This is a genomic window from Propionispora vibrioides, assembly GCF_900110485.1.
GTDB classification, from domain to species: domain Bacteria; phylum Bacillota; class Negativicutes; order Propionisporales; family Propionisporaceae; genus Propionispora; species Propionispora vibrioides.
Genome location: NZ_FODY01000016.1, coordinates 1 through 96,294 on the forward strand (window position 1 = coordinate 1; position 96,294 = coordinate 96,294).

The 96,294-nt window shown below is 49.7% G+C and carries 79 protein-coding genes and 2 riboswitches; of the genes, 10 read left to right on the forward strand and 69 right to left on the reverse strand.

Translation table 11 applies throughout. The features are described 5' to 3' along the window. The coding region (locus tag BMW43_RS12900; protein WP_218140679.1) for a transposase at positions 1-314 on the forward strand (314 nt) is incomplete at its 5' end. A 432-nt stretch (positions 315-746) separates the two neighbouring features. Here the strand turns inward: BMW43_RS12900 and BMW43_RS12905 are convergent. The 12 genes from BMW43_RS12905 to BMW43_RS12960 form a co-directional block, all read right to left on the reverse strand. Then, positions 747-1,487, reverse strand: a complete 741-nt coding sequence (locus BMW43_RS12905; protein WP_091748175.1) for a transposase — start codon at positions 1,485-1,487, stop codon at positions 747-749. 405 nt (positions 1,488-1,892) lie between these two features. Further along, positions 1,893-2,489, reverse strand: a complete 597-nt coding sequence (locus BMW43_RS12910) for a hypothetical protein (RefSeq protein WP_091748178.1) — start codon at positions 2,487-2,489, stop codon at positions 1,893-1,895. Positions 2,490-2,493: 4 nt separating this feature from the next. After that, the gene (locus tag BMW43_RS12915; RefSeq protein ID WP_091748183.1) at positions 2,494-10,905 is read right to left on the reverse strand and encodes a two-partner secretion domain-containing protein; all 8,412 of its coding nucleotides are present in this window, start codon (positions 10,903-10,905) and stop codon (positions 2,494-2,496) included. Positions 10,906-10,917: 12 nt separating this feature from the next. After that, on the reverse strand, positions 10,918-12,621 hold the full coding sequence (locus tag BMW43_RS12920) for a ShlB/FhaC/HecB family hemolysin secretion/activation protein (RefSeq protein ID WP_091748186.1): 1,704 nt from the start codon (positions 12,619-12,621) through the stop codon (positions 10,918-10,920). Between the two features lie 284 nt (positions 12,622-12,905). Continuing rightward, positions 12,906-15,485, reverse strand: coding sequence for an ATP-dependent chaperone ClpB (gene clpB / locus BMW43_RS12925; RefSeq protein WP_091748189.1), 2,580 nt, complete (start codon positions 15,483-15,485; stop codon positions 12,906-12,908). A gap of 173 nt (positions 15,486-15,658) precedes the next feature. Continuing rightward, complete coding sequence (locus tag BMW43_RS12930; RefSeq protein ID WP_091748192.1) at positions 15,659-17,122, reverse strand: methyl-accepting chemotaxis protein; 1,464 nt, start codon at positions 17,120-17,122, stop codon at positions 15,659-15,661. Positions 17,123-17,248: 126 nt separating this feature from the next. Then, positions 17,249-18,535 carry a homocysteine synthase gene (locus BMW43_RS12935; RefSeq protein ID WP_091748194.1) on the reverse strand — a complete coding sequence of 429 codons (1,287 nt, stop codon included), beginning with the start codon at positions 18,533-18,535 and terminating at the stop codon, positions 17,249-17,251. A 221-nt stretch (positions 18,536-18,756) separates the two neighbouring features. Then, entirely contained in the window at positions 18,757-18,963 is a 207-nt protein-coding gene (locus BMW43_RS12940; protein ID WP_091748197.1) for a YezD family protein, read from the reverse strand. A 57-nt stretch (positions 18,964-19,020) separates the two neighbouring features. Further along, positions 19,021-19,194, reverse strand: a complete 174-nt coding sequence (locus tag BMW43_RS12945; protein ID WP_091748200.1) for a YezD family protein — start codon at positions 19,192-19,194, stop codon at positions 19,021-19,023. An 85-nt stretch (positions 19,195-19,279) separates the two neighbouring features. Beyond that, positions 19,280-19,382, reverse strand: a riboswitch (SAM riboswitch). Between the two features lie 288 nt (positions 19,383-19,670). Then, on the reverse strand, positions 19,671-20,603 hold the full coding sequence (cysK, locus tag BMW43_RS12950; RefSeq protein ID WP_091748203.1) for a cysteine synthase A: 933 nt from the start codon (positions 20,601-20,603) through the stop codon (positions 19,671-19,673). A 471-nt stretch (positions 20,604-21,074) separates the two neighbouring features. Beyond that, positions 21,075-22,217 carry a trans-sulfuration enzyme family protein gene (locus BMW43_RS12955; RefSeq protein WP_091748206.1) on the reverse strand — a complete coding sequence of 381 codons (1,143 nt, stop codon included), beginning with the start codon at positions 22,215-22,217 and terminating at the stop codon, positions 21,075-21,077. 224 nt (positions 22,218-22,441) lie between these two features. Continuing rightward, a riboswitch (SAM riboswitch) is annotated at positions 22,442-22,544 on the reverse strand. Between the two features lie 66 nt (positions 22,545-22,610). Beyond that, positions 22,611-23,654 (reverse strand): zinc-binding dehydrogenase, encoded by a 1,044-nt coding sequence (locus BMW43_RS12960; RefSeq protein WP_091748208.1) that lies wholly within the window; start codon positions 23,652-23,654, stop codon positions 22,611-22,613. Between the two features lie 400 nt (positions 23,655-24,054). Here BMW43_RS12960 and BMW43_RS12965 point away from each other — a divergent pair, with 400 nt between their 5' ends. Together BMW43_RS12965 and BMW43_RS12970 are read left to right on the forward strand one after the other, a co-directional pair. Further along, positions 24,055-25,503: a nitrogenase component 1 gene (locus tag BMW43_RS12965; RefSeq protein WP_091748211.1), complete on the forward strand. Its 1,449-nt coding sequence runs from the start codon at positions 24,055-24,057 to the stop codon at positions 25,501-25,503. 1 nt (position 25,504) lies between these two features. Then, positions 25,505-26,830 carry a nitrogenase component 1 gene (locus BMW43_RS12970; RefSeq protein WP_091748214.1) on the forward strand — a complete coding sequence of 442 codons (1,326 nt, stop codon included), beginning with the start codon at positions 25,505-25,507 and terminating at the stop codon, positions 26,828-26,830. Positions 26,831-26,998: 168 nt separating this feature from the next. Here the strand turns inward: BMW43_RS12970 and BMW43_RS12975 are convergent, their stop codons facing one another. The 19 genes from BMW43_RS12975 to BMW43_RS13065 all read right to left on the reverse strand — a co-directional run bounded on the left by BMW43_RS12975 (position 26,999) and on the right by BMW43_RS13065 (position 47,521). After that, positions 26,999-28,255, reverse strand: a complete 1,257-nt coding sequence (locus tag BMW43_RS12975) for a lactate racemase domain-containing protein (RefSeq protein WP_091748217.1) — start codon at positions 28,253-28,255, stop codon at positions 26,999-27,001. 431 nt (positions 28,256-28,686) lie between these two features. Then, the gene (locus BMW43_RS12980) at positions 28,687-29,208 is read right to left on the reverse strand and encodes a nitroreductase family protein (protein ID WP_091748220.1); all 522 of its coding nucleotides are present in this window, start codon (positions 29,206-29,208) and stop codon (positions 28,687-28,689) included. A 234-nt stretch (positions 29,209-29,442) separates the two neighbouring features. Next, positions 29,443-30,738 carry an O-acetylhomoserine aminocarboxypropyltransferase/cysteine synthase family protein gene (locus tag BMW43_RS12985; RefSeq protein ID WP_091748221.1) on the reverse strand — a complete coding sequence of 432 codons (1,296 nt, stop codon included), beginning with the start codon at positions 30,736-30,738 and terminating at the stop codon, positions 29,443-29,445. Between the two features lie 59 nt (positions 30,739-30,797). Beyond that, positions 30,798-30,998, reverse strand: coding sequence for a hypothetical protein (locus tag BMW43_RS12990; protein ID WP_091748224.1), 201 nt, complete (start codon positions 30,996-30,998; stop codon positions 30,798-30,800). Between the two features lie 48 nt (positions 30,999-31,046). After that, on the reverse strand, positions 31,047-31,430 hold the full coding sequence (locus BMW43_RS12995; RefSeq protein WP_091748226.1) for a NifB/NifX family molybdenum-iron cluster-binding protein: 384 nt from the start codon (positions 31,428-31,430) through the stop codon (positions 31,047-31,049). A 54-nt stretch (positions 31,431-31,484) separates the two neighbouring features. Then, positions 31,485-32,252: an ABC transporter permease gene (locus BMW43_RS13000; RefSeq protein WP_091748228.1), complete on the reverse strand. Its 768-nt coding sequence runs from the start codon at positions 32,250-32,252 to the stop codon at positions 31,485-31,487. A gap of 43 nt (positions 32,253-32,295) precedes the next feature. Then, complete coding sequence (locus BMW43_RS13005) at positions 32,296-33,378, reverse strand: ABC transporter permease (RefSeq protein ID WP_091748231.1); 1,083 nt, start codon at positions 33,376-33,378, stop codon at positions 32,296-32,298. Between the two features lie 14 nt (positions 33,379-33,392). Beyond that, on the reverse strand, positions 33,393-34,277 hold the full coding sequence (locus tag BMW43_RS13010; protein WP_091748234.1) for an ABC transporter ATP-binding protein: 885 nt from the start codon (positions 34,275-34,277) through the stop codon (positions 33,393-33,395). A gap of 159 nt (positions 34,278-34,436) precedes the next feature. Then, a complete protein-coding gene (cysK, locus tag BMW43_RS13015; protein ID WP_091748237.1) occupies positions 34,437-35,363 on the reverse strand; it encodes a cysteine synthase A in 927 nt (308 codons plus the stop codon). A gap of 23 nt (positions 35,364-35,386) precedes the next feature. Then, positions 35,387-36,892 (reverse strand): nitrogenase component 1, encoded by a 1,506-nt coding sequence (locus BMW43_RS13020; protein WP_091748240.1) that lies wholly within the window; start codon positions 36,890-36,892, stop codon positions 35,387-35,389. An 18-nt stretch (positions 36,893-36,910) separates the two neighbouring features. After that, entirely contained in the window at positions 36,911-38,248 is a 1,338-nt protein-coding gene (locus BMW43_RS13025) for a nitrogenase component 1 (RefSeq protein ID WP_091748243.1), read from the reverse strand. A gap of 537 nt (positions 38,249-38,785) precedes the next feature. Beyond that, a complete protein-coding gene (locus tag BMW43_RS13030) occupies positions 38,786-40,102 on the reverse strand; it encodes a nitrogenase component 1 (RefSeq protein ID WP_091748246.1) in 1,317 nt (438 codons plus the stop codon). Further along, positions 40,102-41,568: a nitrogenase component 1 gene (locus tag BMW43_RS13035; protein WP_091748250.1), complete on the reverse strand. Its 1,467-nt coding sequence runs from the start codon at positions 41,566-41,568 to the stop codon at positions 40,102-40,104. The genes BMW43_RS13030 and BMW43_RS13035 overlap by 1 nt, the downstream gene beginning before the upstream one ends. A 110-nt stretch (positions 41,569-41,678) precedes the next feature. Then, on the reverse strand, positions 41,679-42,731 hold the full coding sequence (locus BMW43_RS13040; RefSeq protein WP_091748253.1) for an ABC transporter substrate-binding protein: 1,053 nt from the start codon (positions 42,729-42,731) through the stop codon (positions 41,679-41,681). 35 nt (positions 42,732-42,766) lie between these two features. Further along, positions 42,767-43,600 (reverse strand): ABC transporter permease, encoded by an 834-nt coding sequence (locus BMW43_RS13045; protein WP_091748257.1) that lies wholly within the window; start codon positions 43,598-43,600, stop codon positions 42,767-42,769. Positions 43,601-43,649: 49 nt separating this feature from the next. Next, complete coding sequence (locus BMW43_RS13050; protein WP_091748260.1) at positions 43,650-44,417, reverse strand: ABC transporter permease; 768 nt, start codon at positions 44,415-44,417, stop codon at positions 43,650-43,652. Beyond that, positions 44,377-45,687, reverse strand: coding sequence for a nitrogenase cofactor biosynthesis protein NifB (gene nifB / locus BMW43_RS13055; RefSeq protein WP_091748264.1), 1,311 nt, complete (start codon positions 45,685-45,687; stop codon positions 44,377-44,379). The genes BMW43_RS13050 and nifB overlap by 41 nt, the downstream gene beginning before the upstream one ends. Before the next feature lie 285 nt (positions 45,688-45,972). Continuing rightward, complete coding sequence (nifH, locus tag BMW43_RS13060; RefSeq protein ID WP_091748268.1) at positions 45,973-46,848, reverse strand: nitrogenase iron protein; 876 nt, start codon at positions 46,846-46,848, stop codon at positions 45,973-45,975. A gap of 256 nt (positions 46,849-47,104) precedes the next feature. Beyond that, complete coding sequence (locus BMW43_RS13065) at positions 47,105-47,521, reverse strand: DUF2292 domain-containing protein (RefSeq protein WP_091748271.1); 417 nt, start codon at positions 47,519-47,521, stop codon at positions 47,105-47,107. A 365-nt stretch (positions 47,522-47,886) separates the two neighbouring features. On the opposite strand from BMW43_RS13065, the gene BMW43_RS13070 reads away from it, so the two are divergent. Next, complete coding sequence (locus tag BMW43_RS13070) at positions 47,887-49,254, forward strand: N-acyl-D-amino-acid deacylase family protein (protein WP_245732441.1); 1,368 nt, start codon at positions 47,887-47,889, stop codon at positions 49,252-49,254. 58 nt (positions 49,255-49,312) lie between these two features. On the opposite strand, the gene BMW43_RS13075 is transcribed toward BMW43_RS13070, so the two are convergent. Next, entirely contained in the window at positions 49,313-49,858 is a 546-nt protein-coding gene (locus BMW43_RS13075) for an ECF transporter S component (RefSeq protein ID WP_091748274.1), read from the reverse strand. A gap of 339 nt (positions 49,859-50,197) precedes the next feature. Further along, a complete protein-coding gene (gene pdxK / locus BMW43_RS13080; protein ID WP_091748277.1) occupies positions 50,198-51,004 on the reverse strand; it encodes a pyridoxine/pyridoxal/pyridoxamine kinase in 807 nt (268 codons plus the stop codon). 123 nt (positions 51,005-51,127) lie between these two features. On the opposite strand from pdxK, the gene pdxR reads away from it, so the two are divergent. Together pdxR and BMW43_RS13090 are read left to right on the forward strand one after the other, a co-directional pair. Beyond that, on the forward strand, positions 51,128-52,561 hold the full coding sequence (gene pdxR / locus BMW43_RS13085) for a MocR-like pyridoxine biosynthesis transcription factor PdxR (RefSeq protein WP_091748280.1): 1,434 nt from the start codon (positions 51,128-51,130) through the stop codon (positions 52,559-52,561). Between the two features lie 402 nt (positions 52,562-52,963). Continuing rightward, positions 52,964-54,184: an EAL and HDOD domain-containing protein gene (locus BMW43_RS13090; protein ID WP_091748283.1), complete on the forward strand. Its 1,221-nt coding sequence runs from the start codon at positions 52,964-52,966 to the stop codon at positions 54,182-54,184. A gap of 141 nt (positions 54,185-54,325) precedes the next feature. On the opposite strand, the gene BMW43_RS13095 is transcribed toward BMW43_RS13090, so the two are convergent. The 3 genes from BMW43_RS13095 to BMW43_RS13105 form a co-directional block, all read right to left on the reverse strand. Further along, a complete protein-coding gene (locus tag BMW43_RS13095) occupies positions 54,326-55,153 on the reverse strand; it encodes a MetQ/NlpA family ABC transporter substrate-binding protein (protein ID WP_091748286.1) in 828 nt (275 codons plus the stop codon). Positions 55,154-55,182: 29 nt separating this feature from the next. Continuing rightward, positions 55,183-55,845, reverse strand: coding sequence for a methionine ABC transporter permease (locus BMW43_RS13100; RefSeq protein WP_091748289.1), 663 nt, complete (start codon positions 55,843-55,845; stop codon positions 55,183-55,185). Positions 55,846-56,235: 390 nt separating this feature from the next. Further along, positions 56,236-57,639, reverse strand: coding sequence for an S-layer homology domain-containing protein (locus BMW43_RS13105; RefSeq protein ID WP_091748292.1), 1,404 nt, complete (start codon positions 57,637-57,639; stop codon positions 56,236-56,238). Between the two features lie 746 nt (positions 57,640-58,385). Between BMW43_RS13105 and BMW43_RS13110 the strand changes: the two genes are divergently transcribed. The 3 genes from BMW43_RS13110 to BMW43_RS13120 all read left to right on the forward strand — a co-directional run bounded on the left by BMW43_RS13110 (position 58,386) and on the right by BMW43_RS13120 (position 63,091). Beyond that, a complete protein-coding gene (locus tag BMW43_RS13110; protein ID WP_091748295.1) occupies positions 58,386-60,044 on the forward strand; it encodes an ATP-binding protein in 1,659 nt (552 codons plus the stop codon). 169 nt (positions 60,045-60,213) lie between these two features. After that, positions 60,214-61,290 carry an N-acyl amino acid synthase FeeM domain-containing protein gene (locus tag BMW43_RS13115; protein WP_091748298.1) on the forward strand — a complete coding sequence of 359 codons (1,077 nt, stop codon included), beginning with the start codon at positions 60,214-60,216 and terminating at the stop codon, positions 61,288-61,290. Between the two features lie 43 nt (positions 61,291-61,333). Then, on the forward strand, positions 61,334-63,091 hold the full coding sequence (locus BMW43_RS13120; RefSeq protein ID WP_091748301.1) for a B12-binding domain-containing radical SAM protein: 1,758 nt from the start codon (positions 61,334-61,336) through the stop codon (positions 63,089-63,091). 82 nt (positions 63,092-63,173) lie between these two features. On the opposite strand, the gene BMW43_RS13125 is transcribed toward BMW43_RS13120, so the two are convergent. The 11 genes from BMW43_RS13125 to BMW43_RS13175 form a co-directional block, all read right to left on the reverse strand. After that, positions 63,174-64,037, reverse strand: a complete 864-nt coding sequence (locus tag BMW43_RS13125; RefSeq protein WP_281246129.1) for a cysteine ABC transporter substrate-binding protein — start codon at positions 64,035-64,037, stop codon at positions 63,174-63,176. Positions 64,038-64,065: 28 nt separating this feature from the next. Continuing rightward, a complete protein-coding gene (locus tag BMW43_RS13130) occupies positions 64,066-64,791 on the reverse strand; it encodes an amino acid ABC transporter ATP-binding protein (RefSeq protein ID WP_177173595.1) in 726 nt (241 codons plus the stop codon). A 36-nt stretch (positions 64,792-64,827) separates the two neighbouring features. Then, positions 64,828-65,505, reverse strand: coding sequence for an amino acid ABC transporter permease (locus BMW43_RS13135; protein ID WP_091748304.1), 678 nt, complete (start codon positions 65,503-65,505; stop codon positions 64,828-64,830). After that, the gene (locus tag BMW43_RS13140) at positions 65,486-66,151 is read right to left on the reverse strand and encodes an amino acid ABC transporter permease (RefSeq protein ID WP_091748307.1); all 666 of its coding nucleotides are present in this window, start codon (positions 66,149-66,151) and stop codon (positions 65,486-65,488) included. The genes BMW43_RS13135 and BMW43_RS13140 overlap by 20 nt, the downstream gene beginning before the upstream one ends. A 459-nt stretch (positions 66,152-66,610) precedes the next feature. Then, positions 66,611-66,802, reverse strand: coding sequence for a DUF1858 domain-containing protein (locus tag BMW43_RS13145; protein ID WP_091748310.1), 192 nt, complete (start codon positions 66,800-66,802; stop codon positions 66,611-66,613). Positions 66,803-66,816: 14 nt separating this feature from the next. Continuing rightward, a complete protein-coding gene (locus tag BMW43_RS21875) occupies positions 66,817-67,128 on the reverse strand; it encodes a flavodoxin family protein (RefSeq protein WP_091748313.1) in 312 nt (103 codons plus the stop codon). After that, on the reverse strand, positions 67,113-67,370 hold the full coding sequence (locus BMW43_RS13155; protein ID WP_091748316.1) for a hypothetical protein: 258 nt from the start codon (positions 67,368-67,370) through the stop codon (positions 67,113-67,115). Before BMW43_RS13155 ends, BMW43_RS21875 begins: the two co-directional genes overlap by 16 nt. 2 nt (positions 67,371-67,372) lie before the next feature. After that, on the reverse strand, positions 67,373-68,725 hold the full coding sequence (locus BMW43_RS13160) for a YeiH family protein (protein ID WP_091748319.1): 1,353 nt from the start codon (positions 68,723-68,725) through the stop codon (positions 67,373-67,375). 186 nt (positions 68,726-68,911) lie between these two features. Next, on the reverse strand, positions 68,912-69,295 hold the full coding sequence (locus tag BMW43_RS13165; protein ID WP_091748322.1) for a Lin0368 family putative glycerol transporter subunit: 384 nt from the start codon (positions 69,293-69,295) through the stop codon (positions 68,912-68,914). A gap of 28 nt (positions 69,296-69,323) precedes the next feature. Then, positions 69,324-69,704 (reverse strand): Lin0368 family putative glycerol transporter subunit, encoded by a 381-nt coding sequence (locus BMW43_RS13170; protein ID WP_177173592.1) that lies wholly within the window; start codon positions 69,702-69,704, stop codon positions 69,324-69,326. A gap of 237 nt (positions 69,705-69,941) precedes the next feature. Beyond that, the gene (locus BMW43_RS13175; RefSeq protein WP_091748324.1) at positions 69,942-71,705 is read right to left on the reverse strand and encodes a sigma-54 interaction domain-containing protein; all 1,764 of its coding nucleotides are present in this window, start codon (positions 71,703-71,705) and stop codon (positions 69,942-69,944) included. A gap of 448 nt (positions 71,706-72,153) precedes the next feature. Between BMW43_RS13175 and BMW43_RS13180 the strand changes: the two genes are divergently transcribed. After that, positions 72,154-75,321 carry an EAL domain-containing protein gene (locus tag BMW43_RS13180; protein ID WP_177173593.1) on the forward strand — a complete coding sequence of 1,056 codons (3,168 nt, stop codon included), beginning with the start codon at positions 72,154-72,156 and terminating at the stop codon, positions 75,319-75,321. An 81-nt stretch (positions 75,322-75,402) separates the two neighbouring features. Here the strand turns inward: BMW43_RS13180 and BMW43_RS13185 are convergent, their stop codons facing one another. From BMW43_RS13185 to BMW43_RS13290, 22 genes are all read right to left on the reverse strand, one after another. Then, complete coding sequence (locus BMW43_RS13185) at positions 75,403-75,654, reverse strand: sulfurtransferase TusA family protein (RefSeq protein ID WP_177173594.1); 252 nt, start codon at positions 75,652-75,654, stop codon at positions 75,403-75,405. Beyond that, entirely contained in the window at positions 75,654-76,517 is an 864-nt protein-coding gene (locus BMW43_RS13190; protein WP_091748332.1) for a ferredoxin-like domain-containing protein, read from the reverse strand. Before BMW43_RS13190 ends, BMW43_RS13185 begins: the two co-directional genes overlap by 1 nt. Position 76,518: 1 nt before the next feature. Then, positions 76,519-76,941 (reverse strand): M67 family metallopeptidase, encoded by a 423-nt coding sequence (locus BMW43_RS13195; RefSeq protein ID WP_091748335.1) that lies wholly within the window; start codon positions 76,939-76,941, stop codon positions 76,519-76,521. Positions 76,942-76,971: 30 nt separating this feature from the next. After that, positions 76,972-77,787, reverse strand: coding sequence for a molybdopterin-synthase adenylyltransferase MoeB (gene moeB, locus BMW43_RS13200; protein WP_091748338.1), 816 nt, complete (start codon positions 77,785-77,787; stop codon positions 76,972-76,974). After that, a complete protein-coding gene (thiS, locus tag BMW43_RS13205; protein WP_091748342.1) occupies positions 77,784-77,993 on the reverse strand; it encodes a sulfur carrier protein ThiS in 210 nt (69 codons plus the stop codon). The genes moeB and thiS overlap by 4 nt, the downstream gene beginning before the upstream one ends. A gap of 201 nt (positions 77,994-78,194) precedes the next feature. Then, positions 78,195-78,602: a NifB/NifX family molybdenum-iron cluster-binding protein gene (locus BMW43_RS13210; protein WP_091748345.1), complete on the reverse strand. Its 408-nt coding sequence runs from the start codon at positions 78,600-78,602 to the stop codon at positions 78,195-78,197. A 38-nt stretch (positions 78,603-78,640) separates the two neighbouring features. After that, the gene (locus tag BMW43_RS13215) at positions 78,641-79,441 is read right to left on the reverse strand and encodes an alpha/beta hydrolase (RefSeq protein ID WP_091748348.1); all 801 of its coding nucleotides are present in this window, start codon (positions 79,439-79,441) and stop codon (positions 78,641-78,643) included. 353 nt (positions 79,442-79,794) lie between these two features. Then, the gene (locus BMW43_RS13220) at positions 79,795-81,111 is read right to left on the reverse strand and encodes a nitrogenase component 1 (RefSeq protein WP_091748350.1); all 1,317 of its coding nucleotides are present in this window, start codon (positions 81,109-81,111) and stop codon (positions 79,795-79,797) included. Next, a complete protein-coding gene (locus BMW43_RS13225; protein WP_091748353.1) occupies positions 81,095-82,576 on the reverse strand; it encodes a nitrogenase component 1 in 1,482 nt (493 codons plus the stop codon). Before BMW43_RS13225 ends, BMW43_RS13220 begins: the two co-directional genes overlap by 17 nt. 246 nt (positions 82,577-82,822) lie before the next feature. Further along, positions 82,823-84,004: a trans-sulfuration enzyme family protein gene (locus BMW43_RS13230; RefSeq protein WP_091748356.1), complete on the reverse strand. Its 1,182-nt coding sequence runs from the start codon at positions 84,002-84,004 to the stop codon at positions 82,823-82,825. Positions 84,005-84,283: 279 nt separating this feature from the next. Continuing rightward, positions 84,284-85,669, reverse strand: coding sequence for a nitrogenase component 1 (locus BMW43_RS13235; protein ID WP_091748359.1), 1,386 nt, complete (start codon positions 85,667-85,669; stop codon positions 84,284-84,286). Beyond that, complete coding sequence (locus tag BMW43_RS13240; RefSeq protein WP_091748362.1) at positions 85,662-87,209, reverse strand: nitrogenase component 1; 1,548 nt, start codon at positions 87,207-87,209, stop codon at positions 85,662-85,664. The genes BMW43_RS13235 and BMW43_RS13240 overlap by 8 nt, the downstream gene beginning before the upstream one ends. Before the next feature lie 119 nt (positions 87,210-87,328). Then, positions 87,329-87,868 (reverse strand): CoA-binding protein, encoded by a 540-nt coding sequence (locus BMW43_RS13245; RefSeq protein WP_245732443.1) that lies wholly within the window; start codon positions 87,866-87,868, stop codon positions 87,329-87,331. After that, entirely contained in the window at positions 87,835-89,127 is a 1,293-nt protein-coding gene (locus BMW43_RS13250; protein ID WP_091748367.1) for an O-acetylhomoserine aminocarboxypropyltransferase/cysteine synthase family protein, read from the reverse strand. The genes BMW43_RS13245 and BMW43_RS13250 overlap by 34 nt, the downstream gene beginning before the upstream one ends. Before the next feature lie 4 nt (positions 89,128-89,131). Then, complete coding sequence (locus tag BMW43_RS13255; protein WP_091748370.1) at positions 89,132-89,569, reverse strand: cupin domain-containing protein; 438 nt, start codon at positions 89,567-89,569, stop codon at positions 89,132-89,134. Positions 89,570-89,862: 293 nt separating this feature from the next. After that, the gene (locus tag BMW43_RS13260; protein WP_091748373.1) at positions 89,863-90,990 is read right to left on the reverse strand and encodes a RuBisCO large subunit C-terminal-like domain-containing protein; all 1,128 of its coding nucleotides are present in this window, start codon (positions 90,988-90,990) and stop codon (positions 89,863-89,865) included. 12 nt (positions 90,991-91,002) lie between these two features. Continuing rightward, positions 91,003-92,418 carry a PTS galactitol transporter subunit IIC gene (locus BMW43_RS13265; RefSeq protein WP_091748376.1) on the reverse strand — a complete coding sequence of 472 codons (1,416 nt, stop codon included), beginning with the start codon at positions 92,416-92,418 and terminating at the stop codon, positions 91,003-91,005. Positions 92,419-92,454: 36 nt separating this feature from the next. Next, positions 92,455-92,763 carry a PTS sugar transporter subunit IIB gene (locus BMW43_RS13270; protein ID WP_245732449.1) on the reverse strand — a complete coding sequence of 103 codons (309 nt, stop codon included), beginning with the start codon at positions 92,761-92,763 and terminating at the stop codon, positions 92,455-92,457. Between the two features lie 25 nt (positions 92,764-92,788). After that, entirely contained in the window at positions 92,789-93,253 is a 465-nt protein-coding gene (locus tag BMW43_RS13275) for a PTS sugar transporter subunit IIA (protein WP_091748381.1), read from the reverse strand. 327 nt (positions 93,254-93,580) lie between these two features. After that, positions 93,581-94,405, reverse strand: a complete 825-nt coding sequence (larE, locus tag BMW43_RS13280) for an ATP-dependent sacrificial sulfur transferase LarE (protein WP_091748383.1) — start codon at positions 94,403-94,405, stop codon at positions 93,581-93,583. Positions 94,406-94,631: 226 nt separating this feature from the next. Continuing rightward, a complete protein-coding gene (locus BMW43_RS13285; RefSeq protein WP_091748386.1) occupies positions 94,632-94,931 on the reverse strand; it encodes a DUF2325 domain-containing protein in 300 nt (99 codons plus the stop codon). Positions 94,932-95,566: 635 nt separating this feature from the next. Next, positions 95,567-96,154: a sigma-70 family RNA polymerase sigma factor gene (locus tag BMW43_RS13290; RefSeq protein ID WP_091748389.1), complete on the reverse strand. Its 588-nt coding sequence runs from the start codon at positions 96,152-96,154 to the stop codon at positions 95,567-95,569. Between the last annotated feature and the right edge of the window lie 140 nt (positions 96,155-96,294).

The following is a 96,294-nucleotide window of genomic DNA, read 5'->3' on the forward strand; positions in this document are numbered from 1 at the left end:
ATGAGGTCATGGCGCGAGCGGATGAGCGCTTAGCTCAAAACATGGCATTGTACAAGCAACGACAAAGGATCGTAGAACATCCATTTGGCACCATCAAGCGTACTTTCGGCTATACTCACTTTTTACTACGGGGAATTGAAAATGTGAAAGGCGAAGCGGTTATGCATTGTTTAATGTATAACCTAAAACGCGTGATCAATTTGCTGGGAACCAATAAATTAATCGAAGCGATTAGAAAAAGAACGGTACTTTCCTATAGCCGGATTGCCGCTCTTTTTGTGGCAATCCCATTTAGGAGCTTATCCGTGAGATAAAAGAGGAGATTTTCGCACAGTCTGACGTCCCTGTCTGTCTCCATTTACCAGACTGTAACGCAATGATATTTTCCACAGAATTTATTTCTTCCGCTGCCAAACCTGCTCTACTCGCATTCTGTTGTGCTTGTTCTACTATGTGGTGCCATTGATTACCCTCGCCAGGCGAACCAAGAAAACTCTTAAATTCTTTGAACGTTTTAAAGCCACCACCGCCAACAGAACCGACAACCATTTCCATGCAATCATTTCGAAGTTGTTTTTGACTTTCGATTTCTGCCGCTAATTTACTTGCATTCGGGACAGGGGGACGGTGGAATCGTCCTAATTCAAATCATTCCTGTGATAAGACAATACCACCGTCCCCCTGTCTCTCCCTTAGTGGCTTTATTAGTCCCATTTTTTGAAAGACACAGGGACGGTGGTGTTGTCTTATTTCACTCTTTCAATAATTCCTTTGCTAATCCCAGTGATTCGAGATATTTGTCGGATAGAAATTCCCTCTTTGCGTAATTCTTTAATACATAAATCTCGACTAGTCTCTTCTATATCTTTTATATCCCAAGCGTTCATTCCGCAAATTTCTTTTACCTTTTCCAGGGCTTCCCTATCCGTCATTCTGAAGCTTTTCTCTCCTATATCTAACACATTTACCTGCTTTTCTTCTTTATGCAATTCTATAAATTGTTCCTTCGTTATCATCCCTAAGATAAATGTGGCATTAATCAGAACACTTCTTTTCAGGTATTCTTCGTAACTACTCCATTTATACTCTGCTGCCGTTTTACTTAGGCCTGCTTTTACTGGATTGTTATGTATATAGCTCAACACAGTTATTAAATAGCCTTCATCATCAATTGGCTCACTTTTGAATCGATCTTGAAATAAATGGCCTATCCTCTTATATTTTTGATTGAAATAATACACATATCTTGAGCCTATTCTCTTGAATACTTGTTCTAAGCTTTCCTTTCCTTCTTTCATGAGAAGATGAATATGATTTCCTAAAAAGCAATACCCGTATAGTTCATACCCACATATTTCTTTGCATTGCTCTAAAATTTCTTTCATTTTTTGGTTATCTTCTTCATCTACTGCAATTAGTTGCCTATTAATTCCTCTAATCATTATATGATATATGTTACTCTCACTTTTAACTCTCGCACTCCGCACCAAATCTATTCACCTCTATTTTAGCTTAACACTTTATCTGCTTTTTGCCAAGACATTACCACCGTCCCCCTGTCCTCATCCTCATGCAACCATAATTGCATGTGCAATAGATGCTAAAATGCACCCTTTCCACAGTTGCTCTTTTGTCCACTTTAACTCATATAATTTATTATTCATTCTCTAACGCCTTCCTTATCAGATTTCTCTCTAAGCATTAGATGATATATTCCTTCTCACTCTGCTTGTCTTAGCATTCTATCACCTCAAATTTACTATACCATTTCTTCATAATTGGGACAAGGAACCTGTCCCCTCGTACCTCAAAAAGGACCGTCTCCAAGAGTTACTTCTCTTCAAGAAAACAGGTCAGCCTATAGTCGGCTGACCCTAAAAGTACGTACACAATTACGGATATTCATTTGCATTTTTTAATTCTTCAATTCTTTTTTGAGCTTTTACTTGAAGTCGTTCATAGGCTTCTTTTTCTTCCTTAGTTAGTTCATCTACTGACGTTAATAATTTTAGCTCTTTTTGGCTATACCGACTCAAATCCTCATCAGTAACTCTTTTTCTTTCTCCTAACAAATTTTCATTCCTAATCAATTTGATCTGAAATGGCTCTGCATAAATAACAAAGAAACCTGTACTCCCATAGGAATAAAAGACATCATCTCTATAAGTGAAGAAAAATCCATCATACCCCTCATACGCGTAAACGTTATGGTCTATAACCCTTTTTACACGCCCTGTCAAATGCTTTTCTTTAAGTTCGGCTTGATCTTCGGGGCTACTATCGCATAATATCCATCTGGGGGATACATCCTTAATTACAACTATATACGTTCTAAGCTCCTTACCAAAAGTATACTGTACATTATCTATCCAAAAAGGAGCATGAGGAAGCCCACGATAAAAGAATACAACAACAGATACTATATGGTAACAAATAAACAAGGCAATTATACTTATAGACCATTTCTTCAACTTTGATTTATTTCTCAACTATTCAGCCCCCCGCTATCATTCCTTGTATATCTGCCGTCCAGGTAAATGGTTGTAAAGCTCCTGTATTTTGATATGCCACAGCCCCATTGTTTATTAAAGTTAGCACTCCAGCCTTAAAGATTTCTTTGAGCCCTTGGTTTTTAACACTCTCTATTTTCTCCACATAATTATGGTATTCAAAATTATACGCATCCCCTGCCTGCCCATAAAAGCTAATATTATTATTTTCATCACGTGTAATTTGTATAGCAACTTTTAAATTACCATACGCAAGCTTTTGATCAAGACTTGGGGCATTCTTATTCTCATCTTCCTGATTATAATCAATCGACGCGTATACATATTTAGTCTGCCCAGGGCTTAAGTCCGCTGCAGCCTTCTTTATCCCATTTTTAAGGATAGCAGAATTAGTCAAGTCCGCCGAAACACTTTCTCCAAAACCAAAATGCATAGCTTCCCCATTACCGTATAATGCATGATTTAAAAGCATTGAGGCAATTTTAGTATCCATGGCATATTCAGTTCCATACGCTCCTGCAGCAGCAACGGCTTTATCATCCACATACAGCCAACTAGCTAAGTCTTGATACTCACGCATAAAATCTGTTGCTCCTGTTTTACTTTCTTCCAACTCAGCTTGCATTTTCTCATACATTTCAATTTGGGCATCTGAAAGTTGCCTTTTTTCTACAATCCCACTTAACTCGTTATTCTTCGTTCCGCTTGCACCAGTAGATGCACCAGATTGTCCATTTCCACCTATCGTTTTTGCTGCCGCAGTTCCCACTAAAACACTTGCCCATTGGTGAAGATCTGGCTCTGTGATTTTTGAAAGTTCTTTCTGTACTGCTTCATTTACTCCTGCTCCTGCTGCACCTGATGCAAAGCTATTTCCACCCAAATCAGACATAATTCCACCAACCAATGCGTGAAGAGCAGTCTTATTAGACCCTCCTGTATCCCAGGAATCTACTTTAGCTTGTAATGCGGCTAGTTGTTCTGGAGTAGAATTTGCATCTGCTTGGGCTTTATTTAATTCATTTTGAGCAGCTTCCTTAGCTCTATCAGAAATTTTATGAACTTCCTCATAAGCTAATTCTCCAAATAGCTTTGATAATTCTTGTTTTTCCTGGACACTCTTTTTATCAAAAATTTTACCTAGCGTATTAACTACATTCGTAGTATCACGATTTAGACTGGAAATATCTTGATTTGGGTTACTCCTAACATCCACTGTTCCTGATGCTATAGCCGATTTAGTCGTACTGTTTGCACTGCCTTTAGCTGGAACTCCAATATCAGGAGTCAATCCTTGGTTTTTATAATTAGGATCATCTTTACTGTATTTTCTGGTATCCAGGTTCACCCCCACGCTGCTGGCGCTGTAATCGGCATGATTCTCAATATCCGAATAGGTCAACGTGTCGGTAGAGAGCTTATTCTTATCCGGTGTAGCCTCGCTGCTGATAACCGCACCCTTTAGGTCCGTATTCTGGCCAACCTGGATGTCGAAGCCGCCTTCGCCGGCGTAGATGCCGGTTTGCTCGGTGACGCTTTGGTACTCGGAGTTGATTTTTCCTTTGCTGGCCGAGCCGATGCCGCTTACGCCGCCGGCACCGAAGTTGATGGTGGCTCCTGCTGATTTGTTGGTTTCTTTGTAATTATCCTCATCCTGCAGACTTTCCAGATTCAGGTCGCCATCCGCTTTGACATTGACTGTTTTTCCCTTGACCTGCGCTCCTTTGAGATTGGTATCCTCACCCGATTCGATGGTCACTGTATCGGTGGCAGTAATCTGCGTGTTGGTATGGGTTAACGTATTGCCATTTTCGTTGCCCTTGCTCTTATTTCCTCCCAGGAAGAAGCCGGGTGCCTGCCCTTGACTTAAGCTGACTCCGATGCTGGCCGATTTACCGCTGTTGGTAGTTTCGCTCTGGGTCGTATTATCCGCCGCTATCAGGTTTACATCATTGGCGGCTTTCAGGTGAATATTTTTGCCATCCACAGTGGAGCCGATGATATTCAGGTCGCCGCCATCAATGACTTGTCCGTCTTTGTCCTTCACTCCCGTAGCAGTGATGTTGACATCGCCGCCGGCCGTTACCTGGCTCGGCGCGGCAGTCACTGCTTCGGCGTTGGTTTCACTTTGCTGCTTGGTCGTTCCCAGACTGACGCTGACCGACAGTCCGCCGCCCTTGGGATCGCTGCCGTCGGCGTTTTTCCCCTTGCTAAGGTTATCCACTGCTTTGACGGCTTTGTAGTCGTAGAGCGCTTTCAGACGGCTGTCTTCCACTTCCGTGGCCCGTTTAGCCGGCTGGTAGACTGCCTGGATATTGTCTATGGCCCGGCCGCCAAGGGATACACTCAGGCCGCTTTGCTTAAATTGATAGGTGTCATGTTCTTTGTCAATGTTATCCGCCGCCTGGATAGTTACATTCTGACCGGTTATCGTCGTATCCTGGCCGCTGATGATATCCGAAGCCGTAACCGCTACATCTTTACCGGCCTCCAGCGTTACGTTGCCACCAGTCGAGCCGACCACACTGCCTGCCTGGCTGACACTGTCCAGTTCGTTGGTGCTTTTCTGGCTTTGCTTGCCGATGGTAAAGCCTATACCGCCACCGGAGAATAAGCCCGATTTTTTGACGGATTTTTCATAGTCGCTCCGGCTGATTTCTTCTGCTGCTTCAATGTTGATGTTTCCTGTGGTCGCTTTCAGTGTGACATCCTGGTCCGCCACGGCGCTGGAGCCTTGTACAGTCACATTCTCATTGGCGGTAACCGCCAATTCATGGCCGGACAGGCTGCTGCCTTTGACCTTATCCTGGCTTTGGTAGTCATAGATGTCGGTTTTAGTGGAGGATAGGAAGCCTGTTTTTTCCCGGTGTTCTTCATGCAGGCTTTCGTGACGTTCGGTTTCGTTGGTGATAGTCACGTTCTGATCAGCAGTAAGGTTGATCTTGCCTGTTTCGCTGCTGATACCGGAACCCTTGACCACAATATTTTGACCGTCCACGTTTATTCCCTTACCGGCGGCGATACTGCTGCCAGCTACCGTTTCATCGGTATTTTGCTGACGGTTGAAGTAGTAGCCGCCCCGCTGGCCGACCGAGGCATCGGTCTGGGTCAGATCTTTTTCCGCCGTAATGTTGACGTCATGGGTGGCTGTCAGTTGGATGGTATCGCTTGCTGCGACACCGGAGCCTTTGATGTTGATATTCTGACCAGAGATAGTCACATTGGTCCCGCCCAGGCTGCTGCCTATGTGAGCCACATCGTTTTCCTCGGCACTGGACTTGGCATAGCTAACAGCCACATGTTTTTCCTGCGACACGCTTTCGATATCAATATCCTTTTTGGCGGTCAGGATTAGCTCTTTGCCGGCACTAAGCTGGGCACCCCGGTTGGTAATGGAGTCTTCCGCCCGAAGGGTCAGATTATTGCCAGCCGTTATGCTCGCCGTATCAAGAATCTTTGTTTGTTCCAATTCGCGATAAGTATCGGTCCGGGTATTGGTCTGATTTACAATGGTATCGGCTTGCAAGGAAACATCGCTGCCACTGATGGTTCCACTGCTATTAGTAATGGCTTGTTTAGCGGTCAGCTTCAAATCATCTGCCGTTATCGTGCCATTTTCATTGGTGATGTTTTTCGCATTGACCGTTAGATTTTTATCCGCTTTGATGGTTCCCACATTTTTCAGGTCATCCTTGGCAATGAGCTCCACATCGGTGCCAGTAATAATGGCTCCGCTGTTGGTAAGATCCCCTTCTTTAAGACCTGCCAGATAGACTTCGGGTACGAGAACCTTTTCCCCATTGATTTCTTCTTCCACCAACCATACGATATCGCTGGTGAGCAAGGCCATTTGCTCCTTGGTCAGCGCCACGCCCACCGACAGGTTGTAGGTATCAGCGAAGACAGCGGCGTTTTCCATGAGCGCCTTATATTGTTCCAGTTCTGAACCATAATTGGTCAGCAGTTTTTTGCCGGTCATCTCCGTGATTTGCTCGGTGACCAATTGTTGCTCATAGTAACCGTCGCCTAAGCGCTTCATGACCTTTTCCGGATTAGTTTTGATCCGTTCCAGCAGATAGTCGCTGGACAGGAAGTTATGATAGTTGGCAAATTTCTCATTCGTCTCGATCAGATATTTTGCCGAGGGTTCCGTATGAATGGAGAAAATTTGCGTATTAATCGCCAGGCTCCCGATGCTGGGTTCCGTGTTCATCTCAGCAACCTGGGGATTGACCTGGGTGGTTGCTTTTCCTTTTTCTTTATTGGTCAATTGACTCAGCACGTTTGGCTCGATAGCTTTCTTGGCATCCCTTTGAATCACGTTTTTCCCCGCATCAAAGGTTTTATTGTCGATGGTATCGGCAACAACGGTTACTTTATTTACTCCACTCAATACGCCTAATCTGGCTGTGTCGGTATCCACTACCGTCTGAGCGTAGTACGGAATCACCGTGGTTCCGTAAACCCAATGACAATGCAAATGGTGCTTACTGTGGTGTTTATATTTCCAGAAATGATTGTCGTTCCCCTTGTCTGTAGTGATGATGGTCCCCTGATATCCGTAGTTTTCCACACTCGGCCCTGTTATGGTTAAGTCATGGCCGGCGGTAATGGTACTGTAATGATTAACTACGGCGGCATCAATCGTAATGTCGTGGTCGGCGGCAATTTGAGCGGTGGCTGTTTCCTGCTGAATCGTGCCTGTTTTAATTTCCCGGGCGAAATTTCTATTGGCGCTGTAATGCCCGGCTATAGGAGGGATAGCATAGGAAATATTCTGGTTTTTTACATTCCAGTCGGTATTAAAAATAGTTTTCTCGTTGACCAGTTTTTGAGCCTTAATACGAATATCCTTCTGGCTTTGGATACTGGAGGATTGGTTTAGTACGTTATCCTGCGCGTTAATTTCCATATCATCCGAACTATACAGCATAGCATTATCGGTATTATTCAGATTGGCAGCATTAAATTGGGCGAAACCGCCTGCCGCCATTACGGAGTTCTGATTATCAATGGTTTCTGTAGCATCCACTGTGAGGTTCTTGTCCGTAAAAATGGCAGAACCCGCCTGATTGGCCATATTACGGGCCTTCAGTCTGGTATTGCCGTCCACAGCAATTGTCGTATTCTTATTGCTCAGTTTCTCCGACAGGTTGATAGTTACGTCGCCGGCGCTCTTGAAATACACCGTGTCATTGCTTAAATTTTGGCCGGTTATCTGAACCGCCCCGCCACTCTTCACTGTCGAGTTAGCGTTGACTATATCGGCGGACGCCTGCCACTGCAGGTTCTTACCACTGGTTACCACCGATTTGTCGCCAATGGTAAGATTTTGCATAGTTGCCGTCAGTGCATCGCCACTTTCCAGCACCGAGGTTTGGTTTGTTACATCTTTTTCTGCCGTCAGAGTCAGCTTCTCGCCACTGTGAATCAAAGCGTGGTCCCGGTTGACGATGTCTGCTGCCATGATCGTCAAATCACCGTCCGCTTTAACAGCAGCCGCCTGATTGGTAAATTCACCGGTACTCTGCAGCATAATATTCTGCTTGGCTTGAAGTACCGCCCCATCCTGGTTGCTAAAAGTTCCGGTTGTGACCTTTGCATCCGCCAGGCCGTTCAAGAGCGATCCCTGATTAACAACGCTATCTGTTGCAGTTACTTCCAGATTGCCTTTAGCCGACAGATAGGCTCCGTTTTGGTTAGACAGGGTTTCCACTTGCAGCGTACTGCTTCCGTCACTTTTCACTGTGGACTTGTCATTCTGGATAGCGTGGTCCACAGTTACGCCCATATCACCACCGGCATAGAGCAAGGCATTACCGGTATTCTGCAGGGACTTGCCTGAAAGCTGCGCCTTACCACCTGCCGAAATGGTTGATGTGTGGTTTTCGATATCATTTTTTACAGCAACGGTAAGGTCATCACCACTGAAAATGGCAGCATTGTCCTGATTGCTAAAACTCTTAGCGTGCATAGCAAGGTTGCCGCCGCTTTGCACAGCAGAAGCCTGATTCAGGACGTCGCCAGCGGCCTCCAGCGTAAGGTCTTTACCTGTTACGACAGCCGCACCGGCGTTATTTCTTAGGTTGTCCGCCAAAATAACAGCTTGTCCGCCAGCCGTAACCTGTGAGCCTTGGTTTGACAGATCACCGTCAAGCGTAAGGTGAAGATCGCCGCCGCTGTGCAGCACGGAACTGTCCGTATTGCTTAAGGCTTTAGCGGTGATGGTTGCCGTTTTTCCACTGTTCAGCATCGCCCGGTTGTTTTCCAGATTGTCCTTAAGTTGTACATCGAGCGTACCGGCGGAATCAATAACGCCTTGAGCAGTATTGGCCAGGCGGTTTCCCGTTATGGCCGTATTGCCTGACATGATCATCTTTCCATTATTGGTTATATCACCGTTGGCGCTTAAGCTCAAATGATTAGCCCACAACTCTGAGGCTGTATTGGCAAAGGCATTGGTAATTACCGTAAGCTGTTCCGTAGCTGCCGCATTGAGACCGTCACCCTGAATCCATATGTTGCCGTTGGCAACCGGATAAAATTCCACATTACCATTCTGCCAGGTACTGATCAATCCGGTGGCCAGTGTGGCATTAGCCGTATTGATATAGCCAAGACCGTTAATCACCATACCGTTGGGATTGGCGATAACGATACTGGCCCGGTTGCCGGCTACTTCAATAAAGCCATTCAAGCTGCTGGACCGATTGCCGGTGACTTCATTTAAAATGACGCTGGCACCAGTTCCGGCCAGGCGGCTGTTATAGTCAATGTACCCGCCCAGTTGAGTGTAGGCATATTGTGTCGCATTGTTTAAGATCAGCCCGGAGGATTTAACATTAAAGTCGGTATATAGATTGCGTGACACACCACTGGCGGATGGTGTTGCGATCTGAACCAGATCAATACCGCTGGCCGTTCTATCGATCATTGGTTTATAAATATTAAGAGCTGCCGCATCCGCGGTAAGAGTCAGACCTTCTTCCTTGGCCACGGCCCGCGTGGCCGCCGTTCCCGGCTGCGCGGGGTTAATTACCGGCAGGTCCGGGATGTCCGGCAGCTCAGGTTGAATGGTATTGGGTATGACTTCACTTACCGGCTGTTCCTCCGGCGGCTTAGGGTCGGTATTTCCCGGGTCCGGATTTTCCGGTTCCGGCTCCACCGGGTCGGGATCGGATTGATGTACTGTCGTATTCTGAGCCATCATCCGGTTAGGATCATAAGTTACCTTTTTGCCGGTCATAACAATATCCCGGCTTGCATTGATTGCTCCGCTTACATCAATATTACCGGCAGCCGTCAAGGTTGCGTCGGCCGGAACGATACTGACCGCACCGCTGTTTCCGTCCTCGTCCTCCTCATCATCCTCATCACCGGCACTGATGAAGCCGCTGCTCGTAATCTGATCAGCAGAAATAGTAACATTTTTATTTGATGTAATTTGTCCATTATTTACAACAGAATCTTTCGAACTGATTGTCACGTCTTCCTTGGCATTAATATTTCCGTTGATTGTTATTTTTCCTTCATTGGTTAAAGAAAGCTCCTTATCGGCGGAAATCTCACCGTTAACCGAAACACCCAGCCCCTTCTCGGTACCAATCAACATGATTTTTCCGGCATACATGCCACCAACCGCCCCTACATCAAGGGCCACGCTCGGTGTGTCCGAAAGCGGAGCCGCGCTAAGCTCCGAAGTTGTCAAATCAGGATAATTTATCTTATTCGTACCTGTTACGACATGGATTTCATCGGCCCATACTTCGGCGTTGATTTTACTCGCTCTGGTTAAAATATCCAGTTTAGTAGCCGGATTGTCTTCACTCAACCCCTGCCCCTGGATGGCTACATCGCCGCGGTTTACATTAAAAGAGGCCAGATTTCCGCTATCATCAATATTCGGAGTTCCTGTTACCAGGCTGACCCGGCTGGTATTGATAAAACCGAAACCATCTCCCGTAATACCATTGGGATTGGCAATAATCACAGCGGCCTGCGGCCCTGCTACTTCCAGCCTGCCGTTTAAATTGGTACGGTTGGAACCGGTCACTTCATTTACTATGATATTTGCCGCCGAGCCTTGTAAGTTGGCGTTGGCTTGTATAGTACCGGCAAGTACAGAGTTCGTTGACTGTAAGGCATTATTTAGCACAAGGCCGTTAACATTTACATTGAAGTCGGTGTATAAGTTGTGGGACAGCCCATTGGCGTTCGGCGCAGCAATGTCTACCACTGTCACCTGGTTTACTTCATTGATGATTGGCTTATGCGCGGCATCAGCCGAAGGGTCCGCCGTGGTATCGGCAAAAGCAGCCAGCGGCTGAGCCATAAAACTAATTACTATAAAAACAGAACTTATTTTCTTTATTGCCAGTCGTACTTTTTTCTTCATTTTTCCACCTCTTTATAGCTCCATTAGAACTTGAAAGCCGCAGGCCTGTTTGGCCGTTTGAAAGCCATCGGGCTTTTTCAGGGGCCAGCCGATAAAGGCATCATATTGAATCTTTTTCAGGCTGCCTCTGATACCGACCGCACTACCCCAGAGTTCCTTACCCAAAGCAGCTTCCGTCGAAGGTCCCTGAATTTTTCCGTAGTCAACGGCCAAATAGAGTTGATTGTTTTTATTGACCGGCAATCTAATTTCATTCTGAACAATCAATCCGTTTTCCGCCGACAAGGTCTGCTCCCCATCAAAGCCTCTAACCGTATACCGTCCGCCAATACTAAAAAATTCCGAACCGTATGTCAAATCGTCCGTTCTTTGCCCTCGAATATGTAAATTATACGAGCTTTTCAGATGCCCGATTTTTAGCGGACTGTCCATAGCAAAATCGGCTAGCAGCATATCATAGCGGGTTGTCGCTTGACCGGGCACATGATCGGTCACACCATCTCTCGCCCCAAGGCAGGGAATTCCTTTTTGATACCGCACAGCCGCATCCAGCACCGTGTTGCCGACATATTGCCGCTGGGTGACTCCCAGACGCAGCGCTGTCGTATCCTGCCGTTGCACTGTAACCTCCGTATCGTCAATAAAACTTCGTCTGCTTTTCTTGATCAGACCAACTTCCATATTGGTTTTTCTGGTCTGGTCGCGACTTAACAAATGCGTCACCGTAAACTGCAGGTTTCCCGTTTCTCCCGACTGCAAAAAAGGGACTACTGCGGTACGCACTGTTTGATGATAAGAATAGCGGCTCCCGCTAAACGTCAATGTGTCCTTACCGGAGGGTATCGAATAATAAAAGCTGCTGGCTCTTGTCCCCTTGATTTCGCCATCCCTGACAGCATCCTGATTTACGGAAATATTGATGATATCATTGACAGCAAACAGATTATCCAGTTCCAGGGATGCCGTCCTCTGCAGCTTACCGGTGTTGTCCGTACCGGAGTCGTCAAGGGAGTTAATGAGCTTCCAGGGCTTTTTCCGGGTCACAGTCAGAACGATGTTACTCTGGCCGGCAATGGCCGCCGGTTCAATCTTAATAGCCACATCCTGAGAGGGTACTCTTTTCATTTGTTCCAATCCCTGTTCCAAATCACGGATGTTCAATAAATCACCGGGACGGGCGGAGAAAGCGTTTTTCCAGGTCCCCGGTATTGTAGGATCGGAAAAACGGATTTCGCCAAGCGTCCCGGCGGCAAGATCAACAAGTAAGGTTCCTGTAGAGATATCCTGTTCCTTCACATATACCCGGGTAGTGACATAGCCTTTATCGACAAGCGCTTCATTAATTTGTTTTGTCAACAAGTTAATTCCCTGAATACCAATTTTCTGATTTTGATACTGCTGCAAATATCTTTGAGCCCAGAGAAATTTATCCGCATAGGCGCCTCTCAATTGAATTGTTTTAATATAGAAACTGGGAGCTTCTTGCGGCAAATCAATCTTTTTCAACCCCGAGCTTTCTTTTCTTAGCCTTTCCATCGGTGCTTGTGTTCGCTTACGCTGTTCTTCGGTTGACTCTTTTGCCGCAATAGAATGTTCCTGTTTTTGCAAAAACTCCTCCTGCTGCCTTAACTCATCATCGCTAGGCTGAGCAAAAGCTGCCTGATGCATCAGAAAAAAAGAAAGCAACAGCAGCCCTATCTTACTATGTCGTTTCATTCATCCACCTCAAAAAAATACCATTTTTACATTTTCTCAAATAAAATTCCAAGATTTCTATATTTACCATTGGATTCCAATTTCCTCTTAAATTACGCTCTTTTTCGTCCGACATAAAACCTGACATTTTTACAAAAACATTCATCATTTCACAATATCCAACCTTAATCTACAGAACATTTATTATATACAACAAAAAAACGACTTATTTTCAAAAAAAAATTTTGAAAAAATAAGTCGTTTTTATCTATTATTGTTGTTACCCTTACAGCTAAAACCAGCTATTACCTGCCTTCAACTGTCAGCTTCCCGCCAATCACCGACAGGTGCACCGTTCCTTCTTCGGGAATCTGGCCGGTGACGATTTTTTTGCCCAGTTCGGTTTCCACTGTACGGCTGATCAGCCGTTTCAAGGGACGGGCGCCGAAGGCCGGGTCGTAGCCTTCCTGGGCGAGCAGCGCTTCGACGTCTTCGTTCCACTCTAGGGTAAGGTTAAGCTGTTTTTGCAGCCGCTGCTTTAAATTCTGCAGCAGCAGGCCGGCAATGTTCCGCACTTCCTTCGGCGTTAACGCCTTAAAGACGATAGTGTCGTCAATGCGGTTTAAGAATTCCGGGCGGAAATAGCTTTTCAGAATGGCAAAGACAGCTTCCTGTGCGGCAGTACCTTCTTTTTTCAGGATTTCCGCCGACCCCAGATTGGAGGTCATAATAATGATAGTATTCTTAAAATCGACCGTCCGTCCCTTGCTGTCGGTCAAACGGCCGTCGTCCAGGATTTGCAGCAGCACGTTGAAGACATCAGGATGGGCCTTCTCGATTTCGTCCAGCAGCAGCACACTGTAGGGACGGCGGCGCACCGCCTCAGTCAACTGACCGCCCTCGTCGTAGCCGACATAGCCGGGCGGTGCACCGATCAACCGGGCCACGGCATGTTTTTCCATATACTCGCTCATGTCAATCCGGATCAGGCTGCGTTCGTCATCGAACAGCACCTCGGCCAGTGTCTTGGCCAGCTCGGTTTTCCCGACGCCGGTCGGTCCCAGGAAGATGAAAGAGCCAATCGGACGGTTCGGATCCTTGATGCCGGCTCTGGCCCGGATAATAGCCTCACTGACAGCCTGCACCGCCTGATCCTGGCCGACTACCCGCTGATGCAGGATGGTTTCCAGACCGGCCAGTTTCTCCCGTTCACCGGCCAGCATGCGGCTGACCGGAATGCCGGTCCAGCGGCTGACGATTTTGGCGATATCGTCTTCGTCCACCTCTTCTTTGAGCAGCACCTGCTGAGTCCGTTTTTGTGCCAGCGCGGCTTCTTCCTGCTGCAGCTCCTTTTCCAGAGCCGGCAGCCGGCCGTATTTCAGCTCGGCCAACCGGTTTAAATCATAGGCCCGTTCGGCATTTTCCATTTCTGTCCGCACGGCTTCCATTTGCTTTTTCAGTTCCCGCAGTTTGACAATGCCCTGCTTTTCCACATCCCACTGACCGCGCAAGCTGTCGGCCTGAGCCCGCAGTTCCCGCAGCTCCGCCTCGATACCGGCCAGCCGGCTGTGAGCCGCCGCTTCCGTTTCCTTGCGCAGGGCCTGTTCCTCAATCTCCAGTTGCAGCACCCGGCGGGATACTTCATCCAATTCGGCCGGCATGGAATCAATTTCGGTGCGCAACCGGGCCGCCGCTTCATCGACCAGGTCGATAGCCTTATCGGGCAAAAACCGGTCGGCAATATACCGGTCCGACAGCGTCGCCGCCGCAATCAGGGCCGCGTCCTTAATCTTCACCCCATGGTGGACCTCATAGCGTTCCTTTAAGCCCCGCAGAATGGAGATGGTATCTTCCACCGAAGGTTCGCCGACCAGGACCGGCTGGAAGCGCCGTTCCAGGGCCGTATCCTTTTCGATATGGGCGCGGTATTCATTCAGCGTCGTAGCCCCGATGCAGCGCAGTTCCCCTCTGGCCAGCATGGGCTTTAAAATATTGCCGGCATCCATGGCGCCTTCGGCGGCACCGGCTCCCACCACGGTGTGCAGTTCGTCAATAAACAGGACAATGCGCCCTTCGGCCTGCAAAATTTCATCCAGTACGTTCTTCAGCCGTTCCTCAAATTCACCGCGGAATTTCGCCCCGGCCACCAGGGAACTCAAATCCAGCGAGTACAGGATTTTATCCTTTAGACTTTCCGGCACGTCGCCGGCCACAATCCGCCGGGCCAGACCCTCGACAATGGCTGTTTTACCGACACCGGGCTCGCCAATGAGCACCGGGTTATTTTTGGTCCGCCGGGAGAGAATTTCCACCACCCGCCGGATCTGCTCATCGCGGCCGATCACCGGGTCCAGTTTGCCTTCCCGCGCCAGCGCCGTCAAATCGCGGCCGTATTTCTCCAGCGCCTTAAACGCTTCGTCCGGATTATCGCCGGTAATGCGCCGGCCCTGACGGTAAGCACTAACCAACTGCTGCAAACGGCTGCGGTGCAGTCCGAACTTCCGGCACAAATCCACCACATCGCTGTCGCCGTCATCAGCCAGCGCCATCAGCATATGTTCGGTGCTAATATATTCATCCTGCATATTGGCCGCAATTTCCTCAGCCAAAGCCAGTACGCGGAGCATAGCCGTATTCATCCTGAGCCCGCTTTCCTGACCACGGACGGCAGGCTGTTGTTTAAGCAAGGCTTCCGCCTGTTTTTGAAAAAGCTTTGTGTCCACCTGCGCTTCCTTAAGGAGGTGCGCGGTCATGCCGTCATCTTCTTTCAGCAAGGCCAGCAATAAATGTCTTGTTGTCATTTCCTGGTGATAATACCGGGCGCAGAACTGTTGCGCGGCCGACAGAACCGCCATCGCCTTCTGCGTATATTTTTCCTGATTCATGACAGATCCCCCCTCGCGTAACTCTGTTTGCTTACATATAGGTTACATTTATAATGTAGCAAAAAATTCCCAACTATACAAGGAAAATATTTGACTTTTTGACCTTTTGATTCAAATAAAAACAGAGGTATTAGGGCGCGTTCTCGCTCCGCTACCTCTGCTCTCATAAAAAATCAGGCTACACTTACATCGGCCCCCAGTACACCGATACGGCCCCCGGCGCCGCTGATCGGCACGGCGATGGTGACGCAGGGTTTGTGGGATATGGCCGACACATAGGCAGCCGACACATAGGTTTTCCCCTCCGCCGCTTCCTGGAACCATTCCCGCGACCCGGCGTTGGCAATGCCGGCCGGTGGCAGGGAAATAATGAACTCACCCTCCAGATTGTTACTCCAGATTGCTTCCAGGTTAGCATGGGTTTGTAAAAAGCCGGATAACACCGTTTTATGTACTGCCGGCTCCAGACTGAATAGCGACTGCTCCCTGGCAAGGGCAGTCAGCTGCTCCTTTAAACGCTGAATCTGGTTTTGCATCTCCGGGCTGACAGTTACCAAAGTGATCTTCTGGGTGGTATCCACCAATGACTTGGCGACCTTGGCCAGCAAATTACCCATGTTGCGTGTTTCCGCCAGATGGCGTTCCTGATCGGCAATGGAACCGACCACTTCATCAATATGGAGCGCCGCCTGTTCGCACATCTGGGCCATGTCATTCAACGTATCCGAGGCGCCGTTGGTTGCGGCCAACTGTGATTGCCGGGCTGCACTGGCTTCCGACAGTTGATCTTCAATTTGGGAACTGGCCGCCAGGATTTCCTTCAGGCTGCCATCAGCTTCCTGCATCGCCTTAACACCATTTTCCACCGACTTAGCCCCTTCCTCGACAGCGGCAGCGGCGGCAGCCACGCCTTCGTCAATTTGGGCTAACAGGCCATTGGCCGACGAAGCGGCTGTGGCGCTGGCTTCGGACAGCTTCTGTATTTCCTGGGCCACCACAGCGAAGCCCCGGCCGTGCTCGCCGGCCCGGGCCGCCTCAATGGCGGCGTTCAAGGACAGGAGATTGGTTTGCGTGGATATTCCCTGAATGGCGCCCAGGAAACTGTCAATCTCCCGCGCCATTTTGGTTAGATTCCGGATACAGGCTTCAATTCTGGTCGAGGACTGCTGAATGGCTGTCATCGCGTCCGCGGCCTCCAGCACTGCCTGACAACCTTGCTCGGCGATATGCCTGGTTTTAATGCTATCCTGATGAATACCGCCGGCCACCTGCGTAATGGTTTGCGCCGTCTGGACCACCTGATCGATTTCCTGTTTGGCCTGGGAGGCTCCGTTCAGGAGACTGGCGGCCAGCTTCTGCGTGCCGGCAGTCTCCTGATGAATCTTGCCGCCCAGCGTATCGGCATTGACAATGGCTTTGTTAACCTGTTTTACGGCGGCCATCACCTGGCTGGACGCCACCTGCGACTCCTGAGTAAAGCTGCGGATCATTTCCGCCATGGCCTGAATATGCCCGGCCAGCGGCTGCAGCTCCTTCGGATACTCCTCCGGCTTCAATTCACCTGCTATATTCCCGGCTGCATATTGACTCGTCTGTTCGGCCAATTGCTGTAACCCTTTGCTGCTAAACCACCGCATCGTCGCCGCCTCCTCAAAAAAATAGAGCCACTTCTCCCCTTAGAGAAATGGCTCCTTTGCCAAAATTTATATTCTAAATTCTAGCGAAATGTTCTCTTTTTGTCAATGAAAAACCAAGAAACAATGCTATTTAGCTGCTTGCAGGGCCTGTTCCAGATCGGCAATAATATCCGCTGCATCTTCAATACCGACCGAGAGACGTATCATGTCGTCCGGTGCGCCGGCCGCTGCCCGCTGTTCCGAAGTCAACTGCGAATGGGTAGTGCTGGCCGGGTGGATAACCAGCGACTTGGCATCGCCCACATTGGCCAGAATAGAGAAAAGCTTGAGCGAGTCAATGAACTTCTTACCCGCTTCCAGGCCGCCCTTAATGCCAAAGGTTAAGATAGCACCGGCCCCTTTCGCCAGGTACTCCTTAGCCAGTTCATGATCCGGATGACTGGCAAGGCCCGGATAGCTTACCCACGATACCTGCTCATGGCTTTCCAGGAATTCAGCTACTGCCAAGGCATTCTGGCTATGCCGTTCCATTCTGAGATGCAGCGTTTCCAGGCCCTGCAAAAACAGGAAGCTGTTGAACGGGCTTAGGGCAGCGCCTAAATCGCGCAACACCTGGATGCGCAGGCGGGTAATGAATGCCGCTTCGCCTAACGCTTCGGTATAGCTCAGGCCGTGATAGCTGGGATCGGCATCGCTAAGCAGCGGGAACTTGCCGTTGTCCCAGTTGAACTTACCGCCGTCAATCACGATACCGCCCATCGAACTGCCATGACCGCCAATAAACTTGGTAGCCGAGTGAATAACAATATCGGCGCCGAATTCAATCGGCCGTGACAGGTAAGGCGTGGCAAAGGTACTGTCAATAATCAAGGGAATACCATTTTCATGGGCAATAGCCGCTACGGCTTTAAAATTAAACACGTCAATTTTAGGGTTGCCGATGGTTTCACCATAAATAGCCTTGGTTTTCGGCGTTATGGCCTTACGGAAGTTTTCCGGATCGCTGGGATCGACTAAGATTACCTTAATACCCAAACGAGGCAGGGTGTAGGTAAACATATTGTAGGTACCGCCGTACAGCGTTGACGAGCTGATAATTTCATCACCGGCCTGGGCAATGTTGAAAATAGCCGCGCTGATAGCAGCATGACCGGAAGCAAAGGCCAGGGCGCCAACGCCGCCTTCCAAGGCCGCTACCCGTTTTTCAAATACGTCAGTGGTAGGATTCATGATACGGGTATAAATATTGCCCGCTTCCTTTAGACCGAATAGATTGGCGCCATGTTCGCTGTCGCGAAAATTATAGGATGTGGTTTGATAAATCGGAACTGCTCGGGAACCTGTGGTTGGGTCGGGTTCTTGTCCGCCGTGGACAGCCACTGAGTCAAATTTCAAGTTTTCCGGTAATGCCATAATATGTACCCCTCTCTATTCGCTATATTGTTGTGATAATAAAAAAGCCAAGGAAAGCACTCGAGGTGTTTCCTTAGCCTTCAGTCTTTCTGATCAGCTTATTCACTATCTTCTTTTGTTATAAAATACCATGAAGCCCTCAGCAAGTCAAGCCTTTTTTTACCAGTCTTTGCCCGGTCTCGGCCAGTCCCCGCCGCCTGTAATATTTTATCGGTTTATCGTTATATTCCGTCACCATAAATCCCTTCAACACCGGTAAACCGCTGTTTTTCGGTCCGGTCAAGCTGGGTGACCTTGCCGTCCTTGATCACAATGACCACCTGGCCAAATTTCAGTCCGTCCACAGCCTCTGCGATCCGTTTGCGCAAAGCCTGCGATTTAGCCTGATTGGCCGCCTCCTGTGAAACTGCTTCCTTTTTTGCAGGCATAAATCCTCGCCGCCTCCCCCCGCTGCTAACTATATCTTTTCCATTGCCTTTATCGTATCAGCATAATCTAATTTTCTCGACCCGCTCAATCTGGATAATACGGGAGTCCTGGACGATTAAGGTAACTGAACCGTGCAATGTGCTATTAATAACCTTTTCAATTTGGTCCATAACCGCCTGGGGCACAACTTCCTGCTGCACCGCACTTACGTTCTTTTTTGTATTTGCCATGCTCACACCTCTATAAGCAGTTTGTATCGGCCGGGTTGAAACTAAGAAAACCCTTTCCAAGGAAAGGGTTTGGGGTCATACTTTCCTCTCATCGCCAGGATTAATTATCCTGCTGGAATTAGCACCACTGCATTGCTGCCGGTTGCCGGGTTTCTTCGGGCCAGTCCCTCGACCTCTCTGGATAAGAGCTACTTTATCAACTTATATGAAATAGTATCATAGGGTAATAACAGTGTCAATAACTATTTACCGCCAAGCAAGCAGACCAGTTTTCTGTCTCAGCGCACGCTGAGCTGCTTACAGGTAGTATATGTCCGGTAAGTTTGGATCATGCCATTCCCGGTAGCCGTTCTTAAATAAAGGGAAAAACAGAACCCTCTGCGAGAGCCGGCCACCGGTATAGAAATAAGGCTGGAGTTTGCGCCATCGCAGTGCAAACTCCAGCCTTCGTCATGTCCGATCAGCCGAGCCTACTATTATTCTTCAAATAAACTTGTCGACAGATACCGTTCACCGGTATCCGGCAAGAGCACTACAATGGTCTTTCCTTTATTCTCCGGACGCAAGGCCAGTTGGGTTGCTGCATAGGCTGCCGCACCGCTGGAAATACCGACAAGCAGGCCTTCGGTTCTGGCCAGTTCCCGGCCGGTGGCGAAAGCATCCTCATTGCTTACCGGAATAATTTCATCAATGACGTCTTTATTGAACACGTCCGGCACGAACCCGGCGCCGATACCCTGGATTTTATGGGGACCCGGTTTGCCGCCCGACAAAACAGGCGAATCCTTCGGTTCAACCGCTACAATTTTAATGTTAGGATTTTTTTGTTTCAAAACTTCGCCAACACCGGTAATGGTACCGCCCGTGCCTACGCCGCCGACAAAAATATCAACCTTGCCGTCGGTATCGCGCCAAATTTCTTCAGCCGTAGTCTTGCGGTGAATAGCCGGATTGGCCGGATTTTTAAACTGCTGGGGAATAAAGGCCTTCGGGTTTTCCGCCACAATTTCTTCGGCCTTTTTAATAGCCCCTTTCATGCCTTCCGCACCCGGCGTCAAAACAAGTTCGGCTCCCAACGCCTTAAGTAATTTTCTTCTTTCAATACTCATGGTTTCCGGCATGGTCAGCACCAATTTATAGCCCTTGGCTGCTGCGACAAAAGCCAGCCCTACACCGGTATTGCCGCTGGTGGGCTCAACAATCAAAGTATCTTTGTCAAGCAGGCCTTTTTCTTCCGCATCGGCGATCATGGCATAGCCGATCCGGTCTTTAACGCTGCCTAAAGGATTAAAATATTCCAATTTAGCAATAACAGCTGCCTCATACCCTTTGTTCTTACGATAGTTGCCAAATTCCAGTAGAGGAGTGTTACCTATTAATTCGGTCAAATTCTTAACAATACGTGACATAGTAAATACCCCCGTTTATATTTTAAATTTACATGATAATGTATCAAGCCCAGGTTATAGTTATGCACGAACAAATACGACCTATACCAAATTTTCAGTTTGATCCGGCGTATAAACTGCTGTTGGTATGGTCAGGAAACGCCACATAAACAAAAAAGGCCAAAGAAGCTGCAGCAAGCATCTCCTTTGGCCTTCAGTTTTTCTGATCAGCCTACCATCCAAACCAACTTGTTACTTACATGATAGTACCAATGACAGGCAATGTCAAGATTTTTTTGCCATTAGGTAACCACTGATTAATTCACCCTGCGCGTCCTGACGGATCTTTTTCCGCCTGGCTGCGGCAGCAAAACCTTGCAATAGGGGCCGCTATTCCTGCGGTTTTACTTCCTTGCCAGTCGAAAAAATCTCTCGCCAGCCCGACAGGTTCATTTAATCAGCGGTTACCTAGTGCTCCATTTCTTCCGGCCATTATCCTTCATTATGCAACGCCTGCTGCAAATCCTCAATTAGATCTTCCACGTCCTCAATCCCTACGGAAAACCGCAAAAGACAATCGGAAACCCCCAGCCGGTCCCGAACCTCGGGCGGCACATCGGCGTGTGTCTGAACAGCCGGGAAGGTAATCAAAGATTCCACGCCGCCCAGACTTTCGGCGAACTGAATCAGCCGGACCCGGGACAGCACCTGTGGAACCAGCGAAGGACAGGCCACATCAAAAGAAAGCATGCCACCATAGCCAGAAGCCTGGGCATCCTGAATGGCTTTGCCCGGATGGTCTTCCAGGCCAGGATAATAGACTTGTTTGACCTGTGGCTGGGTTTGCAGCCATTTAGCAATGGTAAGCGCATTGGCACTGTGTTTTTCCATACGCAAAGCCAGCGTTTTAATGCCCCGCAGCAGCAGCCAGCTATCCTGCGGTCCCAGAATGCTGCCGGTCGAGTTCTGGATGAACCGTATCCGTTCCCCCAGCTCCGCAGTGCGGGCAACGACGGCACCACAAACGGTATCATTGTGGCCTGACAAATATTTTGTCCCACTGTGGATGACAAGGTCCGCGCCTAAAAGTAAGGGCTGTTGGAAATAGGGGGATAAGAAAGTATTATCCACAATCGTATGAATATCACGCTGCGCCGCCATACAGGCAATCGCTTTGATATCGGCAATTTTCATCAGCGGATTGGTCGGTGTTTCAATTAAAATGGCCGCCGTATTTTTCTGAATTGACTCCTGGACTTCTGTCAGGTTGCTGCTGTCAATGAAGCTCACCGTAAAACCCAGATTGGCGAAAATCTGGTCCAACACGCGATAGGTACCGCCATAACAATCTTCGGTAACGATAAAATGACTGCCCGGTTTATATAACAATAATACCGCCGTCACAGCGGCCATGCCTGATGCAAAGACATAGCCGGCAGCACCGCCTTCCAGATCTGTAATAGCCTTCTCAACCGCTTCCCTGGTTGGATTCTGGGAACGGGAATAATCATAGCCGGTGCTTTCCCCTAACGCCGGATGCCGAAAGGTGGCATTTTGATAAATTGGTGTGCTGATCGCACCGGTGCGCGGGTCGGACCCTACGCCGCAATGAACTATTTTTGTACTCAGTTTCATAATATCCCCCATTTAACTAAAATCGTAACTAAGACTGGTTTCAGGGCCGAGCCCCCGGTGCCCGGGCTGTTTGTTTGCCCTGTTGGGCAACCGGTAGAATTATACAGTATGCTGGCGGCCGGATTACGTTTTTTCCGGCTAAACAGACCTGTTTTTATTATCCCTTCCGGCATAATAAAAACCCCTCTCCGCAGAAAGGGGTTTTACTGTTATAAAATACCCTTCCCTCATCTTCCAGGAAATCATTCCTGCTGGAGTTAGCACCACTGCATTGCTGCCGGTTGCCGGGTGTCATCGGGCCAGTCCCTCGACCACTCTAAATAAGAGAATTTAAAGTTATGTAGATGTATATTGTTTTTCATTCTACCTCAGAAGCAAATCACTGTCAAGAGGTTATGCCTCCATTTCCCGCCCGGGTACCAGCACCACTTTTATGGCTTGTCCCTGTTTGATCACCGCATAAGCCTTATCCCATTCAGCGAGCGTAAATTGATGGGAAACCAGTTCCTGCGTTTTTATGGCTCCTTCATTAATCAATTGAAGGGATGGTTCCCAGTCAAACGGATTCTGGCTGCGGCTGCCAATAATCCTCAGTTCCTTTTGAATGATCTTGTCAAAGTCGGCCGGCAGCTCAGCTGTGGGAAAAACTCCGGCCTGCACGTAAGTTCCCTGCTTGCGCAAAAGCTCCAGTCCCGTAGCCACCGAAGGCGGCGCCCCGGTGCACTCAAACACGATATCCGCGCCATAGCCTGCCGTCGCGCCGGCCACAAGCTGCCGCAGATCCTGCTGCTCAATATCCACGGCCTGCGTTATTCCTACCTCCCGCGCTTTTTCCAACCTGACCTTATCCTGCGGCAAACCGGCGATAATCACCTGAGCGCCAAACCGGCGGGCCATTTGCGCCGTCAGCAGGCCGATCGGGCCTGGCCCCAGCACCACCGCCACATCACCCGGCTGCACGCCGGCTTTGGTGGCAATATGATGGGCGCAGGCCACCGCCTCAGTCATCGATGCAGCCAAAAAGCTAACCTTCTCCGGCAGCTTATGAACGCTTGCCGCCCGGATCACCAGATATTCGGCAAACGCGCCGTCTACCTGGGTACCAATCCCCTGGCGCCGGCTGCACAGGTTATACTGTTTTGTTTGGCAATACCGGCATTCACCACAGGCTGCTGCTGTTGTTTCCGCCGTCACCCGGTCACCCACCTGAAAACCGGCAACTCCTGCGCCGAGAGCGCTGATTTCCCCGGAAAATTCGTGTCCCAGCGCTACCGGCACGGCTACTTTGTATTTCCCCTCATAAGTATGTAAATCAGTGCCACAGATGGCGGCGTACGCCACCTTGATTTTTACCTGCCCCGGACCGGGCTCCGGTTCCTGTTTATCCACTACCTGTAAATGGCCATAGCCGGTTTCCCGTTTTACCAATGCTCTCACCCATACCACTCCCTTAATCCGCTATGAATGTAAAAATAAAAAAAGGCCAGGACAATCCCACTAGGATTATCGCAGCCTTCAGTAGCTCTGATCAGCAAACGCATTCTTTTTACTTACCATTATAAAGTCTGAAGAGATTTTGTCAAGAAAAACTCCTTGCTGGCACCGCCAGACTATGGGTGCGCAACTTGTTGCTCCAAACATTTTTATAATTGACGATCCTGTAAAAATAGTATATGATCAAACCATACTTTAAAAGAAAATAATCCCTGCCTATATGGTTAACCGTTCAATGGAAACCGGAGATCATACGCTGTGCGTATGGTCTTTTTTGTTGTACAGGAAGCCGGATTCAAGAGCGGTTTTCTGCAGTAACACAAACATAAATGGAGGAATGAAGATGAGTGTTAACTTAACAAGTCCGGCCGTCGAACTCCGGGAATCGCGTCTGCATACGATCACCGGCTACGAAGGCGATGCCGCCCGTTTAATCAGTTGCCGCGACCTGCCCAACCGGGAGAGAAGCTTTACCCAGTGCGGTTCCTGCGGCGCCGATCAGGTTATGAACCTGTTGAGTCAGATCCAGGATGCCGCTGTCGTTGAACATGGCCCTGCCGGCTGCGCCAGCGACATTCCCTTTCGCAATGGTGTTTTCCGTATGGGAAACCGGCGCTTAGGCTATCACGTGCATAATATCAAATATATCAATACCAACCTGAATGAAAATGATACCATTTACGGCGGCGAGGCCAAACTGGATCAGGCGGTCCGGGAAGCGTACCGCCGCTTTCAGCCTAAAGCCATTTTTGTCACTACCACCTGCGCTTCGGCTATTATCGGCGATGATGTTCCCGGTATTTGCGACGCCCTGGAGGAAGAGCTCGGCATCCCGGTCATTGCCACCTTATGCGAAGGCTTCCGCACCAACATCTGGGCCACCGGCTTCGATTCGGCCAATCATAGCATTCTGCGCAAAATTGTTAAACCGGCCAGACAGAAACAGGCCGATTTGATTAACGTCATTAGCTTCGAGCACCATTTTTTGTATCAGAGTGTGTTTGAACAGCTGGGGTTACGCGCCAATCATATTGTGCCGTTATCCACGATTGAACAATTGGAACATATTTCCGAGGCCGCCGCTACTGTCCAATACTGTGAAACCTTAGGCAGCTATCTGGCGGCCGGCTTGGAGGAATATTTCGGAGTTCCCGAGGTCAAAGCCCCCGCCCCCTTTGGTCTGAAAGCTTCGGATGAACTGCTGCGGGAAATCGGCCGTCTTTTTAACAAAGAAGCAGCAGCGGAAAAAGTCATTGCCAACGAACGGGCCAACATTGCCCGGGATCTGGAACGGCTCAGAAACCGCCTGACCGGCAAAAAAGTTTATATCGCGGCCGGTGGTCCGCTCGCTTACAGCATTATTGCCCTGGTTAAGGACCTCGGTATGGAGGTCGTTGGCACTTCAGTATGGCACCATGATCAAACCTACGATAACGATGATGACCGGATCAACTTTCTCAATTTTGCCGTCAAAACATACGGAAATTTTCATGTAGGTGTTTGCAATAAACAAGCCTTTGAGGTAACCAATGCCATCAATAAGTACCAGCCCGATATTGCCATCACCCGCCATATTGAAACCGTATGGGCCGCCAAACTAGGAATTCCCTCCATCTTTGCCGGCAACCAACCGACAGAAATGCTGTATGACGGGTTGATCCGTTTCGGCCAGACCATTGATGATGCCATTTCCAATCCGGCGTACATCAAAAACGTAGCCAAGCATAGTAAACTTCCCTATACCGATTGGTGGCTCAACCAAAATACCTACTCTTTCTTAAGGAGCGAATGATATGACTGGAATCTTACAAGGACCGCGCCACGGCTGTGCCTTAGGTGCATTTCAAAGCGTTGTCGCCATTGAGCGGGCCATTCCCATCCTGCATGCCGGCCCCGGCTGTGGCTCCAAGCTGCACCGCGGCTTATCCCGGGCCGGCGGTCAGCAGGGTACCGGCTACGCCGGGGCCGATGCCATGCCCTGCACCAATATGATTGAAAAAGACGTTGTTTTTGGCGGTACCGATAAATTGCGGGACGTCATCTCCGGAACCTTACAGATTATGGACGGTGATTTTTTCGTTGTCCTGACCGGCTGCACCGCCGACATTATCGGCGACGATGTCAGCAGCATTGTCAGCGAATTTACGCAGCAAAACATTCCCATCGTCCATGTTGAGACAGCAGGCTTTAAAGGAGACGGTTACAAAGGCCACGAGCTGCTGCTGGAGGCGATTATCAACCAGTACTTAAAACCGGTAGAGCAAACAGAACCCAGCCTGGTCAACGTATTTGCCAGCGTACCGCGCCATGATCCCTTTTGGGAGGGCGATTTGCATGAGTTGAGGCAGCTCTTGGCGGGTATCGGTCTTAAAGCGAATATTTTGTTCGGCTACAACAGCGGCGGCCGCCAAGCGCTTGATGCCATCCCCGCTGCCCAGTTCAATCTGGTGGTTTCCCCCTACATCGGACTGAAAGCGGCCCAATTGCTGCAGGAAAAATTCGGCACCCCGTTTCTTCATTATCCGGTGCTGCCTGTGGGTGGCACGGAAACCTCCCGCTTTTTACGCACCGTAGCCGAATTTGCCGGAACAGCATCGCCGGCAACGGAAGCGTTTATTAAAGAGCAGGAAGCTGAATTTTATCATTACATTATCCGGGCGGCCGATGTACTAACCGAGTACCAGCTTAATCAGCCCAAACGGTTTTATAATATCAACGATACTTCCTATGCCCTGGCGTTCAGCAGATTCCTGGTAAATGAACTGGGCTATTTCCCGCTCCACCAGTTTGTAACCGAAGAGGTGCCGGAAGAATATCAGGAAACCATCAAACAATATTTTCAGGACCTGGCGCCGGGTATTTCCTCGGATATTACCATTACACAAGACAGTGGCGTCATTGAAGACCATATCCGTTCCACCCGCCATCTGACCACACCGCTGTTTCTCGCTTCCTGCTGGGAACTGGACGTAGCCAGAGATGCTAAAGGTATTCACCTTAGCGTCGGGCTGCCGGTTATCGACCGGTTAGTACTGCATCGCACCTATGCAGGGTACCGCGGCGGTTTGAACCTGGTCGAGGATATCTATTCCCGCTTGCTGGGCAAGCACCGCGAATAATTCCTAGAAATATAACCTAAAGCAGCGCCGTTAGTTTCCTTATCGGAAAACTAACGGCGCTGCTTTAATCTATCCTCATATTTTTATCAATCGCTTCCCCTGTTTCAATAGCCACTTGCTTGCCTTACGGCGAATTTTTATCATGGGTTGCCAAAAATCAGCGGTTCCCTAAAAAAGATTGCCTCCGGCGTCAAAAGCCAGCTCGGCTGGTTCCTCTTCCGCCGCAAAACGGCTGTCACCGCGCAGTTCTTCATACAAGGCGGCTGAAACGTACAGTGTATCCAAGGCGGCGGTATTTTTTATGCGGGCCACTTTAAGACGCGGAACTGAAATTCCTCCGGCCCCTTGAATAGCCGCCTGTATCGCCAGCCGGTCATTGGCCAGCACCATCGGAATTTTAGCGGCGGCACGAAATCCTGACTGCAAGGCCTGTTGGTAGGTCTGTTCAAAGTTGAATTTGCCGAACGCCCGGGCGGTCGTATAATCGGCAAAGCCAAGACCCATTCCGTTGCCCCGGGAGGCCTCCCCAATATCCAGCACGGCAATGCTTCCCACCCGCCTGCCGGCTGCGTTTGGGTTGGTACCGACAATGCCGGTGTCCAGCCCGTTATCACTGACATGGCTGCCAATTTCATCTACCACCAGCACATCCAAACCGGACAGGTGCAGCCGGGGCATTAGCCGTTTGGCCGCCTGTTGCAACGCATCCTCCTGCTGGTGCAAATTGCGGCTGTGCAAAACTTTGATATAGGCCGGTTGGTTGTAGGCATTTTCCACGACCGCCAGGCCAAACAGGAAATTAGCCTGTTGCAAAGCCATATGGCTGAATTCGTCAATATTTTGCCATCCACCACCATGGCCATAATGACGTCCGGCGACTGCGCCAAGCTGTTTTCCCAGCCCCATGGCAATGATTTTCATTAAACCGCCTTCCCGGCCGCCAAAAAGACAAGCATTGGGTCTTACCAGATTAATGACAATAATGCCATCGGCTTCATACGCGTAGCGGTCCATGAAAACGGGAATGCCGCTTGGAGACTCCCCGATAAATACGCTTTCCTGCGTGGAACGAACGGGAGCGCCTACGGTGTTTTCGTCAATTCCCAGACTGTGCAGTTTGCGTTTTTGCCCTTCCGCCGTTGCCGCTTCGTCACTACTCAGCGCCGACACAATAAAAGGCTCAGCCCCTGCGGCACGCAACTGGCGGACCAGTATGCGGACAAGATCCGGTAATTGCCGGATTTCCCGCGTGCCGACAGCAATCGCAATCCGCTGTCCGATGGTCAGGCGGTTCAATACTTCCGATTGGCGGAGCTCTTGCAGTAATTCTTCTTCCCAACAAGCCAGCCGGGGCTGCTCAAAAATTTGTTTCACTTTATACAACCGTGGTATGGAAATGCCTGCTAACAGACGCTCGATACTCATGTTAATCCTTCTCCTTTGGTACTAGTACCTTGTCAGCCTTAATCCAGTGAATACCGGTGGCCTATTTTCCGCATCGCTTCGTTGTCGTCCGTCAGCATACTAACGGTATGCCTCTTTCCTTCGCCTCACGCTGTGAAAGATAGCCTCGTCATTCTCCTACTGTTTTAAGACTGGCAAGGTACTAAACTCTTATCGGTCCCTGCCATATCCGGGCACCTGCTGTTTCGCCAAAGCTGCGGCTAAAAAACGGGCCGGGAGTCAACATCCGTTAGGCTGTCCTTGAGCACACACCTTTGTTTTCCAGACAAAGAAAAAAAGCTAACAGCATTCCTTAACAAGGAATGGCTATTAGCCTTCAGTTCTCTGATCAGCCTATTCTATCTATGTAATACTTTGCCCGGTCTGACGGAATTTTCGGGAAAAATCCGTTTTTAGCGATAGCTTTCGTAAAACACAATATCTTCTAACGGCTTGCGCTGCGTCGCGTGTCGGTCCGGTGAAGCCGCTTCGCCGTCGGCGTAGCCAATGGCCAGAATATTGATCGGCTCCACATCTTTCGGCAGCTTAAATTCGTCGTGGATTATCACCGGGTCAAAATGGCCTACCCACAAGGTCCCCAGCCCCAGTTCGGTTGCCTCCAGCATAAGCTGGGTGGTAACTATGGAGGCATCAATATCCAGTGTGTTTTTCCCGTCGTACTTTCTAACCCAAGCCGCCGGTTTTTCCCCGCAGATAATAATCGCCAGGGGCGCACCAAAGATATTAGCCCCCTTTTTCAGTTTGGCCAAGCCCTCCTTTTCCCGGACGACCACCAGCCGCTGGGGCTGCTTATTGGCGGCGGTGGGCGCCACCCGGCCTGCTTCCAGTATTTTCGACAGTTTGTCTTCCTCCACCGGTTTTTCCTGATATTTGCGTACAGAATACCGTCTTTTGGCTAAATCCAGAAAGCTCATTAGCAACCATCCTTCCTTACCGACTGTATTGATTCAACCTTCGCGCGCTTTCACCGGTTGTATTGCCGGTTATGCAAAAAAGGACAGATTAAGATTCAAAAGAAAATTAACCTGACCTTTGGTCTGTTTACCAACCAGTCTGCCTTTCTATTATATTAGATTATACGGAAAACCATACGGAAAAACAAGCCATAAATGGGATTTTTACTCCCGGTTTACATTCTGTGAGTATGTTTATTGCTGGCTGGCCTCCAGCGCTTTTTCCAGATAATATAGCAAATCGTCAACATCCTCCAACCCGATGGACAGGCGGACCAGATCCTCCGTAACCCCGCTCGACAACTGCTCTTCCACCGTCAGTTGCTGATGGGTGGTGCTGGCCGGATGAATGACCAGCGATTTGGCATCGCCCACATTGGCCAGATGGGAAAATAGGCCCAGATTATTGATGAATTTTTTTCCGGCAGCCAGTCCTCCCTTGATACCAAAGGTAAGAATGGCCCCCGGCCCTTTGGGAAAATATTTTTTCGCTTTGGTATAGGACGGGCTATCTTCCAATCCCGGATAATTAACCCAGCTCACATGTTGATGACCGGCTAAATATCCGGCAATGGCCCGGGCATTGGCCACATGCCGTTCCAAACGGAGCGACAGCGTTTCCAGGCCCTGAAGAAACAGGAACGCATTAAAGGGACTGATGGCTGCCCCGGTATCACGCAGCAAAATAACCCGGGCTTTAAAAATATATGCCGCATTTTCAAAGGTCTCTGTAAAGGACAGGCCGTGATAACTGGGATCAGGCTCCACAAGACCGGGAAACTTGCCGTTCTGCCAGTTGAATTTGCCCGAATCGACAATGACACCGCCGATGGAAGTTCCATGACCGCCCAAAAACTTCGTTGCCGAATGAACCACAATATCGGCGCCCCAGTCAAAAGGCTTGTTGAGATAAGGCGTGGCAAAGGTACTGTCGACAATCAGCGGAATACCATTCTCATGGGCAATCTTGGCCACATTTTCAATATCCAGTATGTCAATTTTAGGATTACCGATAATTTCCGCATAAACGGCCTTAGTTTTTGGCGTAATGGCTTTGCGGAAGTTTTCCGGCTCATCGGGATCAACAAAATGCACCGTAATCCCCAGTTTAGGCAGGGTATGGTGAAACAGGTTATAGGTACCGCCATATAAGGCTGCGGAAGATACGATCTCATCACCGGCCTGGGCAATGGTAAGGATCGAATAAGTAATAGCCGCCTGGCCTGACGCAACAGCCAGGGCTCCGACGCCACCCTCCAGGGCGGCAATGCGCTCTTCAAAAACCGACTGGGTCGGATTGAGCATCCGCGTATAGACATTCCCAAACTCGGCCAGCGAGAACAGACGGGCGGCCCGCTCGGTATCTCCCAGCACAAAAGACGTGCTTTGATAAATGGGTACGGCTCTGGCTCCGGTGACTGGATCAGGCACCTGACCGGCATGCAGGGCCAGTGTATCAAAACCATGTTGTCTTTCCTTTTCTTCCGTCATATAAAAATCGCTCCTTTTTTCTTTAAAATTATGTAATATTGCAGTAAAGCGGCCAGCAGCTATTTGCCAAAGCTGACCTTTCCCCTTGTCTTTGCCGGGATTGCCTTTTTGTCTGACTTGCGACAACTCCCGTTCTCAGCAGCAATACGGTTCTGTTTGCTGCCATCTTTATTTTCTTGCGGCGGCAATTGAGCCTGCCGCTCTTGTAAACTGCGGGCACGCCGGGCTGCCTCAATCGTCAAATCATACAACAATCCCATGGGAACTCCTCCTCTTACTAAAATTCACAATATATATTGCGCTATCGTCTACCAGTATTGTCCGAGGCCGGAAAACTGTGTTGTCCGGCGTTTGGCACGATACAGCCTCTTTTTCTGTAGCCAGGCAATACGGTTAAGTACTTCCTCAATTTCTCCTTCGGCCACATAAGGTTCCATACCCCGGTAACCTAGCATGACGGCAGCTCCCGGACCGATCTGCTGTGCCAGTACCATATTACAATCGGCAATGCCTTCCACCAGATTAAGCAGCATTTCCTTGTGGTTGGCATATGCCGGTCTGTCCACATCACGAACGTCATCCAGGTAAAACCGGTCTTCCATGAGTCTGAAAATCCAGAACTTATCGGTAGTGGCAAAGTGCCGGTTAATATACCTGCCATCAACACTGGCCACCGCAACAAGAAAAGCCACCGTCTGTCACCTCCACAAAATGCTGCCAATCAGGCGTCCTGCACCGGAATTGACTTAGTCAATACGCCAGACAATCAGCCTTTTTTCCATAAAGACCAGTACCGTGTCAATGGCTAACCCAAGCAGGGCAATCACCACGGCGCCGGCAAAAATCCAATGAATATTAAAGTTTTCCTGACTGTACAGGATGAACCAACCCAGCCCCGAACTGGCCCCCATCATTTCCGCCGCAATCAACAGGAAAAATGAATAGCCGGCACTAAGCCTTAGGCCGGTAAAAATGGCCGGTGCCGCCGCCGGCAGCACAACCCGGAAAAAAATTTGCCGGCGCTTCAGGCCAAACGACAACGCGGCTTTAAGCAGAGCCGGCTCTACCTGGCGCACACCGTTCATGGTGTTAAACAAGACCGGCCAAAGGCAGATCCAGGCAATAATGGTAAGCTTCGTGGCTTCGCCAATACCTAAAAACAGGATAATGACATGGAACAAAATAAACGGATTGGCTTGGGCGGCAAGCGCAAATAACGGCTCCAGGACCAGCTCCAGCTTAGGAAACCAGCCACCCATCACCAGCCCCAGGGGAATGGCAATAGCCGCAGCCAGCGCAAAACCGCCCAACGACCGTTCCAGGCTAATCGCAATGTGAGGGAGCAAACTGCCCGCCAGCAGCAAATCCCAAATGGTCGTCAAAATGCCGGATAGCGGCGGAATAAACATATTGTTAACCAGCCCCAGGCGGGCGCCGGCCTCCCAAGCGACTAAAAACAGGCAGACCGCCGCTTTATCCGTTAGCAGCCTTTTTGCGTGGCTTATCACTGTCATACAGCACCTCCTAATTGGATTTTCCCTCTGACAGGAAGCCGTCTTACGGACTTTCGGGCTTGTCGTTCGCGGCATCCTTATCCCCACCTTCCTGTTCGGCGCCATGGCCCGGCATCGACATATGGTGGTTATGCCCTTCCGGCGGCGCAGCGTTTGCCGCCCCGTCGTCCGGGTGGGTATGATGATGGCTATGCTGTTCCGCGGTAAAACCTGAGGCGGCGGCTTGGCTGTTGATCCTGGCTACTTCCTGGCCGCCAAAAAACAAAATCCCGATCAGCACGCCTGTTATCAGCGGCAGGTAATAGGTATTCCCGGTAGCCGGAATCTGCCGTTCAGACCTCTGGTCCAACAAAGCAGGCGGTGTTTGCCAAAAAAAGCTGTCCCGTTCCAATTGCAGAATGAATTGATTGATGCCAATGCCTAACAAAATAATAAAGCCACCGCCGGCATACATCCGGGGAATTTGGTAGTTCATGGCCGAGTTATGCACCAGCCAGCCCATGCCGGCACTGGCTCCCAGCATTTCCGCCGCTACCAGCATAAACACCGCCATTTGCGTGCCGACCCGCAGTCCCGTGATAATGGTCGGAAAGGCAGCCGGCAATAACACGTCCCGGGCCATTCTGAACCGCGATACATGCAGGGAACGGGCGGTCTTCACCAGCAAAAGGTCTACCGCGCGGATGCCTGTGATGGTATGAAATAAAATCGGCCACACTGTGACCAGCGAAATTATGGCCAGCTTTTGCGCTTCCCCAATGCCAAAAAACAGAATAAACACCGGTGCCAGGGAAAAAGGATTGACATGGCTGAGCAAACGGAACAGCGGATCAAGCTGCCGTGACAGGCCGGCAAACCAGCCTTCCAGAATAAAGGCCAGTGGTACTGCCACCGCTACCGCCAGCAGCAGGCCGGTCAGGACACGCCAGAGACTAACCACTAAATGGCTGTATAAACTGCCGTCCAGGCCGAGTTGCTTTACAGCCTGCAGCGTAGTGGACAGCGCCGGCAGGAACTGGGCATCGGCCCAGCCCAAACGGGGCGCGATTTCCCAAAGGGCCAGCAGGGCCAAAACCCCCGACCAGCGGAGTAAAACATAGCGCAGCTTAGCTGTGGTCAAATGCATACCATTCCCTCCGTTTATAAGGCTGCCGACGACGAAATGGCTTCGGCAATACTTTGCCCGGCAACCGGCCCGCCTGCTCCGGCAGACTCATCATTTTGCAGCAACTGCCAGATCTTATGGCGAATCCAGCCAAATTCGGCTGAAGAACGGATACCGTCACGGGGCCGGGGCAGATTAATATCCACAACCTCTTTGATCGTACCGGGATTGGCCGTCATAACCGCTACCCGGTCCCCTAAAAATACCGCTTCGTCAATGCCATGGGTAACAAAGATAATGGTTTTCTTGGTTTTTTCCCAGATTCGCAGCAGTTCCTCCTGCAGCGTCTCCCTGGTTTGGGCATCCACTGCCGCAAAAGGCTCATCCATTAACAGCACTTCCGGATCATACGCCAGCGCCCGGGCGATGGCCACCCGCTGCTTCATCCCGCCGGACAGTTCATGGGGGTACCGTTCCTCAAAATTCTTCAGGCCAACCAGTTCAATATATTTCTGGCTGATTTCCCGGCGCTCCTTAGGCGGCACTTTTTTCACTTCCAGGCCAAACTCGACGTTTTTCCGGACCGTTCGCCAGGGAAACAGGGCATATCCCTGTAATACAATGCCCCGGTCCAGGTCCGGGCCGGTAATGAGGCGGCCGTCAATAAAAATCTCTCCCGAACTGGGTTTGGCCAAGCCTGCCACCATATCAAGGAATGTTGATTTACCGCAGCCGCTGGGTCCGACAATCACCAGGAATTCGCCCTGCTTAACTGTAAGGTCCAACTGCTTGATAGCCTCAAATTCACTAAGTCCGCCGTCCCCTTTTTGCTTAATGGTATATACCCGGCGGATATTGCGGGCTACAATCTTATCGTCGCCGGCCGACCCTTGACTCTGCGCTTGTATATTACCGGACATTTTCCTTCCTCCTCATGGCGCTGCTGCGCCTTTTTATTTACTTTAAGAAAACATAGAGGCCAAGCTCCATTCAGGAACTTGGCCTCTATGTTTCATAGTCGGACAAGTGTGCAGCCCTATGTTTATCCAAAATGCTCTCTTCAAAATGAGGGTTGTTTTTTAATCTTGAAATAACACCGTGCTAATATAACGCTCGCCTGTATCAGGCAAGATAGCCACAATTAATTGCCCGGCATGTTCCCGCCGTTTGGCCAGTTGCAGGGCGGCAAAAGCCGCTGCGCCCGAGGAAATGCCGACCAGTATGCCTTCCTGCCGGGCCAGGTCCCGTGCCGTTTCCACGGCTTCCTCATTTTTCACCTTATAAATCTCGTCAACAATATCCAGGTTCAGTACGCCCGGCACAAATCCCGCGCCAATCCCCTGTATTTTATGGGCACCCGGTTTACCGCCGGAAAGCACCGGCGAATCAAAAGGTTCTACGGCAATAACTTTCAGCGTAGGTTTGCGTTTTTTCAGCACTTCCCCGATACCGGTAATCGTTCCTCCTGTGCCCACACCGCCGATAATCACATCCACCCGGCCGTCGGTATCGGCCCAGATCTCTTCTGCCGTTGTTGCCCGGTGGATAGCCGGATTGGCCGCATTGTTAAACTGTTGGGGAATAAACGAGTTCGGTATTTGCGCCGCCAGTTCCTCAGCCTTGCGGACGGCGCCTTTCATACCCTCCGCTCCCGGGGTCAGCACCAGCTCTGCGCCATAGACCTTTAGCAGGCTGCGCCGCTCGGTGCTCATGGTTTCCGGCATAGTCAGGATCAGACGGTAGCCCCTGGCAGCGGCAATAAAGGCCAGGGCGATGCCGGTATTGCCGCTGGTCGGTTCGATAATAACGGTATCCTTACCGATTAGCCCTTGCTCCTCCGCGGCTTTCAGCATGCTAAGACCAATCCGGTCTTTCACGCTCCCGCCGGGATTAAACAATTCCAGTTTGGCAACTACTTCGGCACTTTCGGCTGTTACCACCTTGTTTAATTTAAGCAGCGGCGTACCGCCGATCAGATCGGTTACACTATTCGCTATTTTAGCCATATTCCCACTCCTCATTTCTTTGTTCAGGCATTGCTTTCATCAATGTACGAAAAAGCATCCTTCTCATACCAGTCGTCCCGGTACGGCAGGCGGATATTTTGCCCCAGACTCCGGTTAAACGCCGGATTCCGGAGAATTCTGGCCAACCGGCGGGCAAATTCAAATACGCCGGCATACCCCAAAAAGAGCTGGCTCTGGTGAAAAAGAGGAATAACGGGAATACCCTGTTTGGCGGCCCAGGCATTGGTGCCCACATGGCCGACATACACATCGGGTTTCAGCCTGTGTACCAGGTTTGCCATTTCAAAGGGCTGCCCGGTAGCGACATTAAAGGGAATCTGCTGGATAGCCTCCTGTTCACCCAGCATTTCATCGCCGAATTGATCATAATGGTAGGCCCGCAGCCCAATGACTTCCAGCCCTAAATACTGGAGCAGTTCGGCATTGGCCACGACACGGATTTCCCCGCCGCCGACCAGCACCCGTTTGCCCTTGAACAACTCCCGGTAAGGGGCTAGGGCTTCTTCCAACTGCCTGACCTCCTGATCAATAAACCGCGCTGCCTCTTTTTCCATACCAAAAAATTCGGCAATGTCCTGAATCCAGCGATTGGTGTATTTTACACCGATTGGAATGGTCCGGAGAATAAAGGGAATATGGTATTTCTCTTTCAGATGTTCAACAAAATAGTCGTCATGGGTCGCGCAAATACTTACATTTAAGGCCGCTTCAGTCGCTTTTTTAAAATCCTCCGGATGAGCATAACAGGGCAGGATGTTGAGATTCAAATCCAGCGCCTGCAGCAGCCGTACCAATTCATATTCGTCAATGCGGCTCATGGAAGAAACATTTAATACGTTAACCGTGCGGCTGATGCGGTACTTTTCCAGAAATATTTCCTGTTCATCCCGCTCCAGCCGTTCATCGACCGGATCAGGTTCAATCAAATTGCGCAATATGCCGTGATAGACGGCGTCGTAGGCGCTGGCCATAATTTTCGTTTTAAAGCCTTCACAATGGACCGGCACAATTTTGGCCTTTACTTCCTTTTGCACCTGTTCCACCACACTGTCGACATCATCGCCGATAATGGCCGGCACACAACTATTTACAATGATAATGGCGCTGGGGCGGAATTCCTGTTCAGCATGTAAAATAGCCTCACGCAAATTGTCTTCGCCACCGTTAATAACTTCGGCTTCTCTTAAATTGGTATTCACCCAGATCAGACCCCGGGCACTGCTATCGCGCAGTTGCTGAAACCCCTTGTTAATGCCCGCCTGCGCCAGACTGCCGCCACCGCAGCCCACCGGACCATGAACAATCACCACGGCATCGCGGATGGTATTTAAAATCGCCAGGCTTAAATTCAACTGACAGCCCTGAGTCTGGGCGAATTTCCGTTTGATCCCGTTGAGACAACCCTTTTGTGATTGATCTACCAACCGGCCGCTCGGTCCACCGTAGGCATTGCAGGCCTTTAAGCGGTCCTCGCGCACCGGGGGCGCTTTTTCCTGTATATAATCCATTGATACCGGCTCCCTTCCTTATCGGTTGCTTACCAATATTCCCAGTACATCCTCGGTCAACCGCAAGGCCCCGCTATACCCGGCATAAGCCCGGTCCAGCACTACCCGGTTGGAGATGGGATAGGCCACACTTAAATGAGCGGCCCCCAGGGTATCGGCAAAATCTTTTTCCAGGCTGCTGCCAAAGACAAAAGCCGGACTAAACGAATCAAAATATCGGTTGTTCCGGTTCCGGGGCCAGGCCTTGCTAAAATGCTTGCCCACACTGGCCGTATCGGTATCGAATATCACTTGCGGCTCAACCCCGCATAACCCCTGAAAGCGCTTTCTTACCGACTCCTGTTCCGCCTCCTCCAGATCATCAGTGATTACCACCAGCTCCGGCAGCCAGCCCAGGTCATCGGCCAAAAATTTGGTTAACGCCGACGCATAATTGGCATCGGCTACGACTACGCTGTAGCGCTGAAAATCAAGATCGTTATACACATCGGCTAACCGCACCAGGTAATCATAATAACGCTTCTTTTCTCCGGCAATAACCTTTTCCAGCTCGTGGCCTGGAATGTTCAACGCCCTGCCAACGGTACGCAAAAACTCCTCCGTGCCGGTTGGCCCGATGGGCAGCGGGGCAATCACATAGGGCACGCCATGCACTTCTTCAAATACTTTAGCCGGTTCCACGCCGGACACGTCGGATACAACAATATTCAAGCGGGCTGCCGCCGCAGATTTTAGGTTTTCCAGTGTTTCCCCTTCGCCAAAAAAGGTGTTGACCTGATAGCCCAGCTTCTGAATCAGCGCTTTCAAGACCTGCAGGTTGCCTTTCCAGAATACGTCCTGCACCGGAACCAGGCCAAACAGGTTCACCGTCTTCTCTTCCTTCACCGGATTAGGGGTAACAAAATCACGGAATAATTTGCTGAGAACAATATCATAGCCCTGATACGAGTTGCCCTTGAACCCGCCTGTCTCGGCTGCCAGTACCGGTTCTCCCGCCTGGCGGAACCGATTAGCTACGGCAACGGCGTCATCACCGATAATATCCACCATACAGCCTGTTACAACAAAATATAAATCGCCGTCAACCACTTCCAGCGTGCTGGCGATCTGTTCTTCCAGACGCTCCTCACCGCCAAAGACAATATCCTTCTCGTAGATATTGGAGCTGGGCAGGGCCTGGCCGGCACAGTAGCTGCTGCCCAGATAACCGGCGGCTCCGTTTAAGGCATTGGTGAAGTTGCCGCCGCAGCCGGCAGCGGCATGCAGGATGGATATGGTCCGCGGCAGGGCATTTAACGTGGCTACCGCACCGCCCATAGTGCACAAATAACGCGGCCGGTCAATAAATTTGCTCATATACTTGCCTCCCTGTCAGATAAAAATAATAGTATTAAAACAAAAAAGGCAAAGAGGATTCCGTAAAGGATTCTTCTTTGCCTTCAGTATGGATATACTGATCAGTCAAATCTCATAGCCTGCGACTGGCTTATTCCAAGCGAGCCTGGTTAAGACCGCTGCCATGCCGTCATCACTTCGTTATTCACTTAATGAATATCGTGCACTCACTCAGAAATCTTGCCGCTATCGCGCAAAGCCCGGCACGGGAGTATGAAAAAAGCTAAGGCATACCCTAGGGAGGGTACTAACCTTAGCCTTCAGTTATTCTGATCAGCAAATGCTCTCATTCATTATTTTCTTTAATTATAATGATCTGTATTTATTTGTCAAGCGAAAATATTGTCTGCCGGGACCGGACCGGCGGTCCACAGCCTGTCATAACAAACCGGTCTTGTCAGGAATGATAAAAACGGGAAGCCGGCCCATGTACAATGCAAGACCTTTGCGGAGGGTAGCCGGCTTCCCAAATATAGGGGAAGCAACGTCAAAAACCGGTTACTGAAAATCTTCCAGTACCAAGGAATAGATATCCTCAACCAGCCGTAAGGCCCCTTCATAGCCTACATAGGAGCGGTTTAGCACCAGGCGGTTGGTAACCGGTGTGGCCAGGGAAAGCTGATAGCCGTTAATTTCCCGCGATAAAACACGGTCCCAGGCGCTGCCCAGAATGAGAGGCCGGCTGCGGAAGGTAAGCTTGCGGATATCTTCATGAATTTCGCCACCGTCATTGCTGAAAACCACCTTCGCCTCAATGCCGTCCTCGAAGTTTTTAAATTCTGCCGTTATGCTGTCCTGGTATTCTTCGGCAACGCCATCAGTGATATACTGGGTTTCCGGCAGCAAACCCAAATCATTGATTAAAAAGCGGGCTACGCCAAGCGCATAGAAACTATCGGCAATGGAAACAAACCGCCGGGGCATCAACTGCGTTTCCAGCAGGGAATCGGCAGCCCGGTCAATGTAATAGTAATAATCCTGCTCCAGCTTGTTAATGATTTTTTCCACCCGTTTGCCCTCGATGCCGGCATAGGTTCCCACGGTGCGTAAAAAATTCGCCGTTTCGGTCGGTCCGATCGGCAGCACCGGATAATGCAGATAAGGCGTGCCAAACTTCGCCTCCAGATGTTTTACATTTTTGAGGCCTACCCAGGGAGAAACCAGTAAATTAAACTGGGCTTTCGGTACCCGCCGCAAGGCCTCCAGCCCGTTGCCCGGACCGAAAATAATGTTGGGCGTCAGACCCAGCAGCGCTACCAGTTTTTCAATCTCCCGGAGGTTACCCACCCAGAAAGGGTCCTGGTAAGGCACAACGGCCCAGATGTTCACCAACCTGGCCTCTTTTTCCGCGGCTGGCTGCAAATACTGTTCGATAATGGCATCCAGCACCAGCTCATGGCCAAACAAGTTACTGCCTTTAAAGCCGCCTGTTTCCACAGCCACAACCGGCTTGCCCTGTTCCTGAAACCGGCGGGCCACTTCGCTTACATCGTCACCGACAATATCGGAAGTACAGCCGGTCAAAATAACAAACAGCCCGGCATCAATGACTTTAAGGGCATTGCTCACAATATCACGCAGCCGGTCGTCACCGCCAAAGATGACTTCCTTTTCCCCGATATTAGTGCATGGCACCGAGTGGCCGCCGACATAACCCGACCCCTGGCAGCCATTGGCCGAGCCCAAGGTCCGCCATAACTTCTGACCGCAGCCCGGTCCGGCATGCAAAATAGGCGCTGCCTTTTCAATAGCCAATACCGATTGATAGCCACCCAAGGCGCATACATGGCGTACCTGCTCTACAAATCGCGACATTATCCCACCTCGTCCTGTAAAAAAGTAAAGCTATCCTGCTCCATCCACCAGTCGGTATAAGGAAGAGTGACCCTGGCTGACAGCTTTTTGACAAAATTACGGTTTGTCAAAGCGTCCAGCACCCGAAAGCCAAAATCCACCAGTCCCTGATAGCCATAGGCGGTATATTCGTCACCAATCATAATCGACGGTATGCCCAGTTTGGTAGCCCAAACCGTCATGCCCGGATGGCGGCCGATATATAAATCAGGTTTTAGTTTATTAAGCAGATTCATCATTTCAAACACCTGCTGGTCGGCCACGCTAAAGGGGATATCCTCGGTTCCTTCCAGCAAATGCTGTACCGTTTCCGGTGACTGGCCGCTGTCATACTGCGGATCGTAATGCCAGGAGGCACCCCAGATAATCTCAACGCCCAGTTCCTGCAGCGTCCGGATGTAGTCATGGGCAAAACTGGGTCCCATACCGACAACCGCTTTTTTGCCTTTGAGTTTTCCCCGCAGTTCGGCCAGTTCACCGGCAATCCGGTCTTTTTCTTCCTTTATATAAGCTTCCACGGCCGCTTCCTTGCCGACAATCTTTCCCAATTCCCGGAGCCAGTTGTCCGTCCCCGTTATACCGTGCGGCTGCAATGCTTTCACATAAGGAACTCCATATTGCTGTTCCAGGGCATTGCCGAAGTATCCCCCCAGCGTGCCGCAAATACTAATGGTCGCCACCGATTCGGAGGTTCGCGCCAGTTCGTCTATCGAACTATAGGGCACCATAAATACCGGCTCCAGACCAAACCTGGCCAGCATGGCCGTAATCTGTTGGCGGGCGCTGCCCCGAAAATTAATCAGGTTTACCTTATTGGTTTTCTTTTCCGGCGGTTTGACAATTCCCGTTAAGATGGCATGGAAGGCCGCATCAAAACCGGAAGCCCAGATTTGTGATTTAAACCCTTCGCAGAAGACGGGCGTCAACGGCACCGGAATCTCGTCTCTTAATTCATCCAGCGCGCTGATAATGTCCTCGCCGATAATGCCTGATACGCAGGAAGTGGTAACAAAGATAGCCTTCGGCTGAAACCGCCGATAGGCTTCCCGCACCGCGTCCTTCAGTTTGGCAACCGCCCCGAAAACGGTATCTTCCTCCACCATATTGGTATTAAGAATATTGATATTCCGGTACTCCAGGCCTCTGACCTTGCGGCCCCATTTATCCTGTTCATTGGCCCCGGCACTGTCACCGGCACAGCCGATTGGCGCGTGATTGACCACTGCCGCATCGACAATACCGGACAGATAATTTTGGGCGCAACCGGAGCTGCAGGCACTGGCCTGGCTGAAGCATCTGCCTTTATTTTGCAACGAACAGCCTGATACACGGGCTCCCAAATCCCGGATGGTGCCCTGGTAACCGGTAATGGAGCCCAGACGGTTCTCCCGGATGGCTACTTCGGGAAGCTCTAAATTAATCGCCATAGCAATGGTACCTCCTCTATCCACTTCACACTAAATATATTGTCATGACGGCCGCCACTGCCGGCGGCCGTCATGACACCTTACGTCCCGGCAGGTTTACCTGCCAAACATCAACTGTCAAACGAATGAATCACCAAATCGGAAGCCTTTACCTTGCCTTGCGGGATAACCTTATTGGCTTCCAGGTCCTTGATCCAAGGTACAATTTCGTCTTCCACTATTTTGGTATCGGTAGCATAATAATGAGTGGCATTGACCGGCACATGAATCCAGTCCTCGGTCATTTTGCGAGCCTCTTCCGGATTGTCATTCGCCCATTTTTGAGCCTTGGCAATGGCTCTGGCGAATTTTTTAATGATTTCCGGATTTTTGTCAATAAAGTCAGTCGTAAAGTAGTAATACCCTACACCACCGCCTACGCCCAGACCGGCATCCAGGCTGTCGGCTATTTTGACCATGCCGGCATCTTCCATGGATTTATAGTAAGGCGGATGCACCCCGGCCACACCGACCAGCCCCTGCTTCAATGCCTGTACGGCCTGCACGTCCGGCATGGATACCCACTCAATCTTGCTCCGGTCCAGCCCCTGTTTATCAGCTATTTGGCCGGCCAAGAAATCAGCGCAGATATTCTTGGTAATCGTCGAAAATTTAACGGTCCCTTCTTTGCTGTTTAGATCTTTAAAAGAATGGATATTGCCGTCTTTTTGCGGATTGACATACCAGAACATATGGCGCAGTTTGGGGTCCTGGTCGGGAGTAGGATCAATCCCGGCCCGGACAACGCCTTTAATTTTCGCCCCGCCGGCTATCGCCACGGCCAGGGTATTGGGATGAGCCGATCCCACATCATTATTGCCATTAAGTACCGACGGAATTTGCTGGGCCGGCTGTGTATCGCCGGTATAGACAATCTTTAGCCCTTCTTCAGCAAAAAAGCCTTTTAAATCCGCCACCACCCAGGGAGTGGATTCGCAATTGGTTTTTGACCAGGTTTTAATGGGAAATAAATTATCTTTCGCATCGGTTGTTTGCGCACTTTTAGCCCCTTCGCCACCGCTGACCGGCTTATCGGCAAAATTGGCACCATAGGCGATACCGCCGATAATCGCCAGCCCGATAAGACCGGCTATAATACTTTTAACTGTCTTTTTTTCCGCCATATTTCTTCATTCCTTTTTTTAAATTTGATAAATCCCTAATATTCCGGTGTATGTTCCTGCCAGCTAATCAGTTTACGCTCCAACTTGCCGAACAGGTAATTCAGGCTAAGCCCCAACCCGGATATGACCACAGTAGCGGCAAATAAAATAGGAATCTGATAATTGATCTGGGCATTCCAGACCAGCCAGCCCAAACCGCTGCTGGCGCCGATCATTTCCGCCGCAATCAGCATAAAGAAGGCTACGCCCGAACTCATTTTAAGGCCGTGAAAAATAGCGGGTGCCGCCGCCGGCAATATCACTTTATAAAACAGTTCCTTGCCCTTGACCCCCATAGACTGGGCCGATTTAATCAGCAAAGGATCAATTTCCTTAACACCGGTTATGGTATGCAGCAATACAGGCCAGACGCAAACCCAGACAATCATGGCCACTTTGGAAACCTCACCAATCCCGAATAGTAAGATAAATACCGGAAAAAGGGAGAAAGGATTGACGGCATTTAACAGACGCAAAACCGGTGTGGCAATCCGTTCAAACAGCTTAAACCAGCCGCCCAGAAAAAAGCCCAGCGGAATACCGACAACTGCCGCAATGGCAAAGCCCCCCAGCGCCCTCCCCAGACTGGCACTGATATGCTTGAGCAACGTTCCGTCAAGCAGGAGTTCCCGCAAGGTTGCCAATACCACCGACGGCGGCGAAATAAAGGTCTGTTCCACCCAACCGACGCGGGGAGCGATTTCCCAAAGCAGCAGAAAAATAATAATGGAGCTATTCGTATACAGGCCGTCGCCAAACCACCTGGCGATACCTTGCACAGACAACAACCTTTTTCGGCCTGAAGATGTTTCCTTCCAGATCACTTCCATCACCACCACTCCTTTCTTTAACAAAATTCAACTAGCCCACCAAGCCCGGTTACTGTTTCCATTCGAGAAGATTTTCCTCCAGCCAGTAAATAAAATAGTTAATCGCCATTCCCAGTATAGCAATGATAATCGTCGCGGCAAACAGGCGGGGAATCACGAAATTCATTGATGAATTTTGCACGAGCCAGCCCAGTCCGGCGCTGGCGCCGATCATTTCCGCCGCAATCAGCATCAGAAAAGCATGGGAGGCTCCGGTACGGATACCGGTGAAGATGACCGGTGCCGCACCGGGCAGCAGCACTCTGGTGAAAATGGTCAGCCGGCCAGCCCCCACCGAACGGGCGCTTTTAATATACAACGGATCAATCTGCTGCACCCCGGCAATCGTGGTAAACAGCACCGGCCAGATGGTGGACCAGAAAATAATGCTGACTTTGGCAATCTCGCCAATTCCAAAAAAAAGAATAAAAATGGGAAACAAAGAGAACGCATTGATCTGTCCCAGCAGACGCAGCAAAGGCCTTACGTGACGGGACAGAGTGGGAAAAACACCGCCTAACACAAACCCTGCCGGGATAGCAAGGACAAGGGCCAGCAGCAGTCCCAGCAACGTTCGCTGCAAGCTCGCCGCCATATGAATAAACAGCTCCCCATTGGCCAACAGCTTGCCAATGGCCTGCAACACCGCGGAGAAAGGCGGAATGAACTGAGCATCAAGCACTCCCACCCGGGGAAGGACCTCCCACAATAGGAAAAAGAAAATCACCCCGGAAATATCAATTAGCCGTTCGCTTAGTTGACGCAATACCTCTTTCATACTCAGTTGCCTCCTGCTTAATTAACACTTCGACCGCATAACGCAGGCCGTTTTCCACACTGTCACAATATTCGATGGCGGTAACGCCCCGGCAGCTTAGCTTATCCTTGGCATGGGGGCCGATACGCATGGTCAGCACCGCATCACAGTCCTGCAAGGCATCAATGGTTTGATCCCGCCTGTTTTCGCCCTCTTCGCAATCGGCCATACCGGAACAATACTTACTGGCCGAGCGCTGTTCCATAGGCTGAAACGTATATCCGTCACCCTGATAAATCGTAAAGCCTGTCGCATGTCCGAAGTGTTGATCCACCAGCTTGTTGTATTTGGAAGTAACGGCAATCCGGTATTGTTTTCTTACCGGATTGTATACTTTTTTCGTCTCACCCGTACGGTTTGCCATACGAAACTCCTGGGAACGGTCTTCGTGGAGCCTGCCGATGGCATCGGCCCGGCATTGCTGACAGTGACGCATTTGCGGCAAGTCAAGCTGGCAAAGATTTCTTAGTTCATTGACCTCTTTCATGCTGGTTTGCGGAAAATTCTCGAAATTACTGCCGGTTGCCGGAATTAGCGGCATAATATTGGTAACAAATACGCCCAGCTCCTTAACCTTTTTTACAACCTCGGGAATATGGTGATCGTTAATGCCTTTGATCATCACCATATTCACCTTTACCAGTATGCCGTGCCCGGTTAAGTACCGGATACCTGCCAACTGGTTTTGTAACAAGATCTCGGCTGCTGCTTTTCCTTCATAGCGGCGGCCCTGATAGGTAATAAACTGATATATCTTAGCGCCAATCTCGCTATCCAGCGCATTCAGCGTAACGGTAACATGATGAATCCCCAGCTCTACCATTTCGGCCGCATAGTCCGGCAGCCGCAGTCCGTTGGTGGACAGGCAGAAAACCACCTCAGGCGCGATGGCCTGTATCGCCTTAATTGTCTGTTTGGTCGCCTGCCAGTCGGCCAGCGCATCACCCGGCCCGGCGATCCCCACAACACTCAGGTCTTCCACCTTTTCCCGGACCCAGACAAACTTTTCCCTGGCCAGTTCAGGAGTTAATACCTCGCTGGTAACACCCGGCCGGCTTTCATTCACACAGTCGAATTTACGATTGCAGTAATTGCACTGGATGTTGCACCGGGGTGCCACCGGTAAATGAATACGCGCGTATTTGCTGTGCGCTTCGGCGGAATAGCAAGGATGCCTTTGAGTCTTTTCCCAAACTGACTGACTGATACTTCCCGGGCAAACGCAAGTCATACTATCACCTCTTTCTCTCCCATCACCAACCGTATATTAATAAAAAGGCTGCAGAAATCGTCTGTTTCTGCAGCCTTCAGTCGGGTCTGATCAGCTTGTTGCCTGGGGAACCACTGCTTTATTCACACTGCACAGTCTGGCGGATCTTTTTCCGTCTGACTGCGTCAGCCAAACCTTGAAATAGGGACCGCTATTTCTGCGGTTTTACTTCCTTGCCAGCCGAAAGAAGCTCTCGCCAGGCCGGCTGTCTCATTAAACCAACGGTTCCCGGACAACTCTTTTCTATTAAATAGCCGCCGCCTTCCCCCGCACTTCACCTGTCTCCAGGGCCAGCAAATGATCAGCCCATTTGGCTGCCCACTCGCGCAGTTCCGAAGTGTCTAACGGTGACGGAACTTTCGATTCCGTAGTATCAATGATTTTCTGGGCCAGTTTCCCATAAATCTTGGCCTGCTCGGAATTAGGCGCGGCTTCTACCGCCGTCTTACCCTGCAGCTCGGCCTGGGTTACTGTTACCGAACGGGGAATATACTCTACAACCCGCGTTTGGGTTCGATCAACAAAATCATCGACAATATCCTTGGCATAGGGCGCATTAATCGAATTGGCAATTAAACCACCCAGCAGGGCGCCGCCCGAATTGGAGTACTTTTTAATCCCCTTGAACAGATTGTTGGCGGCATACACGGCCATGAAATCGGCCGACGATACAGTAAACACGTGCTCGGCAATACCCTCGCGGATGGGAACGGCAAAGCCGCCGCATACTACGTCACCGAGAACATCATAGATAATCACGTCTAAGTCAAGTTCCTCATATACCTTCAGTTGTTTTAAAAGCTGTACGGCGGTAATGATACCGCGTCCGGCACAGCCCACTCCCGGCGCCGGGCCGCCGGCCTCCACGCAATAGATGCCGTTAAACCCTTTAAAAATAACATCCTCCGCCTTTACCTGCGTTTTTTCCCGCAAAGTATCCAGCACAGTGGGGATGTACGTACCGCCCCGCAACGTATTGGTCGAATCAGCCTTCGGGTCGCAGCCGAACTGCATAACCTTTAGTCCCAGCTTGGACAATGCCGCGCTGATATTGGAAGTGGTGGTTGATTTACCAATTCCGCCTTTGCCATAAATAGCAATCTGCTTAATCTTTTTACTCATCTTTTATCCCCCTGTGTTTTTAAAATTTAGAACCCGGCTAATGCGCGGATTTTATGCCTATCAGAAGTTTTATTTCCGATAAACCAAAAAAGACCAGAAGAACATTTCCGCAGAAATGCCTCTGGCCTTTAGCTTGATAACTAATCAGCATATGAATATTAAATAATAGCTCTTTTGTTTATTATACTCAAAAGTTTTTAAAATGCAAGCATTTTTTTCAAAAAATAGTGTTTAGTGTAAAAAATGGGTAATACAGTTATATTCCATCACCATGGACTCCTTCCACCTCATGAACACGCCGTTTTTCAGTTTTTTCAATTTGTTCTACTTTGCCGTTGGCAAAACGAATAACCAGTTGTCCATACTGGATTTTTTGCAGTTCGGTAACAATCTGTGCCTGCAGCGGATGAACGGATACGGGCTTGCCATACTTTACGTAGCCGGCTTCCCGGCTTTTATTGGTAATGATATATTTCTCTGTTTTTTCAATTTTGACAACATAGCCGTCCTGTATCGTCAAAATCAAATAGCCGTTTTCCGCGGAAAACAAAAAATGATTCACGATCTCCAGTACCTGATTCTGAAGCTGCCTGCCCAAGGTATTTTTTCCCGGGCTGCGCGCACTGCGCACTTCGGCTGTAATATTTTTTCTGGCAGTAGGATGATCTGACATATAACTCCTCCTTGATTAACATACTTAGGGCTAAGGGCACAGATATTTCCCTCGCGCCTTCAGTTAAATTCCTGATCAGCCGCGCCATTGACAAGCGTAGTCGATGAAAAACAAAAAAGACCAAAAGATTTTCCCCTGGGAAAAAACTTTTAGCCTTCAGTTTTTCTGATTAGCTTATTCTTTTATTGAGTTAAATTATAGCAAGTTCCCTGCGCTACGTCAATACGGTTGTAATAAGATGCATTTACTTTTTTTACCTGCCTATATAAAAATTTATTAGTTCTTTGGCTTGAATGCTTGCGGGAAATATGCTACGATTCAACCACTATTATTTGCAAAGTATACCCCTTCGGATGGTGATAAATATGTTTGACCTGGTGCTTGCCAACGGCATTCTTATTGACCCGGAGAAGCTGATCCGTTTTACCGGCCATATCGGCATTAGCGGCGGAAAAATCACTGCGATCAGCAAAACCGAACTTCCAGGTGTCCGGCAATTGGATATAACGGGCAAAATCGTCTGCCCCGGTTTTATTGATATTCACGGTCATGTGGAACTGGACGCCTACTGCGGCGAGTTGTCGCTGCGACAGGGAATTACCACAACGGTGGGCGGCAACTGCGGCTTTAGTCCTTTGGATATTAACGGCTTTTTCGCCAAACAGGAAAAAGACGGCTTTATTGTCAACCAAGCCGAACTAATCGGCCACTCCTTCAGCCTCCGGGATAAAGTGGGCATCAAAGATCCCATGCAGCCGGCCACGACAGAGCAACTGGCCAAAATGGAATATCTGGTGGAAGAAGCTTTTGAAGCGGGGGCCTGCGGCCTGTCACTGGGCCTGGCTTATGCACCGGGCAGCTCGGACGAGGAAGTGTCCCGCTTAAGCAGACTGGCCGCCCGCTACGGCCGGATCGTCGCCGTTGATACCCGGATGGCTACCGGGATTGATATGTATTCCCTGGTAGAAGCCGTCAATATAGCCCGTCATACCGGCGCCCGGGTCCAAATCTCCCATCTGGTCTATCAATACGGCACCGGCATGATGGAAGAGGCGCTGGCGGTTATCAACCGGGCCCGCGCCGACGGCCTGGATGTCCGCTTCGACAGTGGGATGTACACCCAATGGGCCACCCATATCGGCGCCGCCCTGTTCCAGGAAGACTATATCCGGGACAACGGCTGGGACCTGCAGGATATCGTCGCCATCACCGGCCCGTATAACGGACAGCGGCTGACGCCAGCCTTGTATCACGAACTGCGCACCCAGGCGCCGCATACGGCAGTGGTTGTGCTCACCGGCATCGAAGAGGAAATTTATCTGGCCCTGACCCACTCCTTTGCCATGCCGTCTACCGATACCGGCGCTTATGCCCCCGGCGAGGGACACCCGCAAATCGCCGGCAGTTTTCCTCGCTATTTTAAGAAGATGGTGGCCGAACGGTATGAGTTGACGCTCATGGAAGCAGTTCGCAAGGCTACCCTGCTGCCGGCCGAAACGCTGGGACTTCATACCAAGGGCCGCCTGCGGGAAGATATGGACGCCGACCTTGTCGTTTTCGACATAAAAACCTTGATCGACAAGGCCGATTTCGGTCTGCCCGACGTTCCGCCCGAAGGAATCGAATATGTCTTCCTCAACGGCAGGCTGGCCCTGGATCACGGGGTCATCCGGGATGCCAAGGCCGGTCAGGCTGCCCGCTGCATCAAACCGGTATACGACTATCAGATTTAAAACCGAAAAACAAAGGCTTTTGCCAAGTCCCCGCGGACCTAGGCAAAAGCCTTTATTTTTACTTGTTAGTGGAAAGCACAGTGCCTTGCTGCGCTGGTGCAGCCACATATTTTTGCAGTTTTTTCACCGCCGGCAGGGCGACAACCGCCGCCACACCGATCTGCACCAAATTACCGGGGACGGAGGTCAGCGGCGCCACCCAGTTGCCGTAAATAATTCCCTCGGCGCCGTAATAGCCAACCACTTTGATCAGGCAAGCGGCGATCAGCGCCAGAAAATAAGCCTTCATAGTCCGGTTCCGTTCGGCGATAGCGCCAACGGTATATCCCATCAGACCGACAATCAGCAGGGTAAAGGGAGCCCACAGAAACCAGCCGCCCACTACATCAAACAGAGCCATACCGATGCCACCGGCCAAAGCGCCGGTCCAACGGCCGTAAAGAATGGCGAAAATAAAAAGCGGCACATTTCCCAAATGAATCAGTCCGCCGTTGGCGGCAATGGGAAGACGAAGATTAACAAAGGATGTACAAATAAATACGAGAGCAATACCTAACGCGGCATAGGCCAGTTGTTTTGTCTGGCTGAACGCTTGTTGTTTCATACTTTTTCCTTCCTTTCCTATAGCCATGGCAGCCTGCCTGTATAGGCTTACTAAACAGAAAAGGCTGTCACCAAAATAGCATAACGTCCTTTTGGCATTGCCCCAAAAGGACCAAAAAGGCTAGGCCTACCTCCAAAATACTTGAAAAATTTCCGGCTTACTAAAATCCGTAAACTCGCTTCGCTCAAACAACTACCCAAAGGGCACAGGCGGATTTCTTAACGTAAGCCAAAAATTTTTCATCCTGCGGAACGTATTTTTCCGGAAAGGCCGAACGGGGAACGAACAGGCTACCGAAACTTTTTTATTGAAACAGGCTCTTTTCTGCCGGTCGCTCCTTTATTTCAGACGGTGAGCCGCGTGATAGGTCGGCCCGACATATTGATTGAGCGGGAACGAGTGCTCGATCGCCTTCGTGATAAAGGCTTTCGCCTGGCGTACGGCGGCAGGGACATCAAGGCCCTTGGCGAGGCCGGCGGTAATGGCCGATCCATAGGTGCAGCCGGCACCGTGCGTATAGGCCTGCTTAAATAGCGGTGATTCCAGCGTTTCAAAGCGGTTGCCGTCATACAGCACATCCACCGCCGTGTCCAAGCCGGACTTGGCGCCGCCTTTGATCAAAACATAACGGGGTCCCAGCTTGTGAATCGCCTCGGCAGCAGCCTTCATCTCCTCAATAGACTGGATATGTTTGATGCCGCTTAACTGGCCTGCTTCAAAAATATTAGGAGTAATAATGGCTGCCCGGGGAGCCAGCTCCTCACGGATGCTGACGGCCGCTTCCGGGTGCAACACCTCGTCAGTGCCCTTGCAGACAAGCACCGGATCAATGACTACATTTTTAACCGAATACTGGTCAATCTTGCGCGCTACCAGCGCGATGACCTCGCTGCTGGCCAGCATGCCTGTTTTCAGCGCATCCACGCCGATACCGGCCAGTACGGTTTCCATTTGAGCTTCCAATACCTCCAGCGGCAAGGGATACACATCGTGAGCCCAGCCGTTATGGGGATTTTGTGCTACAATGACGGTGATCGCCGTCATTCCGTATACGCCCAGTTCCTGCATGGTCTTCAAGTCGGCCTGCAAGCCGGCGCCGCCGCTTGTATCCGAACCGGCTACTGCCAGTGCTTTATAAATAGTCATAGAAATCAATGCCTCCTGTATTTAAAAAATAACATGTATAGTATAAAATATATTTGTTCCCTTTAAAATATACAGTTTTATATTTTTTAATAGGTACAGTTTTTTTTATAAAGGAGTTTGACTATGGATTTACTATTACTTGATCCTACCTTGCCCGAACCGCTGTACATCCAGCTATATCAGCAATTTCGGCGTCAAATTGAACAGGGGAGCCTTAGCGCCGGCGAGAAGCTGCCCTCCATCCGCAGTCTGGCCCGGCAACTCACCATCAGCAAAATCACGGTGGAAAAAGCCTATCTGCAGCTTATGAGCGAAGGCTATATTGAAAATGGCAACCGCTCCCGCTATACTGTCAGTCCTTTTGAACCCAGCGTAGCACCACCGGTCGCCAAGAATCCCCTGCCGGCCGCCCGGATCGTCAGTCCGCCGCCTGCACCGCCCATCCGCTATGACTTCGCCAGCGGTGAAATGGACGGCAACGGCTTTAACTTTCCCTTGTGGAAACGGTATATCAATAAAGTATTCGCCCGCCCTGACCAGTTAACCGGCTACGGCCATTACCAGGGAGAATTGGAGCTTAGACAGGAGCTGGCCCGTTATCTGCAAAGCTCCCGCGGCGTAGCAGCCCATCCGGAGCAAATTGTGATCGGCGCCGGTGTGCAAAATCTGCTCCATATGCTTTGCAGTCTTTTGAAACCGGAGCATACCAGCATCGCTTTCGAGGAACCGGGCTTTAAAAACGGCCGGCGCATTTTCGCGGACAATTCCTTCACTATTATTCCCGTCGGCATGAACGCGGACGGCCTGAATATGCAGGAGCTGCAAACCAGCCAGACCCGGCTGGTTTACTTAAGTCCGTCCCACCAATTTCCCACCGGTTATATCATGCCTATCGGCCAACGCCACCGCCTCCTGGCCTGGGCTAAAACCGCCCAAGGGACGATTATTGAAGACGATTACGACAGCGAATTCCGCTATTTCGGCCGGCCCATTCCGGCACTGCAGGGACTGGACCGGGATGGCTCCGTTATCTATGTAGGCTCCCTGTCCAAACTTATTCCCCCCTCCATCCGTATCAGCTATATGGTACTGCCGCCGCGCCTGCTCTATCTGTATCAAAAGAACTCCGCCCTGTATAACCAATCGGCTTCCACCCTGGAACAGCTTGCTCTGGCTGCTTTTATGGCGGACGGGCATTTTGAACGGCAAATCCGGCGACTGCGCAAGCTGTATCAGGAAAAGAGTCTGCTCTTTTATGAGACCATCCAGCGCTGCCTGGGTGACCGGGCCACAATTAATATGACCGATTCCGGTCTTCACACGATTTTGAACCTCCAGACGACCTTATCCACCGGAGAGTTGGTGACCCGCGCCCGCCAGCAAGGCTGCCGCGTAGTCCCGATTGAAGAATATTACTGGGAGAATCCGCCCGGCAAGCTGCCGCAAATCATTTTATATTTTTCCAAAATACCCAGGCAGGAAATTCAGCCAGCCATTGAACTACTTAGATCTGCCTGGTTTGACAAAGTACTAGACATTCCGCCCCATATACAATAAGATGGTTCTAAGGATCGCTGGTTTTATCAACATTTACCAAGCGGCCACACTACCGGAACAAGCCGCGAGTCTGCGGCATACACTGTACCGAATGGCCTTTCTCTTATGATGTTTTTTCAGATACCCTTTCTATTCTTTATAACATTAGAACTACGGCCGGAGTTTAAGGAACCGCTGAACGCGCAAGGCGATAAATCAGCAGTCCTTTAGGGTGTGTCTTCAAGCTATCCGAAACGTCCCCTGCGGCGCTTTTGTGCCATACTTCGTTAACATGTTTTGAGATAGGGGCCACTATTCCCGCAACATGTTGCCTCGTCTGGCGCCAAAATCACTCGCCATGGATCATTCCGTTAGTTTGAAAATACGCCCTTATGAAATTGAATAGTAGGATGTGAATCTGTAATGAAAATTTTTGTGGCCAGACAGCCGATTTTTGATAAGAAGGAAAATGTTGTCGCCTACGAATTGCTGTTCCGTTCAGGAAATTCCCCCGTCTATGACGGTGAAGATGATGATACAGCAACAGCTTCCGTTATTTCCGGCGCCTTCCTGCTGCTGGGCATGGATAAAGCAACCGGAAAAAAACCGGCTTTTGTCAACTTTACCCGCAACAGCTTAAAAAAACTGGCCCGCCAGATTCCGCCCCATTCCATTGTTCTTGAGATATTAGAAACCGTTGAACCTGATGAAGAACTGCTCAGCCTGTGCAGACAACTTAAGCGCTGTGGCTATACACTTGCTTTAGACGACTTTATTTTTGACGAAAAATACTGCGACCTGCTTACCCTGGCAGACATCATCAAAGTAGATTTTATTCTGACCACCGGTAAAGAGCGAAGTGAAATCATCCGACGCGTCAACAACCCCAAGGTTAAGTTTCTGGCAGAAAAGGTGGAAACCAGAGCCGAGTTTGAAGAAGCCGTAGCCTTGGGCTATACTTACTTCCAGGGTTATTTTTTCAGCAAACCTGAGGTACTGTCCGGCGAGGACGTGCCCAGCTACAAAACACAGTATATGCGCATCTTACACGAACTGGGCCGTCCCGATATGGATTTTCAGCGGATGGAACAAATCATCAAGCACGACGTGGCCTTTTCCTTTAAGCTGTTAAAATATATCAATTCTTCCTACTTCGGCTTCAAGAAGACCGTCGACTCGGTCAGGCAGGCGCTCGTCCTGCTGGGAGCGCAGCAAATCCGTCAATGGCTCTTTTTGCTGATTTTGCGTGAACTGGGCAAGGACAGGCCGGAAGAAATCATGGTGTTATCCGTTATCCGGGCGAAATTCGGGGAAAACCTGGCCCGCAAAGCGAACCTGCCGCCCGATATGATCTCCCACGCTTTCACGATGGGCATGTTCTCCCTGCTGGACTGTTTTTTCCAGAGGCCACTGGACGAGGTTTTAGCCGAACTGCCAATTACTGAGGAAATCAAATTGGCTCTCGCCGGTTCCGATCATTCGCTGGGCATCATTTTTCGCCTTATTAGTGCTTATGAAAAAGGCGAATGGGAAGCGGTCTCTGCCTACGCAGCCCGCCTTCATATAAGCGAGTTGGAAATTCCCGACCTCTACCTGCAGACATTGCAATGGATTGAGACATATTTTGAGCAAACACGCTGGTAGCGGTTAGCCTGCTGCCAGCCTAATGCCACCAGCCCTTTTTCGTCCGCCTTATCGAAAAAGAGCCGCAATTTCCTTTCTGCTCGGAAACTGCGGCTCTTTTCTATGTAAAAAAACATCGTTGGAAAAGCTTATTTGGCTGGCTTAAAAAGCTGGAACTACAGCGACACCGTATTTATCCTGGATAAATTTCTTAACTTCCGGCGAAGTCAAAGCCTTATCCAGCTTCTTAATTTCCTCGCGATTTTCTTCACCCTTTCTGACAACAACGACATTGGCATAAGGCGAATCAGCTTCTTCTCTAAACAAAGCACTCTTAGGATCAATTTTAGCCTCCAAAATCCAGTTAGTATTAATCACGGCGCCATCCACATCGGGCAGGCTCCGGGTCAACTGAGCGGCATCCACTTCAACAAAGTTCAGCTTTTTCGGGTTATCCACAATATCACGCGGTGTAGCCTTAAAATCCGGTATGTCTTCTTTCAATTTAATTAATCCGTTTTTCTGCAACAGGACTAAAGCCCGATATTCGTTAGAAGGATTATTAGGAATGGCGATTTGGGCTCCTTCTTTTAATTCACCGGTTGCTTTTACCTTTTGCGAATAAAATCCGATCGGCTCCACGTGCACTTTAGCCGTTACCGTAAATTGGTAGCCCTTTTCCTTACTTACCGAGTCCAGGTAAGGAACATGCTGAAAATAGTTGGCATCAATCTGCTTTTCCGCTAACGCCGGATTCAATTGTCCTTCATCATCCAGTACGACAACTTCCAAATCAACGCCATCTTTAGCTAAAGCCGGTTTGATAAAATTCAAAATTTCAGCATGGGGTACCACCGCTGCCCCTACTTTAAGCACTTTTTTAGCCGGCTGGCTATTGGTTGCGGCACCTTCCTTATTGTTGCCGCAGCCGGCGACGGCTCCCATGGCCAAGACTAATAATGCCAAACCCAGAATAAGCTTCTTGTTCATTTTTATCGACTCCTTTGTTATAGGTTAACCTACCCCTGTCTTCGTTTGTCCAAAACCGTGGCAACACGGTTGCCGGCCCACTGCATACTCTGCACCAGAATAATCAATACGATGACCGTCATGATCATAATATCGTCCCGGTAACGCATATACCCGAAACGTATGGCCAGGCTGCCCAGCCCGCCGGCGCCAATCGCCCCGGCGGTTGCCGTAAAACTGGTTATCGTAATGACGGCAATGGTAAATGCTCTAACTAAAGAGCTAAGCGATTCGGGAATTAACACTTTATAAATGATTTGCAGCGAAGACGCGCCCATGGCCAAGGCAGCTTCAATTTTCCCCCTATCCACCTCCTTCAAACAGCTTTCCACCAGCCTGGCAACAAAAGGGGCGGCTCCCATCGACAGAGGCACCACAGCGGCGGTCGCTCCCAGTGTAGTCCCCACCAGCCAGCGAGCCAATGGCAGGAGCAGCACAATCAAAATCAGATCGGGAAACGAACGAGTGGCATTAATCAAGGTATCCAGCGGTTTATGCACCGAAGGTGCCTCCATGATATGCCCTTTTGCCGTAACGACCAGGCATATTCCTAAAGGCAGGCCAAGCAACACGGCAAACAGCGTCGACATAACCACCATATACACCGTCTGTCCCAACCCGGCTGCCAATAACGGAAACAAGTCCTCTTCCATAATCATCCTCCCTACTTTACTCACATGAACAAAAAAGGCTAAACAGGTCCGTTAAACGAACTTGTTTAGCCTTCTGTCTGTAAGACCGATCAGCTTCTGCTATGCTCTTTTTATAACGCCTTTGCCGTCAAAAGCTCCAGCACTGGGAAATAAAAAAGGCTAAAGAATTTTCGTCTATGAAAACTCTTTAGCCTTCAGTGTGTCTGATCGGCCTTGGGCTACCCGTTAGAATATAAAAATATAATACCAATCTTTATATTTCTTGTCAACGCTTCCCAAGACCTTTTTTATTTACCTTACCGTTTTTGCCGGAAAGCAACTGTTCTCCTCCGGCAGGTTGTTATTTAGACTAACCCTTTGAATCGCTATGCCGCAAAAGTGCGAACCGCTTTAAAAATTGAAGAACAAGGTTGCCGTAGCCACCGTATTATACGAATCAAAGCCGGCGTAATTCTTGTCATAAGGCTTGTATTTTCCCACCGCCAGCCTCAGATCGGCTCCTTTAGCCAAAATATAATCGCTGCCTAGTTCATAACCCTTGATACCGTAGCCGGTTGCCGCTGCCGCACCACCGCCATTGGCGATAGTTGAGGAACCAACCCAGTTCAAAGTGGTAGGCGGCCCGTCAATAGCGTCTTTACCCAAGCTGACATACCGCACGTTAGTCGACCAGGAACCGGGTTTGTTTACATCGGCAAACTTCCAGCGCAGATCAACCCAGTAACCATTTTTTTGAGCATCAGCGCTGGTTGTCGTTCCCTGATAATGGCTGCTGCCATAATTGTTATATGTATTTCTGACCCCTTCCGCCAACAGCCGGAAATCACCAAGCGTAGCATTGATGCCCAGCGCTATATCTTTATAAGGATATCCCGCGGTAGTACTTTGGTATGCCGTGGCCGTTGCGAAAACTTTCAGATTAAAGGCATATTTAAAGTCAGCTCCCCAGAACTTCTCGGTCTGGTTCCAAGCAGTCCCTGCCCCGCCGCTGACATTTTGCGCCCAGGCCGAGCGGGTCAGGCTGGCGTCACCGAGCAGCAATTTACTGGTCAGTTTGCCGGACGTATAGCCTGCCGTGAACCCATCAAAGGCGAAATCATACAGCAAGCCCTGGCCTAAAAACAAAGTTGACCGCCCAATGGTCCCGGTAAAAGCATCCTTACTGTATTTAAACTCGGCCCGGTCAAAGAAAACCTGGCCGTTATTACTGCCTTGCTCGGCTCCGGCCGGCAGAGTGACCCCCGTCGCGCCGGCCGTTTGTCCGGTGGTATTTTGCACTCCGAAGCGGGTGCTTACCGACCAGTTTTGATCAAGCACGGCATCGCCGGTCAACCGCAGGCGCAATTGGCTTCTTGACGCATCAGCGCCCTGGCCGTTGGACTTGCCATTGAGTCCGTAATTATGCTGATAGCGGATTCGGGAATCACCGCTGAACTTAACGCTGCCCACTTTTTGTTCCACCTTGCCTAAACGGGCGTCAATGCTGTCCAGTTCCTTAGAAAATTCAGCAACTAATTTAAGAATTTCCGATTTTTCTGCATCGTCCGCTTTATTATAATTGTCAATCGCTTTAGCGGTTGCTACCGCAAACTCATAGCGACTCAGCGGTTTATCACCCCGGAAATAACCATCCTGATAGCCTTCAATTACCCCGGTACTGACTAATTTATTAATTGAATCATAAGCCCAGTGTTTTTCGTTGACATCCACAAAACTGCTGGCGGCAAAGCCCGTACCGGCTGTTGCTGCCAGAGCCAATGCCAGCAGCCATGTCAAAATTATCTTTTTCTTCATCCATGATCACTCCTCATAATAAATAAGACTTAATTTCAGGGAAAGCTTTAACACCCGCTGAAACGTAGTCAAAGCACATACGAGACGAACCTATTCTTATTCCTTTAGAGAAGCGGAAAGAAACAGGTCGTCAGGGAAACTATTAACTTTTACTTCTCATGCCGGTAGAAAATTTATAGCTTCTATTATTTTTCACAAAACGTTTACCCGGCGTTATATCTATAACAACCGCTATTGACGGTAGCCTGGAGGGCGCCTACTCCGGCTTTCGCCTGCAGTTGTACAGAACAAATAAAAGGCTAATGAATTTCCGATAAAGGAAGTTCATTAGCCTTCATGACAATTTATGATCAGCCTGTTACTTAAAAAAATCGTATTTTGCTTGTCGGAACGGAGCGGTCATAATAAACAAAAGGCCAATGTGTCCCTTAACGGGAACGCATTAGCCTTCACTTTTTTATGACCAGCCTGTTTTTGCACTTATACATTTGAAATGAGTATAATATGGCGCGCCAGCCTTGTCAATATATTTTTGTAAACTTTTCTTTTTATTTAGCTCCTAATATTACTCATTATCGTAAGCATCTATTTAACCTTCCATTTTTCCCCAAAACCTTACAATAATCAACTTTTTATAAGGTTTTACCACAAAACATATTAAATATTTTATAATCCTTGTATAATAAATGTATAGTAATAAATTATTTTCAAAAAGCAGTCCACTTTCTACATAAAGAGGTACTATTATGACCTTTTATGAGCTTTCTATCATCGCTACCGTTTCAGCTACTTTGGCCGTTACGTGTGTATATGTCTTTCTTTATTCACTTTATCGACAAAATTATATTGGTTTATGGGCTATCTTCTGGCTAAACCACTTCCTTGTCCAGCTTTTTTATCGCACACCTTTTTCTCAAATGTCTACACTCCATTTTTCCGTCGGCCAAGCTTTAGGCGTTTATAATTATGTTTTACTCTTATATGCTACAAGCAAATTTCTGGGTCGCAAGATAAGTAGTTATTGGTATTATACAGCTTTTTTTCTTTCTTTATTTACCGATATTGCATTCTATCTAGAATTCCCCAGTTCCGTTTTCTTATTGCCTTCCTGTCTGTTTGTGGCCTTTGTCAACTTTTGGCATGGATATACATTTACGCGTAATCTCTCAAGCAAAAGCTGGGGGAAAAACATTGTCGGCTTTGCTTTCGCCGGGCTAGGCATCCATACTCTAGACATGCCTTTCTTAGTTGCAATCCCCTGGTTTGCCCCATGGGGATTTCTCATCAGCGGTTTATTGCGGTTCGTGATTTCGATTGGAACTCTAATTTTATACCTGGAAAAGACTTTCCAAACCTTGAGCGAAAAAGAAAAACAATATCGCCTATTGGCTGAAAATGCAATTGATGTAATTTATTTATACCGGATACATCCTGAACCTGCCTTTGAATATATTAGCCCCTCCATTGAACGATTAAGTGGCTTATCCTGCGATCACTATTACAAAAATCCAGATATATTTCTTTCTCTTATTCATCCCAATGATCAATTCTTGTGGAAAAATCTATTGGATAATCCGATATCTCATGCTGAACATCCTCTAACAATGCGTTTTATTCGGCATGATCATAGTCTTATTTGGATAGAACAGACTACCGTTCCTATTTTTAACGAAAAGGGAATCTGTATCAGCTTTGAAGGAATTATTCGCGATATCACCACCCGGAAAAAATTAGAACAGGACGTTTCTCGTTTGGACAGATTAAATACCGTAGGCCAAATGGCAGCTAATGTAGCCCACGAAATCAGAAATCCCTTAACTACTGTTCACGGCTATTTGCAGATTTTCTTAAAAAAATCGAACTTCTCAGATTATAAAGATGAGTTACAGTTACTAATCAGCGAATTAGAACGCTCCAATCTAATCATTAAGGAATACTTGTCCCTCTGTCAAAATAAGGCACGTGATCTAAAGTTAGGGCAATTAAATCAGATCATCGAAGATTTACGGCCCCTACTCACGGCTAATGCTAATGCATCAAGCAAAGACATTCATTATGAACTCACCCCACTGCCTGATATACATATTGATGAAAAAGAAATGCGGCAATTAGTTCTAAATTTAGTTCGCAATGCTTTAGAAGCTATGGAACCGGGAAAATCGGTTACGCTTCGCACATTGTTAACTGAACAAAATGAAGTGGTTCTGATAGTCCAAGATGAAGGCTCAGGTATTCCTTCTCATATATTAGAAAAAATCGGAACACCCTTTCTCACTACCAAAGAGACCGGAACAGGAATCGGTCTTGCAGTTGTATACCGGATTGCCGATGATCATCAGGCAAATATCCAGATTGACACAGGCCCTGAAGGAACAACATTCCGGGTCATCTTTAAAGTTATATAAAGTTATTCTCTTTTTAAAAAGGAGCCTTAAACAAGGCTTCTTTTTTTATAATAAGAATTTTCCCGATTCGAGCTCAGAATTACCAAAAGTCTCTTGAAAGGGGTGATGCCTATGCTTGCTTAAGGACAGGTCAGAACAAGTCAAAAAAATAGATTGGAGATGTGAGAATATGTCAATCAAAAGTCCATTAAAAACTGAATATTCAAACGAAGAACAAGATAATTTGCAAATTTACATTGCCCAGCATAACTGGGAAAGAAAAAAGATTTATCAATTACGATATCAAGTATTTGTTGAAGAATTGGATAAACCGTTACATTCTGCCAAACAGCAAGAAGCTCAACTAGTGGATGCTTTAGATAATAATAGCATCTTGCTATATGTTGAGGCTCATGGTCAAATCATTGCTACCGCACGACTTACTATGGCGCCATACAGCGACTATCCCGTAAATCTGTCAACTATCTTCCAAATGCAGAAATTCCACACAGCTTTTAACCATTCTAAGTTACTTGCTCTAGCAACGAAACTAGCCGTAAAGAAGGAGTATAGAAGTTCGCCTGCCCTATACCTACTTATCACTGAGATATACAAGATCCTAGCCGAAGAGGCTATTTTTATTTGTTTTGGCGGTTGCAATCCTCATCTCATCCCATTGTATGAACGCATGGGATTCCGCCGGTTTGCTGCTAATTTTCGTGATGAAGGGTATGGATTATTAGTCCCCATTGTTATGTTTTTGAATGATCTGGACTATTTGCGTTCCATCCGTTCCCCACTATATCGCCAAGCAAGAAAGATAAAAATGAGTTTCGATGCCTCTCAAATTTTCACAAAGCTATTTCCTGAAACCGCTAAAATCTTGAACAGTCGCATAACTACTTCACAACATTTATGGCTGTATATAACAGAACGTTTAGGAAAACCACTTACCAGCTTACCGCTATTCATGGCACTATCTTACGAAGCAATTCTGAAACTACTGGCTAGCAGTGCGGTATTCACATGCAGGAGGGGAGATTATGTTCTTGAAAAGGACGTTCCCTGCCGTGATTTATACTTATTGCTTACTGGAAGTATCGCACTTCAAACCCAAAAAGGATCACATCTGTTGGAAAGCGGTGAAGTTGTAAGTTGCTGGAGAGATCTTTTAACCGAGTCGGGATACGGCATCGCGCGTGAAAGATCTGAACTGCTTGTCATTCCTCGTCAAGTATGGGAAATGCGCGAAAACTTTACGTTATAGTACCAAACAAAAAACAATCCATATAAAAAAGGAGAATCAATTCATGAATAAACAAGCTAAAACCATTGATTTAATATTAGTCAACAGTTTTGCCCCCCGTCAGCGGATCGCTTCCGACGCGGCGTTAGAAAATGGACTGGCCGTCATTCGCACCTACTTAGAAGACCGTGACTTCGCCGTATATGTTGCCGATGAACAACGGGTTTCCGCCGTTGAGGACGGCGTCCCCACATGGCTGTCCGCCATGTTACGTTCCCTGGTCAAATTACAGGCAAAGCCGCTTATAAACCGGTATAAAATGCTGCTGCTCTTGTTCATGCTGCTGACCTGGCCGCTGCAATCCTTGGCCCTGGCCTGCCGTCAAAACTATATGGACAAGGTCATTGACCGTCTGATTGATCTGGCGGCTGCCGAGCAGGTACCCTTTATCGGCATTAAGGTCTGGGGCGGCGCTCCGTTTGCCTGGAGTAAACGCCTATCCATCAAGCTGCGGGCCAAACTGCCGGAAACCACCGTTATTGCCGGCGGTCCCCACGTCAAGGTATACGGTGAAAACGTCCTGGCCCAGAATGAGTTTGATTTGGCCATTATGGGTCCTGGTGAGGAAGTTCTGGAAGAACTGCTGCGCCTTAGAAAATCTGTCACCAGCAAAGCCGAATTTATCCAACGTGTAAAAGATAAATTTGGCCCTTCCAAGCTTATCCGCACCGGCCATTACAGTGAAACAGGTGACTTTTACGCCCGCTCGTTTACCGTTCCACGCTATCGCCCGACAGACATGATCGACAAGGTTTGGTTTCACACGTTGGTGGACGGCCTAGGTTGCACCTGGAATAAATGCGCCTTCTGCTCCCATACCCGGCAAAACATCCATTATACGCCCAGGCCGCTGGAGGAAATCAAAGAAGAAATTCTGGCTATGACCAGCCGCAGCATCGCCTTTTTTCGTTTCAGCAGTTCCGAGACGCCGTTGGGACACGGCCGGGCTATTGCTGAAATGATTCTGTCCAGCAACATTCACATCAACTATTCCATGTTTGCCCGTCCGGTCCATGTCACTGAGGAAACCTATCACAGCTACCGCCTGATGATTCGCGCCGGTCTGCGCGCCGTCTTTTTAGGTGGTGAAACCGGCCATGACGCCATCAATGACCAGATCATGAATAAAGGGGTCGTACGGAAGGATATCATCGACACCATTCATTGCATCAAGCTGGCGGCAGCGGCAGAAAAGCAATCCTGCCAGGTGGTGCTGTCCATGATTTATCCTTGCCCGCTCATTCCTGGCGTTACGCTGGAGGAAGTGTTTCAGGCCAATGTAAGCCTGCTCCAGGAAGCCAATCCCGATACGGTCATTGTCAACCCGCCGGGAGTATTTCCAGGGACCACCTGGTTTGAATCGCCGGAGAAATACGGCTTTACGCTAAGTGAAACTCATGTATATGACTGGATGAACTATGAGTATTCCGTTTTGAAACCAATCGAGTTCTGGAAAACTCTCAACTACAGATTACATGACATGGATATGAAAGAATTATTAAAGGAGTCGGGCCGTCTCAACCGTCAAATCACCGCCATGGGCATTCCCATCAATATTTCCGACGATTATTTGATGATGAGCCAGGCTATCGGCTACAGCTCGCAGCGTGATCTCTTCGACTTCAAAAAACAATCCTTCGTCGATATCCTAAGCGGGACCTCTCCCTATATCCAGGACATTACCCGTCGAATGAACGCCCGCAGCGCCGACTTGGCAAAATCCAACCCAACGGACGACACATCTTCCACACCGAACGCATAGTTACGAATCTGCTTTTAACTGCAAAAAAAGCACCCGTTCCGGACACTAAGTCCGGCAACGGGTGCTTTTCTGTTTAGAAAGGTTATTTCAACTTGCCGCCTTCAATCACAATATCTTCCGGATTAATAGTGTCACCGTAGGCCGGTTTTAACGTCGCTTCATAGGCTTTATGAACATAGTTTTCCTTGCCCAGCGTTTCCAGTTCCTGATTGATCCAGTCTAACAGTTCCTTGTTGCCCTTTTTAACGGCCGGAGCAATGGTATCCTGGCTGCCAAGCGTGGAAATTCCTACGGTATAACCGGAATTTTCCTTAGCCCAGGCAAATAAAAGAGTATTATCATGGGCCAAAGCGGCGCCGCGTTTATCTTTAAGCGCTTCAAAAGCTTCCGTGTTCTGATCGTATTTTAAGAGTTCAATATCGGGATAATTCTTGGCAAAATAGGTTTCAGCCGTAGTTCCTTTATTAACAATCAGCTTTTTACCCTTTAACTGATCAACCGAAGTAATCGGCTCACCGGACGGAGAGACCACACCCAGAGCTACTTTCATGTACGGGTTAGCAAAATCAACTTTTTCTTTTCTTTCGTCAGTTACCGTAAAATTAGCCATAATAATATCTACTTTGTTCGCCTGCAGGAATTCCACCCGGCTGGCTGCTTCCACCAGGACAAATTCCACTTTGGATTCATCGCCCAGTAGATCTTTGGCAAAACGTTTGGCCAGAAACACATCAAAGCCTTGATTTTTGCCATTGGCGTCAACGAAACCGAACGGCGGTTTGTCACTAAATACACCAATGCGAATAGTGCCGCGCTGTTTGATTTCCTCTAGCGCACTCTTGGCTGGCTGATCGGCTTTTGGCGTTGCGTTAGAACCGCACCCGGCCAATACTCCGATCAATAATAATGCACTGAATACCACGGTTAGAATCTTTTTCATACTCATACTCCTCGTCTCCTCTTTTGTGTTTTATTTAATATTGGAATATATTTAAAAATTGCTGAGCCCGTTCGGTTTGCGGTTGCGAGAAAAATTGCTCCGGCTCAGCAATTTCACAGATCTTGCCCTGATCGATAAACACGATTCGGTCGGCCACCGCTTTGGCAAAGCCCATTTCATGGGTTACAATCAACATCGTCATGCCTTGTTTGGCCAAACCAAGAATGACCTCCAGAACTTCCCGTACCATTTCCGGGTCCAGCGCAGCGGTAACTTCATCAAACAGCATAATCTCCGGGTTCATGCAAAGCGCCCTGACGATGGCAATGCGCTGTTTCTGACCACCGGATAATTGACGGGGGTAGGCATCTTTTTTCTCCAGGAGCCCGACCCGGTCCAATAGCTGCAAAGCCTGTTCAAGCGCTTCAGCTTTACTCCGCTGCTGTACCTTGGTCGGCCCCAGCAGGATATTCTCAATCACCGTCATATGCGGGAAAAGATCATAATTTTGGAAAACCATACCGATTTGCTGACGGGTCTGCTGCCAGTTCACCGTCGAACCGGTAAGGCTATTTTCCCGCAGTCTGATATCGCCGCCTTGTACCGGTTCCAGGCCATTCAGGCAACGCAGCAACGTACTCTTACCACACCCTGACGGCCCCAGAATCACGACAACCTCACCCTTATGCACCGTGAGGCTGATACCATCCAGTACCGTAGTCCCATCATATTCTTTACGTAATTCTTCTATTTCCAGCAAAATCTCATTGCTTGTTAAACTAATCGTAATCACTCCCTAACTCTGCCATTTGGCTTCTAATCGTTTCGACAACTTAGACAAAGGATAGCAGATGATAAAGTACAGGATAAAAATAAAGCCATATATCCAGAAAGAAGCGGTAGGTTCTTTTAAAATAGACCGTTCAATGATTTGTTGGCCTACTTTTACGACATCAATAACTCCGATCATGACCACCAGCGATGTGGTTTTCACCATACGGGTGGAAAGGTTGATCGCCCCCGGCAGCATGCGGCGTACAGCTTGCGGAATCAGCACATACCGGTATAATTGCCAAAAACTCAGCCCCAGCGCCTTACCGGATTCCAGTTGATGCCTGGGCAGCGATTCCAGGGCGCCCCGGACAATATCCCCCAGTTCTGCCGCCCCCCATAAACTGAAGATCAGAATAGCTACCACTTCCCCCGCCAGATGAATATCCAGCAAATTAGTCACGCCAAAGTAGACAATAAACAACCACACCAAGATTGGTATGATCCGGAATAGTTCCAGATAAAGCCGGCAAAGCAGCCGCACCAGTTTGGATTGCACGGTTTGCAGCAAACCAAGCAGTATTCCCAGTATGGCGCCAAGCACAATGGAAGTAAAAGCGATTTGTGCCGTTACCAGCAAGCCGCCCATCAGCCGTTGCAGGTTAATGCCTTCGGTCAGCACATTAATTCCCGAACTCAGCATAACGCACCTTCCTTTCCAGCCAAGTCAAAAATAAGGATAAGGGCAGTAGTAAAATCAGATACGTTATGACCAACAGTAACAATGCTTCAAAGGTACGATAATACATGCCAATCAGGTCCTGAGTGGTATGCATCAGTTCCGGCAAAGCAATCGCTCCTACAATAGAGGTTTCCTTCAATAAGAAAATACAGTTGGCCCCCAGGGAAGGCAGCGTGACCGAAAAGGCCTGGGGCAAAATCACATACCGAATGAGCTGCTTGCGGGAAAGGCCGATGCTGAGACCCGATTCTATTTGCGATTTGCTTACCGATTCCATGCCACCGCGAAAGGCTTCCGCCATATAGCTGCCGCCTAAAAAAGCCAGACCGGCAATGGCACAGGTCTTTTCTCCCAGGGTAATGCCCATTTTAGTAAGACCATAATACAGAAAAAACAATTGGATCAGCAGCGGCGTATTGCGGGAAAGCTCAATATAAGCATGAACTAGCTGCGTCAGACCTCTAACCTTGTAATACAAAATACTGCTGCACAAAAAACCTATAACAATAGAAGCCAATATACCAAAAAACGATAATTGCAAAGTAAGCCAGGCCGCTTTTTGATACAAAGGTATGCTTGTTACAATAAAATCCCAGTTAATATTCAATAGATCACCACCTGTTTTTTACCCATAATTCTTTTACGCTTCTCAGTAGACAAACCACTCTGCTGTTAAATTGACATAGAAAAAGACCAAAAAAAGCGATATTACTACCAGCTTTTTTTGGCCTTTAGATGTCTAATCAGCCGTATATTTATCTTTATGTAACGTACAAAAATATAGTTTGTTCCGCACATGTGAACTTTTTCTAATGATTATATAAATTTTAACACCATATATCCTTATCGTCAATACTTTTTTACTACCAATCAATTCAGGCTGTACAGCAGCCGGGACTGACGATCCCGTTTATTCGAGTGGCAGAGACACTAACTGTCGTTCCCGCAATCCACAACGAAAAATAAGCCGGAGAAGCGACAGTTTATTTCGCTCCTCCGGCAGTTTCTCATACATATACCGGTTCATATATATCACTTCTTGCCTTCCGGCTTAATCGCAAACATCTCAGACGACCTTATTCAAATCGTCAAGCAGTGCCTCAATATCAATTCCGTGAGCCAGCGCGCCTTGTTCGATATCTTCAAACCTGGCGGCGGCACAACCGAAGCAGCCCATTCCATAATTACGAAATACAGCAACAGTCTGCGGATACTCTGCTACCACCTCATTGATACTTAAATCTTTCGTAATCGCCATTTGCATCACCTCCTTTACCGCCCCGATTGCCTACTCCATCTTGCATTCCTTACTATTGCACCGCTAACACCCGGCCGATAGCGAAAGCTTCCATCAGGTTTGATATAAGCATACAAGTGATCCATAAGTAATGCCAGTTGGGCAGTAAACCGCCCAAAATAAACCGGTGATCCTACAATAACGCCATCGGCCTCATCAATGGCTGCAAAGACCTTAACTAAATCGTCCGTGCTTTTTACCCTGAAAAAACGCTTTAGACAAAAAAGCCCGTGCTGAATCCTGTTGGACTTAACACAGGCTCTAACCTTTGCTACAGCATACCCCATTGCCTGGTATATTCCAGATATACCTGAAATTCATCGGCCCTGAAGCCGTGCTTCAGCAGATAACGTTTCACTGCCTGTGCCTCCATGCTGCCCGACTCGGCCACAATTCGGTTTTTCCGCCGGTTAATGACAAATCCGCGGCTGGCCAGAAGCTTTAGCATCGCTCCTCGCCGTGCTGCGGCAGGACTGCCTTTGGGCCCATCCTCCGCCGGCATGATAATGCGGGTAATGTACGTAACCATCGTTATTTAATCCCCAGCCAGTAGCCGGCAAATACCGAACTGGACAGCCAATAGCCAAGCGGGACATTGACCAGAACACCCAGGGTAAAGGCAGCCAGCGGCTTCCAGCCTACCGCGGTCAGTTCACGGAACCGGGTGGTAAACCCGATGCAAAGGAAAGTCCAGGTAAAAGCCCAGCCCCGCAGGATCTTCAAAATTCCGATAACCTCTTTAGAGTAAACGGTGCCGCCTTGGGTTCCCAGCACGGTAATAACAAAAGTGGTAAACAGAGATGCCACAAAAAAGCCGATAATGAATTTGGGGAAACGCCGCCAAATTTCTTTTTTGTCAATCGACTCCACCGCACCCTTGCTTTTCTCCCATACTGTTACCGACAGGATGGCCACCAGGAAAGCCCAAACGCCGACAAACATATCGCGCCCTACCACTTTCATCAAAGTGAAGGTAGTCACGGCCCGTTCATCGCCAATAGCCTGCGCGGCGGCGAACCCGGCTGCATCGGCAAACTCGGAGGTACCGATCCAGGCGCCGGCGACACCCGGTGCCAGCCCTAACACCTTAGCCCAGGCCGGCAGCAGGAAGATCATCGCTACAGCCCAAACAATAACCAGGGAAATAGCCACCGAAACATGCTGCTTTTCCGCCCGGCAAGCCCCGCCAATAGCAATGGCTGCCGATACGCCGCAAATGGAGCCGCCGGCTCCCAGGCAGGCGCTAAACCGCGGGTCCAGCCCAAACAGCCGCGTAGCTGCAAAATAAATAATGCCGAAGGTAACAAAGGAAACAATCAGTGCCTGCAATATGGCCGCCGGACCGGCCGCTAAAATAATAGTAAATGGCAGGGTGGCACCCATGAGAATAATCCCCGTTTTGACATAATACTCAGTTCGCAGCGCCGGCTGAAACCATTCCGGCAGCCTCACCGTGTTGCCAAACAGCAGACCGATTAAGAGTGCCAGAATCGGCGTTTCGAGCTGCCAGTCCTTAATCGCCTGATTTGACCCCAAAACGGTTACCACAATAGAAACCAGAAATAAAACCGAAAAACCAACAGCAAACCGTTTTCCGTTATAGCCCATCACCTGGGCACCGCCACTGAAGACCAAGACAGCAAACACATAAAGATAGATAAGACCTGTTACCTGCTTCGTCAGCTCGGCCGTCAGTTTTTCCGCCCCTGACCAGCCCGGAATAGCAACCGCCATGGTCTTGAACAGACCGATGCCGCCGCCGAGAAAACCGGCTGTTGCCAGCAAAATGATGCCCAGAGCGATAATGATCGCCCAGGAATCCTCCTTCTTGAACCAGTTACTCAAGGCCGGTGAATGTTGTTCCTTTACCGCAATCTCACTCATGTCATCCCTCCTAACGTTTATCCGGGAGACTTATCCGTCACCCGTTATCCAAGAAAAAAAGGCTAAAGACTTTCCTCACGGAAAATCCTTAGCCTTCAGTTGCGCTGATCAGCCTGACTGTATTCTCTTGGATGATAAAGTTATACTACCATATCATAAAATTCGGTGTCAAGATCTTCGGTTGTACTATTTACCGACACAGGATAAAATAAATCCGCCCAACAGCCCGCCGGCCGCCACACTGACGACGGTCGGAATGGCCTTGGCTACACTGCCGCCGCTATAGATGCTGTTGGCAAACACGCCTGCCCCAATAGCCCAGGCCATATCCACCCAGGGCGCATCCTTGCCCTGCACAATTAAATTCACACCGGTAGCGCCGTTTAACACGCCGGGAATACCGATACTGGCGCCGTGGTTTAAGCACCACATAGTACCGATGAGAAACCCGGCGGCAATCATCGAACCGGCCATATCGTACTTGCTAAAAAACTTGCCCCACACTGTACTGACAGCAAAAACCACTAAAAATGCACCGGTAAATGTGGTAATCATACCCGCCATTGACATGCTCTCTCCCCCTTTCAACCTATTGGCTTTACAGATTGACCTCTTGCTTTTCCGTCTGCACCGCCGGTTTATTAACCGCATCCATGACAATGCCGGCAACGATCCCCCCGGTGATGCCGCCCAGAATGCAAAGCACCAGCGTCGGAACAGCGGCTGCAAACGGCGCGCCGTTGAATACGCCCATAGCCGTGCCGGCAATGGCAATGCCTAACCCTTGGTCAATCACCGCTGCTCCTTCCTTGTTGTGAATAACACCTGCCCAGTGGTTAATGCTCCAGGCCAGCGATATAATGGCAAACCCTGCCAGCCAGCCGCCAAACACACCGTACGTACCGGCAATTTTCCCCCAGACGTTAAATACCAGGATTCCCGCCATACAGGCTCCCAGTAACGATCCAAGCTGTCTCATGATCTCACCTCCTTCCCGTTGCAGCTATTTGTTTCTGCCTATATTAAATGCATATTTCGTGCCAACTGCCGCGACCCGAAAAAACCGGCTATAAAACCTGTTTTTCCTGAAGAACCTTCCGTTTAGTTACCATAAGAACTATCTTTCCCGGTATTTTTTCCCGGATGGCGGGGAATTTTTTCCGCTATTCCTAGGCAAATAAAAAACACCTGCAGCCAAGCCAGCTACAGGCGTTCCTTATAATAGCGTCCAGCGGTTAATCCAGTCCAACAGCCCATATTTGCGAGCTTTGGCGGCTACTGTTTTGTGAGTAATTCCCAGCGCCTTAGCGGCAGCGGAATAACTGCCGTAACGTTCCAGGGCCGCTCGGATGATGTCCTTTTCATACTTTTCCAGCGGAAAAATTTCTTCTTTGGTGATCGAACCGTAAAAGTGGGTCTCCTCCAGTTCGCAGCGCTTCTCCTGATGAAAGCACTGCGGTAAATCGCAGATATCAATATAGGCCTCATCGGTCAGTACGACAACCCGCTCAATGATATTCTTGAGTTCACGGACATTGCCCGGCCAGCCATACCGGACCAGCGCATCCATGGCTGTCTGGCTGATGCCCTTGACATCCCGTCCGAGTTGCCGGTTAAACCACTTCAGGAAATAATTAACCAGCAGGGGAATGTCGGTTTTACGTTCGCCTAACGGTGGCAGGTGGATGGGAATAACATTCAGCCGGTAATATAAATCCTCCCGGAAAGTCCCCTCCCGGACCATCTGTTCCAGATCCCGGTTAGTGGCTGCCACAATCCGCACATCGACTTGCAATGTCGTTTCACCGCCGACCCGTTCAAACGTACTGTTTTGCAATACCCTAAGCAGCTTGGTCTGCATTTCCAGGCCCATTTCGCCGATCTCATCCAGGAACAGCGTTCCCTTGTGGGCAAGCTCAAATTTTCCTAATTTTCGCTTAATTGCACCGGTGAAAGCGCCCTTCTCATGGCCAAACAGTTCACTTTCCAGCAATGACTCCGGAATGGCCGCACAGTTAACCTTGACCAGCGGCTGCAGCGAGCGCGGGCCGGCCTGATGAATGCCTTCGGCGACCAGTTCCTTGCCGGTACCGCTTTTCCCGGTTATTAGTACGGTGGACTGGACCTGCGCCGCCTTGCCGGCTAGCGCCAGCGCCTCCAGAACGGTATGATCCATGCCGATAAACGACTGAAAGGCGGCTCCCGGCTTTAACGCCCGGACAATTTTCTGCTCTGGTGTCTCACTGACATACCGTTCCGGATACCAGCGATTTTCCCGCTCTCGCTTCGACTGCTCCTCCAGCTTCTTTGACTTTTCCGTCACCAGCCGGACCGTTTCACTCAGGTCCTGAATAGTATCGCTGTGCTTTAAAACAGATATGATTCCGTTTACCCGGCCATTCGCCAGAATGGGCTGCAGCGTCGCCGTAATCTGCACCGCTGTATTTCGATCGGCGATCAGGGTATGGACAGTTTTGCCCGAAGTGAACACCTGCTTTACTATATCGCCCAGACAGGTATGCTCCAGAGTGGACCCGACCGTCAATGACCGGTCAATCATGGCGCTGTATGCTTCATTAACGTGAGTGACAGTCGCCGCGGCATCCAATACACAAACCCCATCGCCCAAAAGCTCCAACAGCAAAGGCAGCTTTCCGTCAACCGGCGCTTTTTTGTTCCGGAAGGAACCTATCTCCACATCCCATACCAGATTTTTGAAGTCCCGCTCCACAAAAGCTGCCAGTTCCGCCTCCGCCGCCGGCGACACTTCATCCCTTGACGATATCCACAGCTCGGGATTGCGCCGGTTGCACAGCCGGAGTATGCTGACCACCTCCGTTACCGGTACAGCATCATTTTTGCCATTGTCAAAGAAAAGTCTTGTCTGCCACCGCCCTTCCAGTTCCCGCGCCTTCAGCATTAGCATCAGCACAAACTCCAGGTTTAACCGTACCTCCGCTGCTACAATCGCCCTCTTCATCCGCTTCCTCCCTCATTAAGAAGCCACTGCTGTATTCATGACACGTGTCATGCCGGATTGCCTGCCACCTGACCACAGCAGAAGCTCCTCGCAAGAGGTCTCTGCCTATCCTTTTCTTACCTGACAGACGAAAAAATTTTGCGCCTGCCGTCACAGCCCTTACAGCAGAAGTTTCCTAGAAAAATACCGGCATAAATTCCGCCCTCTTCCTCCGAGTGCAAAAATTTATGCCGGCTCTCTGCTTGACGACATGTATACTATTAAACAAAAAGTACCAATACTCATTTTTATTATAAAGGATTGCTGAACAAATGAAAAGGACCTGCCGGTATTTCAACCCCTCTATTTTTCGGCAGTTCCTATTTAAGAAGGATTTTCCAAAAAAAGTGTCGAAATGGCATGCATATATCTGCATTTTTCGATACGGGTATCGGGGAGGAACTCATCTATGCTTCGCCTGCATTCCTTTAAAACCAAGCTATTGTTATGGATCATGCCTCTGTTGACACTGGGTTTGCTCAGTCTTAGCGGCGGTGCTTACTGGTACATTGATCATGTCGTGCAGGAAGAGCTGACCGCCAGCATGCTGTCGGTCACCGCTAAGGCTGCCGAAAGCGTTAATACCTGGTGCAAGACCCTGCTGCTCGAACCGGAAACTATCGCATCCACACCGGCGGCAAAAACCATTAATCAAAGTTTTCAGCAGATTGATGAAGAAAATGCCAACCGTCACAGCTTCCTGCACCAAAAATACCCCGACATATTTCTGGATATCTATGCGGCCAACCGGGAAGGCGTGTATCATACGATCCAGCAGTCCGGCGACCGACTTTCCATCTTTGAAGGCAGCATTCAAAACCGCGATTACTTTCGTTCCATTATGGCCGGGGGCCCTTCTCAGATCACGTCGCCACTGTTATCGCGTACGACAGGGCTTCCCACCATCTTCGTGGTAGCTCCCATCACCGATGACAAACAGCAGCCGCAGGGCCTCATCGGTACCGGCATCTCACTGGAATACGTGCAGCACATCGCTGAGAATCTTAAAATCGGCAAGACCGGTTATGGACTTGTCATCGCGCAGGACGGCTCTTTCATCTACCACCCGGATCAATCGCTCATTATGAAGAAAAAAATCACCGACATAGCCGATCCCGAGGTGGTAGAACTGGGCAAACAGATGTTGTCGGGCCATTCCGGCATTTTCCATTACACCTCTCAGGGTGAAAAGAAAGTAGCCTTTTACCAGCCCGTTCCCTTAACCGGCTGGTCTGTGGCGGCTACGCTGCCGGAAGCGGAACTGCTGGCTCCTATCCGGCAGATGCTCCAGTGGCTGACTGGCATTACGGCACTTATCCTCCTGCTCATCGGCGGTGTCATCTGGCTGGCAGCCAACCGCTTGTCCCGGCCATTGCAGGAGATGGAGGCCCATACCGGCGAGATTGCCGCCGGCAACCTTACACTTGAACCGCTGACAGTTAAGTCAAAGGATGAGATTGGCAGCCTGGCCCGCAAGTTCAACAGCATGGCCGAAAAGCTGCGCACCATGCTGCATGAACTGGAAATTAAGAATACCTCCCTGGAACAGGAAATCACCGCCCGCCGGCAAGCTGAAACAGCATTGCAGCAGGCTCATGACAGCCTGGAAATAAAGGTGGAAGAAAAGACGCAGGAACTACTGGCGGCCAATCAGGAGCTGACGGCTATGAATGAAGAAATTCAAACAGCCAACAGTACCTTGGCTACCATGAACCAGCAGTTAGAAGAGGAAATTCAGGTGCGTTGCCAGGTGGAAAACGATCTCGTACTGCGCGAACGGCAATACCGGGCCAGCGTCAGTTTGTTGACCCGGCCGATTGAAGAAGTCGATCACTGTCTGAAAGCCATTCTGCAAAACGCGCTGCAATTAATTAAAGCACCCGGCGGTTATATTGGCCTGTACGATCCGGAAGGAACCGAATTTATCATCCATCATGCCGTCGGCATTCACGAATCGCTCCTCGGGGAAAAAATGTCGGCCCACACGGGGATGAAAAAGGATGTATACCGGTCCGGCGAGCTCATCCACACGGAAAACTATCAATGCTATCCGGGCCTCAATGGTGACGAACGTCTGAAACGGCTAAGCAGTGTCGTTATGCTGCCTTTAAAGCAGGACGGGCAGATCATCGGTATTCTGGCTGCCAGTTGGATCGACGAACGCCACCCGATTTCCCAGGAGGATATTGAAGTCATCCGGCAATTTGGCGATCTTGCCTCGGTAGCACTGGAGCGGGCCAGTGTCTATGCCGACAACCGCCATATGGCGTTTCATGATTCGCTGACCGGTCTGCCGAATCGCGCCAGTCTCAACCGCTACCTGGAGGGAGAAATGCAAAAAGCCCGCAGCGGCATTGCCTCCGGTGTTATTTTATTCATTGATATGGATGACCTGAAAATGGTCAACGACAACTTCGGCCATTCCAACGGCGATGCCATTATCACCGCCGCTGCCGGCCATATCCGTTCCGTCCTGGACCCCGGCGCCTTTGTCGCCCGTTTGGACGGCGATAAGTTCGTCGCTATCCTACCGGGTGAGGAAAACTGCCGCCAGGCGGCCCAGATCGCCCAGAAAATGCTGACGGCACTTAACCGGGAATATCCGGTGGCCGACCAGAGCCTGCATATGTCCGCCAGCATCGGCCTGGTCATCTATCCGGTCGATGGCGATACAGCCGAAGACATTCTAAAGAAAGCCGACAGTGCCGTTTATGCCGCCAAAAAGGCCGGCCGCAGCAGTTGGCGATTTTACGATCCCAGTCTGCAGCAGGAGACCTATGAAGCCATCCTGCTGACCAACAGCCTGCGGCGGGTGCTGGAACGTGGCGAATTATCGCTGCATTACCAGCCGCAGCTTTTGCCGGACGGCCAAACGATGGTCGGCTTTGAAGCCCTGCTGCGCTGGCACAGTCCGGAATACGGACAGGTCTCGCCGCTGCGCTTTATCCCGCTGGCCGAAAAAAACGGCCTGATCACCCCCATTGGCCAATGGGTCCTGGAGGAGACCTGCCGCTTTGTCAAACGCTTGTCTGCCCTGGGCTGGGACGACCTGCATGTGGCTGTCAATATTTCTCCCAAGCAGTTGTTAGCCGGTAATTTTGTTTCCCGTATCCGCGCTATTATCGAAGCAGCCCAAGTTAAACCGGAACAAATCGTCCTGGAGGTAACCGAAAGCGTGCTCATTGAATCGTTGGAGCAAAGCGTGGAAAAAATGCAGCAACTCCACGACTTTGGCGTAGCGCTGGCTCTTGATGACTTCGGCACAGGCTACTCTTCGCTGACCTATTTAAAGAGTCTGCCTGTCGATATCCTGAAAATTGATAAATCCTTTATCGACAAAAACTGTACCGACCATGACCAGCGCCAGCTTGTCGCATCCATGATCGAACTGGGACACGCTCTCAACCTGACTATCGTCGCCGAAGGGGTCGAAACCGAACCACAACTGGAATTACTGCAGCAATATGGCTGCGACTGCATCCAGGGCTATATTTTTAGCAAGCCTCTGCCGGAACCAGCGGCCCTTGCTTTCTTAGAGCAAAAGCGTAAAGCCTCTCCCGCCCCGGACAGGCCATAATCATAGTAGAAACAGGCCGGAAGAATGTTGTTTCGTACCAACTTCTTCCGGCCTGTTGTTTTATTTATTGCCACTCGGTAATCAACCTTTTTCCAAGCCGTTCTTCTCCACTAAAACGGTGAACGTACCATCCCCGTTGTTTTCCACCTGGCATACCTTGTGGCCTTCTTTCTTAAGACTGCGGGGAATATTGGCAATGGGCTCGCCCTCCTGCATCTTAACTGCCAAGTACTGTCGGTCATCAATTTCTTCTAACGCCACCTTTACTTTCACAAAGGTAATCGGACAGACCACATCGGTAATATCAACAAAGGCATCTGCGGCTTGCGCCATTATAATACCTCCTCCAGCTTTGCCTGGAAGAGGTCCCAGCCTACCCGGTCCAGTGTATTGCGGAAACGTTCGCCTTGTTTGGCCTGTTCTTTAAAAAAGGCTAAAGCGGTTTCAATCACTGCGTGCAGCTTTTCTTCCTCAAATAAAATCGGAATAGTCTGTTTGCCAATGGCAATACGGTTGCCGAATAAACCGCCAAAGGAGACAATAAAACCGCGGCGGCCTGTCCAGGCATCTACCGGGCAGGATTTGACACATTTGCCGCAATAAGTACATTGCTCCTGCTTAAACTTCAAATGCCGCGCCGTTTTATCCACTGCAATAGCCTCAGTCGGGCAGACGGCTTCACATAACCCGCAAAAAGTGCAAGCATCCTGCTGCCAGGCCGGCTGCAGCCCTCCTTTTACGCCCAGATCATTTTCTTCCGCTTTTAGACAGTTGTTGCGGCAGCCCGTAATGCCCAGTTTAAATTTATGGGGCAGTTCCCGTGCATAATACCGCTCGTCAAACTCCTTGGCCAAGGCTGACGTGTCGATCATGCCGCTGGGGCAAATGGCCGCCCCCTGGCAGGCGGTGATGGTCCGGACCCTGGGGCCGCATGCCCCCGGCTGCAAACCGGCTTCGGCCAGTTCACGCTTGACTGTATCAATATCCTCCAGCTTAATGTAAGGAATCTCGATACTTTGCCGGGAAGTCATATGAATATAGCCCTGTCCATACCGGCCAGCCAGCTCATACACCTTTTTCAGTTGCTCTGCCTTAATTTGTCCTCCCACCACTCTTAGCCGCAACGAAAATCGATCCCTTTGGATCTGCTTCATAAACCCGCCCTTTTTCAGTTCCTTATAATCGACCTGTGCCATACTATTCCCTCCCTATTATGTGTATTTCCTCTTCACTGCTCGTTCCCTGCACAATCCGGAACCCTTTCACCACCGGCTGCTCCCGGTCGAGCAGCGACACAATGACATAACTTGCCTGCGGATCAAAGGCCAGACGCTTATCTTCTGCCGAAGGACGTGCCGGCGATGCCGGATGGCTATGAAAATTGCCCAGCAGGCTCCATCCCTGTCGCCGCATATCTTTAACAGCCGCGAATTGTTCCTTCGGGTCCATCGAAAAATGCTCCGGACTGTTATCCAGATTGGCTAGCGGATATACCTTTTCCACCACTTTGTTGCCCGCTGCATCCACCGTTCCCCCTAACAGGCCGCAGGCCTCTACGGGTGCAGCAGCAAGGGCTTGCCGGACTAGTTCACCATAACCGGACTCGGTTAAAATAATCAAACCAGGCTCCTCCTTTCGCCATTACCGTTCTTATTTATGGGCCACCTCGCACACCGCCTGCTCGTAATCAATCAGTTCGGTTATGGTCGGCTGCTCACCGCACACCTGACATTTGGCATTACCAGGCAGTTTCACCTTCCGGAAATTCATGGTCAGCGCATCATAGGTAAGCAACTGACCGGTAAGCAGTTCGCCTACTCCCAGTATGTATTTAAGCGCTTCCGTAGCCTGTATGGTACCGATAATCCCACCCATGACCCCCAATACTCCCGCCTGTTTACAGGTCGGAACAGCATCAGGCGGCGGCGGGGCATGAAAAATACAGCGATAGCAAGGACCCTGGCCGGGAACATAGGTCATGGTTTGCCCTTGAAACCGGATAATTCCGGCATGGGAAAATGGCTTTCTCAGCAGCACACAGGCATCATTAATCAAAAACTTGGCCGGAAAATTATCGGTGCCGTCAATAATAAAATCGTAATCCCGATCCTGGATAATGCCTGTGATATTGCCGGCATTAACCCACTCCTGGTAGGTATGGACGGTGACATCGGGATTCAGCTCCACGATAGTTTCTTTGCCTGACTGCACTTTGGGCTTGCCTACATCCCTGGTCTGATGAATGATCTGCCGCTGCAGGTTGGATAACTCCACCGAGTCAAAATCCACCAGACCAATTGCACCAACCCCCGCCGCCGCTAAAAATACCGCCGCCGGAGCCCCCAAACCACCGGTCCCGACAATAAGCACCTTACTGCCCAGCAGCTTTCGCTGTCCTTTTACACCGACCTCTTTGAGAATAATATGACGCGAATACCTTTCCAGTTGCTCATTGGTAAAACTCACGCTCTGCCACCTCCCATAAAGTACAAAAATTCCACTTGGTCACCGTCTTTCAGCAACGTGGCGGCAAAATTCTCCCGGTCGATCCATTCATCATTGATTTGTACCGTCACATAATTGGCCATTTCCACCTGTTGGCTTGCCAGCAATTGGTCCACATTGATGGCTTCCGCCAAGACCAATTCGTCGCCATTTACTATAATTTTCATAGTTTCAACCCTCCTTTCTATTGCTGGGAAATCGTTGACACAGTGAACCTATCACCAGGCAAAAAGAGGTTAAGGAGATTCCTACACCCGTAAGAATCCCCTTAACCTCCAAAGATTTGGTCAGCCAAGAATTCAGCGCCGCTTCCTTATCTACATCACGATCTTATTTCCCCGTATCAGTTTACTGCAGGGTTATTACCGTCAGGAGCAGCCACCGCAGGAGCCATGACCGCACTGCGTTGCACAGCCGCCGGCCAAGTGCCGCAAATGATTGTTCCTGATAAATTTTCCCCGCTTACCGTAAGCCTCCAGGGCTTTATCAATCCGCCCCGACACCATAAGCGACAGAAGGCCTTGCTGTTGCAGTTCCCGTTCTGCCCGGGGACCAATTTGAGCAGTTAGCACGACTTCCACATCAAGGAGCAGCCCGACTTTTTGCCCATGCAAATCCTCCGCTGCCGAATCAGTGTTGGCAGCCAAAAGCTGCCGGCGCTCCAGCAGCCGGTACTCACCCTGCTCATTGACTTCATAAATCCAAAACTCACCAGCCCGGCCAAAGTGCTCATCAATCAGTTCACCATCCGTGCTGGTCACCGCGACCTTTGCCATATATAGCACCTCCCTTATTCATTCACCGGCCGCTTTTCTCAAACGGCGACCGGTACCGCATCGGCAAGCAATCCCGCCAGCCGCCGGCCAATAATCTGCTGAAACTCCGCCTGTTTGCCTGTTGCGCCATGATCAAACTCAGTTACGACAAATTCCTTAGGCGCCTGGTACTGCTCGTATAGCTCCTGGGAGCCCGCCAGCGGCACCACCACGTCCGCTGTCCCGTGAATAATCAGCAACGGTGTGGTAAGCCGGCTCGCCGCGCTGATTGGGTCATAGTCCTGGGTAGCCAAGCCTTTGACAAACTGACTGTACAGAGTGAAGCCCCGGTCAAAGAAATTTTCAATCTTCTCGCCGCGCAAAGACTTCTGCCAAAGTTCCGGCCCGATGATCCGTTCCCGGAAATTAGCCACCGGCTTGGTTACCGGCGCGAAAACAATACGGGCCACTACCCGCTCGATTTGATCTTCGTGTGTCAGTACCACCAGCCCGCCCAGACTGTGACCATAAAGCACCACCGGTGATGTGGCAAACTGCTCCTGTCCGTCCACCCACTGCAGCACATTGGTCAAATCCTCCTGCCAGCCGGCTACGCTGGTATCAGTGGCAAAATCGCCGTCGCTGTCACCGGAGCCGATATAATCAAAACGCAGCACACCGTAGCCTGCTTTTTCTAAAAAATTAGCTAAATGTAACGTAAGATGGTTATACCCCACCTTATTGCCGGTAAAACCATGGCACAGCACCAACAACGGAGTTCCCGGTTTAAAGCCTTCCGGCAAGTGCAGCATGGCCGACAGGCGCTGTCTTCTGCTGGCAATCCATAGATGTTCTTTCATATAATTCGTCCTCCTTTATGACAAGTATCCGGCGGCTTCCCTTAGGGAAGCACTGATTTATTCACACTGCACATCCTGACGGATCTTTTTCCGCCTAGCTGCGTCAGCAAAACCTTGAAATAGGAACCGCTATTCCTGCGGTTTTACTTCCTTGCCAGTCGAAAAAATCTCTCGCCAGTCTGGCAGGCTTATTAAATCAGCGGTTCCCTACCAACCAAAAAAGGTCAAAAGAGATTGACAAATTGCCAATTTCTTTTGACCTTCAGTTATCTGATGAGCCAGGACACTCACTATATTACCTTTGTATTAACTGTACCACCTGCACCACTTCTTGTCAACGGATAACCTTGCTTTTACCGGTACGTGTCCAGCACCCGGTCATACAGATCCTCAATCAGCCGGAGCCCCCCGTTATAGCCGGCGTAGCCGCCATGCAGCACCAGGCGGTAAGCGACCGGCACGCTGACAATTAAAAGGTCGGCACCGATCTCTTTGGCTAAATCCCGTTCCCAGCCGCTGCCGATAATCAACGACCGGTTTTTCCGCTCATCGGCCCGGATTTCCTCCTGAATAGCGCCGCCGTCAATAGAAAAGCGGACTTCGGCGGAACGGAGCGGGGAAATATTGGCAAACTGGCTGCGTACAGCTTCCTGATACTCCTCCGGTATATTATCAATCACAAACTGTCTGGCCGGAATAATACCGAGCTCATTCAACAGATATTTCGCCAGGCCGACAGCATAGGTTGCGTCTAAAATGGTATAAAACCGCCGCGGCAGGCCGTAGCGGAATTCCAGCATAAAGTCCGCCGTTCTCTCAATATGCATATAAAACCGTTCTTCTTCTTTTTGAATAAATTGTTCTGCCTTCTGCCGGTCTACATTGGCAAAACCGGCCACTTCCCGTAAGAATTTTGAGGTTTCATTGCCGCCGACCGGCAGATAGGGGAAATGATAATAGGCGGTTCCATATTTTTGTTCCAGGTGTTTGGCAATCCCCAGTCCGGACCAGGCATTGACAACCAGGTTGAATTCGGCCTTGGGAATGGTCTTCCATTCGTCAACCCCGCCCGAACCTACGCCGAACAAAATGTTGACCTTAAGACCGATGCCTTCCAGAATACGCTTAAGCTCTTCCAGATTGCCGTTCCAGTACGGGTCCTGATAGGGAATGGTCGCAAACACGTTAACCAGTCCCGGCTGTTTCGTTCTGCCCGGGCTGAACTTGTCAACATATTGATCGATAATAGCGTTAACCACCTTTTCATGGCTTACGTAATTATTGCTTTTAAAACCACCGGTTTCCACATACACAATAGGTTTATCCTGCGCCTGATACTGACCGGTCACCTGACCAATGTCGTCGCCGACAATGTCCGAAGTACAACCGGTCAGGACCACATAGAGATCGGCGTCAATCACTTTGAACGCACCCTCGATTACATGCTTCAGCTTTTCTTCCCCGCCAAAGACAATCTCCGCTTCACTGGCATTGGTGCAGGGTACGGTATTCCCGCCGGCATAGCCTTCCCCCTGACCCAGCAGCCGGTTGATTTTATCGCCGCAGCCCGGGCCGGCATGCAGAATCGGCACCGCCCGTTTAATGGCTACGATAGACTGTTGAGCGCCGAGAGCGCAGGAATAACGGGGCTGTTCAATAAATGTCGACATGGGCGTCACCTCTGAGAAAAGAAAATGGATTTTGCTCCAGCCACCATTTGGTATAAGGCATGGTACTATGTTTGGCAAGATTGGTGACAAACTCTCTGTTATCAAGCGTTTCCAGTATCCGCTCCGCGTAATTAAGAACTCCCTGATAACCAAACCCAAACTGCTCGTCACCGATCAGCAAAGTAGGGATACCCAGTTTGGCACCCCAAAGGGTCATGCCCCCGTGTCTGGCAATCATGATATCCGGCCGAACTTTGTTCAGGATATTCACCAGTTCGTAGGCTTGTTTGTTGCAGACATTATAGTTGGGCACATCGCCATAGGTATTGACATCATGAGCCAGCGCATCGGAGGTAATATCGCCATTATCATAGATCGGATCATGATGAAAAATGGCCGCCCCCTGAACCTCCAGCCCCAATTCTCTAAGCAGCGCAATCAAGGCATGCCCGTGGGCGGCTCCTGCCGTCAGGTAGGCGGTTTTTCCCTGCAGTTGCCGGCGAAACTCCTCCAGCTTTGGCAGCACCCGCTGATGCTCCCGGACAATCAGTTTTTCAATTTCCTGTTCCCGGTCCAATACCCGTCCCAGTTCCCGCAGCCAATTGTCCGTTCCGGCTATTCCATAGGCCGGCGGGGCTTTGATTTCCGGCACACCGTATACCTGTTCCAGCGCTGCACCGATATAGGTCCCCAGCGTTGGGCAGATCTGGACGGTCGCTGCCGCCTCGGCGATATGTTCCAACTGGGCAACGGTGGAAAAAGGAACGATATAGTCGGCTTCGTAGCCTAGGGGGTTCAAGATTTCGTCGAAGATTTTGCTGCCCCAAAAGTTGATAATGTTTACTTTATTGCTTTTCTGCTGCGGCGGTTTCACGATCTTCCTGACAATGGAATGGTACGCCGCATCAAAGCCCGTTGTCCAGATTTTGGACTTAAACCCTTCACAGAAGCAGCCTACCACGGGAATGCCCAGTTCTTCGGCCAACGCATTGGCCACACCCTCGACATCATCACCGATAATGCCGGAGGCGCAGGAGGTCGTTATAAAAATGGCCTTCGGCTTTACCCGCCGGAAAACTGCCCGGATCGTGTCTTCCAGCTTTTGCGTCGCGCCAAAAATGGTATCCTCTTCTTCGATATTGGTGTTAAAATACCGGCCGATTACCGGTGGCAGTTCACGTTCCATCTGACCTACCCGGTAAACAAAATTAAACGTAAACATGTCACCCGCACAACCTATCGGGGCATGATTAACCACTGCCGCATCCTGAATCATGGAAAGCTGGCAAAAGGCGTTGCCCGAACTGCAGCCCATGCACTGGCTGAAGCTCCGGTCACTGTCTCTTAGTTTTCCGGCCCGCGAACACTGCACCAGTTCCCGGGCGGTTCCCTCAAAGCCGGTGATCGAACCCAACCGGGCTTCCCGTGTTAACACCTCTGCTGCTTTAAGATTAATGGCACTCATCTGGACTCCTCCCCTATCTCCTGTTGCTGTCTCCGGGAAAACCTAGCCGGTACGCCCCGGTAAGTACAGCTATTTGGATCTCTTTATACAAAAAAGACCGGATTAAACCCCTGCCATGCAGGAGCTTAATCCGGTCTCCGGTCTATTGATCCGGTCAACCATACCACTATTTACTTACGCCCTATTGTAAGCTGACCGGCCGGCCCTTGTCAAGCAAGTTTCGCGGCTCTCTACCCTCACCGATCTTTAGGACGATAGCCCGCATTTGACAAAGGCTTGCTCCAGATCGGCGATAATATCCGCCGCAGCCTCCAGGCCGATACTGAAACGAAGATGTCCGTTCCGGAATTCGGGCGGATAAAAATGATTGCGTTCGTCATCGGGGCCGACATAGACAATCAGACTTTCATCATGACCGATGGAAACAGCCGGAACAATTAATTCCAGCGAGTTGATAAACCGGTTATGGATGGCGGCATCGGCTTTTAACCCAAACGCCATAACCCCGGAAAACAACGACATTTGTTTTTTGGCAATCCCATGCTGCGGATGACTGCTGAGACCGGGATAAGACACAAAATCCACCGCCCGGTGCCCTGCTAAAAACTCAGCTACCGTTTGCGCGGTCCGGCTATGCTGCTCCATGCGCAAAGGAAGGGTAACCACACCGCGCATGATCAGCCAGGCATTGAACGGACTGATCACGCCGCCCAGATTGACCATGGCCTGCCGCTTGATCCGGTTAATCAGTTCCTTACGGCCAATAACCGCTCCGCCCATGGCATCGCCATGACCGTTAATATATTTAGTCAGGCTGTGAATGACAAGATCGGCGCCCAACGCCAGCGGCTGCTGCAAATAGGGCGAGGCAAAGGTACTGTCCACGCTCAGCAAGGCTCCGGCCGCCTTGGCAATCCCGGCGATGGCCGCTATATCGCTGACCCGGGTAGTCGGATTGCCCGGCGTTTCAATATGGATTAACCGGGTATTGGGACGCAGCGCCTGTTTAATCTCTTCCAGGTTGGCGGTATCCACCAGTGTGGTTTCCACGCCATACTTATCTGGAAAATATTCCTGCAGCAAACGATAAACGGCTATATAGGAAACGTTGGAGCAAATGACATGGGACTGACTGTCTAAAAAGGTGAAAAATACACCGGCCAGGGCCGAAACACCGGTGCCCAATACCACGCAGTCTTCTCCCCCCTCCAGGGCGGCCAGTTTTTCCTGCAGGTAAATCTGATTGGCCGAAGTATTGCGGGTATAAACCAATTGGTCGGGATCGCTCCAGTTCATGGCGGAGGCATCCTCCGGCAAACGATAGCTGTTGGCCATCGTCAAGGGTCTTCGAATCGCCCCGGTTTCCTTATCAATGCCATTGCCGGCATGTATGCATTTTGTCCGAAAATCAACCTGTGTTTTCTTCATCCCTGCTGTGACCTCTTTTCCGTTATTATTTTTACCCTCAGTATACGCCCTGCCGCCGCGGACCGTCTAGCAAGGTGTGAGGCAGCGAAATCCGGTCTTGGCAGTAAACAAAAAGAGCTGAAGGTCAAACGAATTGCGTTCGTTTGACCTTCAGCTCTCTGATCAGTCTATTAGTCTGTAAACTCTAAGACTATAGAATTAGGGTTTATAGACCACTAACTACATCATAGCATACACAGCCCTGCATTTCAATCGCTTGCCGGCATTTAGCCGGACAAGTCAGGCGCTGGCCCCGACCGTGGTGGTGTAGATTTTCTCGATGAGCGTCAGCGCGCCCCGGTAGCCAATATAAGAGCGGGACAGCACCACTTCATAAGAAGCCGGAAACCCTACTTCAACAATGGAGCCTTTTAATTCTTTGGTTAAATCCCGTTCCCAGGTGGTCCCGAAAATAATGGGCGGTTTGTGACCAAAGTTAGCCTGCCGGAGAATCTGGTGGATATGATAGCTGTCTTCCTCGAACTCCACATCGGTGGCAACGTCAGCGGCAATCCTATGATACTCGCCTCGAATGGCCTCACGGTATTCCTCCGGCGGGTTTTCCGTAATAATCTGCTTGCCGGGAATCACCCCCAATTGGTTCACAAGAAACTTGGTTATCGCCAGGTTATAGGCACTGTCACCGACCACGGCAAACTTAGCCGGCAGGCCCCACCAGTATTCGGCATAAAAATCGGCAAAATCCTCTAAATAGCGATAATAGGTTTTTTCCTCGCTTTGAATAAACGCCTCGGTTTTCGCTGGATCAAGCCCGGCAAAGTCAGTTACCTGGCGCAAAAACCGGCCGGTCTCCTTAGCCCCGATCGGAATAACCGGCACATGCAAAAAAGGCTGACCGTAGGTTTCCTCCAGGTGCTGGGCTGTCTGCAGTCCCAGCCAGGGAGAAAGCACCAAGTTAAACTGAGCTTTCGGGATGGACTTCCATTCGGCGATCCCCTGCGACTCTGTGCCGAACAAGATATTGACCTTAAGGCCGATTCCTTCCAAAATCCGTTTGATTTCCGCCAGATCGCCCCGCCAAAAGGTATTATGATAGGGCAGCAGCGACCATACATTAACCAGCCCCTGCTCCCTGGGACCATCATAGGGACCGACATATTGATCAATGATGGCTCTTGTCACCAGTTCATGACCGGTAAAATTGTTCCCCTTAAAGCCACCCGTCTCGGCATAAACAATGGGCACGCCCTGCTCCTGGAACTCACTTACCACCGAGCCAACATCATCACCCACCAGATCGGCAATACAGCCTGTCAGCACTACAAACAGATCGGCTTCAAGAATGTTCAGGGAGGCGGCAATTAACTCCCGCAGGCGCTCTTCGCCACCGAAAACTACATCTTTTTCCGACGAATTGGTACTGGGGACTACGGCCCCGCCACCATAACCGCCGCCCTGAAAGCCATTATAAAAACCGACATTCATAAATTGTTTATCCGCACAACCCGGTCCGCAATGGACGATCGGAATGACCCGGGGAATAGCGGCGGCGCTGTGCAGGGCGGCGATGGAGCAAACATAGCGGATCTGCTGGATGGAGTTTGTTCTTCCCTCCCGGCCGGATACATTGTCAATCGTCTCCAGGAAATTTTTCTTCTCAGACATATGCGGCTCGCTCCTTTTTCAGTAAATTGGCATCCTTGGCCAGGATAAACGGGTCTTTCTGCTTCAGCCACCAGGACTTATAGGGAAGCCGGGTATGGGCGGCCAAATCCTCATGGAATTTTTTATGGGCCATAATTTCCAGAATGGTTTCGCCCAAATTAATAATTCCCTGATAGCCCAGCGCATGGTGTTCATCCCCCAGTGGCGCGGCCGGAATGCCTAAACGGGAAGCCAGCGGGGCAAGCCCGTTATGGCGGATAAGAATAAAGTCCGGTTTGACTCGTTGCAACAGACCATAAAATTGATACTGCTGGCGGTTGCAGACACTAAAGGCAGGAACGTCGCCATAATGGTCGACAAGGTGTGCCAGGGAATCCTGCCGGGCATCCTGACTGTCATAGATCGGATCATGATGGAAAACCAGCGAACCGTCAACCTGAATACCCAGTTCCCGCAACACGGCAATCAGGCCATGGGCATAGGCCGAGCCGGTAGCCACATAGCCCTTGAGCCCCTTAAGCTGCTGACGCAGTTCAGCCAGACGGGGCGCGATCCGTTGATGTTCCTTGGCAATATAGACTTCCGCCTGCTCCTCCCGGTGCGTGACTCTGGCCAATTCCCGGAGCCAGGCATCGGTGCCGGCAAAGCCATAAGGCTGGGGAGCCTTGACTTCGGGTACACCAAACTGCTGCTCCAGAGCGGCTGCCATGTACGAGGACAAGGTATAGCAAAAGCCGACCGTAGCTGCCGCTTCGGATAATTGCGCCAGATCATCTACCGTAGCCAGGTCCACCACATAATTAACCCGCAGACCCAGTTCGGCCAGCATCGGCGTAAACACATCGGAGCCCCAGAGGTTGATCACGTTAACCAGGTCTTCCTGCTTTTTCGGATTTTTCCGGACAAGCTGCCGCACAATGCCATGCTGCGTAGCATCAAACCCTGTACTCCAGTGCTTGGATTTAAAACCCTCGCAATGAAGCGGAATGACCGGAATGCCAAGTTCCGCCTCCATTTGGCTGGCCACACTGTCCACATCATCACCGATAATACCGGTGGAGCAGGAGGTGGAAATAAAAATGGCTTTGGGCTTGTTGCGCTCCCAGGCATCGCGGATGGACTGCTGTAACTTGTCAATACCGCCGAACACCATATCCTTCTCTTCCAGATTGGTGCAAATCATTCGCAAGTTTTCCACCGGCAGCTTGCGCAAGGCAAGGCCGTTACGATAAATGGAATTATAAATCACCTGTCCGGCGCCACAGCCGATTGGCGAGTGCTGAACAAGTACTGCGTCCCGCACATTTCCTGCCTGGCACTCCACCATCTGCTCACTGCAAACCGAGCCTTGCGTGAACGGACCCTGCAATTCGCAAAGGGTACGCGCCTTGTCCCGGCCGCCGCATTGCCCCCCGCAGCTTTCGCCTCGCGCATAGGCCGACTCACGGGAAAGCTCGGACGCTTTACCGTCCCAGGCAATGATTGTCCCCAGACGCTGCTCACGGCTTTCCACCACCGGTGTATCCAGATTGATCTTCATGGTTTTATCCTCCTTGTATGAAAATTAAAGGCTGAAAGCCTACTCCGTTTACGAGTAGACTTTCAGCCTTTAGTTTGATAACTAATCAGCTCTCCTATCGATTGTAAGGGCCCCGGGCTTTAAATAAACCGGTGCCGCCGCTGGGCCGAAATAAGTTCGGTATTCATACCCGCCTCATGCAGACCACCGCTATAGCGGCCATGTTCCATTTTGACGCAGAGATCCATAACCGTAAGCAAGCCGGCGGCACGGGCTTTTTCCGCTGCCGCCAGGTTGATAATTTTTAGCTGCAGCCACACCGCCGGTATCTTACAGGCTATCGCTTCCTCCACGATAGGCAGGCAAGCCTCAGCCGGCCTGAATATATCCACTAAATCAACAGGCTGGCCAATACTGGCTAAGTCGGGATAACACTTTTCGCCAAGAATCTCCGTGGCCCGGGGATTGACCGGAATGATTTTATAGCCGGCTGAGCGCAGATAAGTGGCAACAAAATGGCTGGCTTTCTGCCGTTCGGCCGATAAACCGACGATGGCAATAGTCCTGGTATGATCCAGAATCTTTTGAATAACCTCCGGATTTTGATAAAGAGCCTGCTCCTCGCCAGTCAACGCCGAATTCATAGTTAGCGAGCCGCCAGTGCCTGTTCCAGATCCCATAGCAAATCCTCCCCTGTTTCTATTCCCACCGACAGCCGGATAAGTTCAGGTCCCACACCGGAGCTTGCCAATTCTTCGTCCGTAAGCTGCTGGTGTGTCGTAGATGCCGGATGGATGACCAGACTGCGTACATCACCGATATTCGCCAAATGACTGAACAGTTTTAACCGGGCAATGAATTTCTTGCCGGTCTCCCGCACATTTTCGCCGGGCTGTTTCTTTAACCCGAAGGACAGCACGGCTCCGGCTCCTTTCGGCAGGTACTTTTGAGCGATATCGTACTGGGGGTGGCTGGGCAGACCGGCGTAGGAAACCCACGCCACTTTGTCATGTTCTTCTAAAAACTGCGCCACTTTTCGTGTATTTTCCACATGCCTGTCCATCCGGATTGACAGCGTTTCAATGCCCTGCAGCAGTAAAAAGGCATTCATTGGCGACAAACAGCAGCCCGTATCCCTCACTGTCTCGGTCCGCACTTTCATTAAATAGCCGTAATGGCCAAAGGTATCATAAAATTTAAGATTATGGTATTTGGGCGAAGGATCGGCAATGGACGGGAAAGCGGAATAGTCGAACTTACCTGATTCCAGTACCACGCCTCCCAGTGAATTACCATGGCCGCCAATAAATTTAGTGGCTGAATACACGGTAATCGTCGCGCCAAACTCCATGGGTCGGCATAGGTAAGGCGTTGCCAGCGTATTATCAATAATCAGCGGTATGCCGTGGCTCTTGGCCAGGGCCGCCACCTGTTCAATATCCAGTATACTGCCGCGCGGATTGCCGATCATTTCACTGTAGAGGGCTCTGGTCTTAGGCGTAATGGCTTGTTCCCAGGCACGAATATCGGTGGGATCCACATAATGAACGGGATTACCCATTTTTTTCAACGTATGGGTTAACTGGGTAACCGTTCCGCCATACAGATGGGAGGAGGCCACCAGTTCATCACCCGGCTCTAACAGTGTCATAAGCGCCGCCAGTTGGGCCGCCATACCGCTCGAAGTGGCCACCGCACCGGTTGCACCTTCCAGGGAAGCCATTCTTTCTTCAAAGATGGCTACCGTAGGATTGCTGATGCGCGAATAAATATGCCCGTACTGCTTGAGGTCAAATAACTCCGCCGCATGGTCGGCATCATAAAACACAAAAGAAGAGGTCTGATAAATCGGCACAGCCCGCGCCCCGGTCTGCGTATCCGGAATATGTCCGGCATGAATCATACGGGTATCAAAGCCAAACCTGCGTTCGCCGCTCATTTTATCAGCTCCTTATAAAGGCCGCCACGTTAGGATCTTGCTGGAGCTTTGCCAAATCCTCGGCCGTCGGCAGTTTCGATTTATCCCGTTCCACATTAACCAGGCATAAAAAGCCCAAATGATCGCCACGGCTGGCCTTAAATTGATGCCAGGTATTGGGTGGTACGGTAATCACATCATTTTGCTCAATAGAATGAATGGTATCCCCCAGGAATACTTCTCCCTTGCCGCGTAAAATAAGCACTAAGTGCACATGTTCATGATATTCCAGTGAAGAGTAGCCAGCGGGCTGCACTTCGAAATACCGCAACTGACAGGGTAAATTCCCCAAACCGTCAAACAATACCTGACGGGTAATGCTTTTAAAGTTGGTACCGTTTTCCTGATAAGCCAGGACTGAAACGTTATCCCAGGTAAAATCTCCGTTATGGCGAGTGATCATGCTTTATTTCCTCCTTTAACGGAGACTGCGGTCATTGCCGCTATCTGGCACATGTTTGCCGCAGCCTCCTTATTGCCATTGCAATTATACGGTATTCGTTTAATCCGATCGTGATGATCCCTAGGTAACCACTAATTAATTCACACTGCACGTCCTGACGGATCTTTTTCCGCCTGACTGCGTCAGCAAAACCTTGAAATAGAGACCGCTATCCCTGCAGTTTTGCTTCCTTGCCATACGAAAAAATCTCTCGCCAGGCCGGCAGACTCATTAAATCAGTGGTTACCTAGGCCTTATGACAAAGTATCCACAATTTGACGGAAATAGCGGCAATTCGCTACTAAATCCGGCCCTTGTTTAAACAAGCCGCCGCCCATTAAAAAAACAACGTCTTTTCCGTATACCTCCAGCATCTCCGGAACCTTCTCCAGCGTCATGCCGCCCCCCGGGCTGGGAAATATCGGTTTGATATGCCCCATTGGCACCTGCGTGCCTGCGACAATACTCCGGCATTCGTCCCGGCTGAAAGAAAACCGTCCGCCAAAGTTAGGATAGATGACCGCATCGGCGCCGGCCAGCCGGCTAAGCTGACCATACAACGCGTAATGGGCGATACCCATACCCTGACTGGCCGCCGTTACGTAGCTTCCCTGAAAAGCCGGATGACTGAATACCGGCAAGGCCAGACTGTCGTCGTCAGCCAAATAGCGCATGGCATCCAGCCCGGTTAACGCCGGTGAAATCAGTAAACCACCGGCCCCTGCCTCCTTGGCCAGGCGAGCCCGCTCAGTAATTTCACCAAAAGCAGCGGTAACATTCGGGACATAAATACTGCTATGGCCTGTCTCCTTATTGGCTTTAGCCACGGCTGCCGCGCACTTGGTTACCCGTTCCTTGTAAGGGGCAAATACCTGGTTGGAAAGGCCATGATCGTCTTTAATAATATCAATGCCGCCCACGGCGCATTGATAAGCCAGCTCGGCCAGTTGGTCCGCCGTCAGCCCCATGGGTTTTAAGGCAACAAACAAGAGCGGACGATCAGTCACGGTTAGCAGCCGGCGTAAACCTTCCCGACCAAACCGGGGACCTTTAAAAGCGTTTAGCAAACCAGGCGGCAGGTCCAGCTTTTCCACCAGAATTCCCGGCTTGATGCTGATATTGCCAAACAGGACATTGAGAAACTGAGTCAATTCATAGGCTGTGCTTTCAACGGCATAACTAATATCAGCGTAATATGCGCTATCCGCTTTGGTAAAGGATTCAATACGCCCTACGATTTCATCGCGGATAAACCCTGGTTGTAACAGTTCAGCCGGATATTCCACCGTTTGCTCCACACAAATATCCCGGGCTTTGGCATAGGCCTCCTGTTCTTCACCGGTAAGACGATAAGTTATTATAAATCGTTCGCCGGAAATCATCGAATTCCCCCTTTAACCGCTGACAGTTTGCCCGGCTGGTTTACTCTCTTGGTTGGCATCTTCCAGATAGGCATGCACGGCGGTTCTGTTTTTCTTAAACCAGAAGTAGAGCGCAAAGTATATGACCAGTACGCCGCCAATGATAATAACATTCTGGCTTAAAAAAGCAAGGAAGAGAAGGCCCATGAACGGATGAGCCAGAATACCGAAGCTGGTAATCATTACGCCAACAGCCGGGATTTTTACGCCAACCTGAGTGGCTACCTCGGTAAAGAGCGGCGCCGTATAGGAGCACATGTACAGCCCCAAGGCAAACCAGATGGCCCCGGAGATAATGCCTTTAAGAATGTTGCCGTTCGATACGGCAATAACCACTTCGATCATAAACGGCAGCGCAATTAAATCCACCATCGGCAACGTCGTATTGCCCGGTAAAATGAGCGCCAGTACAACCATTACCGGAATTAAAATAATACCGGTAATTAATGTTGCCGGTTCACCATAGCCAGCCGCATCATTAACGGCCAAATACCATTCCCTGCTTTTCACGCCGCTTTTGGCCGTTTTCTTGCTCGCTTCGGTAAGCGGCAAAAACGCCGAGGCAAACACACCGGCCACTTTGGGGAAGATATTCATAACGGCGGCCGTACCGATGGCCAGCCCGGCGATTTCGCCCCAGGCGGTCAAAGTGGACAATCTGCTTAGATTACCCATAATACCCAGGAAAATACCGAGTAAAAAGCCTAAGAACATAGGTTCACCCAAAAAGCCCAGTTTCTTTTGTATGCTTTGCGGATTGAGGTTTATTTTATGTAAGCCAAACTTATTTAAAAGCCAGTTCATGGCTACGGCGTACGGAACAGCCTCCAGATGATGGGGTGCCGTCATGGCGCAATTGGGATACCCATAGTAGGTCGACCAGCGTTTGGCCAAAACTTCGGCAAAAAGCAAAATATATAGATTCATAACAATCATGCAGAAAACAGCTAATATCATATTATTCGTCAATAAATAGATCAAAGATCCCCAGACCATAAAAGAATAATTATTCCAAAGATCGCCGGGCATAAAAATATTAGTCCATTTCAGTAAAAATAACACAATTTGAACTAACAGGGCCAATCCGACGAAAACCATACCTACTTTCGTGGAATAGCCTACGATCGCCGTTGTCTGCCAGCCTAAATCCATGACCGGCAGGTTAACACCCGTAATTTCCACCATGCGCTTTACCACCGGCGCTACCAGCGGAATATACGAACCGATCAGCATATTAAAACCGGTCAGGCCGATCCCTGCCAACAGCGCGGCATTAAACGCTTGCTTAGGTTTTATCTTCAGAAACAGGGCAACAATAAACAGCACAACCGGTACAAAAATAGCTGCTCCAAAGGTATCAAAAATTTGTTTCAATATTTCAAAAAACACGTGTTACCACTCTCCTACTCATTTAAGATTGATGCATTATACTCCAGCTTCCAGTCCCTTAATTACACCAAGAGCCTGTTCCAGGAATTCCTCTTCGCCGAAGCCGGTCAGAAACCCAACGGCATTAATGGCCGGAATGGCAAAGTCACCGGAAATCGGGCTGGTATGGGCAATAAAATCATAATTTCCTGCCAGCAGGGCACTTTCCACGCCGCCCGGATTGACTTCCACCGTAATAATCTCGTAGCCCACTTCCGCTAATCTTTCTTTCAGCTTGCCTGATACCATGGCAGAACTTACTGTTCCTGATCCGCATACACTCAAAATTCTAATAGGCCTCATCATATCTCCCCCTAAATTTTTTTATTACTCACATATGGCCGGCAGGCAGGCCGGACAGCAGGCTGCAAACCTCTGTTGCCGCAGTTGCCTGTTTTATCTTGGTAAGCAGCGTTTCATCCTGAAGCATGGTCATTAGCTGGGTCAGTACTGTAAGATGTTTTTCCGGTTTGTCGACGGCAAACATCATAACAATTTCTACAGGCAGCACGGTATCCAGGCTCCCCATCATCTGGAAAGCTACCGGCTGCTGCAAGATTCCCACGGCCAGGGCAGGCTCCAGCACATGGCTGCTGTCGGTATGGGGGACAGCCACACAAGTCCCGGCTCCCGGCAAACCGGTAGGATATTGTATTTCTCTTTGCAGCACGGCGTCCTTATAGGACTCTTTTACCTTCCCCTTGCCAAACAGCGTATCCGCCAGCTTGCCAAGCACCTCTGCCGGAGTTTGGGCCACCATGTGCAGCCGGACCAGCTCTGCGTCGATCAGGTTCAAAGCTTCACCTCCCTTCCTTTTTAATAAGCAAAACCGCTAGTGCCTCCTCCGGCAGAAATCTATAGCAGACCACCGGCCTTTTTGCCGTCAGTCTTCGTTGTCGTCGGCTTACATATATCCGATATGCGCGCCTCCTCCGCCTTGACTGCCGGCAAAAATTCTCGATGTTACACTACATCTTCCTACCGGATGAGGCACTAGAGACACAAAAAGAGGCTCCGGAAAAGAAATGCTTATCTTCTCCGGAGCCTCTAGTCTCTCTAGTCAGCTCATTACCATATTATAGAAATCATACTATACGGTTTCTTCTTTAGTCAATCCAAATGATCATTTCTCCGATAATTCCAGAGTTTCATTCATACTGCCGGTACGGTAACCTTCCAGATCGAGGGTCACAAAAGAAAATCCCAGTTTCTTTAATTCCTGGCTAATCCGCAGCGAGTTTTCCGGCTGGGCTAACAGGGGAATATCTTTGGCCGCCACTTCGATCCGTGCGATATCGCCATGATGCCTAACCCTGACCTGCCCCGAACAAAGAGTCTTGACAAAGGCTTCCGCCAGTTCCACCTGCTTCAACCGTTCGGCTGTAACCGGCAGCCCGTAAACAATCCGGGACGACAGACAGGCGGCGCTGAGTTTTTTCCAGGTCGGCAGACCCCATTCCTTGGACAGGCTGCGGATCTCTTCCTTGGTTATGCCGCATTCCAGCAGCGGGCTGCGTACACCCGGCAACTCGGCAACAGCCTGCATGCCTGGCCGGTAATCGGCCAGATCATCGGCATTAGAGCCTTCCAAAACCCAATGAAAGCCCTGCTCTTTAGCCCAGGCGGCAATTACGGTAAACCGCTCCATTTTGCAATGGTAGCAGCGTTTTTCATCATTCTCAACAAAATTGGCATTATTAAGCTCACTAATCGTAAGCAAAACATGCTTGATGCCCAATTTCCCGGCGATCTCCACCGCCTCTTTCCGTTCACTGGCCGGCAACGTCTCAGAACAGGCGGTTACGGCAATTGCCCGGTCATCGTACAAAGCCTGCTTGGCGGCAGCGGCCAGAAACGTGCTGTCCACCCCGCCCGAAAAGGCGACTACCACACTGCCCATACTGCGCAAAGTGTCCAGCAGCTTTTTAACTTTTTCTTCTGTATTCATCTTTCATGCTCCTTTCCCAGTGCTCCGCCAACTCTGAAAGTGCAATTACATTTGCGGGAATTTTTGCATAAGGCAGGGCAATGAAGGCGCGCCTATCGAACATAGGTAAACCGACGGCAACGAAACCTTACAGAAAAAGATCCGTGAAGAAATTGTAATTTCAGAGTTGATGAACCACTCTTTGCGTCACTTAAATCACAGGTATTTAAGTGACGCCAACTACTAATCATCCTTCCTTTACCTGCAGTCCGGCTCCGGTCAATTTCTGACCCACCGAAGACCAGGAACGCTTGGCAAAAACCAGAGGGACTCCTCTTAGCTTGGCAAGCTGCTTCACATTCTGCGCCGTATTGTGATTGATGTAATCGGTCAACACAACAATCAGACGAGTGGCTTTCGGAATGTTGAATTTTTTCTTATCCGCCGCGTTCCTACCTGTAATATGTTCAATATGATGAATGCCTAATTCCTGCAACTCTTTCTCAATTCTTCCGAGATTATCGGCGCCAATAATTAATACCGACATCTTTCTCACCTCTTTACATATTGGTCATTCGCTTATGATCAAAACGGCAGTGCCTCTCTGATCATATAAAAAGCCGGAATGATGACAATGTCATTCATTCCGGCCTCCGGTTATCCAGTCGGTCGTATCCTGCGCCGCAGCGCCAACAAAAGAATGCAGCTGCATTCTATTCGTGATGGTATTAGTATATGATTATTTCTTATCATATCGTCAATACTGGAATCTGTCAACAAATACTCGCAAAGTTTCGTTTGCTTTTCTAGGGCGTGTTTCAAACTAACGGAATGATTCATGGCGAGTGATTTTGGCGCCAGATGAAGCAAGCTTTTGCAGGCAATAGCGGCCCTTAGTTCAAAAAATTCTAACAAAGGATGGCACCAAAGACGCCGTTCGGGAACGTTTCTTATAGTTTGAAAAATACGTCTAGTGCTCCATCAACTTTGAAAGTGCAAATTAAATTTGCGGGGATTTTTCGCAAGGCAAGGCGGAGGAGGCGCGCCTATCGAACCTAGGTAAGTCGACGACAACCAAGGCTTACGGAAAAAGACCTGTGAAGAAATTGTAATTTCAGAGTTGGTGGAGCACTAGTACTTTGTCAGCCTTAAAACGGTGGAATAAGACTGATAAAGTACTAGTTATGCCGAGCGGAAATATTTTGCCAGCTTACGCCTTACCCGCTGAATGGCGTTATCCACCGTCTTAGGCTTGCATTGCAATTTTTCCGATATATGGCGCGGCTTATACCCGCATATATACAGCTTTATAATGCTTCGTTCACGGTCTGTTAAATAACTTTCGATCACCCACAGCATGGTTTCCACTGCTTCCCGGTCCAATACCACGGCCAGTGGGTCATCCAGCCGCTGATCCAATACCAGCCTATCCAGAAATTCATCTGTCCCGTTGTCTCCGCTAAAATACAAGGAGCAGGCAGTATTAGCGGCTTTGTGCTTATTCCGGTTGGCCATCCGGATCGCCGACTTCATCATGTTCTTAATATTAATCAGGGCCGTGACTTCAAAGCTGTATTTTTCATTGTGCTCATAATGTAAAACCGCCTTGTACAGTCCCAGCAGTCCCCACTGGTACAAGTCATCCACATCGCCACCCGGCAGGTAATAACGGTTGGCATAGGCGTAAATGCTATTTCTAAAGCGCTTTACGATACGGTTAAACTCATCTTCAATGATATTTCCCGAGTCATCAAAACAACAAGTTAGCATGGTTATCCCTCTACCTTATGATTTATCTAGCATGTCCCCTGCGACTGCACAGCGGCAAGGACGATGAATGCTTTCTTCTGTCATCCGTCGCTAATATAAAACAAGCATGAATGTAAAGTAACACAATAGACTTGTGTTAC

Bases quoted from the DNA above. Each gene is read 5' to 3' on its own strand.
- BMW43_RS12915 (WP_091748183.1), bottom strand. From the start codon at position 10,905: ATGAAGAAAAAAGTACGACTGGCAATAAAGAAAATAAGTTCTGTTTTT.
- BMW43_RS12920 (WP_091748186.1), bottom strand. From the start codon at position 12,621: ATGAAACGACATAGTAAGATAGGGCTGCTGTTGCTTTCTTTTTTTCTG.
- clpB (WP_091748189.1), bottom strand. From the start codon at position 15,485: ATGAATCAGGAAAAATATACGCAGAAGGCGATGGCGGTTCTGTCGGCC.
- BMW43_RS12930 (WP_091748192.1), bottom strand. From the start codon at position 17,122: ATGCGGTGGTTTAGCAGCAAAGGGTTACAGCAATTGGCCGAACAGACG.
- BMW43_RS12935 (WP_091748194.1), bottom strand. From the start codon at position 18,535: ATGGCATTACCGGAAAACTTGAAATTTGACTCAGTGGCTGTCCACGGC.
- BMW43_RS12940 (WP_091748197.1), bottom strand. From the start codon at position 18,963: ATGCCTGCAAAAAAGGAAGCAGTTTCACAGGAGGCGGCCAATCAGGCT.
- BMW43_RS12945 (WP_091748200.1), bottom strand. From the start codon at position 19,194: ATGGCAAATACAAAAAAGAACGTAAGTGCGGTGCAGCAGGAAGTTGTG.
- cysK (WP_091748203.1), bottom strand. From the start codon at position 20,603: ATGTCACGTATTGTTAAGAATTTGACCGAATTAATAGGTAACACTCCT.
- BMW43_RS12955 (WP_091748206.1), bottom strand. From the start codon at position 22,217: ATGAAACTGAGTACAAAAATAGTTCATTGCGGCGTAGGGTCCGACCCG.
- BMW43_RS12965 (WP_091748211.1), top strand. From the start codon at position 24,055: ATGAGTGTTAACTTAACAAGTCCGGCCGTCGAACTCCGGGAATCGCGT.
- BMW43_RS12970 (WP_091748214.1), top strand. From the start codon at position 25,505: ATGACTGGAATCTTACAAGGACCGCGCCACGGCTGTGCCTTAGGTGCA.
- BMW43_RS12975 (WP_091748217.1), bottom strand. From the start codon at position 28,255: ATGAGTATCGAGCGTCTGTTAGCAGGCATTTCCATACCACGGTTGTAT.
- BMW43_RS12980 (WP_091748220.1), bottom strand. From the start codon at position 29,208: ATGAGCTTTCTGGATTTAGCCAAAAGACGGTATTCTGTACGCAAATAT.
- BMW43_RS12985 (WP_091748221.1), bottom strand. From the start codon at position 30,738: ATGACGGAAGAAAAGGAAAGACAACATGGTTTTGATACACTGGCCCTG.
- BMW43_RS12990 (WP_091748224.1), bottom strand. From the start codon at position 30,998: ATGGGATTGTTGTATGATTTGACGATTGAGGCAGCCCGGCGTGCCCGC.
- BMW43_RS13000 (WP_091748228.1), bottom strand. From the start codon at position 32,252: ATGACAGTGATAAGCCACGCAAAAAGGCTGCTAACGGATAAAGCGGCG.
- BMW43_RS13005 (WP_091748231.1), bottom strand. From the start codon at position 33,378: ATGCATTTGACCACAGCTAAGCTGCGCTATGTTTTACTCCGCTGGTCG.
- BMW43_RS13010 (WP_091748234.1), bottom strand. From the start codon at position 34,277: ATGTCCGGTAATATACAAGCGCAGAGTCAAGGGTCGGCCGGCGACGAT.
- cysK (WP_091748237.1), bottom strand. From the start codon at position 35,363: ATGGCTAAAATAGCGAATAGTGTAACCGATCTGATCGGCGGTACGCCG.
- BMW43_RS13020 (WP_091748240.1), bottom strand. From the start codon at position 36,892: ATGGATTATATACAGGAAAAAGCGCCCCCGGTGCGCGAGGACCGCTTA.
- BMW43_RS13025 (WP_091748243.1), bottom strand. From the start codon at position 38,248: ATGAGCAAATTTATTGACCGGCCGCGTTATTTGTGCACTATGGGCGGT.
- BMW43_RS13030 (WP_091748246.1), bottom strand. From the start codon at position 40,102: ATGTCGCGATTTGTAGAGCAGGTACGCCATGTATGCGCCTTGGGTGGC.
- BMW43_RS13035 (WP_091748250.1), bottom strand. From the start codon at position 41,568: ATGGCGATTAATTTAGAGCTTCCCGAAGTAGCCATCCGGGAGAACCGT.
- BMW43_RS13040 (WP_091748253.1), bottom strand. From the start codon at position 42,731: ATGGCGGAAAAAAAGACAGTTAAAAGTATTATAGCCGGTCTTATCGGG.
- BMW43_RS13045 (WP_091748257.1), bottom strand. From the start codon at position 43,600: ATGGAAGTGATCTGGAAGGAAACATCTTCAGGCCGAAAAAGGTTGTTG.
- BMW43_RS13050 (WP_091748260.1), bottom strand. From the start codon at position 44,417: ATGAAAGAGGTATTGCGTCAACTAAGCGAACGGCTAATTGATATTTCC.
- nifB (WP_091748264.1), bottom strand. From the start codon at position 45,687: ATGACTTGCGTTTGCCCGGGAAGTATCAGTCAGTCAGTTTGGGAAAAG.
- nifH (WP_091748268.1), bottom strand. From the start codon at position 46,848: ATGAGTAAAAAGATTAAGCAGATTGCTATTTATGGCAAAGGCGGAATT.
- BMW43_RS13065 (WP_091748271.1), bottom strand. From the start codon at position 47,521: ATGTCAGATCATCCTACTGCCAGAAAAAATATTACAGCCGAAGTGCGC.
- BMW43_RS13070 (WP_245732441.1), top strand. From the start codon at position 47,887: ATGTTTGACCTGGTGCTTGCCAACGGCATTCTTATTGACCCGGAGAAG.
- BMW43_RS13075 (WP_091748274.1), bottom strand. From the start codon at position 49,858: ATGAAACAACAAGCGTTCAGCCAGACAAAACAACTGGCCTATGCCGCG.
- pdxK (WP_091748277.1), bottom strand. From the start codon at position 51,004: ATGACTATTTATAAAGCACTGGCAGTAGCCGGTTCGGATACAAGCGGC.
- pdxR (WP_091748280.1), top strand. From the start codon at position 51,128: ATGGATTTACTATTACTTGATCCTACCTTGCCCGAACCGCTGTACATC.
- BMW43_RS13090 (WP_091748283.1), top strand. From the start codon at position 52,964: ATGAAAATTTTTGTGGCCAGACAGCCGATTTTTGATAAGAAGGAAAAT.
- BMW43_RS13095 (WP_091748286.1), bottom strand. From the start codon at position 55,153: ATGAACAAGAAGCTTATTCTGGGTTTGGCATTATTAGTCTTGGCCATG.
- BMW43_RS13100 (WP_091748289.1), bottom strand. From the start codon at position 55,845: ATGGAAGAGGACTTGTTTCCGTTATTGGCAGCCGGGTTGGGACAGACG.
- BMW43_RS13105 (WP_091748292.1), bottom strand. From the start codon at position 57,639: ATGAAGAAAAAGATAATTTTGACATGGCTGCTGGCATTGGCTCTGGCA.
- BMW43_RS13110 (WP_091748295.1), top strand. From the start codon at position 58,386: ATGACCTTTTATGAGCTTTCTATCATCGCTACCGTTTCAGCTACTTTG.
- BMW43_RS13115 (WP_091748298.1), top strand. From the start codon at position 60,214: ATGTCAATCAAAAGTCCATTAAAAACTGAATATTCAAACGAAGAACAA.
- BMW43_RS13120 (WP_091748301.1), top strand. From the start codon at position 61,334: ATGAATAAACAAGCTAAAACCATTGATTTAATATTAGTCAACAGTTTT.
- BMW43_RS13125 (WP_281246129.1), bottom strand. From the start codon at position 64,037: ATGAGTATGAAAAAGATTCTAACCGTGGTATTCAGTGCATTATTATTG.
- BMW43_RS13135 (WP_091748304.1), bottom strand. From the start codon at position 65,505: ATGCTGAGTTCGGGAATTAATGTGCTGACCGAAGGCATTAACCTGCAA.
- BMW43_RS13145 (WP_091748310.1), bottom strand. From the start codon at position 66,802: ATGGCGATTACGAAAGATTTAAGTATCAATGAGGTGGTAGCAGAGTAT.
- BMW43_RS21875 (WP_091748313.1), bottom strand. From the start codon at position 67,128: ATGGGGTATGCTGTAGCAAAGGTTAGAGCCTGTGTTAAGTCCAACAGG.
- BMW43_RS13155 (WP_091748316.1), bottom strand. From the start codon at position 67,370: ATGGTTACGTACATTACCCGCATTATCATGCCGGCGGAGGATGGGCCC.
- BMW43_RS13160 (WP_091748319.1), bottom strand. From the start codon at position 68,725: ATGAGTGAGATTGCGGTAAAGGAACAACATTCACCGGCCTTGAGTAAC.
- BMW43_RS13165 (WP_091748322.1), bottom strand. From the start codon at position 69,295: ATGTCAATGGCGGGTATGATTACCACATTTACCGGTGCATTTTTAGTG.
- BMW43_RS13170 (WP_177173592.1), bottom strand. From the start codon at position 69,704: ATGAGACAGCTTGGATCGTTACTGGGAGCCTGTATGGCGGGAATCCTG.
- BMW43_RS13175 (WP_091748324.1), bottom strand. From the start codon at position 71,705: ATGAAGAGGGCGATTGTAGCAGCGGAGGTACGGTTAAACCTGGAGTTT.
- BMW43_RS13180 (WP_177173593.1), top strand. From the start codon at position 72,154: ATGCTTCGCCTGCATTCCTTTAAAACCAAGCTATTGTTATGGATCATG.
- BMW43_RS13185 (WP_177173594.1), bottom strand. From the start codon at position 75,654: ATGGCGCAAGCCGCAGATGCCTTTGTTGATATTACCGATGTGGTCTGT.
- BMW43_RS13190 (WP_091748332.1), bottom strand. From the start codon at position 76,517: ATGGCACAGGTCGATTATAAGGAACTGAAAAAGGGCGGGTTTATGAAG.
- thiS (WP_091748342.1), bottom strand. From the start codon at position 77,993: ATGAAAATTATAGTAAATGGCGACGAATTGGTCTTGGCGGAAGCCATC.
- BMW43_RS13210 (WP_091748345.1), bottom strand. From the start codon at position 78,602: ATGGCAAAGGTCGCGGTGACCAGCACGGATGGTGAACTGATTGATGAG.
- BMW43_RS13215 (WP_091748348.1), bottom strand. From the start codon at position 79,441: ATGAAAGAACATCTATGGATTGCCAGCAGAAGACAGCGCCTGTCGGCC.
- BMW43_RS13220 (WP_091748350.1), bottom strand. From the start codon at position 81,111: ATGTCGACATTTATTGAACAGCCCCGTTATTCCTGCGCTCTCGGCGCT.
- BMW43_RS13225 (WP_091748353.1), bottom strand. From the start codon at position 82,576: ATGAGTGCCATTAATCTTAAAGCAGCAGAGGTGTTAACACGGGAAGCC.
- BMW43_RS13230 (WP_091748356.1), bottom strand. From the start codon at position 84,004: ATGAAGAAAACACAGGTTGATTTTCGGACAAAATGCATACATGCCGGC.
- BMW43_RS13235 (WP_091748359.1), bottom strand. From the start codon at position 85,669: ATGTCTGAGAAGAAAAATTTCCTGGAGACGATTGACAATGTATCCGGC.
- BMW43_RS13240 (WP_091748362.1), bottom strand. From the start codon at position 87,209: ATGAAGATCAATCTGGATACACCGGTGGTGGAAAGCCGTGAGCAGCGT.
- BMW43_RS13245 (WP_245732443.1), bottom strand. From the start codon at position 87,868: ATGGGATCTGGAACAGGCACTGGCGGCTCGCTAACTATGAATTCGGCG.
- BMW43_RS13250 (WP_091748367.1), bottom strand. From the start codon at position 89,127: ATGAGCGGCGAACGCAGGTTTGGCTTTGATACCCGTATGATTCATGCC.
- BMW43_RS13255 (WP_091748370.1), bottom strand. From the start codon at position 89,569: ATGATCACTCGCCATAACGGAGATTTTACCTGGGATAACGTTTCAGTC.
- BMW43_RS13260 (WP_091748373.1), bottom strand. From the start codon at position 90,990: ATGATTTCCGGCGAACGATTTATAATAACTTATCGTCTTACCGGTGAA.
- BMW43_RS13270 (WP_245732449.1), bottom strand. From the start codon at position 92,763: ATGATGAGGCCTATTAGAATTTTGAGTGTATGCGGATCAGGAACAGTA.
- larE (WP_091748383.1), bottom strand. From the start codon at position 94,405: ATGAATACAGAAGAAAAAGTTAAAAAGCTGCTGGACACTTTGCGCAGT.
- BMW43_RS13285 (WP_091748386.1), bottom strand. From the start codon at position 94,931: ATGTCGGTATTAATTATTGGCGCCGATAATCTCGGAAGAATTGAGAAA.
- BMW43_RS13290 (WP_091748389.1), bottom strand. From the start codon at position 96,154: ATGCTAACTTGTTGTTTTGATGACTCGGGAAATATCATTGAAGATGAG.